Below are 115343 nucleotides of genomic sequence, written 5' to 3'. Positions count from 1 at the left end.
CGGCTTCCGCCTGCCGGATGTCTGCCTCAATCTTGGCGACGGGACGTGGGGCACGGATGCGGCACTTCTGTTGAGTTCCGCGTAGCTTCTTTTCACTTTCGGTGAGTTGACTGGGCATAAGAAATAATTCCTTGGGATTTACCCAAGCAGGTTGGCTATACCAAACCCAAGCAGGTTGGCATAAGAAAGTTTTTGTGGTTGCACGACTAACTTTATTGCTGCCCAACGGTCGCGGAAACATGCCGTGGGAAGATGCGAAGGCCCCCTAGTATGTCTATGATGCTCAGTGACTTACAGGGTTCCGCTTTGGGAAACCCAAGCTGCTTGGCATTGCTGAAACCCAAGCAGGTTCATCGGCAAACCCAAGCTGGATTCGCAATGCTCTAATCCTTAGCTGCGTGCCTTATGAAGTCGATAGTTGGCTGGTTGTTCTGGTGTGCCTTCTTCGCTGTGTCAGCGTTGTGTGTAGTTGCGCCGGGCTTGGCTCTTCGGGCAAAAAGATGTAACTACCGCAAGACACGATGGCAATACAGCGAATGGGGTCAGGGCGTCAACGAAAAAGAAACCGAGAACACGCCAGTGAATCGACGATGGATGCGAGTCTATGGTTTATTGTGTCTCGGATGGCTCCTGTGGGCTTTCTGGTACGTCACCCACTAAACCTAATACTCTTCCCCCCCGGTATCCCAATGATGCTCAGTGACTTACAGCGTTCCGCTTTGGGAAACCCAAGCTGCTTGCAAGCTGCCGTAAAATAGGACAAGCAGGAGACAACATGAACATGAACATGGTGAAACACTACCCCGGAATTTACTTGGGGATGGTTGTAGTAATCACGCTGTATTGGGGGCTGTACCTCTACCGAACTTTCTCCCAAGTGTCGTCCACGAAGACCTCTGGGAGTTCAATGTTCTGGTGGAATTTTTATTCGACAGCCGTTAGCCCGGTATTTTGGGTATCCGCCTTGGTTATGTTCGCGGTGATTGTCGGGTGGATTGGAAGAGTGCCGAGACTGCCGAATCCCTGATGCTGCTGCGTGGTACTCGCAGAGCTAGCTTGCTTTGCGGGTCTTCACCGGAGCGGTATTGTATTTAGCGTTGTTCCTCTCGCAGGCCGCGTCAAAGTCAACCTTCTGCCACTCATCGGCCTTGCCGTACACATTGCCACTGCAATCCTCAATGCGATTGCCCTTGATGGGGAAGTGGAACTCGCTCCCATCGGCGACCAATATAAGGGCAACGGAATCGTCCGGTTTGCGCGCGACGCTGAACTGCACGATGGAACGTCGCCTGATTCGTAGAACCTCGCGTATAGCTGCTTCTAGTTTCATTTGTTGTGTTTTTCCTCTCTTCCTATTCTGAAATTTGATTGTTACTGCTCTGGTCTGTACTCGATTGTGCGTCCCATTCCGATAGGAACAGCGGTCTTCGCTTGGGTGCTACGGTGAAAGGTCGCTTCGGCAGCAACCACAGTCGCCACCGGAACCGTCCAGCGTCAAACGTCACGGTGTGACCACAGTTGCAACACGTCGCAGTGACGATGCGTTGGTCGTTGGCGTCTGGCATCACCTGTTTCGCGCTCGTGCCACATTCGAAGCCGAGCGACATATCGCCATCGCCACGCAGTGAAATAAACTTTACGAACCTGTGTTGGTGGTTAGCAGTCTTATTCATTCGTGTTCCATTCTGAGATAAAGGTTGGGTGCATCCGGCATGAAGGCTCGTGAGAAGCCACAGATGCACCCCAGAGCGAAGCCAGCAAAGCTCCGCAAAACTAGCGCACATCTGTGCGCTGCAAACTTTGCCGCGCCGGATGCCCACCACCAAGCGCGGCAGTGCGCGTGCTCTATGTGGGGTCTTCGACCACGGCAGCATCGCGCAACGTTAAACTTCCCGCCGTCCTAGCACGAGGAACGGCGGGACGCGACGGAGCGAAGCTCAACGCCGCTGGGACCAACCGGGCAGCATGGCACGGTGTCGGGGCCGGGTGCCGTTGGTCACTTCAATGTTTGTGTTGCTAGGTCGTTGAGCGACGTGAACCGTCGCGAGCCCAATTTCCCTCTACAACTCCATTGTGCGGGGGAACGGATTTGTCAACACGCTGAGTCGCTCAAAGGTCTGCACGGTTCTTTCTCTACACCCATTATGTGGGGGAACAACCTTGTCAAGGGGTTCCATCCAATACCAATTCCTCAATGTGGTATTCCAGCATTCGCACCTTCCGCTTCTTCTGCTCAGGTACAGGCGCGAGCTTGGTGCGACGAATGCCGTCAGCATCGACCCCCGATGCTATGACAACGGGTTTTACTACCTTGCGGTGCGACACCTTGGGTCGTGCCTTGAGCTTTGTTTGCTTCTTTTCCCACTTCTCGTCTTTCGCTTTGCGCTTCTGCGCGGTGATAGCCTTCAGCCGCAGGGATGCTGCCTCTGCTTCCTGCCGCTCGCGTTCTAGCTCTTGGCTCGACTGAGCCTTAAGCTCACGTTGCAGATGTTCCTGCTCTTGTGTAATGGCCTTCTGAACTGATTGGTAATAAGCAGTGGCTTCTTTCTTCTTCCCTTGAGCGAGCAAGCGTTCGTAGTGCTTCTGTTCATGCGGCAGCATGACATCCCCATCGTCCTCTTCCTCACCGTCGATGCTAATGATGTGCGTAGGCCAACGCTCTAGCGTGTCGTCGGACTGTTCCCATAAAGACCTGCTCTCATCAATTACCTTCTTCTTGCCCATGCTTCTCCTTGATTGTTGTCGAAAGTATTCTCAGTTCCCGTTCCCGCTGCTGTTCCTCACGCTCCAAGGCCGTCAACACGCGCTGTCGATTCAACGCAGCCCGCTGGCGCACTGCTTTGCCCATGAAATACCCTGCCTTCGACGATTTGCTCATTCCTTCGAATCTCCTGTGCTGATTTAGCTACCAGTTTCAATGCTTCGAACTTCGTAATGTTCAGGTGCTGCATCGCAAGCTGCACCAGCGTGCCGCCACGGTAGCAGTCGTGGCAGTAGAACAGCCCAGCGACGCCTTTGGTGACGTTCAGGTTCAGGTTCGGTCGGCGACGCTTCGTGTTTCCGCAGAATGGGCAGCGCGTCGCAAACTCTTCGTTCGCCGCTGGGACAATATCGCGACGTAATACTCTCGTGGCAAAGTCGAGCAGCACTTCAGGCGGATATGGTCGGAACCCGCGTTCTGCCCGCTGTTGCGTGATTGTTTCTGCCCACGGTTCCCAGTCAAGCGGATAACCCGTCTCAGGGTCGCGAAGCTCCACGGTGATGCTTCGACCTGAGCGCATGAGTTCGCACAGCATACCGGGGCCGATGTCTTGCTGTCCTAACTGCTCGACTACTCTCGTGAACGTGTTGTGTGACAGCGCGCTCAACCGTCGTAGTTCAGTCACTGGCACCGTTATTGAGTCATTGCGTGCTACCGTGGCCAGTTGCAGGGTTGCAACGTAGAACGAGAGCACCGCTCCATTAAGCGTCGGCAGCAAATTGCTGATTGCCCATTCTGGGACACAGAACCAAGGCCGCTTAGAACGATGTAGTACAGTTCTCAGGTTGATGTGCTTTCTCCTGTTCCCCATCGTTGGGCAGAGGCTTTCACCTGTTTCCGGGTCACGCATCGCATACCACCAAGACTCGAACCTTCCGCGCTCCGCTCTCTGGTCGTCTTCAAGGTGTTCGATGAACCGCTTTTCGCGTAGTCCCTTCAGTGCGTACTTCACCTGTCGCTCGCAGTAGCCAGTTGTTGCGCTCACTTCTGCCACTGGTGCCGCGAACATGCACTGTGAACGCGGTGTAGACGCTAAGCGACACAGGTGCAGGTAGACTGCTAGCTCGGAAGCAGACAGAATCAGGGTGCCATCAACAAAAATGCAGGCTGGTACTGCAACTGTGGCTGTGTATGGCCACAGGGTCGATGGCAGTAACTTGCTAGGCATAAGCTGGGCTGTAACCGACTCCTTTTCACAACTAGGTACACATCATGGGTACATGCATTACTGCTACCTATGGTGCAATGAATGCATTGGTTCTGGAACCCGCGTCAATACTGGGGATAATCGACGTTGGGGTGCAATGGCATGGGCATTTTTCTTTCAAATATTGCACCGCGTGAATCAGGCAGAAATTGCAGTGAGATTCGTCAAATACTGCACCCCGTCGTTCTTGCCTATGCCAACCTGCTTAGGTTTGGCAATGTCCCCAAAATACGAAACGCACCCGCCACTGACGGATGCGTTCGCTAATTCGACCTACTAATAGTAGACTCCCGTTTTGGGAATTTGTCAAGTGAAATCAACGTAGAGGCTTGGGTTTGGCAGCAGGTGCCCGTGTACACGCCACTTCGTTAGCCGCTGCGAATCATGGCAGCTAACTCCACGTACGGGTACGCGGAGCGAGTAACCCCCGTTCTCGCGCATTGCAGCCGCGCCACGGCGTCGCCGACGCATCGGACGACCCGAAGTGTCACCGAAATCGAGCGACGCCTTAAATAGAGTTGCCTTTTCTGCATAAATCATGCAGAAATTTTGAGTTGCACACGTGCGTGCGCCTGAGTCGGTGAAGGTCGCGTGTACACGGGGGCTTGCTCAGGCTGCGCGTTGCGGTTGCTTCTTCGCTCCGAGTGATATGAGCTTCATCAGCGACTCACCCGCATCGGCTGGGTCGGCTTCGGGAAAGCTGGGCAGCAGTCCGGTGCCGATGGCCGCGTACACCCGTTCAGAGTCTCTATCGGTCGAACGCAGCTTCAGGGATTCGATGTACTGCTCGAACTCATGCACCTGTTCAAGGATGGGTTCTGGCAAGTCACCACGGGTGACGACGTTTTGCAACATCACCCCGACGAGTTGCAAGGTCGCCGCGCACTCACTGCGACTGATGACGGGTGTGTCCGGTTTTCCGAACGGCTGCTTCACGCTGGGGTTCTCCTTCGACAAGTGGCGGGCTGTCATTATACGTGCCTCACATAGTCGAGCACACGACGCCACAGCGACGGTTGCAGGCGTTGCATTTCCGGTATGACGAAGTCTTTGACGAAGCGGGTACAGCGGCACGACATCGAGCAACCAGTGCGAGCGCAGAACTTCTCTTCACATCTGTTGCATTCGTTCAGGTCGTCTTCACTGCATACCCTGCCGCACGCAGGGCAGGAGCATTGGATTGGAAACGCGATGACGTTGGTTTGCTCGATACTTCCCGCTGTCGGAAATGCGGTCGCTGACATTTGATTAGTTCCCTTAGTTCCCTTTGGTTTTGTATTGCTAGTGGCAGATTAGCGCGACGGGCACAGCGTCGCAATGCAGAAATATGCTTAGGAGTTACCGAAGTGTCCCATAATGGGAATGGAACAGTGCAGACGTGAAACACAAGTTGTGTGTGTGTGTCACGCGGTTTCACCGAGTCTCATGACGATTACTTAGCCTCAACCTTGAACTTGTTGGGACCGCCTTCCAAAACGACTATCTCCTGTTCCCTCACAATGCCGCGAGACTCGGCAGCGATAACGTGCGGTCCCAGAGCCAGTTGAGTGCGAATCTTGTGAACCGACAATGACTTACCATCGATTAGCAAGTTGGCATCTGATGGCTTGGCCTCAAGCTCAACAAACATTGATTTCGCACGTTCGGCTGGAGAAAGGTTGCCATTCGCCAGACGTTCTATGTACGCGACCCGCGCTGGATACCAGTCTTTGAATTTGATAAAGCGAGCACGAACTGCGTCCTGCGGCAATTGCATTAGAGTCGCACGCGGCACTCCGGTTGATTGAAATGAAGTTGCAACAGAGGAAGCATGGGAAACTCTCGCCAACATGCCGGGATGGTCTGAACACAGCACTTCGGAAACTGCCGCTCCACGTGAATTCGGCAGAATGCCCGGATAAAGCGAAAGCCAACGCAGCGACTTTGCCATTAGAAAAGGGTCGCCAGTCGTTTTCCATGTCAACCAAGCACCAAGCTCGTCCGCGTCCGACTCCTTTTGTTGCTGTTCCTGTTTGGCTAGCAAGGTGCCCGAGGATACGGCTGCTAGACTCCTGAAGAAATTCCCCATTCGAGACTTTCTTCCGGTCGCCACGGACTGCTGATAATCGTTGATTTGTCGGATACCAGAGTTGATGTAGTCATTGCAGGCTTGTGCCAGAGGGCGATAATCAGGATGACCGAGCACATTGTGTGCAGTCTCGTGAGCAAAGACCGCGATTAGACCATTCCGACCCGGATTGTAGTCCGCAATTGATGCGAGATATTGGTTGGCCTGCCGAGGGTTCATACCTACAGCTTGAAGCTCTTTAAGCGGGTCGATGTACCACTGCATAATGCCCGTGTGCAGTGTGACGTTTTGCCCGGTGGCAAAAGCGTTCGGCTCTGTGCTTCTCTTGAAATGTATGGCTTCGCTCTCATCTGCGTGGCCTACCAAAGCAAAGAACCGCGAAGAATATTGCTGAAGCCAGTTCTCGTAATTAGGAGCTTGCACCATCGGCTGGCCGCTCAAGAATTGCGTCTCCATGATGGCGTGAGCAGCGTGAAACTGGTCTGTCGGTGCGAGCAGTGCCTTGCACGCTTCTTCATTTGTGGAATAGCGTCGCTGAATCGCCGTCATCAATTGTTGCGTCCACTGGCACTGGGCGTAACACAGAGTCGATGTCGAGACGACGAGGAACGTCGCGAGAGATTTCAAGGCGATTACACGCATACTCAACTCCGGTGAGCACGCAAACTATATTCTTTTTTGGGAACTAATCAAGAGCGGAGAACGCGAGAGTTTTCGCACTAAGAAAGCCATTGACAGGCCGTGAAGTCCGCACTACGCTGTTGCGCCACCTGCTCGCGAAGGGGGAAACTATGCAGCAAGCTGCTACTAGCACAGAACAAGTACTCCCAGTGCCGCCAATGCCGCAAGAGCCGCACTGTGTTTCTATTATCAACGGTGGTACTTGCGACCAACTTCGTGCCCAGTACCAACAGTCTCTCTCGTATCGGCAGTCGGTGGTTACTCACAATGCGCTAGTCATTGGGAGGCAACAGGCAGCTCAAGAAGCAGCCGCTGCTGCTCAACAGGCAGCCGCAGCCAACAATCAGCAGGTGCAATCGCTGCAACAGCAGATTGCCGACCTACAGCACCAACGCGACCAGCAGGTTCAGGCGTTACAGAAGCAATTAAGTGATTCACAGCAGGAACAGCAGACACAAATCGTGGAAGCAGCGAAGCAAAAGTCTGCCGCACATGATGAAGGATTTCTGCACGGTGCCAGTTATGGAGTCGGTGGAACGTTACTGCTGTTCGCCGTGGTGTATGGTATTCGTCGCTTGCTGCGCAGGTTTACAGTCACGCGAAGAGAGCCGACCGCGATTGACGAGAAGCGCAGGGCAGCGTCAGCGTAAACGCGCCTAATTAGCAATTGCAAACAACGCTGCTGTGCCTATTACAACTGCGAAGAATCCTCTGAGCTGCGGACTCTCTGCCTTTCCCGTACGAACATACGACGAGATATGTTCGCAGTTCCAGCGCAGCAGAAGATTCGGGCTTCCGAGCACTTCATTAGCGCGCTGCCAAACGGCCTGTTGTTCCTGCCACCCATCATGGCCACGCCGACCGAGTCTTATGGTCTGTCCGCTCGCCAGCAGTTCACTGAGACGCTTAAAGCAAGCTGTGCCATTCTTGGGAGCGTCGAGCACAAGGTAGTCGCCACCACCCAAGAGTGCGACCACGGTCATGACGTGAGTGACGGCACCGACTAGCATCTTTAGTTCGTCACCAATCTTCAAAGCGAATTTGGGAAATCGTAGCTGGTACATGGCTATTAGACGATTCAAGCAGCTACAAACGTTGCAGAAATCTCAGTCAGCAATTCCAGTCAGCAAATCATCCGGCCTATACGTACTTGCAAGCACTTGGCAGTCTCTCGCGGATTTGTAAGTGTTTGAAAGTGCTCGTTGTTTCGGGCCTGAAAAGGCTGGCGTCTTGTAGGAGCGTTAGGGCCGCTTTGGTTTTGATTGCTGGTGGCAGAGTATCTCGATGCGGTGGGCAGGGCAAGATTACCAAAAGCATAGGTTCCGAAATGAAACACAGGTTGTGTGTGTCACGCGGTTTCTGTTTGGTGCGAGAAATCCACCATAAAGGCTTGCACGGCAATGCTATCGTTGTAGCGGTAGGTGCCAAATGAAACGCTTCGAAAACCGCTACCCGACGCCCGAAAGCGACCCTTTAATCGTTCGCTTCCCCGGTGAAGAACCCGAAGAACCAAAGTCGAGCAAGGCCCCGGTGTTCCACACATGGGCATCGGCAATTGTCGCCGCTGTGCTCAGCGCGCTGCTCGCTTGGGGTATAGGTAACATAGCCCAACTGAAACAACATCCCATCGTCGCCAGACTACTCTTTGCAGGCGTATTGGCTGCTGGGCTTGCTTCGATTGCGCCGTTCGCTTGGAGACGGTTTCGAAATTGGCGTCGGACTCGCGCAGCAGAGCGCGCCGATGCTGAATTCGTCGCGGCCAAAGAGCAGGAACTTAGAGAGTTGCTTTCGACTTTCCGAGTGTTCGTCGCCAATCACGACATTCGCTCGCTTCGCAACATCCTGCGGTCGGCACTCGCAGAAGACATTGCGACCCTTGCTCCGATTCTCGGCAATGAGTACGCGGAGAACTGGGCACACTTCTTGGACTTGGAGCTGAAGACGCCATCGACATCGGAGCAGATATTCTCGAATCGTGCTGCGGAGTTCACGTCGTTGGTGAATAACTTCAGCCGCACTGAAATACAACCAGCGCAGAAGATTATTAACGCGAGCAAACAACAATACAGCGACAGCTTCCTTGATGCCCTTGAACAATTCCGCGAAGGGTTCAACGCTTTCACGCGTGACCTACAGAAGTGGGCCGCTTCCGTGAATGAACATTTGATTCCCAAGTTGGGCTATCACACACCGAATCAGAATTTTGAGTACATCAATCCTTTTCATCGGGCCAAGGCAGCAGTGGTCGGCATAACAGTCAACGGCGTGTAGCTTCCCAGCTACGCCGAAAGGGAGAATCGTGAGGCAGCTAATCGAAGGCGTGGCAGGAAAAACCATCGCGGAACTGGAAGTGATTGACGTGAACGAGTGTGTTGACCTTGAGCTTCGTTTCACGGATGGCACCTGTCTGCACGTGCAGTCTAAGGCGAGAGCGGAAATGCGCGTTGTTCAGTTCGACAAAGACGGTGAGCCGAGAAATCCACAGAACAACGCTGAAATTCACAATTGAAAACTGCTTAACATCGACCGCACAAAAGAGTGATGATTGCAGGTATGTCGCAAACGACCGACTCGATTTTCCCGCTTCGATTTGAAAACGCCAACCCCGTTGCTGCCGAAGAATTGCTGTTCGCTCTACAACTCGGTCAAGCCGCTGCAACGCACAACATGCCGACGCCGAGTCCATCAGCGAAACCGATAATGTTGGGTGATACAGATGGAAGCGTTACTGAGATTCGTTTCGCTGACAGCCCTCAAAATCGTGCATTGCTTGCTGTGAACAAGCACTACCACGATGACAAGGCTAAGGCGTTTTCAATTCAAATCCGTATCTGGGCCATTGCCGAGATTCTGCACCACCCGAAGATGCAGGAATGGTGTAAAGGCGAAGAGATTCACGCAGCTATTGTGGTTGCTGCTGCTGAATTGCCGATAAACCGTCATGGAAAATTCGCCGTGAAGCCGTTCCTGAAAAGGGTCAAAGAAATTGCATCGGCCCACAGCACTGAGGAACTTGAACGCAAGCTCCTGTCACACACTGCATGACTGAACCAGACACGACGAAAGATGTAGGAGTCGCTTTCTATCTCATTGGGCATGGCCCATACCGACAGCCACGACTAATCGAGCTTCAGTATCTCCGTATTCTGCGATACAGAAAGGCTCTCGGCGACCGCTACGACGACAGGCACACAGAGCCTGAAGTTTTCATCGACCTGAACTTCCCGCGCATCATCGGGGCTTCGGAAGCCAACAAGCTCGACGCGTTCATGAGGCTCTGGAAGGCTGTTCGAGAAAAGCAGCATTCAGTCGTTTACCTTGACCTTGAAGAAGGAACCAGCTTCAAGCGTGACGAGTTCACGTTCATCCGAAGCACACTGGAGCACGCCGGGACAAAGGTTCTCAATGCCTTCTATGACGATGAACACCCTCTTCAAGACAAACTTTCCGAGATGTACGGCAACACGGTCGCGCAGTGGGAATTAACCACCATGTCAGATGTGGTCAATTTCTTCCCCGCGCTTGCTGGCGACATCATAGCGACCGCACTGAATCATGAACTGGCGCTCGGTCAGGACAATGGGAGCATGAACCCAGTCAGATATAGAATTCAACACCTGCTTGAGTTAAATCCCTACGCTGCGAATCGGCACCCATTCATCGAAGAACGACTGCGCTGGCAGTGGGCTGCTCGACATCGACAAGGTACGCCACAAACTTCATCGGAGTAACACATTGGATTGAGCTGAGCAGGCGGAGACTGGGAAGAGCAGTAGAATCAGCTTGGGTGGACTTCCCACGCTACATTCCACAAATCACTTACAAATCAGTTAGCTGGTTTTCCATATACTTTCATGCACTTTTGTTGCTGTCCGTGCTCTGCAAGTGCTTGAATGTACGTTCTAAGGCGGTTTCGAATCCCACTCTCTCCGCCAGTGCTTCCTCCAGGCGCTTCGAACCTGCAGGTGTTTGTCCATTTCAGCGCTTGCTATCCCGCGATCCCCTTTGCGTTCCGCTTCTCGGCAAATTACACACTCCGAAGTTGAGAGATGGCTCCCCGCCACTGGTAACCGACTAGTGGTTACGAACAAGGTCCGGAGTGAAGGGCTGCCAATCGGCCCAGGTTGGCAGACGATAATCTCACCGGTTCGTGAGAACCTTCTTTACACAGACGATTCCGAGCAGGATAATTCGATTCTGGAGTCGGTGAAGGAGATCTCCTCCGGCCGATCAGCCGACCCGCTTTTTACATCCCCACGCTTCCCAAAAATGGAGCACTCTACGCGACAAGATCCGGTGCAGCAAAGAGGGTGTCACTCTGCTTCTTGACGGCGGTTAATCGCGGCAGTTGGCCGCGAGATCGCAAGCCCCGACGTGGCACACGGTTTGTCATTGGTCGGAGGTAGCCGCACGTGAAGCCAAGCTCGAATGGAAAAGCAAGAATCTTCCTGGCCGATGATCATCGGGCAATTTTGGATCGGGTTTGCGCACTCCTGAACGGAAGGTTTGAGCTGGTGGGCCAGGCTCAAAATGGGAAGGCCGCACTCGAGGGAATAGAATCGACGCGTCCGGATGTACTCGTCATCGATATCGGAATGCCTGTGCTCGATGGCATTCGCGTGATGCAGCGCCTCCAGGAGCAGCGTTCGCCGACTAAGGTCGTCTTCTTAACCGTTCAGGAAGATCCCGATTACGTCACGGCGGTGTTCCATTACGGTGCCCGCGCTTACGTGACCAAGCCTCGGATTAGCTCCGATCTGGTAGCGGCAATCGAAGAAGTGCTTGCGGGCCGCACTTTCATTTCTCCTTCGTTGTCACTGTCGGGCAACGGCTTTGGCTCCAAGGCCAAAGCCTAAGCAATCTGCGGATCCGAAACGGGGACTATTGCATCCGGATTTGCCTGCTCAAAGTTCAACACTCTCCAAATTCGCAGAACATTTTCGGAACGGAATTCGCTAATGCTGAATGGATGTGGCGATAGTAGCTATAGTAGCTATCAGAACGCATCTCGTCTGTCCACCGCGATCGCCCGGCGTGCTGTCTTCGTTTTGTGCCGAATTGGTTTCTGGGATCGGCTATGCACACGCAAAAAAGTGACGTCATCGTCCGCCGAATCGTCGTCATCGGATTCGGCGTTTCGATTGGCGATCATGTCTGCCAAGTCTTGAAAGTCCTGCTGCAACTTGCCCAAATGTAGACGTAGTGCCTCGATCTCAATCTGCTGCCTCTCTACCTGATTCTGCAGTGCCTTGATCCGCACCACAGCAGCAGGCGAGGCGAGGTCGTGATTCTTTGTCGCACTTTGACCGTATGCTGGGGCCAGCAAGAAAAGGATAAAGAGGCCGGCAATGCTCGTGGCTTTCATGAGTACTCCTTGAGATTGAGACTTCGATCCGAGAGCGCCCTTACGCTGCTGCTCACGGTAACGAGTTTCCCGAAAGTGATGGAAGTTGGGAACTGTCAACTGTGGCAGCGCTGCTCACGAGTCGCGAGGTGCGTAAACGAGGGGTTCTTAGGCTGATCGAATGCTTGACGCTGGTCCGAAGTCGCACTACCTACCTGTCACCTTTAACAGTTTGCTTTGCCGATAGCCCCGAGGAAGATCGAACATTGCAACAACGTCTGTAGAGAGCGTGCGGGGAATGACGGGAGCATTTCGGGGCTCGCACGATGGTGGAGCATGCCCGGAATCGCAGTTTCCCGCCAGGAACCGGTTAAGCATGCGCGACGGCTTGCCATGCTGCAACAGAGTTCCCGCCGGTCGATCCTGATCGCGATCGGGGCAAGTGCCGTCGCCTGGCTTCCCGTTGTGGTCCTTTCTGCGTTGCAGGGTTCCGAGGTACTGCGGGGATTTTTGCTCGACTACGCAGCTCAATCACGCTTGCTCCTGGTCATCGCGGTTCTGATCATTGCAGAGCCGGCACTGATCAAAAGACTCGAGCTGATTGCAAACCGTTTTCTTGAGGAGAAATTGATCACAGAGGAGGATCGCCTGCGGTTTGAGTATGCGCTTGCCAGATTTCAGCGCTGGGGTAATTCCGGCCTCGCCCAGACCAGCCTCTTTGCCTTTGCGTGTCTGATTGCCGTTCTCACATTGCCATACATTGAGCCAGACTCCTTCTTGCCTTGGTGTCACGGCAGTGGCGGAATTAAAAGCCTTTCTCCTGCGGGTTCCTGGTACGTGCTGGTGAGCCTTCCGATCACGATGTATTTCTTGCTGCGATGGCTTTGGCAGCAATTGCTCTGGGGAGTGTTCTTAGGCGCCGTGGCGCGAATGAATTTACGGATTGTTCCCGCGCACCCCGACAAAGTAGCTGGCCTCGGTTTTCTTAGGACCAGTGATCGCAAATACATCCCATTCAGCTTTGCTATCGGCACGATCATCGCCGGAGGGGTAGCGAACCGTGTGTTGCATGAACACTATGCGCTCCCCAACTATCAACTGATTCCGGTTCTTACCATTGCACTGGTGATCGCGATTTGTGCTGCTCCCGTATGCGTGTTTTTCACAACGCTTGTAGACGCCAAACGCCGCGGGATATTCGAGTATGGCGCCTTGGCGAGCGCGGTTGGCCGAAGATTTGAAGAGAAGTGGCTGACGAACAAAGAGGGGAACGCGCTGGAAGCGAAAGACTTTTCCGCAACCATCGACCTCTACTCGGTCGTTGCCAATGTAGAGCAGATGCATCCCTTCCCATTGAAGATAAGCAGCCTTAGCCGATTAGCAATTTGGTCTGTTATTCCTTTTCTACCGGTCCTGCTGGCTTCATTGGGATATGAGACTGTGCTAAAGCGGCTTCTCAAAATGCTTATGTAAGCCAGCCTTGCGTACTGTCTGTTAGAGCCTATCCAGGCGATGAGTCGACCTCTAGCACAAACTCGGTCGAGGAGGGCACGTCCTCGGCCAGTCTGTTGAGCGGCTGATCTTCCTGTAACGTCAAACGGACAGCCCCAGACTACACAGTCCGATACTCCTCCTGCTAACCCTGACAGTTGTGCATTCGTAGGAGACTGATATCGTTTGCTCGCAAAAGCGCCCAATTACGAAGTAATCAAAACGTAACGAAGTTCTGTGATTCTCTGGCCAACGCGGTGGGAGTCGCGCAGGTATGGTGGATGGTACCGGTTTCATTTCGGGGGTTTGGTGCGGCGTGATTCTCGGAGCCGCTGGGATGCTATTAGTTATCTCCTTAGTACTGCAGAATGCGCAGCGCAAACAGGAGCGTCGATTACAGCGTGTGCGCGAAATCTGGCATTGAAGTCCATAGCTGGCGCCTCACTCTTGAGCCTTCCTAGACAGCTTCCCGCGAATTTGCGTATTGTTTCGTCGTCATATTCAGTAGTTCGCCGGCGAGGGAATCAGAAGCGAATGATGATGCCGGAGCTGACTTCTCCCTGTTGCGCATACTCGTGGTTAGACACGGCGTAGCACTCATTGAATCCATTACAGAACAATTCTTCGCTTGATTTCACATAAGTCGGTGTCCACTTCGCCTCGAGCCGTAGTCCCAGGTGAGGAAAGAAGAAGTACTTGACCCCACCGCCTACTTCAAAAGAGAACTGTGTCTTGGTGTCGAGGTGAGCTCTCGGCTCAAAGGTGCTAAAGCCAAGCCCGCCAACAAAGAACAGTTGAGGATGGTTTCCCATTTCTGCAGCGTGAAACATGAAATTGAAATGGTATTGATCCAGATAGGCGCCAAAAAGCCGAGTATTGCTGTTGTTCGCGCGCGACCGCCCATCAATATGAGTGTCCTGGCGGCTCCATTGAAACTCCACACGGACGTTGTCGTGCACCGAATGGTTTAGTGCTACTCCGTAACTGGGATTGCTTTCAAAATGGAGTGATTTGAAAACTGGGTTGAGAGCAGGATTTGTCAAGTCAATGCTTCCGCCGAAGCGGTAGCCCACCGTCGGAGTCAGCTCAAATCCTCCTTGCGCCTGCAGCGATGAGGCAACGCTGAGCAACGTCAACACCTGCAGCACCCTGATGGCTTTGGTCATAGAACGATGTTGCCGTTCCGATGCGGGATTTGGGCCTGTCAAATATTGCAGTCGCTAAAGCAATCGTTTTCGATTCCCCCGGCATGTCAGACCATTACATTCGCGCTGTAGTCGTCGTACGTTCCTTTGAAATCCTCAATTTTTCCGTGATCGAAATGCCAAATGCGGGTTGCCACTTCCTCGATCAAGTCGTGATCGTGAGTGACCAGGAAGACAGTTCCTTCATATCGCTGAAGGGCGATATTCAGCGCGTTGATCGATTCCAGGTCGAGGTGGTTCGTGGGTTCGTCGAGCACCAGCACATTGGGCTTTTCCAGCATGAGCTTGCAGAAGAGAAGTCGCGCCGCCTCTCCGCCGGAAAGGGCCTCCACCGGCTTCAGAGCCTCGTCTCGCTGAAAGAGCATTTGACCGAGGAGTCCACGCAGCTCTTCGGTTGACGCCTTGGCATCGAACTGACGGAGCCAGTCCAGCGTGGTGAATCCATCTGCGATTGACTGGCGGTGATCCTGAGCGAAGTAGCCGATCTGCACCTCGTGGCCCCACTTGATTTCGCCGGAGTCGATGCTCAGGCCTTCGGAGCTGATAGTCGGTGCGCTCCCGAGAAGCGAACGAATCAAGGTGGTTTTGCCCGCGCCGTTGCGTCCGATCAGTGCGATCTTTTCTCCGCGTCCGATCGAGGCACTAAATCCACTGATTACTGTGTTATCGCCGTAGCTCTTCGACAGATCCTTAAACTCGAGGGCGTGTCGCCCGGAAGGCCGATTCATTGTGAACTTTATGTAGGGACGCTGAATGTTGGACTTGGCAAGCTCGGTTGTCTGCAGACGCTCAACTTCTTTCTTGCGCGACATTACCTGGCTCGATCGCGTGCCGGCAGAGAAGCGGGCGATGAATTGATTCAATTGGGCAATCTTCTTTTCACGTTGAGCGTTGTCAGCCTCGATCTGCGAGCGAACCTGAGTCTTGGCCATCACCATGTCGTCGTAGCCGCCGGTATAGCTGATGATGGTTTCGTAATCGATGTCGGCGACATGCGTGCACACGCTGTTGAGGAAGTGGCGATCGTGTGAGATGACGATTACAGCGCCCTCGTACCGAATCAGGAAGTCCTGCAGCCAGTGGATCGAGTCGAGATCGAGGTGGTTGGTGGGCTCGTCGAGCAATAAAGCTTGAGGATGTCCATAGAGAGCCTGGGCCAAGAGAACCCGGACTTTCTGTCCACCCTGAAGATTGCTCATCTTCTGATCGTGCAGCGGCTCAGGAATATCGAGGCCATCGAGCAGGATCGCTGCATCGCTCTCGGCGGTGTAGCCATCTTCTTCGGCCACGATGCCTTCGAGTTCGCCCAGGCGCATGCCGTCTTCATCCGTGATTTCCGGCTTGGCGAAGATGCGATCGCGCTCCTCGATCGCCTGCCACAGTCGACGATTGCCCATGATCACCGTGTCGATCACTCGATAGGCATCGAATGCGAACTGATCCTGGCTTAGCACGCCAAGCTTGCGTGGACGAACTACATTGCCTTTTTGCGCATCAAGTTCTCCGGTGAGAATCTTCATGAACGTGGACTTACCAGAGCCGTTCGGCCCAGTAAGGCCGTATCGCCGGCCCGCTGTAAAGGTTGTGGAGACGTCGTCGAACAGTATTTTGGCGCCGTAGCGCATGCTTACGTTGCAAACAGAAATCATTTGGGTGCAATTTGCCTTATTTCGGGAACTTGCTGAGGTAGGGCTCTAGAACGAGGTCAGAAGCAACTACTCTTATCTAGGATAACATGCGAAAACGGCGGCTCCGAAATGGGATTTGAGGAGCCGCCGTCAGTTAGTTACAAACTCGTTACACCTCGGGCTGGATCGCTTTTGCCTCCTCCCAGGTGATGCGTGCCTTGCGACGATAGGAGAGGTTGGCCATGTGGCCGGCGACCGCAGAAACATAGCCAATGTCCACGGAGGCATTCGGCTGCTTGCGCGACCGAATGCAATCGACCCAGTTCTGCATGTGGTTCTGGTCGGGTGTATTGCCGGTAAGCGCTGCGCCATTCTTGCGGTTGGCCTTCTCGGGGAAGTAGCGCGTCGCGGACTCTGATTTGCCCGTGACCATGTTCTGTTCGCCGGCAACGTGCTCAATCGTTCCATCGCTACCGAGAAGGTGCTCGCCAAGTCCGTAGCGGCTGTTGCTAAAGGTGGACTGCCAGTTCACGACGATGTCTTGTGGGAAGTCGAAGGTGATCGCGATCGTGTCGGGAACTTCGCGTCCGTCCTTCTCTGAGAAGACACCGCCCGTCATGTAGGCAGCAGTTGGAATCTGTAGATCAAGTGCCGTCATGATCCATGCAATCTGGTGAATCAGGTTCTCCGTCACATTTCCGCCGGAGAACTGCCAGAACAATCGCCAGTTGATAAATTTGTTCGCGTCGAATGGCTGTGAAGGGCGGCCGTTGAGGAAGGCATCCCACTTCACATTTGCGGCCGTACAGTCAGCAGGAATGGGTCGCACCCACTGTCCTTTCCCATGCGGACTGTTGCGGCTCATCCACGACTCGACCATTGTTACCTTGCCGACAACGCCGTCTTTAATCCACTTCTTCGTGTCCGCGAGTGAGCCATCACTCTCGTGCTGAAGACCGATCTGCACCACACGGTCCGAATTCTTCGCCGCCTTCAAGCAGTCCTCGGCTTCGGGAATCGACCAGGTCATCGTTTTTTCCGAATACAAATCTTTGCCGGCGGCAATCGTGTCCTGAAAATGTCGAGCGTGAATATGCAGAGGGCTGGCAACAATCACGCCATCGATGTCTTTCTGGTCGAGCAGGCGGCGATGATCGTCGTAGGTCTGGATATTCGGAACCACGGCCCTCGCTTCGGTGAAGCGGCGAGGATAGACGTCGGCCATTGCAACCAGGTCAACATTCGGTACAGCGACAATTTGTTTCAGCAACTCGCTGCCGCGTCCACCGACACCGATCATCCCGATTCGTACACGGTCGTTTGCTCCGAGCACACGCGGTGGATAAACCATCAATGCCGCAGTTCCTAGAGCGGCCTGTTTTATGAAGTCACGTCTTGCGATTGATTTCTCTGACACGTTGTCCTCCCTTGTGACCTTCTCCTGTTGGTAGCTCTTGTGATCAGCACGCCACTGCGTCATGAAGGCGTGCCGAACGATAGATTGCCTCAACTACGGCAAGACTTCGTCGTCCTTCGTCGCCGCTACAAACCGCGGCGGTTCCTGTTTCGATACTCTTTACAAAGTCCTCAAGGATGCGCTGATGTCCGCGAACATCGCTCACGACTGGTGAGTTCGCACTGGCATTTTGATCTGCCGGTTCGGTCTGCAATCCGTCTTTTAGAGGAGTTTTCAGATCAATTCTCGTAATCCGATCCTGCTCAAGACACACAGTTCCTTCAGAACCGGTGACCTCAACCTTGCGCGCATACCCGGGAAAGGCAGCTGTAGTTGATTGCAACACTCCAACCGCTCCATCCTCGAACTCAAGCGTCGCCACGCAGGTATCCTCAGATTCGATTTTGTGAAGCGCGGTTTTGGTAACGGCTTGCACGCGATTGATGTCGCCGAGAAGATACAGAAGCAAATCGACCGTGTGGATGCCCTGATTCATCAGTGCTCCGCCGCCATCGAGGCGCAAGGTGCCGCGCCATTTTGAATTACTGTAATACTCCGGTGGACGGTACCACTTCACGGAAGCCTCAACCAGAAGGATGCGGCCAAGCTTGCCGGATCGAATCCAATCGCGCAGCCGAAGAATGTCAGGTTTCAGGCGGTCCTGAAAGATGACGCCGAGCTTGACTCCAGATCGCCTGGCTGCCGAGATCAGATCGTCAGCCCGCTCAGTGGTAATGTCGATTGGTTTCTCCACCAGGATGTGCTTCCCGTCTGCACAGGCTGCGATTCCCTCAGCCGCGTGAACTCCGGAAGGGCTGCCGATAATTACCAGGTCCAAAGGTCGATGCGAAAGAAATTGCCGCAGATCATCGTAGTCTCCGATGCCGTATTTCTCCGCGAGTGCTCTCACCCGGCCGCGATTTGTTCCGACCACGGCAGCAATGCGCAGCCCTGGAATGGCCAGAGCTGCGCGAATGTGAGTGTCTGTGATGTTGCCGCCGCCGATGAATCCTACATGCAGCATTTGGCTATGAAAGCGCCCCAGCCTTTTGCAGTTCTTCCTTCATGCCTGACCAGCTCTGACGAGTCGATTCCTCCGGCGTGCCGGCGCCACGCCAATGAGTTTCGAGGCTGGTGGCGTACTTGTAGCCCTGCTGCTTGAGCGCGCGGAACTGTCCGACCCAATCGATGGTGCCCTTTCCCATAGCAGCCCATTCTTGTCCATTGCCGGCTGCCTTTTTCTGAATGTCCTTGCAATGTACGTGGCCGATGCGATCTTTCGGCAGCGTGTCATAGCCGTCCGGATAGGCGTTCTCGCCACGCATGGCGGCGTTGCCAGGATCCCAGTTGACCATGAAGTTGGGCGACTTCACTGCGGAGAGCAGGCGCGCGGCCTCGGCTCCCGTTGCGGTGTTGCAGGCGTACTCATTTTCAAGAATCAGAATGATGTTCTTCTTCGCAGCCTTGTCGGCGGCTTCGCGCATCTTGTCGTCGATCGCGGCGCGATAGGGAGTCTGGTCATCTAGCCGCCAGAAGTCGAAAATCCGAACACGATCGGTGTTGAACGCCTTGGCCAGCTCGAACGAGCGATCCAGCAATTCGTCTTGCTGCTTGAACGTGTAATCGGCGCTGAAGGTGTCGCGCTTTTCCGCAGCCTTGGATAGCGGTGCCCCGGGCCAATCTACCTTGAAGACCGGACTCGCAATATCAGTCACGCGCATTTTGGCGCGCTCCAGCAACTGGCGGGCTTCGTCGATCTCTTTCGAATCCAGCTTCAGGATGTTCTTGTTCCACATCCCTCTCAGTTCGATCCATTGCATGCCAAACTCACGAGAGGCTACGTCTACTGCATGCCCGAAGTCCTGGCCGATTTCATCGTTGATGACAGCGACTCGAAATTGGGAGCTCATATCGCGAACCCCAGCCGGTCGTGAAGATAGTTCTTGCTGATCAATGCTGCGTCCTTTGGTGAGCGCGAGGGATCAGGAACTACATCGAGTTCCACAACTGCCCAGCCCCTAAAGCCGATCTCGTGAAGTGCTTTGAAGGTGGCCGGCACATCGACGCGTCCGCGTCCCAGTTCGACGAACCGGAAGTCTCTTCCGCGCGACGATTGCTCTTTCGGAATACTCTCGACGTCCTTTATGTGCATGAACAGAAGCCGGTCGCGATACTTGTGAATCGCCTTTACCGGATCGCCTCCACCTTGTAAGTAGTGAGCGATATCGAGCTCCAGCTTCACGTAACGTGGATCGCTAGCATCTAGAACGCGATCCACTTCTTCTGGACTCTGGCCGATGGTCTCCATGTGGTTGTGATAGCCAAGCTTCACACCTAAGTCAGCCGAACGCTTTCCAATCTCAGTAATTCGACGACCCAGAGCCTTGTAATCGCTGGCGGTAACGGCGCGTTTCGGCTTTGCGTCGATAACCTGCAGGTACAGGCTGCCCGCATCATGGGCGTACTTCGCATTTGCGGTATGTTTTGCGATCTCCTCGTTTTCTGAGGATTCGACGCTCACAGTGCCGCTGGACAGCGCCACCATTGTCAGATGGTGTTGCTGCAGCAGATCGCGCAAGTCGGTCGGATTTGGGAATTCCTTTAGAACGTCAGAACGCAACTGAATTCCGGGGAAGCCAAGGGCTGAGACATCCTCGATTGCCTGACGGTCGTTGCCGCCCCACGTGATCGAGGCGTATCCAAACTTTATGTCTGCGGGCGCCGCCGACACTGGAGTATCAAAGTAGGACAAGTCCATCGGCGGGTAAAGCGGCTCAAAAGCCGCCATAGCAGGCTTGGTAAGCGCCGCCAATGCAGCGGCAGCGATGGCGCCGTTCAGAAAATCACGACGAGAAAACGAAGACATTCTCCTCAGGCTCCTTCTCAGAGACTCCTAGCATTCATAACATTACCGCTCGTGCGCTCCAGAAGTCCATTTCGTCCCCGATGCGGCATGCGTTGGGCGCATCAGTGCAGGAAATTCTTTGCGGCGAAAAAACAGGCCGGATCAGTTTGGATGCTGATCCGGCCCGTACGGTCAGAATGTGAATCTTGCGCTCAACTCCACGGTGCGGTTTCCGTCCCCAACGTTCTGGTTGTTCACCGATCCAGTTCCGGTTATGCGTCCAAAAGTTGAAGAAGTGAAGCTCGTGTCAGGGTTATTGAAGTGTGGAGTGTTGGTCACGCTAAAGGCCTCGGCTCGGAACTCAAATCCCATTCTTTCCCCTACGGGGAAGTTACGAAACACTGCTGCATCGAGATTGAAGAATCCCGGGCCGGAGAACTGGTAGCGCCGCATGTTGCCGAGTACTCCGTTGGCAACCACTGGGCAGTTTGGATTCGCGTTTGTGCCAGCCGGCTGGCAGAACGCAGAAGTATCGAACCACAAGTTGGTGTCGATGCCCCCCAGCACGTGGAATGGAGCAATCTGAACCGGATACTGTGTGGATCCAGGCGCATTGAGGTTGTTTCCGTTTGCCGTGAAGTGAAGCGGCGCACCACTCATCCGGGTGAGCACGCCGGTCACGCCCCATCCGCCCAGAATCCAACTGGCCGGGCCAGAATTGAGGAAGTGCTTGTTTTTTCCGAAAGGCAGCTCGTACACGTAACTCTGAACAAACGTGTGTCTCCGACTGCGGCTCGTTTCCGAATAGTTGCGTTGAAAGTCGATGTAGTTATCCGGTCCCCCGTCATCAGCGTTCATATCCGAGCGATAGGCTAGCGCTTTTGCCCACGTATACGAGGTGGTGAGCAGGAACCCACCCTTAAACTTGTGGTCAAGTCTCGCCTGCAACGAGTTGTAGTTCGAGACTGTGGGCTTGAACAGGAACGTGGTTGCCGCCGTACGGCCAAACTGTACGCACAGCGGTTCTACGGTGCAGGTGTTCGTTAGCGCACCGTTCACGACTGCAGGAGTAGTGGCGGCATTCACGTTAAATCCAACCGGAATCTTGACGCCGTGATTGCCTACATATGCCAAATCGAGAACGAAGTTGCCGGGCAGCGATTGCTGAATGGAGAAGTTGTACGACTCAACGTATGGCTGCTGGAAGTGTTTGTCGACCACATTGTAAGGATCGCCGTTGCTCGGGGTGACGGTTCCGTCAGTCGCAATCGCGACAGCGCTCGGCGCTGGAAATCCATTTGGGAATACACCCAGCAACCCGTTGCTGAAAGTGGGAAGAGCAAAACTGTTGATTTGACTCGTGCCCTGGTTCTGGCGGACGGGGAAGTTGAACGCGTATTGATTATTCGTGAAGGGCTCATAACTGATTCCGAAGCCTGCACGCACAACCGTTTTTTCATTGACTCTGTATGCGACCCCAAGCCGCGGCGCGAAGTACTTGTAGTAAGTCTCTCGGCCAAGGTTTGACGGATTGCCGGCGACACCGGCAATTACCAGCCGATTGATCGAAGGATCGTAGTTGGAGTACCGCCCGGCATGACTCGGAGTCGCTGGCAAATACAACTCCCAGCGTAGCCCAGCGTCGATGGTCAATTTGCTTGTGGCATGCCAGGTATCCTGACCGAAGAAGAAGGCTTCCGTCTCTCTCCAAGCACCCGAGACGAGGGAAATGTCCCTCCCGGTCTGTGTTGGAGCATCAATCAAGAATGCAGCGAAGTTGTTCGCCAGTGTGGCGCTGCCAGTGCCCCCATTAAGAGAGGTAGTGCCGGTACCGAACACATAGTGACCACGTGGGCCAAAGGTCTGCGCCTGTACCAAATCATCGCGCAGTCTTCGGATATCCGCTCCCCACTTGAAGGTGTGATTGCCGCTGATCTTCGTCCATGTGTTCACAACATTGATGTTTGTCTCTCCACGATCCCAAGGCTGGGAGGCAGAGTATCCGACAAAAGGATTGGAAAAACCATTTTGGATTTCAATTTGTGTTAGACCGCTGGTAAAAGCGTCAAGGTTCGCCCCGGGAATGCCGAGGTCTGTGGTTGCAGTTGATCCGTGATCGGGAGTAATGGTCGTATTGCGGTAATGGCTGATCCCGCCGCGAGTCTCCATTACCAACGTGGGCGAAAAGATGTGTGTCTCATTGATAGCGCCGCTTTCCTCAGTTTGGTTTCCCTGACCTTGGAACCCGCCATTTGCAAATCCGCCTGCGAGACCGAAAATTGGCTGCTGAAAGGGATTCTGCGTAGCGCGGCTGAAACGGAAGGCCAGGCGGTCCTTCTCACTAAAGTTGTGATCAATCTTGGCGTCAAACGAAGTGCTGTTTTTCCTAAATTGCGTGTTCTGCTGATAGTTGTTGCTCAGGCTGTTGCCCGCATGCGGTACCAACGCAAGGATCTTAAGCGATATCGGATCCATCAAAGCCAGCGGAATAATGTTGTTACAAGTACCCGCTTTGCAGGCAGGATTAAACGCGTCCACCAGCCCATTGCGACCTTGAATCGTGGCAACACCGGGAGCCGAAGTAGCGAAGATCTGCTGGCGGCCCGTACCATTAGCGGCCCCTGTAAATGGATCGTAAATATTCGCCTTACCCGCAGTAATAGCTGCCGTTACGTCGCCGTTGCGGAAGGCGTCTGTGGGCAAGGTGCCGAGTTGAAACTGCCCGCGAATGTCGTCGATGCGCAGCAGGTCAAAGAAGAAGAACGTCTTGTCCTTGATAATTGGCCCACCGATCGTTCCCCCGTAGTAGTTGAAGGTAGTGCGCGCGATCGGGCTGGGACCAGCGGCGGTACGCTGGAAATACGTGCGCGCCTGGAGAGCGCTCACGCGGTTGTATTCGTACAGTGAGCCGTGAAAGTTATTGGTCCCAGATTTCAAAATTACGTTCGTAACGGCGCCTCCTGCCCGTCCGAACTCTGCAGAATAGTTGCTGGTGGTCACGTCGACGGTCTCGATCGCCTCTGATGGCGGCACGTAAATCTGCAGCAAGCCCGTACGCTCATCGTCGTTGACCCCTTCGATTGCCAGCTGATTAAACTCGCGCGATTGACCATTCACCTCAGTCGAGAGCGTGTCTTGCGCATTGAAGAAGTCGGAATGATCCCGATGCGGCTTTACCGTACCCGGCACCAGTGCAAGTAAGCTCTGGAAGTTGCGGTTTGCTCCACCAATGGGCAATTGCTGTAGTTGCGCGGTCTCGATGTTTTGGCTCACATCCGCGCGATCGGTTTTCAGCGGCGCGATCGCCCCCGTTACTTCCACCGTTTCCGTCACGGCGCCGGGCTGCATCGTCATGTCCACGCGCACGGTACTATTCACGTCCAGTCGGACGTCTGGCCTGCTCTGCTTCTTAAAACCGCGTGCCTCGGCAACGAGGGTATATGAGCCGGGTGGAAGGTTCGGGAAGACGTAATTGCCGCTCGCATTGCTCTGGGTTGAGTGAGGAATGCCAGTTCCGGTTTCGGTAATGGTGACTTGTGCTGCGGGCACGACCGCGCCGGATGAATCGGTCAAGGTACCCAACAGTGTGCCGTTCACGGCTTGTCCTAACAATTGAACAGTCGTGATTGACAGTGCGCACGCTGCAAACATCAAAACTGTACAGGCTCTCATCTTGCTGACCATCGCTCCTCCTGGCCCGTTTTGTACCGCGAAACAGGGTTGTGTGGGGTGGTCGAGCATGTTGTACGAGCCTTATGACCACTGTCAAGACACACGAAAAAATCGATTTAGGAAAACTTCACGGAATCGTTATCAGGCAGAGAGAACAGGCAAGCAAATCACTCACGTGGGAGGTAACACTCTCTGGTGACTGCAAAAGCTGGTGTCAGACGCGATATCCGAGAAGAATGGCAGCTACTTGCGTTCGTAGCTGCCTTGCGTTCATTCGAAATCCATGACCCCTCAACCCATGTTCCCGACGGCCACTACGAAATAGTTTGCCGGAGTAGTTCCGACGTTCTTTATGCCGTGCAGATCATTGCCTGTTGCCAGTCCTACTCCACCCGGTCCTAGCCGATGTGTTTGTCCATTGATGGTCAATTCGACCGTACCCTCGCGAATGAGCCAGAACTCGCTGTGGGCATGGCGGTGTGGCGCGTGGGGCATCTCGCCGGGGTCGAGCGTGGTTTCATGCGCCTCCACGTGCTCCCCCGTTGAAATCTTGCCGTTGGTGACGGGGCGTGTAGTGTGTCCTCCGCTGGTCTTGGCCTGCAATTCGTCAAACGGCCATGTGCGGGAAGAGAGCGTCTGGTCGTCTGCAGCCCAGGATTTGGTTACAGCCAGAAGAGGTAACAGCGAGCACAGTTCGCGACGGTTCATCATTAAGCCTCCAGTGAGAGTTCGCATTACACGATATATTGTCGAATCTGAATGCGCTGCCGAACAGCAGTGTGGCTTCGGCGGGGGACATTCTAAGACGGTTTTCATTGTATGAACCCCATCCGATTCGTTCTCATTCTCTTGCTCGTCACGACGCTTCCTGCCCAAACGGCGACGCAACGCCCGCGAATTCTCGGGGTTGCTCACATCGCTCTCTTCACGAGCGACCTCGCGAAGGCGCGTACTTTCTACGAAGATTTCCTGGGATATCAGGAGCCATTCACTCTCAAGCGGGACGACGGATCAATCCGAATTGCGTTTGTCAAAATTAATGACAAACAGTATGTCGAGCTGTTTACCGATCCTCCGAAGGAAGACGGCCAACTCAATCACGTCGCGGTCTACACCGACAATGCTGAGCAAATGCGCGACTACCTAGCTGAACACGGGATCAAAGTTCCAGCAACAGTAGCGAAAGGGAAGACCGGAAATTACAACTTCACGATTCAGGATCCAGACGGACACACGGTCGAGATCGTTCAATATCTTCCGGACAGCCTGACCGGCAGGAATCAGGATAAGTTTGCTCCGACCAGTCGCATATCGAGCCGCATCATGCATGTCGGCTTTCTAGTTCGCGACCTGGAAGCGTCGATGAAGTTTTATCGCGATCTGCTCGGGTTCCAGGAATTCTGGCGGGGCAGTTCGAACGGCACGCAACTGAGCTGGGTGAACGTGCGAGTGCCCGACGGCGACGACTACGTGGAATTCATGCTGTATACGGGCACGCCGTCTGCTCAGGAGCGCGGTGTGAAGAATCACTTGTCACTCGAAGTTCCCGATATAGAAAAAGCCGTGCAGGATCTGGAAAAGAGACCGGCACGCAAGCTGTATGGACGCGAGATCAAGACGCAGGTTGGCAAGAATCGTAAGCGACAGGCTAACCTGTTCGACCCCGACGGCACTCGTGTCGAGCTCATGGAACCTAAAACCATCGATGGGCAACCTGCTCCTTCATCGACTGCTCCTCCACCGCAATAAGAGAAGAGAAATCTAACTTTGTCGAGCTATCTTGCTCTTGTTGCAGCCTAATGCCCCCACGATGCAAGAGCATCTTGATCAGTTAAGCCCCCACTCTAATCGCGGCATGGACCAACGGGCTAATTACATTAATGGGTAATTCGCGCCGTGGTAAGACTGGCGGGATTGGCAGCTTATTCTGTAAGTCAGCGCTACCGCGAGATATCGCGCTGCGCGGCCCTCGGCGCCCGCAGCCAGGACGTCCTTACACTTGTCCTCAAGGAGGCTTCAGCGCTGCTGCTGACTGGCATCCTTATAGGGACAACACTGGCAATTTTGGCAGAACGAGGCCTTGCGGCGGTTTCATCCACAGTGGGAAACGTGAACAGCAGGAGCAGCTCCGATCCGTTGATAATCGTCGGAGCCCCGCTCCTGCTTGGTGTCCTGGCCTTGTTCGCATGCTACGTGCCGGGGCGAAAATCTACGAAATTGGATCCGATGACTGCGCTGCGGCACGAATAGGTATCTACTATTACCAGCCGTACTCTTTCAGCTTGCGATACAGAGTTGTCTTGCCGATGCCAAGCAGGCGGGCGGCTTTGAGCTTATCGTCGTTGACGACTTTCAAGGCGTTCTGAATGGCTTGTTTCTCTAGAGTGGCGAGAGGAACAATCTTTCCAGCTCCGCCTTTGCGCGAAGCTGAAGCTTTCTTTTTCGATGATTTGGCCATAGTGTAATTTTTCCTGATGTTTTCTTAAGATTTTGATTTCTTGCGCTGTGCTGCCCAGCGCCGCTTCTGTGCTTCTGAAATGCGTTTACGTGCTTCTGCACTCATGTGCCGCGGCCCTCGGCGTCCCTGGGCGCTTCGTCCCGTTCGAGAACTCCCTCCGAGTGCAGCGATGGCCTTGTCGATACGCTGACGTTCGGCCCTCAGTGCTTCAAGAATCTGTTCTGTGTCCAACAGCGTCTCCTAACTCCCGATTCGGGAAGGGGAAATTGTACCAATAAAACTCAAAAAGTCCATCCCAGAAAAATAGCAGCTGCCTGCTACTCTGGACAATCATTCTTGAGTTGTATGGCCAATTCCAAAATGAGTTTACAGGCGAATTCGGAACACGGCGAGCGGATTTACGCGAAGTTACTAACTTTTTGGTGGCAAATTAGGAATAGCCGGTAACATCGCCGCGTTACGAAAGTTACACGAAGTTACTATCCCAAATCTGAACCGCAAATGTTTGTGACGACCCGAACCATTGTCGAAATTGCGGTGCACAGTGTCGAATCGGCAATCGCCGCTCAGGTTGGCGGAGCCGATCGTGTGGAGTTGTTCAGCAATCCCATTGAAGGTGGCGTGACTCCCAGTGAGGGCTTGATCACAATCCTACGAGAGAAGCTCGTTAAGGATTTGCATGTCATGATTCGGCCTCGTGGAGGCGATTTTCACTATTCAGAACTTGAATCAGAGGTCATGCGTCGCGACATCAATATGGCTAAGCGCTCAGGCGCTAACGGAGTGGTGTTCGGATTCGTCAATGTTGATGGAACGGTCGACGTCGAGCGGACTCGTCAGATGGTAGAGGCGTCTCGCCCTCTGTCGGTTACTTTTCATCGCGCCTTTGATGTTTGCAGCAACCTCGAGAACGCTCTCGAAGACCTGATCTCTAGCGGCGTGGACCGGGTGCTCACGTCGGGCGGAGAAGCGAGTGCGATTGAAGGCTCGAAGCGTATTGCGAGTCTTGTTCGTATCGCCGGAAATCGAATCAAGATCATCGCCGCTGGAGGGATCAGGCCCGCAAATGTTCGGCGGATATTGCAGGAAACTGGGGTAAGAGAGGTTCACGCGGGTTTGCGGAGCACGATTCCTGGTCCTATGCGGTTTCACAATGAGAAAGTATCGATTGGGCACAGGATTCCAGGTGAACATGAACGAATCGTCGTGAAAGAAGACGATGTGCGTAAACTCGTAAACGCAGTGGGGCAATTGTGATCCGGTGGTCTGCGGTGGTCTTTGCGCTGGCGTCAACTCTCGCCTTGGGTCAGTCACCGGAATCGGGACAGTACCGTACCAGGTTCGAAAACGACGTAGTTGCGGTTTACGAGCTGAATTTACCTGCGCGTGCTTCCGCCTCCACATTTCAATCCGCCCATGACACATTCTGGCTCTCACTTACGGATTCCACAGTTGCCTTCGCTCGCCAACAGTGGAAGGTGGATCTTCGGATGCAAGCTGGCGACACGCGTTTCTTCTCAAGCTTCGAGACCAGCCTTGTAACCAATACAGGTGCGACAGATTTTCGTGGGGTCATGGTTGCGCTGAAGCCACGAGGACTTGTCTCGAGTGGATGTGAATGTTCCGGAAGCACTGCAAGAACTGTCTGCGGATGCAAGGGTGCGACTCACTTGGAACCTTTGTGGGCCGTGAGCCTCGGCGAAGTGACACTTGCAGGAACGTTACTGGGTGTTGGCGAGTCTTTTCGAGCTGCCGCCTTGCGTGACGATATGCTTCTGGTTGCGGTTACGGATGTCAGTCTGACTGATTTGGCGAGTCAGGATTCTGATCTTCGTGAGAAGCCGGTGCTGCACGTGAAGTCCGGAGATGCGGTATGGATCAGCGCAGGGCGACACCAGTTCAAGAATGTGGGAGACGAGCGCGCGCGCTTCGTCACCTTCGAATTCTGATCATTTCGCTGGGACATTCTCCTGTGTGCTGAGTTTCTTTTCCATGTCGCGGAGCAGGAGCTGCCACATTTCGATCTCCAGTTGGAACTGATGCTTTAGCGGCGTGTCGCCGGCAGAGACGAACGCCACATTCCTCTGCATCTGGCCAAGCAAGACCTGCATTTTTGAGAGATCAGCTGTGACATTGTTTGGATCTGTATTGGCGTGTTGAGCCTCTCGGGCATCTGATGACGCGACCCTTGAGGTGCTTTGAACATCCTGTGCAGGCAGCGTAGCGATTGCGCAGAATAAAATGGCGATAATTGTGACGAGCTTTCGCATGATTGCTTCTTTCCTCCACATCCACATGTTCTAGCAATATCAGAGAAATCAATCATGAGAATTGATTTTTCTTATTGGGAGAAACAGGATGTTGCACTGTGTAATCGAGAAGAGCATAAAGTGAAGCCGTGAATGGATTACCAGGATTGGATTTAGATCACCTCAAGACATTCGTCGAAGTGGCGAAAGAGGGCAACTTTTCGCGCGCTGCGGCGAAGGTGTTTCGCTCGCAGCCGGCGGTCAGCGCGCAGATTCGTCAACTTGAAGATGACTATCAGCAACGGTTGTTTGATCGTTCAGGAAAGACTGTGCGCCTGACGCCTGCTGGTGAAATCCTCCTGCAGTATGCCCAGAGTCTGCTGCGCCTCCACGATGAGTCGAGGAATGCGTTGTCACACGCGTCACAGGAAACGCGTGGCGTACTCTCGATTGGCGCCAACGAGGCGACGTTCCTCTACGTCCTGCCCAAAGTGTTTGAACGTTTCCATGGCAAGTATCCATCGGTGCGGATCAGCGTGTACCGGAATTTCAGTCGCAAGATCATCGAGAAGATCGAAGCGGGGGCGGTCGACGTGGGAATCGTCACGCTGCCCGTGAAGAGCACGGCGCTACGCGTCGTGCGTATGTTCAGCGACGAATTGCAGCTGGTCATTCAAGCCAGCCATCCGCTCGCAAGCAAGAAAGTCGTCACGCTGGCAGAAGTTGCTGAGGTGCCGCTTATCTTTCCTAAGACAGGATCGACGCGGCAGGTCCTGGAACGCATCTTCAATCCCTTCCGCGACAGCCTGCGCATCTCGATGGAATTGGGCAGCATTACCCTTATCAAGCAGTTCGTTGCCACGGGTTTTGGGGCTTCGGTGATCAGCACCAGTTTTGCCCAGGACGACGTGATTGCCGGACGCCTTCGCTTGATCCCAATCAAGGACCTCAAGCTCAAGCGGGAGCTTGGGTTGGTGTACCGCAAGGACCGCACTCTGCCACGAGCGGCTACGGCCTTTGTCGAAGTTGCGCATCAATCGCTGCGAACCAACTGAGTCCTGTCTCTAAGCAGAAGCTGGCATTTCCAACGGAGCTACGCGCCGTAGTGGCTCCGACAATCCCCGAATCATCGCAGCAAAGCCTTGCAAGTCGAGAGATTGAGGACCATCAGACAAGGCACGCTCAGGACAAGGGTGTACCTCAACAATCAACCCATCTGCGCCGACTGCAATTGCCGCTCTCGAGACTGCACTGATCAGACTTCTGCGGCCGGTTCCGTGGGAAGGATCGGCGATCACCGGCAAATGCGAGAGTTCCTTTGCCAGAGCAATCGCAGCTAGGTCAATCGTGTTGCGCAACTCGGTTTCGAACGTCTTGATCCCACGCTCACAAAGAATGACCTGAGAGTTTCCACCAGAGAGCAGATACTCGGCTGCCAGCAGCCATTCTTTCACCGTGGCTGATGGACCGCGCTTCAGCAGAATGGGACGATCCACCTTCGCGAGGCGCCGCAGCAGGGCGAAGTTCTGCATGTTGCGAGCACCAACTTGAAGCACGTCCGCATGTTCGGCAATCAGATCAACGTCTTCGGTGCTCATCACCTCGGTAACGACAGGAAGACCTGTCAGCTCGCGCGCCTCGGTGAGAATCTTCAACGCTTCGATGCCTAAACCTTGGAAGTCATAAGGAGATGTGCGCGGCTTGTACGCTCCGCCACGCAGCATGCGAGCGCCAGCGTTCTTCACCGCGACTGCTGTGTCGAGCAGTTGCTCTCGCGATTCGACCGAGCAAGGTCCGGCAATTACAACTATTTCTTCACCGCCAATCTTCACGCCGGCAACTTCCACTACGCTAGGCTCTCGACGCACCTGCCGACTCACCAGCTTGAATGGATGCGCGATGGGAATAGCGTCTTCCACGCCAGGAGCTACCTTCAGTGCTTCGAGAAGTGTGCGGTTTCCGCCGCTGCCGACGGCTGCGACGATTGTTCGCTCGGTTCCGCGAATTACGTGAGGTTGGTAGCCGCAGAGCACTACGTTGTCGATTACGTGCTGAATTTCGGCTTCGGTTGCGCCTTCTGCCATGTTGATGATCACTGCCCGTCTCCTTGGAATCTCCGCAGAATGCAAAAGCCGCGACTCTGGAGTCGCGGCCTTCGGTGTTTCTGCTGATGATTGCTAAACGATTAAAACTCTAAATTCGTCTGCATGCACGCGCTTCACCGGAGCCGCTACTCGTAAAAAACCAGTAGCGGTATGTAAAGAAGCCGGTAAATCGGAGTGTTTGCATGACGGTTATCGAACTGCACTATAGGACAGCTTCTACGCAGGTGTCAACGGTTTCCGCCACGAAAAACACCTGAGTCAAAATGGGACGATGAAGGGAACTCGGAATCCCGCCGGGCGGGACTCTGAGGACTCATTCAGCGAAACTGCCAACGAAAGCGCTGCGCTTGCCGTGACGATCCCAATCCACGCCCAATCCGGGACCTTGATATTCATCCGTCATCGCAACGGCAGCCATCGAATGCTCTAGCTTCGTCAACGGCGGGTAATAAGTAGTCTCAGCGCCGCATGTGTGATCGCCTTCATTCAGCGCACGAGTCTGGATTTCAGCGAAGGTTCCGGCGCGAAGCGTTGCCTCACCGTGGTGAGAATGGTCGCGCAGTACATTCATCTCAATTGTCGTTGGGATTACGCGGAGCACCGTCGAGGTGAGCTTTCCGCTCATATGCTGAGCGAACGCAACCAGCGCATCTCGCTGAGCCGGGGTTGCCTGCTCATCAACCAGCATGACGGACTTAGCCGGATACGGATTCGCATACGGATCGCCGAGCGTTGCATTGGCCTTGACGGCAGCTATCACAGTGAGCCCATCGAGCTTCTGTCCGTCCCAGCTTCCATTGCGAACATGCCAGGCGAGCAGCGCCTGATCGCCGACGAGTCCAACTTCACCATTGGCGAAGCATTGCGCCACATACACGTCCGCGCTGCGGCTTTCGAGGTAGTCGCCGGTAATCTTCTGTGCTTGACTTGCGAAGGCAAAGGCGCCTAATGCCGTGATTGTGATGAGAAGTCTGATCAAATTACGCATTGCGTACTCCTACACTTTGTTTTTGATGCGTGACGAGATTTTTCGGTGCTTCCGCCATCGCACGAACCCTCTAAAACTGTCATCCTGAGCCTTCTGTTGGCGAAGGATCTTCCGGAATGTCTAAGATTCTTTGCCGTATTCCGGCTCTTACACGACTATTTTCGTGAAAGTGCCAGGACGGTGCAAATTACACCTGACGCATCGCGGGAGATCCTTCGCCCAAAAGAGGGGCTCAGGATGACACTTGTTAAGTGTGCCTGCCGCAACAAATCTCCTGAATAAAGAACTACCCACACTTGCCCGTGCCATGACACGGACGATGTCCGCGACAATTGCCCGGTTCCGCCACCTGTCCATCCGGCCCAATGCACGTCTGCGTGTGCACGCACCAAAAATTCCCATCGTTCGCGGGTGGCACGGTTGGATCGGGTTCCACATTCAGGTAAATCCTCTTCCAGCGCAGCGAGGGACAGAGATCTGGATGATTCGTGTTAAAACGCTCGAAATCATTGACAATCATGCCTGTCCTCCTTTGGCAGCCTGAAGCAGCGCGCGCTTTACCGCTACGCGAGCGAGTTTGATCTTGTGCTTGTTTTGGCCCAGGCTCTTGGCATTGGCCACGGCTGCAGCTCCGGCGGCATCGGCCGTCTCTTCGGAGATCGCCTTTCCGGCGACAGCCTGTGCGGCTTCGTTTGAGACCCAGGGAATCGGTGCTACGTGACTCATCACTACGCGAGCCGAACGAACGGTGTCTCCGTTCATGTCGAGAACCACTGAGGCCGTGGCGTAAGGCCAATCGAATGCGACCTTCTGCCGGACTTCGTAGTGCGAGGCCTTCACACCGGCCGGAGGCGCCGGTACGATCAAATCTGTGACGATCTCATTGGGACGAAGATCGTGTTCGCGCTCAGCTTCCGTCTTGGGAATTACAAAGAACTTCTCGAGGGGAACCTCGCGCGGCCCTTTTGGACCAAAGAGCCGAATGCGCGCGTTGTAAGCGATCAACGCGGGCGCAACCGTTGAAGGGCTAACGAAGTACGCTGGCCCGTCGTTCCCGAGGATCGCGTGATGACGGTTGTCGCCATCGAGCACGAGCGATTTTCCGTTCGGGCCCATGGCGAGCAGGCCAAATCCACTCCGGTACCACCAGCATCTGGGACGCTGGCACATGTTCCCGCCGATCGTAGCCACATTACGAATCTGCGGACTCGCGGCATCGCCGGCAGCGTGAGCGAGCATCGGATAGCGCTCCTTCACCTGCGCGTTCTCGGAGATTTCGATCAGAGTCATCAGGGACCCGATGCGCAATCCCCTTGCGGGCGTGAAGCTGATGCCACGCAGCTCCTGGAGATCTTTCACGTTGACCAGGCGCTTGGGATGGACGATATCGTCCTTCATCAGCGCAAGCAGATCGCTTCCTCCGGCGAGGACCTCGGCGTCATCCCATTTCTGCCCGAGCAATCCGACAGCCTGTTGTTTCTGTTTAGGACTGGTGTATTCGAAGGCTCTCATGCGCGGCCTCCTTCTGACTGGGCGCCCTCAAGCGCCGCTAGAACGCGCTCCGGCGTAAGCGGCAGGTAGGGAACGCGTACTCCGATGGCATTTGCCACGGCGTTCGAGATCGCCGCGCCGGGCGAAACCGTCGGCGGTTCACCGATGCCGATCACGCCACGCTCGTCGTAGCCCGGGCCGGTCATCAGTTTCACCACCAGCTCTCCGACGTCTCCGAGTCCGGCGAGACGATAGTTATCCATGTTGGTGTTGAGCATCGTGCCAGTGGTCTGATCCATGACCTTCTCTTCGTACAGCGCATAACTCACACCCATGATCAGCGCGCCCAGAACCTGGCTTTCCGCCTGCTTGGGGCTGATCACAAGACCGCAATCCTGAATAGCGACCATCTTGTTGATTTTGACAATCCCGGTTTCAGTATCGACCGAGACATCGGCCATCTGCACGCCGCCAACACCGCTGTTGATGAGATCGCCTTCGCCAGGATTCTTTCCCCTGACGGTGAGCGTCTGCGCTCCCAATTTAGAACACGCTTCCTTCCAGCTGAGGCTGCGGCTTGGATTGCCGGCAACACGCACGCGCCCGTCAACTACTTCCAGTTCATTCGGCTGGGCGTTCAGAGCCGGAGCGACTTTGGCCAGGAGTTGGTTCCTGGCGTCGGTAGCGGCACGGAAGGTCGCTGAACTCACGCCGCCGATCGTGCTACTGCCGCCCGAGGCGCTGTCGGGCGGATATTGGTTATCGCCGATCAGCAGATTGATCCCTTCCATGGGGATTCCAAGCGTATCTGAGGCTACGGCCAGAATCGACGTTCGCGTTCCCGTCCCGATATCCTGGGTTCCCATTTTGATCTCGACCGAGCCATCGGGATGAATCAAAAGATCGCAGTTACTGGTGTGACCGCGTCCGCCCCATGTGTGTAGAGCCAAACCCATTCCTTGCTTTACCGGACCAGCAGTCTTATCGCCGCGCGGATGCCAGCGTGCCTTCCACTGCATAAGCTCGTTGGCAGCATCGAGCTCTTCGGAGTAGATCTTGGAGCGCGGGTCGAGTAGGTCGATGTTCTTCTTTACGAAGTCGAAGGTGTCCATTCCCAGCTTGGCGGCGAGATCGTCGAGCGCACCCATGGTGATCACGCACATCTGCGGATGGTTCGGTGCCCGCCAGGCGCGCGCCGGACCAATGTGGTTCACCACACCAACGTATTGTTTCTGCTGATTCGGAACCTTCCACACGTAGGGAATAGCCAGCGACCCAGGAGCACCAGGCCCACCTGATCCCCACGCGTAAGAATCCCACGCGAGAAGCGTTCCGTCCTTCTTTGCGCCAACCTTCACACGTGCGTAAGCCGAAGGACGACAACCGGCGGTTTCCAATTCGGTCGCGCGGTTGAGCATCATCTTTACCGGAACGCCGCCGGCTTTCTTTGAGAGCTGGGCTGCTGCGACTCCCCAGGGATCCAGACCGAGCTTGCTACCGAATCCGCCACCAACGTGATCCTGATGCACATGAACGTTTGCAGCGGGCATATCGACGGCTTTGGCCACCTGCTCGCCGATCCCAGGTACGTTCTGCGTGGAGATGTGAAGGAATAGGTGATCGGGATCAGGCCATTCGGCAATACTGCCGTGCGTTTCCAGACAGCAATGCGTGATCACCGGTGAGCCGTAATAGCCTTCATGCGTGACTTCAGACTGTTGAAAGGCTGAAGTCGGATCGCCGACGGTTTCCTTCGAGGCGACTTTGTACAAGTCGCTCTTCTCAGCCTCGCCAAGGTTCGGCTCTTTGTCGTTCAAGACGAGGTGGGGAAGCTGCTCGTATTCGACTTTGATCGCACGAACGGCATCACGTGCGGTCGGCTCGTCGACAGCGGCTACGGCAACGATGTCGGTTCCAGCCCAGAAGACTTCGCCCTTGGCGCCATCGCTAGGGCCGTGAATAATGTGCACGGCTTTCACCCCAGGCATCTTCTCGGCTGCCGAGGTATCGATGCTCTTCACACGGGCGTGAGCATACGGGGACTTCACGCTGTCGCCATAGAGCATGTTGGGGCGAACAAGGTCATACGTGTACTTGGCGCGCCCCGACGACTTCGCCGGGCCATCGACGCGATTCATCCGCTTGCCGATCAGCTTGCGCTTACTTGCATCGGGCCATTGATAAATGTTTTCCGCCATGGCTATGCTCCCCCTTTCTGCTGTTGTCCACCCTTGGAGAGCTGGGCCACAGCGCCTTTAATGCCGGCGTACGTGCCGCAACGGCAGAAGTTTCCGCCCAGCCCTCTCGCGATCTCATCAGGCGTGGCGTTCGGATGCTTATCGACGAACGCTTTTGTAGCCATCACGAATCCGGGCGTGCAGAAACCGCACTGCTGAGCGTCGTTGTCGACGAAAGCTGCCGATACAGGATGCAGTTGGCCCTGAGGAGCAAGGCCGTCGGTCGTCACGATCTGCTTGCCCTGCGCTTCAATGGCAAGCATCGAACAGGAGTACACGGTTTTGTTGTCCAGAAGAACCGTACACGCACCGCAGGTCCCGCGATCGCACACACGTTTCGGTCCGGTTACCTCGAATTTTTCGCGTAAGGCATCGAGGAGCGTGAAGCGAGGTTCAAGGTTCGCCGTGAGACGCTTGCCATTCACATTGAGTGCTATGGGAACCTTTCCGGGACCGAAGACGTGAACTTCCTGTCCTTCGACCTCCAGGATGGTTGGCCCAAGAACAAGCGGGGCAGACGTGGTTATTGCTGAGATCTTCAGGAATTTACGCCGTGAGATTCCTGAGCCCTTGGGGGAATCCTGATCACTCATCTTCTAGTCTCCTTTGTGAGTGCTTCAGAAGTAACCGGAAATGGTAGCGCAAGCGCCGCTTCTTTGCAGAAGACGTTTTATTGAACAAATTGTTTGGCGACGTTTAATTCTCTGCGTTGCATTACCGTAATGTGAGAATCAGCCACTGCCTCCGAGGCGATCGATTCAACTATCGAATTGTGTTCTCGATCGGCTGGAACGTTTTTGTGCCAAGAAATTTCGCTGTAATTCTGGCTACCCTCCCCCCCGGGGGCTGTTTTTCATCGAGAAACTTTGAAAATGAGAGACTTGCGCTGAGGAAATCCAGAATTTTGGATTTGCAAAACGCAAAATCTTGCGTTTCGACCGTGCTCAATCCGGCACATCTTGTGGTTCATATTTCGGAAGCGCCGGGTTTCGTGTCATCCGAGAGCCGATCTTCACTCTTTTCGATCCTTGTGAATTCCTATTTTGGTACTTCATGCACACGCCTGACATTTGTTCTTTGTTACGGCGCGCTGCAGACCGTGTCAAGGTTTGTACCGTCGGTCGCTGTGGAAAACGAGGCGAACACGAAGGTCACGAAGGCTCAACAGGAGGTCACAAAGAACTAGCATGCACTCCTACGCACGAAGCATCGGTGATCTCTCGCTTCGTGACCTACTCTTTGGCCTTCGTGCCCTTCATGTTCGCCTAGTCTTTCAACGTAAAAGTGACCTCGGACCAGTGCAATTTACCCTCCGTCTGATAGCTTTTGATGTATGGCCAGCGTCGAACAGCCGAAGGCTCGAGTCAAAGACTCGGTCGAGCCGCTTTGGCAAGTCAGAGATCAGCAGCAGCATCTGCGTGAGCTGATCGCTACTGACGCTGAGCTGAAGGAAGCTCCGTTGCGCCGTGATGTCCGAAATCTTGGACGCATCCTCGGCGAAGTAATCAAAGAGCAGGCTGGGCAGAAAGTCTTCGATTCCGTCGAGCGGCTGCGCAACCTCAGCATTGAGCAGCGAGAGCAGGGCAAGATCGCACAAGATTCCTCGCTGCGCACGATGGATTTACGGCATGCCTTTCTTGTAGTGCGGGCGTTCGCCATCTACTTCGAGCTGGTCAATCTGGCAGAGACCAATCACCGCAAGCGTCGCCGCCGCGCGGCGCAGGTGAATCACAGCGAGCCGCAGGCCGGAACTATCGCGGGCACTTTCCGGCGGTTCCGGGCTGCAGGAATCAGTCTTGAGCAGGTAATGAAGGCGCTGCGCTGTGTCTATGCCGTTCCGGTTTTCACCGCACACCCAACCGAAGTTGCCCGGCGCACAGTGCTGATGAAGCGCGAGCGACTCTCAAAGCTGCTCGAGACACTCGACACCGCGCCCCTGACCGACGAGATTGCCGAGAAGGTAACCGAGGAGATCGCCGCCGAGATCACCGCGCTTTGGCAAAGCGACGAAGTTCGCCGTCGCACGCCTACCGTGCGCGATGAAATCAAAATGGGATTGGATTATTACCGCGCTAGCCTCATTCGCAGCGTCCCGGAAGTATATGAGGAGATCGCTCGTACATTAAACGCGGAGTTCGGATCGAACGTTCATCTTTCTGAGCTGCCGCGGATGATCGGCTTCGGTTCGTGGATCGGCGGCGATCGCGACGGAAATCCATTTGTCAATGTCACGAGCACGGAACAGGCGCTGGAACTGGCGCGCGAGCTGATCCGCAACAACTACGTTCAGGCGATTCGTGCTCTGGTCGTGCTGCTAAGTCCGGCAACAAGCATCACGGACATCTCTGCCGCACTTCGAGCGGCTTTGAAGCAATATGCTGCGCAACTTCCTGACGTACATGCGCGGGCGCTGACCTATTCCGAAACAGAGGCGTATCGGCACTTCCTTCTGTATGTGCAAGAGCGGCTTGCGCGAGCCGCCAGGAAACCGCACGCTGAGAGCGCGTACGCTAAGCCCGAGGAGTTTATTGCCGATCTGCAGTTGCTGCGCGAAAGCTTGGCTCAGAACTCAGGAGAGCGTATTGCGCAGGAGCTTATCGATCCGCTGCTGATCATCGTCGAAACCTTTGGATTTCATCTCCATACGCTCGACATTCGGCAACACGCCAAATTCCACAGTGAAGCAGTCGAACATCTGACGGCGAGGCCGGGCCAGGATCTCACTTCGACTTCAGAGAATACGCGTTTGGTTCTCGACACCATGCGAGCCATCGCAGACCTGAAGCGTCAATATCCAGCCGAGTCGATCCGCAGCTACGTGATCAGTGGCGCGACCTCGGCCCAGGATGTGTTCAATGTCGTGCGACTCGCCGCGATCTCTGGTGTTCAAGTGGAAGGCAAGAGCGAGGATCCAGGGCTGATGCCGGTTCCGTTATTCGAATCGATTCAGGACCTTCGCGGCTGCCCCGGCATCTGCCGTGAATTGTGGAGTTCGCCTGCATACGCGCGGCTGCTCGACTCCTGGCAGCGAAAGCAGGAGGTCATGCTGGGATACTCCGACAGCAATAAAGACGGAGGTATGCTCACGAGCTTGTGGGAGATCTATAAAGCGCATCGCGAACTGCATCGCGTCGCTCGCGAGCGCAACGTTCACCTGACTATCTTTCATGGACGTGGTGGAACTGTTGGTCGCGGTGGAGGTCCAACGCACCGCGCGATGGTGGCGCAGCCTGTGGGAGCCTTTACGGGGCATTTCAAGATCACCGAGCAGGGCGAAGTGCTCAATTGGAAGTATGCCGAACCGATTCTTGCCGAAAGATCGCTGGAGTTGATGGTGGCGGCTTCACTAGAGGCGCTTGTGCGTCCGAGTGGTCCGAAGAGTGCGGATGGTCTGGAGTGGGAAGCGGTCATGGAAGAGCTATCGCGCACGGCATTCGAGTTCTACCGCCACAACATTGCCGAGAATCCAGAGGTGATGGTTTATTTCGAGCAGTCGACGCCGGTTGGCGAGCTGCAGAACGTGAAGATCGGATCGCGTCCGGCGAAGCGTAAGCAGACACGCAGTCTCGAAGATTTGCGCGCGATTCCGTGGGTTTTCGGATGGATGCAGAGCCGATGCTTGCTGCCAGCGTGGTTCGGCGTTGGTCATGCTTTAGAACAGTTCATGCGTAAGCCAGACGGCGTCAACCTGCTGAAGCGCATGTATAAGGAGTTTCCGCTGTTCAGCGATCTCATAGAAAATTCTGAAATGGGACTGGCCAAAGCCGATTTCAACATCGCCCGCCTGTATTCCACGCTGGTCAGCGATGAAGACCTTCGCACGAGGGTCTTCAAGGTTTTGGAATCAGAGTTCCTACGCACCAAGAGGCTGCTGTTGCAGATTACGGATCAGTCGTGCCTGCTCGAGAACAATCAGATTTTGGCGCGATCGATTCGCTTGAGAAATCCGTATGTGGATCCGATGAGCATCGTGCAAGCAGAACTTCTGCGCCGCAAACGTGTCGGAGAGAAGAGTGAAGAGTTGGACTACGTGCTGGGAGCGACGATCAATGGGATTGCGGCGGGTTTGAGGAATACGGGATGAGATGGTTAGTCGGCCTCGAATCATGCTGTATTACGTGGGAGCAATATCAACGACTGTCATCCTGGGCGAAGGATCTCCCGGAATACGTCAATCTTAGTCGCGCTATCTTGGCTCTCCTCGAGAATCTTGGCCGAAGTGCCGGGATGGCGGCGAGTTAGTCCGACGAATCGCGGGAGATTCTTCGCCCAGAAGACGGGCTCAGGATGACAGTTACTCTCATTCGTCATGGTCCGGGGCGAGTGTTAGATGGCACCTTTACAATGGGTATTCACGCACGGCGAACATACCAATACATAGACCTCAACAGGGGTATCAATTCTTTGTCGAAACGACTTCTTCTTTTTTTTGTAGTTCTGACTGCACTGATCTGGGCCGGATGTGGGGGGAGCAAGACTCCGACTCCCGCGGGGGTGGCCATCACGATTTCACCCACTACCGCGAGCGTTGCCGGCGCCACGACCCAGCAATTTACGGCGACGGTCACTGGTTCCACAAATACGGCTGTAACCTGGCAGGTAAACGGCGTTGCCGGTGGAGATGCGACGAACGGCACCATCAGCGCGACTGGCCTCTATACGGCGCCGCCTGTTTTGCCGACAACCACCACCGTCGCAGTCACGGCGACCGCGCAGGCTGATACCACGAAAACCGCTAGTGCGATCGTGACGCTCACTGCGCCGGCAGTGACCATCAGCATCAGTCCGACCAGCGTCACCGTTGCCGCTGGAGCTACTCAACAATTCACTCCGACTGTGACGGTGACTGGTAGTACGAATAACGCTGTCAACTGGAGCGTGAGCGGCGTGCAAGGCGGAGATGCCGTCCACGGAACTATCGATACGAACGGTCTTTACAAGGCGCCAGCCGCGCCTCCCAAATCGGCCATTACAGTTACCGCGACCTCGCAGGCGAACACCGCATTCTCTGCTTCCGCCGCGGTGACGCTGCAATTCGGCAACGCGAGCCTGAGAGGCACTTACGTCTTTCTCCTGAATCAAGGCGATAACAGCTCGGGCTCGGGATTCTCGTATCGCGGCGGCACGTTTCAGGCTGACGGTACGGGAAACATCGCCGCCGGTGTTAGCGACGGAAATTCCGGAGCAGGACCTGCGACGGGACCTACCGGAATCCCCTTGACGGGAACCTACTCGGTTGGTCCGGATGGGCGTGGGGCAATGACGCTCACTGATGCTTCCGGCTCTCACAATTTTTCATTTGTCCTCACGTCGAACACTCGCGGACAGGTAATTGCTTTCGATTCAACGGCGGTGACCTCTGGTTTTATTCGCCTGCAGGATCCAGCGGCGACCGCCGGTGTGAGCGGGGCATTCGTCTTCGGCATGTCGGGTGACAACGCAGGGCCTGCGGCTGCAGTCGGTCAGCTCATGTTCAGCGGTGCAACGGTTACAGGCACCGAAGACACGAATGTGAATGGAAGTTTCACTCCGGGAACAGCTGTAGCGGGCTCCTTTGCGGCCGCCGGAGGTCGCGGAACTGCATCGCTGAATGGTTCACAGTTCGTGTTCTACATCATCGATGCATCCACGCTGGTGTTGATGGATGTGGACGCTTCAGGTCTACGGATCGCTGGAACAGCGTTTGCGCAATCGAGCACGCCGTTCAGCAGTGCTTCGCTGGGATCGAGCGCATTCTTCGTGAACGGTTCGGCCGTTTCCGGCAACAAACCCTACGCGTTAGCCGCCCGTTTCGATACAGATTTCGTTGGTCAATTCCGTGGTGGCGTCTCGGATGTAAACAGCGGAGGCACTGTGACGAGCCCCCCATTCACGGCGACTTATACCGTCGCCGCGAATGGCCGTGCTCAAGTCACAGGATCGTCGAATTTCATCATCTGGCTCGCGTCGCAGAAGCAGGGCGTAGTTTTACAAAGCGATTCCGTCGTAGTTGCCAGCGGACAGTTATTCCAGCAGCAAGCGGGTTTCCAGTCCGTTACCGGGGGATATGCGTTCGCGACGACGGGAGCAAATTCCGCGGGCACGGTGCTGCAGGTTGTGGACGGTCAAATCACCGTTGCCGGATTCGGCTCTTTGTCAGGCAAGGAGGACGTGAATAGTAATGGCACTCTGCAACCGGCCCAGCCCCTTACCGGGAATTTGACGATTGCAACCAGCGGCCGCGCTACTGGGTCGATCTTGCTTACGAACCTTCCACCGGCTGTGAACTACGACTTCTATTTTGTCAATCCGGATAGGTTCATAATGCTGTCGGCTGATGCGAACACCGTGTTGTCCGGAATTGCGGAGCGGCAGTGTTCGGACTGCCAGTTTTGAACCAGGTCTGCCACAGCACGCCCAGCACACCACGGCTCGTTTTGAAAGAGAGTCGATAGCTTCGGAAATGACAGGCCCGTAGGGCCGGTTGGCTAAACGTCAGCCCAGTCCCGGAATGGCTGGGTGAGGGGGAGTCAAGAAACGAGCGCCGTAGGCGCGGCACTCGTCACGGATGGTAGAAGTGCCGAGGCTCGCAGAATGCCCAAAGTCAGTCTTCGTTGTTTACAGATCTCTGACCGAAGGTAACCGATTGGTTCCGGATTTTGAGAGGCGGCCTAGAATGCAAAATATAGCTTCGTCTGAGTGCCGCGCCTCCTGCGCTCAATTTCCGTCGCCGCGCACCCAGCCCTTCCGGGACTGGGCTGACGTTTGGCTAGCCGGGCCTACGGCCCTCTCATTGTCGCGGATCGTAGGTGTTCATTTGTCAATCAGATGCGAAAACTTCAGCGGTGCCCGTGGGTTACATCCTTGTAGCGTCCGGCCTCGTCTCGTCTACTATGCGTAAGTTTTCTATCACGGTGCTCGCTCTTGCGTTAATGCTTCCGCTGCATCTCCGTGCGCAGGAACATGCCAAGCGTCTGATCCTCAAAGACGGTTCGTATCAGCTCGCCACGAAGTGGGAGACTCAGCGCGATCGCGTCCATTTCTACAGCGCTGAACGCTACGCCTGGGAGGACATTCCCTACAGCCTGGTGGACTGGGATGCCACCAACAAGTTCAACAAAGAGAATCCGCGCGGACTGAATCCGAACCTCAGTGCCGACGCGATCAAGCAAGCTGATGCAGAGGAGAAAGCGGAGCGGGAGAAGGAAGAGGCGGCGCGTCCACTGATCGCGCCTGGATTGCGACTTCCCGATACCGGAGGCGTCTTCCTGCTTGATCACTATCGTGGGCAGCCACAGCTCGTCGAGGTGGTTCAGAACGGTGGGGAACTCAACAAGCAGATGAGTAAGAACATCATGCGTGGGATCATTAACCCAATTCCTACGGGATCCAAGCAGAGTATCGAACTCAAGGGAGCGAGCGCGCGCGTGCAGGCGCACGAGACGGCGCCTGCGATTTACGTCGATGTAACGGCCTCGGCCTCCGATAGTAAGCCAAACGAAGCATCGCCGGAACTGAATCGGCCTGATCGCTTCAAGATCGTGCGTGTGCAGCCGAAGAAAGACAGCCGCGTGGTCAGCAATGTAAAGATTTCATTGCTCGGCAAAGTGTCAAATCAGGAAGAGGTCGTTCCTGCGAACGCTGAGGTTGTAAGCAACGGTGAGTGGGTGAAGCTGACTCCAGCTGCTCCGTTGGCTCCCGGCGAGTATGCGCTGGTAGAGATGCTCGATCCCACAACTATCAACATGTTCGTGTGGGACTTTGGTGTCAATCCTAACGCGCCCGCGAATGCGACCGCGTGGACACCACAACCGGTCAAGGAAAAGCCAACAGCTACGGATGCCAGTCCGGTGTTGAGTCCCAGACCGAAATAGAACCGGGGTTAACACGAAGGTCACGAAGGGAAAATCAAGGTCACGGAGCAGACTGAGAAAGACCTAAAATCAAAACACTCAGTCTACTTCGTGTCCTTGGAGTTGCCTTCGTGACCTTCGTGTTAACTCGGGGCTTTACTGCAGCATGCCTTGCTGTGCGACGGCGATGTTGTCGCGGGTGGAATTCTTGACCATATACATCATCTCGTCGGCCTGGCGGATGATTTCGTGCGCGCTCTTCGCATCTTCCGGATACGTGGCAACGCCCATGCTGGCGCGGCAGGTTAGGTTCAGCCCTTCTTCATCGAGGAACTGGGCGTTCCGCATTACATCCCGCAGGCGGCGCGCTACTACTAGGGCCGATTCCTTTCCCGTTTGGGGAAGGAGCACGACGAACTCATCGCCGCCATATCGGAATGCGTAGTCGATCAGCCGCAGGTGCGACTTGATCATGAAGCCGATCTCGTTCAGCAGCTTGCTTCCCACCAGGTGTCCGTGGGTGTCATTGACCTGCTTGAAGTGATCGAGGTCGATGAAGATGACGCTGAACTCGTAGTTGAAACGGTGTGAGCGATAGACCTCGGCTTCGAGCGTTTTGTAGAGATGGCGAGCGTTGTACAGGCCGGTGCAATCGTCGGTGATCGTCAATTCCTGGATTTTTTCGACAGCGCGGGCATTTTCGATGGCGATTGCAGCGTAGTCGCATAGCGCATGCAGGAAGAACATCTCGTTGTCGGAGAAGCTCTCCATGGCGCAGTTGATGAGCTGGATCACTCCGAGCACGCGATGCTTCGACTTTAGCGGCACGCAAATGATGGAGCGCGTCTGCCACTTGGTCATTTCATCAATTCGCTTGGCGAAGCGGGGATCGTTGTAGACGTCGGGAACCAGTAGAGACTCACCATGCTTGGCCACCCAACCGGCGATGCCTTCTCCGACTTTGAGTCGAATGCTCTTCAGTGCGTCTGCGGCGTCGCCTACGGCGATGGCGAAGTAGAGTTCATCTTTTTGCTCGTCGACCATCAACAACGACCAGGTGTCTGGGCGGAAGAAGACGGCCATCTTCTCCATGATGGTCTGCAGGATTGAATCCAGATTCAGAGAAGACGTGAGGGCTTTTGCGACATCATGGAAGATACTGATCTCCTCCATCTGCCGTTTGCGGTCGGTAGCGGTGGCCTCACTCATCGAGTTGAGCATTAAGTTCAAAGATGACCCAAATTGGGAGCGACTGTGGGGAAATCGATGGAACCCCGTCCAGCCTTCTCCTACTTCAGATAATCGCTATTATCCCCTAGACTCAAAAAGAGATATACCCCGCATTACATGAAAAGTAAACATTACTTTCGCGGCCTGATTGACGCATTCACGATGCAAACCTATGATTCTGCGGCTCTATCCGCCTATCAGCGCAACTTCTAGGTGTATAACGAGATATCGTGACTGGCTTTGGAGAAAAGATGCGCCGGGAGAGGGAAATGCGCGGCGTTTCCCTTGAGGAAATCTCGGAATCTACCAAGATCGGTACCCGGTCGTTGCGGGCGCTGGAAGATGAAGACTTTGAGAAGCTGCCGGGTGGAATTTTCAACAAGGGCTTCGTGCGTGCCTACTCGCGCTTTCTTGGTCTCGACGAGGACCAGGCCGTAGCCGACTTCGATGCGGCCTGGCGGGAGCAACAGGCTGCCAAGGAACCTTTCCCGGAAACTCTGCCTGAATCGCAGCAAGAGGCACCGGAGCCATCGTCAAGACTGCCGATCGCGATTATTGCCATCGTGCTTCTGGCGGTCTTCGCAGGTGGATACGCCGTCAAGTATTTCCTCGCCGCAAGAGCGGAGAGTAAGCAATCGGTGCAACCCGCAGCGCAGCAGCTAGAATCTCCGTCAAGCTTGCAGGCGCAGTCAGCAGCACCGCAACCTAGTCCCGTTTCAGAACGTGCTGTGTCGTCGCAGGAGAAAACCGAACCGGGTCAATCTAAGTCTCAGGAAGCTACAACCGCGGCTCCAGCGAAGACGCCATCAACTCCGGTTGAAGGCCAAAAGCTGGCTGCCACAGACCTACCATCGGCATCTACTTCCAGCGCGCCGATCCTTCTTGAAGTAATCGCACACGAGGATTCATGGCTTTCAGTTTCCGCCGACGGCAAGAGTCTGGGCCAAGGAATTCTCAACGCTCAGAAGAGCCGCACAATCCGCGCGAACAAGGAGGTTCGTTTGCGAGTGGGAAACGTTGCGGGGGTAGAGGTCTCGTTCAACGGCAAGCCAGTGAACATCGACGGCGAACCTAAACAGGTCAAAGAGCTGACTTTTACGCCCGAGGGGCTTCGGCAGTAACTCCGTTTGAACATCATTTTCTGCCGTTCAGCCGCCAAATTGCGCCTCACGTGGGATGCTGAGTTAGCCCTTAAGTAGAAGTGCTTATAATCACTTACCAGTGGAGAGACTGCTTGCCCATGGGGTGAGCGTCTGCTAACGTAGTGGGAACAGCAAAGAAGTCAATCACCCCCTCGTGTGTGAGTCTTCCTAGGCTCGGTCCCTCAGGCGCTAGTTGCTGCCAATAAATAATTCTGTGGAGGAGTAAAAGCTTGTCTTCCCGTGATCGTTTTCTGTTCACGTCTGAGTCGGTGACCGAGGGTCACCCGGATAAGATCGCCGATCAGATTTCCGACGCCATTCTCGATGCCTGTATTGAAAAGGATCCTTACAGCCGCGTAGCCTGCGAAACCTTGCTGACAACCGGTCTCGCATTTATCGCCGGTGAAATCACGACCAAAGCGTATGTCGACTTTCCCTCGATCGTTCGCGGCACGGTAACTGCCGTTGGATATACCGATGCAGGCTTCGGTTTCGACTCGCAGACTTGTTCGGTGATCTCCTCGATTCACGAGCAGTCACCTGACATCGCCATGGGTGTCGATCCCGGTGGTGCCGGCGACCAGGGCATGATGTTCGGCTATGCGTCGAACGAGAACGAAGATTTCATGCCGACGCCAATCTCGCTTGCCCACAAACTCACCCGCCGCCTCTCAGAAGTTCGCAAGAATGGAACGCTCGATTTCCTCCGTCCTGATGGCAAGTCCCAAGTCACAGTTGAATACGATGCGAACCACAAGCCCGTTCGGGTAGACGCAGTGGTTGTTTCTACGCAGCATTGCGAGACCGTCGACAATCGCCGCCTGCGCGCCGAAGTGCTCGAACAGGTAATTCAGCAGGCGATTCCTGAGCATCTTCTCGACGCAGACACCAAGTACCACATCAATCCCACCGGACGCTTTGTCGTTGGCGGTCCCATGGGTGATACCGGCCTGACCGGCCGCAAGATCATCGTCGACACCTACGGCGGTATGGGACGTCACGGCGGTGGTGCATTCTCTGGCAAGGATCCCACAAAGGTTGATCGTTCCGCTTGCTACATGGCTCGTTACATCGCGAAGAACCTCGTCGCTGCCGGCTTGGCAGATCGCTGTGAAGTGCAGTTGGCCTATGCGATCGGTGTGGCTGATCCGGTGAGCGTTCTCGTCGATACCTTCGGCACAGGCAAGCTTCCCCAGACGCAGATCGAGAACCTGGTGCGCGAGAATTTCAAGCTTACCCCCAAAGGCATTATCGAGTCGCTGAACCTACGTCGTCCGATCTACAAGAAGACCGCAGCGTACGGCCACTTTGGTCGCAAGGAGTCCGAATTCACCTGGGAGTCAACCGATAAGGCTGCTGCCCTCAAGGGTGCTGCCGCAGGCACGGGAAAGACGGTCGCAAGCGCAAAGTAGATTTTGTTCGGAGCGACCGCCGGGCGGTCGCTCCGTTCTCATTGATTCCCGATTCGCCACAAGCGACCCGCGCTGAGGCATAACGTTAAGGAGAGCATGGCTACAGCAACCGCAACCCAAATTCCTTTCGATGTAAAAACCATGGAGCTTGCCGATCTGGGCAAGCGACGCATTGAGTGGGCCAACCAATCAATGCCGGTGCTACAAAACATCCGCAAAGAGTTCATCAAGAATCAGCCGCTGAAAGACATTCGCATCTCGGCCTGTCTGCACGTCACCTCGGAAACTGCGAACCTTGCGATTACTCTGCGCGATGGCGGTGCCGATGTGGTCCTCTGCGCCTCGAATCCGCTGAGCACGCAGGATGATGTGGCCGCATCGCTGGTCCGTGATTACAACATCTCGACCTTCGCGATCAAGGGCGAGGATAACGATTCGTACTACTCGCACATCCTGAGCGCGCTCGATCACAAGCCGCACCTCACTATGGACGACGGCGCCGACCTGGTTACAATCGCGCTGACCAAGCGTCAGGACGTGGTTGACGGAATCATCGCCGGCACGGAAGAAACGACCACGGGCGTGATTCGTCTGCGTGCCATGGCGAAAGACGGTGCTCTGCGCTATCCCATCATCGCTGTAAACGATGCCGATACGAAGCACATGTTCGATAACCGCTACGGCACCGGCCAATCCACGATTGACGGCGTGGTGCGCTGCACTAACATGCTGCTCGCCGGCTCCAAGTTTGTAATCGCGGGCTATGGATGGTGCGGACGCGGTCTGGCGTCACGCGCCAAGGGCATGGGCGCCGACGTGATCGTGACCGAGATCGATCCCACGAAGGCGCTCGAAGCCGTGATGGATGGCTTCCGCGTAATGTCCATGGCTGAAGCCGCCAAGATCGGCGACGTTTTCGTGACGGTCACTGGCAACAAGAACGTCATTGCCAAGGAACACTTTGAGGTGATGAAGAACGGAGCCGTAGTCGCGAACTCTGGACACTTCAATGTTGAGATCGATATTCCCGCTTTGGAAAAGCTTGCATCATCCAAACGTGCTACCCGCGATTTTGTTGACGAATATGCGCTGAAGGATGGCCGCAAAATCTATCTGCTCGGGGAAGGCCGTCTTATCAACCTGGCTGCCGCCGAGGGACATCCCGCGTCGGTGATGGACATGAGCTTCGCCAATCAGGCTCTGTCCTGCGAATACCTGGTGAAGAACTATAAGAATCTGGAGAAGAAGGTATTTCCGGTTCCAGTCGAGCTAGACAAGCGCGTTGCCCGCCTGAAGCTCGAAGCGATGGGCGTAAAGATCGACAAACTCACGCCGCAGCAGGAAGAGTACCTGGCAAGCTGGAGCGAAGGAACTTAAATCCCAGATTGGCTGTGGAACGCCGGGCATCATCGCCCGGCGTTTTTATGTCATAACGAGGAGGAGTCCATTCAGCAGTTTAGAAAGAAAAGAGCAGTCGACTAAGTAAGCCTTCAGCAATTCAGAACCTTCTTTCAAAATTTCAAGCGTATCGCAGGCATCGCAGGCAGCTGAGGATTCTCAAGCTGTTCGGCACAATCGACTTCGATCCTGCTTACGACTACAAGAAAGAACGGCAGCGAGATGCATCGCGAATACCGATCGATGACGTTGAAGATCCGAACTTAGGCCCGGAAACTTGAAAACTGATTTGATGGACTGTCTACCGATGTGGGTTACCGGCCGATCCCTACGTACTCAAACCCCAACGATCGCATCCTTACTGCATCCAGGATGTTCTTGGTATCTACGATCAGGGGACGCTTGAGCGCGCGCTTGATGCGATCGTAGTCGAGGCTGCGGAACTCGGACCATGCTGTGCCGAGCACCAGGGCATCGACTCCCTCCGCCGCGGCGTAAGCCGATTCGCAGTAGCGAACCGATCCGTTCAGTTCGGCGCGAGCACCCTCGATGGCGGCTGGATCGTAAGCACGCACTTGAGCGCCCATGTTCACCAACCGCTTTGCTAGCTGCATGGAAGTGGAGGCGATTACAGAATTGCTGTTCGGCTTGAACGCCAGGCCGAGGAGTCCAACTTGCTTTCCTTGTACTGATTGCAGCGCCGATGACAGTTTGGTCATGATGCGCTCGCACAGGCTCTGATTTACCTCGCGTGCGGCGCTGAGGATCTTCAGTGACACACCGTTATTGACGGCGAGCTGTGCCAGAGATTCCATCTCGGCTTCAACGAATGGTCCACCGATTGAAGTCCCGGGCTGGAAACAGCGTGGTGCGATCTTCTTGTCGAGCCCCAAGGCCAGGGCTAGGTCAACCGCATCTGCACGCACGTGTTCGCAAAGAGTAGCGAGTTCATTAATGAATGAAATCTTGGTCGCCAGAAAAGCAGTCGAAGCCTCGCGGGCAAGTTCGGCGGTTTCGTGATTGGTCACGATCACCGGCACGCCGCGCATAACCAGCGGACGGTACAGCATCTTCATCGCCTGGATAGCGGCGTTTGAGTCGGTACCGAGCAGAATGCGATCAGGCCAATTGAAATCTTCTACGGCACACCCATCGGTCACGAAGACTGGGTGCGACACGATTGCGATCTTCGATCCAGCGGCACGTAAGCTACGCTCGATGCGTGCTGCCGTGCCTACCGGCGCGGGGCTGCTGATCACCAGAATGTGATCGTCCGAGCAGAAACGGGAGAGCCGGATTGCCGTCTCCTCAACGCCGTCCTGGTTGTCTTGAGCGATGAAGATCATCAGCGACTTACGGCACGTGCGTTCGACGTCGTGCGAAAACGCAAGCCGGCCGGAACGCACATTCCGGCGGACTACTTCCTTTAAATTCTTCTCGTAGTAAGGGGTTTCGTCGCGGGCCAGAGAGGCGATACGCGGTACATCCTCGTGAAAGCATGTAACTGGCAGTCCAAAATCGGCCAGGCACGATGAAACTACCGTTGCCAGATAGCCGGTTCCGTATACCGCGTGATGCATGAAGCCTCCTGGGGTCTTGGGGAGCCAGTTCGAGCGCTCTGTGGGGGAGAGTGCTCATTAGTTTTATGCTGTGTTTCAAAGGCTTACAACGTACGGGAAGGTCATGTACTCCGGGAAGTCTTGTCGTTCCGGGTAGCGAGGAATCGCTATTGTTGTCGAAATCGACAAGTAGAGGGGAGGAGCGGCCTAAGCCGTGCCGTCTAAAGGACTGCCAGGCGTTCGTCTTTGTCCGTATTCGTCCTACCCGAAAGGCGCCTTTAGCGGCTAAATCCGGAAGTTGTCGATGCTCATTCAACCGACATGGCTGAAGCCGATCTCCTCCCCTGAAGATTGCTGCGTGTTTACGAAACCAGCACTAGCGAGCCTCGTAAACCGTCCGTCCGCCGACCACCGTACGTAGTACCTTCGTTTGCAAAATCTCCGGAGGGCTGATGCGCGTAATGTCCCGATCCAGAACAACAAAGTCGGCCAGGTAACCACGAGCGAGGATCCCTTTTGTTCCCTCTTCGAACTCCGCGTACGCCGCTCCCCACGTGTAAGCATAGATTGCCTGATGGATGTTCAGCTTTTGTTCAGCGTAATAAGTCTTCGTTCCGGCTTCATTCATTCGTGTGACCGCAGCGTAAAGACCGCGAAAAGGCGTGATTGGCTCGACTGGGTAATCGGTGCCGAAAGCCAGGTGTCCTGTGGTTTTAAGGAAGTCGGCCCAGGCATAGGATGTCTTGGCGCGCTCCGGTCCGATTCGGGATTCTGCCCAGTTCATGTCGGTCAGCAGATGGTTGGGCTGCATGGAGGCAATTACGCCCAATTCGCGGAAGCGCGGAACATCCGCGGGCGCGACTACTTGCGCATGTTCAACGCGAAAGCGGAAGTCCGAAAATGACTGCGACCCGGCCGGGGCTCGAGAATGGGCTGCCTTCGCTTGGCGTAAAGCCTCCTGAAAGGCGTTCAACGCCATGTTCGCCCCGCGATCGCCAATTGCGTGGAATCCAATCTGAAATCCCACAGCAGCCCGCTCCACAGTCAGCTTCGTTAGCGTCGCCTGATCGTACTGCGGCAGCCCAGCGTTCTTTGGATTGTCGGAATAGGGCTGGAGCATCGCCGCCGTAGCCGATCCCAGAGATCCATCCATGAAACCCTTGAGTTGAGTGGTGTGTAGCATGGTGTCGCTGCTCGGGTTATGGCCTCGCTGCTGAACAAGCGTCTTCACTCGATCGTTGAATCGCAGCCATTCGGCGATGCGTAATGTGAGTTTGCTTTCGCGCCTTAACTGGTCATAAACGAGAAAATCTTCCCAGCTGGAGTTGTCTTGGGCGGAGGTAAGCCCCCACTGCGCCGCTTCGGCCAGGACGAGTTCGATCGCCTGCCGCCTCTTGGCAGCCGAGATCGGAGGAATGACTTTGTAGAAGGCATCTTTCGTGCTTTCGCGAACGATTCCGGTGAGTTCGCCGGAGCTGTCTCGATCCGCCTGTCCGCCGGGAATGTCTTTACTGTTGCGGTTCAGTCCGGCGATCTTCAATGCTGCCGAATTCGCCACAGCAATGTGTCCATCGACGCGGACAAAGAATGCAGGATGGCCAGCGGTGACCGCGTCCAAATCCTGCCTGCTGGGCAACTGCTGCGATGGCCACATTGTGTGGTCCCAGCCACGGCCAAGAACCCATTCCCCTGGAGCCGCTTTCTTTTCACCGTCCGCGACGCGCTGCTTCATCTCTTCCAGAGACTTCACCCCAACCAGATCAACCTCCAGTTTGGCTTGTCCACCGTTCGCGAGATGACAATGCGCATCGTTGAACCCGGGCATGACGAACTTCCCGCCAAGATCGACAATCTGCGTCTTCGGTCCCTTGTGCGCCAGGACCTCATCATCGCCGCCGATTGCGACGATCTTGCCGTTTGCAATGGCGATGGATTTTGCGCGCGGACCGTCTGTTGCGGCAAAGGCATCACCGGGTGTCGAGAAGTGTCCGCCGGTGTAGATATCGGCGTCGGTGAAGATGATGTCGGCGGTTTGTGCGTATGCGATCACGGGCAGCAGCAGAGCACAGCCCAAGGTCAATATCTTCATCAGGCTCCTCAGATTTCTGTGGTGGCACAGCCGCCCTCGGCTGTCACAGTACGCTGACACAGGCGAGGGCGCCTGTGCCACAAGGATCAGCTTGTTGCGGAAAACGGAATACCTATTCCAACCCGGCAAGCGCGAGAACAGCAAGCAACACGCGCTTGAGAGCCAGCGATCTTCCCGAGGGATCAAACCATTCGCGCAGAGTATGTGCTCCTCCCCCGGTTCCTCCGGCCCCCACTGTAACGGCTTCAAGTCCCATCGAGATAGGAATATTTGCGTCTGTGGAAGCGCGGCGCAGTTGTGAAGCGATACCTAAATGAGCGTCCACGGCGCGCATCACTTCCAGAATGCGGCAATCAGCCGGAAGATCTCCTGCCGGCCGGTCGCCGATTTTTTTGATTTCGACACTTAGCTTTGCTGGAGCTCCATCGCGCGCGCGCGTGGGAATCTCGGTGTGAATCACCCCGCGCAACTCCTCCTCCAGGCGCTGCAGTTCTTCGGCCGATGCCGAGCGCAAATCAACGCTTACCTGCGCGATTTCTGGAATGGAATTGACTGACGTTCCACCGCTGATTACGCCGAAGTTGAATGTCGTCTTAGGCGATGACGGCAGCGCGGTTTGGCTGAAGCGCGACACTACTCGCGACACAGCCACAATTGGGTTTGGCTGGCCGAAGTCGCTCCACGAATGACCGCCGGGCCCCCGCACAATTACTTCGAACCGCCGGCTGCCTAGCGCCTGCCCGATCACCGCATCGGTGCCGCTGCCATCAATCACGATCGTGTAGCCCAGACGTTCGCCCCAGCGTTTCTGCTCGAAAAGATGACGAAATCCGCGCAGGTCACCTTCGCCTTCTTCGCCGACGTTGCCAATGAATACGAGGTCGGATTCGCTGCGGATTCTCGCCTCGCGCATGCACATCGCAATAGCCAGCATTGCCGTGAGCCCAGCGGCGTTGTCGCTTACTCCGGGACCATAAACGCGGTCGCGGTCCTCGTGAATGGCAATCTCGGTGTCCGCGGGAAAAACTGTGTCCAAATGAGCAGTAACGGCGATGGCCGGAAGCTCGCGGTCCTGTCCGGGAAGAACCCCAATTACGTTTCCAACTTCATCGACTTCGATGGCCTCGAGACCAGTAGCCTCGAACTTTTCGCGCAGCCACTGTCCGCGCGCAGCTTCGCCAAATGGCGGCGCGGGAATACGCGCAATCTCGAGCTGCATGCGCCGCAACTCCTGTTCGCGCAATTGAAACCAGGCAAAAGCGGCGTGCACGGCACGCATTCCGGCGAGTTGCGCAATCTCCTGTGGGACAGTCGTTTCTGTGGAGGTGCGGGCAGATGGGTTCATGCGTGGATTAGTCGGCGCTGGCAACAGTCGGATGACTGTCGCGGGCAAGGCACTCCATAATCTCGTGATCAAGCAATGTTCGATTGGACTGCTTGGCTTTCTGGAATATGCGGTCTACGGTCGCCTCGTCGGTAGGGAATCCCTTGCGCTCGAGCCAGAAGATTACGTTGGACTTGCCCGACATCGGGCCAATCTCAATGACCTGCTCCATTCCAAAGTAATGTGAGGGCACCCCTGAATACACCGTGTTTGCCAGCTCGACGTCTTTCTTTCGGAACGCCTTGATTACCGCTGCCGCGTGGACTCCGGTTGCGGTGCGAAAAGCATCGTCTCCCATGACCGGGTAATTCTTTGGAATCGGTACGCCCGTAGCGTGGGAAACCGTCTCGCAGTACTCCTTCAGCGATGTAAGATCCTGATCTTCCCAGGGCGGTACGCCCATGAGTTTCAGGTTCACCAGCATCTGGTCCATCTGCGTGTTGCCGACGCGCTCGCCGATGCCAATGGCGCAAGCATGCACGCATTCAGCACCCGCAGCGAGCGCTGCCAGCGAATTTGCAACAGCAAGACCGCGGTCGCAGTGTCCGTGCCAGTCCACACGAATCTGCCCGCCGCTCGGCTTCACTACCTCTTCGATTACGAAGCGGATCAGTGCGGTGACACCGGCAGGAGTCACGTGTCCGCAAGTGTCGCAAATGACGATTGCTCGCGCGCCGCACTCTATGGCAGTCTTGTACAAGCGCTTTACCGTTTCGGGATCGCAGCGCGTCGTGTCTTCGGTGACGTACATTACCTCCAGGCCAATCGAGCGCGAGAACTTCACCGCGGACTCGGTTGTCTTGAGGAGAAAGTCACCAGTCCAGTCTTCAGCGTAACGACGAATTGGACTTGATCCGATGAAGGTTGCGACTTCGATGGGAATGCCGACCTTATCCTGAATCTCTGCCACAGGACGAATGTCATTCTCATGAGTTCGTGCCGCACAGTTGCCGCGAATCTTCAGCTTCGCATCTCGAATCTCTCGCGCGAGGCGCTCCACATCCGCATAGGCTCGGGCTCCTGCGCCTGGAAGTCCCATGTCGAGGTGGTTGATTCCGAGTTTCTCCATCAAGTGGAGAATGCGGAGCTTCTCGTCGATCGTGGGGTCTTTGACAGAAGGGGATTGCAGCCCATCGCGCAACGACTCATCGGTAAGCATCACACGGCCCGCAGGCTTGAACGCTGCTCCGGGAACGTTGTTCCAGTCGTAGATCAGGTCTGAATGCTTCAGGGCCAAGAGTCCGTCCTGGTGGTTATGTTTGCATTTTAGAACGGAATGGCCCAGTCACGAAGCTTCGAGGCTGCGTGGCTTCGAAGCTCCTAGCGCATCGCCTGCTCGACTTCGTCGATCCAGTCTGGCCGCTTTAGGACTTCACGAGGTTTGGGGCCATCGGCGGCACCCACGATACCCTCCCGCTCCATGAGGTCGATCAGGTGCGCAGCGCGGCCATAGCCGATGCGCAGACGGCGCTGCAGCAGTGAAGTGGAGGCCTTGCCAAAGTCGAGCACGAGTCGGACAGCATCTTCGAACAGCTCGTCGTGATCGTCGTCGCCTTCGCCCCTTCCGCCTTCGACACTGTTGCCTTCCTCTTTCGGAGCTTCGAGGAACTTCTTCTCGTATTCTGCCTCACCTTGCGAGCGCCAGAACTCGACGACCTGTGCGATTTCTTTCTCGGTCACCAACGGAGCGTGAACGCGTTGAACGCGAGCAGAACCGGGAGCGAGGAAGAGCATGTCGCCGCGTCCGAGCAATGATTCCGAGCCATTCGCGTCGAGAATCGTGCGCGAATCAACTTTGGTGGCGACGCGGAACGACATGCGGCTGGGCACGTTGGCTTTGATGAGACCGGTAATTACATCGACCGACGGACGCTGGGTCGCAAGGATGAGATGGATACCGACTGCGCGTGCCATCTGCGCCAATCGCGTGATCGACTCTTCAACGTTCTTGCCGTCGAGCATCATGAGGTCGGCGAGTTCATCCAGGACGATTACGATGTAGGGAAGCGGCTTATGATCGCTGTCCTCTTCGAACAGGCTTGGCGTGTCTTCGCTGAATAGCTTGTTGTACTGATCGATATTACGAACACTCTTCTCGGCTAGCAGCTTTAGACGGCGCTCCATCTCCCGCACGGCATTTCGCAGCGCAACGGCAGCGAGCTTGGGCTCGGTAATGATCGGGGTATAAAGATGCGGCACCCCGTCGTAATTTCCGAGTTCAACGCGTTTGGGATCTACCAGAATCAAGCGCACCTGATCGGGTGTTGCTTTGTACAGCAGAGACATGATCATCGCGTTGATCGCTACCGACTTGCCTGAACCAGTGGATCCAGCGATCAGCAAGTGCGGCATGGTCGCAAGATCGGCGGTGATGATGCGTCCATTGATGTCCTTGCCCAGAGCGAGCGTCAGTCGCGAACGCGCGTCGGCGAAGCTTGGCGACTCTACGACTTCACGTAGATAAATGGTCTCGCGTTCTGCATTCGGCACCTGGATACCGACGGTGCTCTTGCCCGGCATACGTTCGATCAGGATGCTCTCTGCCTTCATCGCCAAGCACAGATCTTCAGAGAGCCCGGTGATGCGGCTGTACTTGATGCCGGCCTCGGGCTTCATCTCAAACGTCGTCACCACCGGACCAGGATTAATGTGAGTAATGGTCCCGTGAACGTCGAACTCCGCGCACTTCTCCACGAGAATCTGCGCTTGCTCTTTGAGCTCGGCTTCGTTGACGGCATACTGCTCATCCGGCCGTTTCAACATCGCGCTGGGCGGAAGCTGGTAGGTGCCATGAGTCTTCGGCAGCACAGTCTTACGTTTTGTGCCGGCATCTGCGCGCGCTCCAACTTCAATTAACCGATCTTCAACGATAGGTTCGTCAAGCTCTGACTCGCACTCCGTTTCGGGAGCGGAATACGACTCAGCCATCTTTTCTAAGCCCGTTCTAACCGGACTGCTTTGCTGGTATACATTCGAAGCTTGCGCGACCGGCGACGCTTTCTTGGCAGGAAGCAATTGGCTGGTGACCATCGGCCGGTTTGCCTTGCGTTTCTCCAGCTCCTTCTGAGCTTTTGCTTTGGCACGTTCGGCGCGCCAATCCTGTAGACGTTGCCATGCAGCTCTCACAAACGTGAAACGTGTCTGCAGCCAGAAATGAAGTTCCGTGAAGGAGAACGTGGTGCACAGATACAGTGCAGCGGCGATCACGCTGAGAGCTACGATGTAAGCGCCAGGCAGATTGAAGTAATGGATGAGGAAATCGGCGAGAAGCTTTCCAGACAGGCCCTCAATCGCTATCGCATGCATCCAGCGAAGATGCCCGGGGAGCAATCCCATGAAGGCCGGAATGAAGAGTAAGAGGGTCAATGCTCCTAGTAACTTCTCGATCGGTGAATGGATGTGTCGCGAGCGAAACCAGCGGAGTCCGAGTATGCCCAGCATCACGGGAATGGCGAAGACCGCAATCCCTAGTGCTTGCAGGGATAAGTCGGCGATGACCGCACCAACGCGGCCAATCCAGTTGTGCGTTGGGCCGCCTTCGGCGACAGAAGCGGTGTTCAGAGATGGATCAAGGGGTGAGTAGGACGCTAACGCAAGAAAGAGCAGAAGCGCCGCCGCGATCATCGAGAAGCCAATCAACTCGTTGAAACGACGGTTCTTAGTCGGCGTAAATGGCCGAAGTAAAGCGTTCATTGGGGCCTCTCGGACCAGAGGGAAACAATCCCCTCAACAGGGTCGCGGAGCGGCCAGAGCGGGATAATTATCTCAGATTGTTGGCGAAATACCACTAATTCGTGTGGTTCACGCAACCGAGGCGAACACGAAGGGCACGGTGGCAAAAGAAGAGGTCACGGAGCCGAAATTCAAGTTCTACTTTAAATCTGAGTCAGAGCAGCGCTGTCTCGTGGAGCAATCTGCCACTTTTGAACCGTGCCGGGCTGAGAACGGTCACGTCGTCCACAACTGTTGTCTTTTCTGATGTAATCAAATCGGCGACGATCTTTCCCGTTGCTGGCGCGTGCATCACTCCGTGCCCGCTAAAACCATTCGCCGCGTAGAAGCCACGTAGTTCTTCAAATTCACCGATGACGCCGTGATGGTCCGGCGACATCTCGTACAGTCCCGCCCAGGCGCGCTTTGGGTTGACGGCCAGATTCTCGAAACAGGGAACACGGTCGGCGGCCCGTGTCAGGACTTTCTCGATAAACTCCGGCTCAAAGTCGAACTTGTATCCGGAAGTTTCTTCCGGATCGTTCCATGCGAGCAGAAATCCGCGACTCTCTGGGCGGAAATGAAAGCCGTTCGTCATATCGATCACCATTGGGATCTCATGCGAGACCTCGTCGAACGGTTCGGTCGGGATCAGCATGCGACGCAGCGGTTTGACCGGGAGTTCGACTCCAGCCATTGCAGCGATCTCGGCTGCCCACGGTCCAGCGGCATTTACGACGACAGGTGCGTGCACTTCTCCGCGTGTAGTCGACACTCCTGAGACGCGGCCTCTGCCTTTCAGAACGCCTCTAACTTCTGCCGATTTCCAAACTGTCGCGCCATTGTCTACGGCTCTTTTTATGAAGCCAGTCATCGCGCTATAGGGATCGACGAAGCCGTCGCTGGGGCAAAAGCTTCCACCGAGAATGTCGTCCGAGCGGAGCTGCGGAACCACCTCAATGATCTCGGTCTTCGTCAGCATGCGAACGTCTTTGAGCCCAAGTGACTTCTGTAGCCGCTGACTGGTCTGGAGATATTCGAGATGCGAGGGCCTCGTCGCGACGAAGAGGTAGCCTTGGGGACAGTATCCAGATGGGTGGCGAAGGCGCTCTTCGAAGGCTGCATAGAAGGGAATTGAGTACAGCGACATCTGGATGTTCACCGGAGTTGTGAATTGGGCGCGCACACCGCCCATGCTTTTCCCCGTCGACCCCTTGCCTTGATGCGCCTCGCGCTCGAGGACAAGCACGTTGCGGCATCCGGCCTCGGTGAGGTGATAGGCGATGCTGGAACCGACAATCCCGCCCCCGATGATGACAACATCTGCCGTTTGCACTGGTGCTCTCGTCGATTTCTCTTATCCTGCGTGGAAATGCTTCAACGCCAACGCGATCACAATCAATCCGAGCAGTACGCGATAGACGACGAACAGATTGAGAGAGTGCGTGCGGAGGAAACGAAGAAAGAAGGCAATCACCGCCATTCCCAAAATGAAGGAGACAGAGATACCGATCACAAAGGGCGTGGTCATGCCAGGAGGCAGCCCACCGGCCTTCATCACTGCATGGGCCTTAAGCACCACGGCGCCGGCGGTGATGGGAGCGAGCAGCAGGAAGCTGAACCGCGCAGCAGCTTCGCGGTTCAAACTGCGTGCGAGTCCGGCGGTGATCGTAGATCCCGAGCGCGATACGCCGGGAATGAGGGCAAAGGCCTGGGCAACACCGATCAGGATTGCGTCGATTGCGTTGATTCCGGTAATCGTCCGGCGCTGCCCACTGAATTTCTCGGCTAGCCACATGAGCACGCCGACGATCACCAGCATCGATCCGATCAGCAGGTAGTTCTCGCGGAACTTGAATTCAGCATATTTATCGAGCAACTTGCCAGCGATGGCACCGGGCACTGTTCCCAGAACTATCCACCAGAGCAGCATGCGGTCGCGGCCGCTTTCGACGTCGTCGACGTTGCCAAGGCCTGCGCTACTCGCAGACATGCGCGGCTGTCCACCAAAGCCCGCAACGATCAGGTTGATCCAGGTGGGGAGGAAATAAATCAGTACAGCCAGCAATGTTCCGGCGTGCAGGGCCACGTCAAACGTGAGATCCATTGCGGGATCAAGCTCGCTCCAGCCAAAGAACCAGCGAGTAAGAATCAGGTGCGCCGAACTCGAAATAGGTAAGAATTCTCCGAATGCCTGTACGACTGCGAGCACAACAGCCTGGTAAACGGGCAATGATCGTCCTTTCCGTTGAGCCGTGAATCAGTCGGTCACGTTGCCATAAGTTGGAATTTTCTGCTGTAGAAGATATAGCAGACGCTGAGCGCGATAGGCGAAGTCTGAATTCGCATACTGCTGCGGGATTCGTTGCGCCAGCTGAATGGCATGCGCGCGGCTCTCTTCGGCTTTCTTCTGGTCCTGGCGCTCGCGATATATCTCAATCAGGGCAGACTGTCTCCACGCGGCGTTGTAGAGGGCTTCGGCGGCTTTTGGTGACTGCGGATGATCATCGACGTACTTCTCGTACAAAGACGTTTCCTTTTCGGGACATTTGGGATCGCCTTGCCAGTCGCCGCAAAGTTTGTTGTCGATTAGATCAAATGCGGCCAGGTCCGCCCATTTGGTGCCGGGATACTTCTTAACTACCTTGCGCATCTGCTCTTCGTCCATCTGATGGCGCATGTACGGATCTTTCTCCTGGGCCGAGGGCCGCCGCTTCATGTCTTGAACGTCGAGCTGCCAAGCGATGTCCGCCGAGCGATATGCGGCTTCGCCTGCGAGTGGAGAATTGGGGAAGTACTCGGCCACGCGGTAGTAGAGCCGCAGCGCATCTTTCTCCGCGCCTCTGCGCCCGCCGCGGCGGCTCGCCTCCGACTCCGAATCGACCGCCTCGCCATACAGGATTTGATCTCCATTCGGGGTCGTCTTGCGAACCAGACCCTTGTCCAGGACCCATCCGGAGACCTCGCGCTCGCCTCCGAGGGACGCCAGCACGTGCAGCCACTGGGGACCGCTGTGCTCGAGGACGGCGGCTTCGCGTCCGCGCTCAATGACTCCGAGCTTCTGACTGCTCGTGTCCGGTGAAACGTAAAGATTAGCCTCACGCACGCTTATGGCACGCTCGGTGTTTTCGTCAGCGCGGGCGCTGGGGAGGAAATAGAACGCGGCCAAAAGCGCGCAAACCAAGACTCTGCTCATGCGGACATTTTAACGGCTAGGCGATTTGGTACCTCATATCCGCAAGCGCGGAAGCGGTTCCGGCGGCACTGCAGACCCGGGTTGGACGTCTGGCCCCGGCCTCCCCGGTAGATAGTTGACTTAGTCAACTATAAGGAGCAGACTTAAATGAACGATGCCGAGCACAGTCTCTGACGAACGGGTACAGGCGGTGCGTCAATTCAGCCGCTTTTATACGAAGCGCATCGGTGTACTCCACGAAAGACTGCTTGGGAGCGAGTATTCGCTGACGGAAGTGCGTGTTTTGTTCGAGTTGGCGCATCGCGAGCGCTGCACCGCGAGTGAAATTTGCGACGATTTGGGGCTGGATCCGGGCTATTTGAGCCGCATTTTGCGGCACTTTGCGAACCAAAAACTCATCGTCCGGGAGCGTTCGCGCGACGATGCAAGGCACTATGGCGTGCAATTAACGCCCAAAGGACGCGCATTATTCGCTTCACTGGACCAGCAATCGAGCGCTCAAGTCTCCGAAATCCTCGGCAATCTGCCCGAAGTGCGCCAAAAAGAGTTCATAAATGCGCTTCGGGAGGCCGAAAAAGCGCTTACCGGAGACTCGCAAGCGCCTCCAAAGCTCGTTTTGCGCACGCATCGACCCGGGGATATGGGCTGGGTGGTCCACCGCCATGGCGTTTTGTACGCGCAGGAATACGGTTGGGACGACACTTTTGAGGCTTTAGTCGCCGAAATTGCGGCGCAATTTGTCAAGAATTTCGATTCAAAACGCGAGCGTTGCTGGATTGCGGAGCTAAATGGAGAGCCTGTGGGCTCGGTTTTTCTCGTTAAGCACACCGACCAGATCGCGAAATTGCGCCTTTTGCTAGTGGAACCAGCGGCACGTGGACACGGAATTGGCCGTCGTTTGGTCGAAGAATGCGTCCAATTTGCGCGCGATTGCGGCTATTCCAAGATCGTTTTGTGGACGCAAAGCATCCTTACTGCGGCTCGAAAGATCTATGAGCACGCGGATTTCAGGCTCGTAAAGTCAGAACCAAATCGCGCGTTCGGGGCTGAGTTGGTCGCTGAAACCTGGGAGCTGGATTTGACTCGCTAGAGACGTCCGCCGCGGCGGACTGCGTCTCTTACCCCTAGAAATTGGTTTGCTATCATTCGCGGGTGAAACTCACTCGTCTCTTCATATTTCTTTCAATTCTTCTAATCGCAAGCGCCGTCCTTCAAGCTCAAAACCTAAACCCAACCGAAACGAAGATCGTCCAGGCAATCGACGCAGATAAGCAGCAGCCCATCGATCTGCTGCGCCAACTAGTCGACATCAACAGCGGGACCAAAAACCTCGAGGGTGTGCGGGCTGTCGGCAAGGTCCTCATGCCTCAGTTTGAGGCTTTGGGATTCAAGGTGCGCTGGGTTCCGATGGACGAGGTGCAGCGTGCAGGCACATTGGTTGCCGAGCATCCGTGTCCCAATCCGGGAAAATGCGGTAAACGCGCGCTCCTTATTGGACACATGGACACGGTTTTTGAGAAGGAGAGCCCGTTCCAGCACTTCACGATGCTTGGGGCGAGCGGCGATCCTGACACCGCAGGCGGCGGAGATTCCGAGAAGAAGATCGGCAATTGGGCATCTGGACCTGGTACGGACGACATGAAGGGCGGCCTTGTAGTGATGATCAGCGCGCTGAAAGCGCTTAACACTTCAGGAGTGCTCGATGATGCCGACATCAAGATCGTGCTTAGCGGGGATGAAGAAGCCGCCGGGCATCCCCTAGAAATCGCCCGTCGCGACATGATCGAGGCGGCAAAGAACAGCGATGCCGGGCTGGAGTTCGAGAACACCGCACGTCGGGACGGCGTGTATTACGGTAGCACCAGCCGCCGCGGCAGTATGACTTGGCGCGTGACCGCCACTGGGGAAACCGGGCACTCGGCAGGCGTCTTCGGTCCCAATATGGGATACGGCGCCATCTATGAACTCACGCGCATCCTCGACGCTTTCCGTAACCAACTCCGCGAAGACTACCTGACTTACAACGTGGGGCTCATTTTGGGTGGGACTACTGCGCAGACCAACCCGCAGGAGACTGGCGGCCAGGCAACGGGCAAGCCGAATATCGTAGCGCCAACCGCGGTTGCGATCGGCGACCTGCGTGCGCTCTCCGTCGACCAGGTGCAGCGCGTGCAGGAGAAGATGCGCGGCATCGTTGACCAGCATCTGGCAAAGACCGACGCGAAGATCGAGTTCTACGAGGCGTATCCACCGCAGGCTCCGACGGAAGGGAACCGGGCACTGCTCAAATTGCTGAATCAGGTGAACCACTCGCTAGGTCAGCCCGATATGCCTGAGCTGGATCCGATGAAGCGTGGTGCCGGCGACAGCGCGTTCATTGCGCAATATATCCCAACGCTCGCGGGCGTTGGATCGTCGGGTTCGGGTGATCATTCAGCTGCGGAGAAGATTGATTTGACGTCAATTCCGGTTAATACGAAACGTGCCGCGGTTTTGATTTATCGGCTGTCGCAATTGCGGACAGAGGGTAAGTTGGTGGATTTGGTGAACTGATTCTTTATTGCGTTATTACGCTGATCACGCTCTCTGAGACTGTCATCCTGAGCCAGCTGTTGGGCGAAGGACCTCTGCGCAAATGCTTAGGACGGCCACGGATTGTGCGGGCACTTCGGCCGGGGATCCTCGCCAAAAAGCCAGGAGAGTGCATTTCGTACGATGAGCATTGCGGGAGGTCCTTCGCCCAACACAGGGGCTCAGGATGACAGGCCTTAAACGGCACTCTTGTTGTACGGACCTTCACCTACCCATCGGCTACCGCCGACGGTACTGATCTGAACTTTGCCCGATTTCCTCAATCTTCCCGCAGTGCCACAATAGGATTCACTCGCATCGCCCGCATTGCCGGCACATATCCGGCCGCGAGTGCCACGCCCAGGAGAACGATGGGCATACACGCAAACACGAGCGGATCAAAGGCAGAAATGCCGTAGAGCTGCGAGCGCAGCAGCGGCCCTACAGCTAATGCGGCTAGCAAACCGATTCCCACTCCGATCCCAGCGAGCCGGGCGCCGCGTCCCAGCACTAGCTTTAGAACATCGTTGGGCTGGGCGCCGAGCGCCATGCGAATTCCCAACTCACGAGTTCGCTGCGCTACCCAGTACGCGATCACGCCATAGACGCCAATGGCAGCCAGAACGAGCGCTAGCATGGAGAATGCTCCGATCAGTTCGGCAGAGAATCTGCGAGCCGTAAGTGAGGCGCTCACGAGATTCGACATCGGCTGAATTCCGAAAACGGGAAGATCTTTGTCTGCCGCCTGTACCTCGTGCCTGATCTGGTCGCCGACGGATGCCATTACAGTTTCCTCGTCTCCGCCTCCGGCTGTGTTCACACGCGCAACCACACCCAGAGATCGAGCTCCGGCCTGATACAGCGAGAAATAGAAGTGTGGACTGGGCATTGAATCAAGACCGGCTTGCTTAACATCCGCAACTACACCCACGATTGTGAACCAACGTGGTTTTGGCGTGCCGAGAAATCCAACGCGATGCCCGATCGGATCGTCGTGAGGCCACAGTTGCACGACGGCAGCGTGGTCGACCACTGCGACGTCTGTACTCTTCAGATCATCGCTCTCCGTGAATATGCGCCCGCTCAGCAGCGGCGTTTTCAGTACTCGAAAGTAGCTGGGACTCACTACGACCAGCGGCAGGTCCGGTGCGCTGCGCGGATCGCTTGTCCGTCCTTCGATTCCCACTTTGGCAATGAACTGATCGGCCGTGAGCGGAAGCGATCCGGTAAGACCGGCCTCTTCCACCCCTGGAATGCTATCAAGCCGACGGAGCAACTCGCGGTTGAAAGCGTTGCGTCTTTCAGGATTGCGATAGGGATCGAGTTCGGGATGATTCGGAACCGGCAGCCATACGCGAGCGGTTTCCACGTGCTCCGGATCGAATCCTGCGTCGATGTTGATCAATCGCCACAGTGTTCGCGCTAGTAAGCCGGCCCCCGCCAGGAGCATGAGAGACATCCCAATTTCTGCGATTACTAAACCTTCGCGCATGCGATTCTGGCGGCGACTGCTGCTGCCTCCGCGCGCACTTCCACTCAGGCTGCTTGTCAGCTCCGGCGAAGAACTCTGGAGCGCCGGGGCCAGCCCAAACAGAATCGAGGTCAGCAGTGCAAGGGCGATTACGAATGCCAGCACATGAGTGTTGAGCGCGACTTCGTGAATTCGAGGCAGTTTAGACGCTGCAATGATCATCATGGCGCGCAACATTGCCCAGCCGATCACCACACCAGCGATGGTCGCAATGCTCGAGAGAACGAACGCTTCAGTAAGGAGCTGAACGATCAGATCACGGCGCCGAGCTCCCAGGGCCAGACGTACTGCAATTTCGCGTTCGCGTGCTGAGGCCCGCGAGAGCAGGAGGTTCGCAACATTGATGCAGCCGATGAGCAGAATGGCTGCGACGGCGGCGAGGAGAATCCACAGAAGAGAGCGAGTCTTGCCAACAACAACCTCGTCCAGCGAGGTTAGGTTCATGGTCCAGCCCGACGCAGCCGGATAATTCGCCGGGTACTCCTGGCGAAGCTGCGAAACCAGGGTATTGAGCCGCATCTGAGCCTGAGCAAGCGTGATTCCCGGTTTGAGCCTGGCGATGGCTCCAGGAATGAGGCGCAGGTCGCGGCGTGGCGGATGGGGGAATGGATCGGCCTTGTATCCTGCAGTACCCCAGACATCCACATCGGTGGCACGGGTCCTGCCAGGATGGCGGAAGCTCGGCGGCATTACGCCGACGATGGTGTAGGCGTCGCCATCGAGGTAGATCCGGTGGCCCAACACGCTTGGATCTCCGCCGAAGAGCCTGTGCCATGCGGCGTCGCTGATCACGCACGCTTCGGCAAAGCCAAGGGCCTCATCTTCGGGACCAAAAACACGTCCGAGCTGGGGCGCAACGCCGAGGATCGAGAAATAGCTTGGGCTTCCGGCAACCAGCTCGATCCGCTCCGGATGATCCCCGCCAGTGAGGTTCGCGCTCACTGGCCAGACTGCCGAGACTTGATCGAAGATGCCGGCACGTTCGCGCAGATCGTCGAGTTCGAGCGGATTGAAGCCGATGTTCGCGCCCCCAACAACAGGCTCGTCCGCTGAGATGGAAAGCAGTTGGGATGGATTGCGGTATGCGAGGGGTCGAAGGAGAACCGCGTCCACCAAAGTGAAAACGGCGGTTGTCGCCCCGATACCGAGTGCCAAAGTGGTCGCTGCGATGAGGGTGAAGCCGGGGTTTTTGCGAAGCAGACGTGCGGCAAACTTCAGGTGTTGGAGCACAAGCACCATCCGTGTGGAGGGTAAGACGTGAAAGAGGACATGAGGTGAGCGGAAGATATTCCCGTGAAAACACCCTCAAAACTCCTGTGATCCCAACTCAAGAATACTGTCATCCCGAAGCGAAGCGAGGGATCTGCTGTTTCGCCGTCCCGCACAACAGCAGATTCCTCGCGCCAAAAGCAGGCGCTTCGGAATGACAGTGAACGATAGGTGAAAATAAGTGGGATCGAATGGTAGCAACGTGGAGACGCAGCATGCTGCGTCTCTACCACACCGATGGTGCTTACGACGCTCTTCCAGAAGCGGCCGCGTCCTGAGGCATCAGGTAGCGGATGAAAATCACTTCGTTCTGCTTGTCGTTGTAGATCAATTCGTCGGCGGCGGCCTTGGTCATCAGGATGCCGAATCCGCCCGGGCGAATTCCTTTTTTCTCGCGGACATCCATGTGCGCGACCGGTTGGCCGGGAGGGTGTCCAACGGCAGCATGATCCAGGTTCTGAAAGCTGAAGCCTTGTCCCGGATCGGCGATGCGGTACATCAGCATGCGAGGAGTACGCACATAGGCGATGCGTACTTTGCGGTTCGGATCGAGTTTGCCGCCCCATTCCACAGCATTCATGAGAAGTTCGCGAAACGCTTGAGCTACTTCCACGCGAAGTTCCTCCGACAAGCCGACCTCAAGCCGCAATATGAATCCCTCGATGCGTTCAGCGGTGCCACGTGTGCAGGGCGCGAGCAGTTCCACCCAATGGGACTGTGCGCAAATCACTTCAATCGGCGGTTCTGAGTCCTTATGCAGCGCGCGCTCCGCGCGCTCGATGATGTCGTGTGGCGGAAAGGGTTTGGCAACGTAGTCATACGCCTGTTCGCGCACTGCTCGCAGCAAAGTCTCCGGCGTGTCGTCGGAGGTCATGATAATGATTCGCGGCTTTTTGTCTTGGGCGCGAAGGTGCGCGAGAACTTCAAGGCCGCTCATGCGCGGCATCCAGATGTCGAGAATCGCGAGGTCGAACGGTTTTCGTTGAATCGCATCCAGGGCATCGGCGCCATTGTCAAAACTTGTGACGTCGTAGTTGCAGCTCTTCAATAATTTGGTAATCGCGTAACGCAAAGCATTGTCATCGTCCGCGACCACAATGCGAGCTGATTCCTGGGATTCCGGGCTCATCGATCTGGGCTCCTGGCGAAACCGTGGTTGCCGATGGTACTGAGCGGCGATGGGCGGGTCAAATGAAAGTTTTTTGTAGAGATGCAGTCCATCGCGGCGGACGTCTCCCCGATGCTCATGATTGCCGTATCCCCATAATTACTGTCATCCCGAAGCGAAAGCGAGGGATCTGCTTTCTTTGGCGCCCCAGAGAACAGCAGATTCCTCGCGCGAAACCCACGCGCTTCGGAATGACAGTAATTGAAAATTGTGGGCGAGGGAGACGGCATCCGAGGGGACGCCCGACGCAGCATGCGGCATCTTTACCGGGCGGTGCTAAACTTCGGCTATTCCTCAGCCGATAACCAGGAGTCGTCGTGATGGCTCAGGGCCCCGCAGCTAATCCGTTCGCACACCTTCAGGAATTTCAGGACTTCCTGAACCTTTCTGTCGATTTGTTCTGCATCGCCGGATTCGACGGTTACTTGAAGTGGATCAATTGCGCCTGGGAGGAGAAACTCGGCTATACCCCTGAGGAGTTGCTCTCCAAGCCGTACATTAGCTTCCTGCATCCGGATGACGTGCCGACGACGAGCGCGGCAGCTGTACGAGTAGCGACTACCGGCGCAAACCTGATGAACTTCGCCAATCGCTATCGTTCCATTCAGGGAACATATCACTGGATCTTCTGGACAGTCATAACTTCGACCGAAAAGCGATTGATCTATTGCGTTGGGCGCGATCTTACCGAGCAAAAGGAACAGGAAGCGCGCCTGGCCGCGCAGTATGCAGTTACGCGAGTCATGGCGAGTGCTACTCCTCTGATCTCTGCCGGAGTCGATATGCTGCGAGCCGTCGGAGAAAATCTCGATTGGGATGCAGGCTCGATTTGGACGGTTCTCAAGCATGACGATGTGCTTCGCTGTACGGATTTCTGGAATCGGGACGTCGTCGACACAAAGGAATTTGAAGCGCGGACCAGGGAATTGAGGTGTCCCCGGGGGGTAGGTCTTCCCGGCCGTGTCTGGGAGACGAGCGAGCCAGCCTGGATCGATGACGTTGCCATCGATCGAAATTTCCCGCGCGGCAGGTCGGCCACGGCGGCGGGACTACACAGTGGCTTTGCCTTTCCGGTGAAAGTTGAAGGCGAGGTTATTGGCGTGCTCGAGTTCTTCACGCGTTCGCTCCTCAAGCGCGATGACAAGTTGCTCGAAATGATGAGCACGGTGGGCGGCGAGATTGGCCACTTCATCGAGCGCCGTAGAGCTGAGAGAGAGCTACGTGATCACGCCGCGGAGTTGGAAGCTGCTAAGCAGCGGGCCGAGGCAGCGGATAAGGCCAAGAGCGAATTCCTCGCCAACATCAGCCACGAGATTCGGACTCCGATGAATGCCATCATCGGCATGACAGAACTGGCGCTCGATACCAAGCTCAACCGCGAGCAGCATGACTATCTTGAAACCATCAAGGGCTCAGCGGATGCGTTGTTGCTGCTGATCAACGATCTCCTCGACATCTCCAAAATCGAAGCTAAGAAGATGGTCCTCGAGAAGGCTCCATTCAATTTGAGTGCGACCCTGGAGGACAGCATCCGAGTACTGGCTCCACGGGCTCATCAGCGCGGTTTGGAACTCACCGCGCATGTGAATGGCAAGATTCCCGAAATATTGGTTGGCGATTGCGCACGGCTGCGGCAGATTGTGCTGAACCTGATTGGGAATTCGATCAAATTTACCGAAAAGGGAGAGATAGCAGTTTGCGTGGAGCCGGAGTCGCTCGACGAAGACACGGTTCGCCTGCATTTCACGGTGAAGGACACCGGGATCGGTATTCCCGCCGACAAGCAAGCCTTGATCTTCGAGGCCTTCGCACAGGCAGACAGTTCGACGACCAGGAGATTCGGCGGTACCGGTTTGGGACTGGCCATCTGCTCGCAACTTGTTGAACTGATGCAGGGAAAGATTTGGGTCGAAAGTGAACTGGGCAAGGGCAGCACCTTCCATTTCGTGGCTGAATTTGGACGTGCTGATGCCTCAGCGCGGTCGATGATGGGGCCCGCAAGAATGCTCAGCCGGCTGCCTGTATTAGTCGTCGACGACAATCAGACCAATCGTCGCATTCTGCAGGAGATGCTGACGCGCTGGAACATGCGTCCGGTCACGGCCGATTCTGCAACCGCAGCTATGGCTGCTCTGGAAGCTGCGCTCGCCTGGAAGGATCCGTTCGCGCTGGCCTTACTCGACGGTCACATGCCCGATGTTGACGGGTTCATGCTTGCGGAACAGATCATCCGGGATCCGCGCTTTGCCGGACTAAAGACGATTCTGCTCACCTCCGCCGGACATTCCGAAGACGTGAAGCGGGCACAACAGGTGGGGGTCTCCGGATACCTGGTGAAGCCCATCAAGCAATCGGAGCTCTTTGACGCGATCATCGCTTCAACGTCGGAGCCCATCAGCAAGCAGCCGCGAAAACCAAGGAAGAAGAAACTTTCTCCCACACGCAGCCTGCGTGTGCTGCTGGCCGAAGACAATCCGGTCAACCAAAAATTGGAAAGCCGTCTCCTGGAGAAGCTCGGACACACGGTCACGATCGTCAACAATGGCAAATTGGCGGTTTCCAAGTCTGAGACGGTCGGTTTCGATTTGATCGTGATGGACGTCCAAATGCCCGAAATGGATGGATTAGAGGCGACGCGAGTTATCCGGGAACGGGAAGAGGTCAGTGGGACGCGACTTCCTATTTTGGCGCTGACTGCCCATGCGGCTGCTGAAGACTGTGAGCGTTGCCTCGCCACGGGGATGGATGGCTATGTTTCGAAGCCCATTCGGCTGGCTGCCCTGCAGGATGCGATTGCGCAGCTTTTCAGCGAGCTACAGGACCAAGATGGAACGAAGCATCCCGCAGAGACCCAGCATGCTGCGTCTCTTCCACGATTGATCGACGAAAGGAAGGTGCTCGCGGGGCTTGGCGGCGATCGCGAGTTGATGGCCGAAGTGCTTCGCTTGTTTATTGACGACAGTGCCCGCCTCTTGCGTGAAATGCACACGGCCGTTGCGCGGAAGAACGCTGAGGCGATACGCCAGGTCGGTCACGCCCTGAAAGGTTCAATTGCAAATTTGTCGTCAGGAACGGCGCAAGAACTCGCGGCCGAGATGGAGCAGGTGGGGAAGAGTGGTGACTTGGAAAGTGCGCCGGGGCTAGTGGAGAGGCTCGAGCACGAATTGACCATGTTGCAGGAGGCGGCAGAGCAACTACTGAACAAGTCGGCACGGCCTCGCCACCAGGGCATGAAAAGCGCGCCAGGAGTGGCTTAGAGCACTTGCTTTACAACCCCAAATCGCGGAAATGCAATCGATGGTTGTACCTACGTTCGTGACTGGCCTAGTCTTCTCCTAAAATGGACCACCTGCCTTAACGCCCAGAACCAAAAAACGAGACCAATAAGGGCGGATTCCAACTCTGCCCACAGTGGTACGTTCAGCGAGCCTGTCACAAGCTCAACAATGAAAACAACGAAACCCAAAGTAAACAAGGCAAGAAAGTATTTAGCACTGAGTAAGCCTTGACGGAGTCGCTGCCGAGTGGCTTCATCCACAAGGCCCTCGTTACTTTGTTCGACGCGTTGCTCGGGCGAATCTTCTCTCTTCACTACGAAATACTTCGCTGCCAAGAATGCACTCACGAGCAGTAGCAGGTATAAGAGTCCAAATAACCGTGGTGGCAGGTGATACACGACCACGACAGAGGCCAACAACGCCATGGCCAGAAACAGACAGGCAAGAAATACGATCCACTTTGTTCGAAAGTTTTTCAATGTTGCTCCCTTGGACAAATCAGGCAAGGGAATGGCTCACCCTTTTTGCCTTTCTGTTTAGAAACAGTCCCATTCTAGAACGGCGACTGCTCGACTCCTCCGCAGTTTTTCCTTCGATGTGGTAACCAAGGTTCACCACCTGCGTTTCAGTCAGTGTTCATACGGCGTTTACGCAACCTCTCCATTCCTATTGCCTCAGGGAACAGCAGATCCCCCGCGCCGCAAAGGCAAGGTCTGGGCGTGGAGGGATTCTCGCTGCGGCGCGAGGGATGACAGTGCTTAGGGTAGTTTCGTCGACCATCCCAACTGAAGTTGACAAAGCACCACTTCATCCTTGCAATCTCACCTGATTTCCAGCTAAAGTGCACGGTAATGTTCTTGCGGACTTCCAACCCGCCGATCCCGTGCCCGCCTCCGGCGTGTGCGCGGTGGTGCGGTTTCATGGAAGACGCCTAGTAATTAGATAAATTCGGCATCAACCAGAACCCACATCGCGAACGCGATGTGGGTTTTTCTTTTTTTGGCTCCAAGATTCGAAGACGAAGTGGAAGGAGAGAGTTATGACGATTGAAGAGAACCGCGCAACCAACGGGAACCGGCGCGAGTCGGTCGCGGTGCTGGGAGCGGGGAAGATGGGCGGAGCCATTCTGGCTGCGCTCGCGAAAGCGGGTGATTCGCGGTTGGCCGACATACGCGCTACGGTGCAGCATGCGCATCGAGCTGCCACCGTGAGCAAACAGCTCGGCATCAAGATCACCACCGATAACTCGGCAGCGGTCCGTAATGCGGACGTGGTCCTGCTTTGCGTAAAGCCAACTTATGTCCGTGGTGTTTTGCAGGAGATTCGCTCCGAGCTGCGCGAAGACGCGTTGCTCATCTCGATTGCAAGTGCCGTGACTACGCAGGCGATCGAGTCGGCGCTGGGGCGTCATCTGGCGGTAGTACGCGCGATGCCAAACACAGCGTGCCGAATTGGGAAGGGGATGACAGCGTTGTGTGCCGGGCGATTTGCTGGTCCCGAGCACTTGGCACAAGCTTCAGAGTTGTTCGCTCTGATGGGACTCACCGCTGAAGTTGAGGAATCGATGATGGATGCCGTCACCGGCCTCTCCGCCAGTGGTCCTGCATTCATCTACACCATCCTGGAAGCGTTGGCTGAAGGGGGGATTCGCGTAGGCTTGCCTCGCGAACTCGCGACTACGCTCGCGGCGCAGGCGGCGCTTGGAGCGGCGTCGATGGTGCTGGAGACAGGGCAGCATCCTGCGATTCTGAAGAGCGAAGTCACTACGCCGGGGGGATGCACTGTGGAAGGCTTGCTCGAGTTGGAGACAGGCAGCATTCGCGCTACGCTCATTCGTGCGGTCGATACGACAACGCGGAAGGCGAGCACGTTGGCTCGACCGGTTGCGAATGGAGGATCGGATCAGGATTCGTGGTCGAAGGCGGAGTCGGCAAACGCAGTGGGGAGTGGAGATGTGCGGCGGGTGTGAGGGGTTTTCAGACGCAGCATGGGCATGTCTATGGTCGAAATTTGGATTGGACTGCGTTGGCGTCCGAGACAAACAGCAGATCCCTCACTCCGCTTGTGCTTCTTGGATATTGCTGACATCCTGTTGCGGAGTTCGGGATGACAGTATCTTTTTGAACGGCGCTCTTCGAGCCTAACGCACTTGGATGCTGGCCTACGCGCACACATGAGTGTCGCCACACATCTCGGCATCGATCTCGCTGAATATGACGCGCGTATCCGAACCTTCATTCCACACTATGAGGAGATGTTGGATATTGCCGCGTCGGCCATCGATCCGCGGGCTCAGGTGATCGTCGATCTGGGAATTGGGACTGGAGCCCTCTCTGCGCGATGCTTGCGCATGGCACCGCAGGCCAGGATTGTTGGAATTGACGCTGATGCTGAAGTCTTGAAGGCTGCGGCGCAGCGGCTACGGTCCGGCGCAAAGTTCATCTGCAGTTCATTTCTGCGAGCGGAGATTCCCGAGTGCGATGCTGTGGTCGCATCTTTCGCGCTCCATCACGTGCGGACGCGCCGTTCGAAAGCGGTGCTCTACACGAGAATCGCGAAGGTCCTAAAACCAGGGGGGCGAGTGGTCACCGTGGATTGCCAGCCTGCCAGCAATGTGACGCTCGCGCGACGCCAGCGCGAGGCATGGAGGCACCACCTGATGAAGTCGTATTCTGAGGCCGAAGCCGATGCATATCTGGAAGCCTGGTCCCACGAAGACGTGTACGTACCTTTGGATTCCGAAATGGAACTCATGCAAAAGGCGGGACTCTCGGTCGAGATCCTCTGGCGCAAGGACGAGTTCGCGGTGCTGCAGGGGAAGCGATAAAGGAGAGCTTTGTGGCACAGCCGAGGGCGGCTGTCCCACATTGCAGAGAGTGTCAGTCAATAATGAGTTTCATCTCATTTGTGGCCTCGAATCCCATAGATTCGTATATTGGCCTGCCGTACTTGCTGGCGTGCAGCCATAGGACCTTGAACCCTTCGGCTCGGCAGTAGTCTATTGCCTCCTGCGTCAGCTCGCGTGCCAAGCCTCGCTTACGGAATTCCGGATAGGTGTAGACATTCAGCAGATAGGCTCGGTTGACGTTCTCCGGAGCTAAGGGGCCGCTGACGAGAGGGGTGATGAGAAGGCCCACTCCTGCGGCAACCCGTCCCTCAGCAGTAACTGCGAACCATCCCCGATACGAACCTTCGGCGAGGTAGCGTTGGATATTTGGTCGGCAACTTTCCACGATTACATCCAGCACAGCTTCGGGGTGTCCCATGTCGAGGAACATCAACCTGCGGTGCTGGAGGATCTCTTCAATATCCTCAGCATTGGTTTCACGAATTCTTATCCCAGAACTGTGTGGCCCGGATGCATTGCTTAGTGCCGCGATGCGACTAGTTGCCATCGCTCTTGGATGTTACTTCGTGAGCTGCGGTCGCGCCATTTGTGCTGGGTACCGGTTGTATTTTGGGAGTACCGGAGCCGACCACCCGCAGGCGTGGCTCGTGAGCCAAGGCGGCGAGTAGTTCGCGAGTGATGCGGTCGTCGATCTGGTTGTTTGCAGTCGAGAGCTGCGCCCTTTAGTGTCACTCCCAGGTAATGATGTGGCTCTCGAGATCAAACGCGAGACGCCGGATGCCCAGCGCGGTTGGTCCAAACAGTCCATCAAATCCAGGAGCACCCGCAGGTACCTCGTCGGTTACATATGCGGTCACACGCTTGCCCTTCCAATCACCGATTTGTAACTCTCCTACAAAAGCCGGCTGAGCATTGAGTCGAAGACCAAAGGCGGCGCTGTGAGAGTCTAACTCCTGCAAGGGCGAGGCTCGCAGCTTGCCACCGTAAATCAGGATTGCGTTGAATCCAGTGTCAATCTGAAGTCGCAGGCTTTTGGCGTCCGCCGTTGCATCGAGCAACGCGAGGCGTGTCTCTGGAAGGAGCCTGGCGGAGTGCTTGAGCAATGGAGTCTCTCCAAAAGTGATGGTCTTCGCCTTGTAATCGATGATGAACTTGCTTGTTCCAAGCAAGTCCATGCCGATGAGTACGTCGGGACGAATTCCCATCCGATACGTCAAAGGAGAGAGGTCGGCAGCTATTCCGGAAAGGCTTTCTGAGCGGAGCGGGCCAAATTCGATTCGTGGGATCGAAACTGCCTGGACATTTGCGCTCCGGGTGCCCACGGTGGCCGCATCCGGACGCATCGTCAGTGATAGCCGCTTTGCTACCCGGAGGTCCAGAGTCGTCTCTGTTACTCCAGTGTCAATGACAGCAGTTAGATTCCGTAGATTGCCAACGGAACACTTGGAAACAATCAGAAAGCCCTGGTGCAATTCAAATGAAACGGTTTGAGTGCATGCAGGTATAGATAGGCAGACGCAAAGCAAGAATGACCGTGTCATGCAGACTGCGCACCAGTGGTGCGAGTCGCAAGCTATGGGTCGGAAGCGGAGGAAGTCCTGACGACAAGCTCAAGTTTTGACGAATGTGCGAAGGAATGCTTGGATTCGGGTTTTCCTCGGAATTTCTTCGGAAACTAAATCCCGATGCTGCCGTCATAATCAGCGGAGTCTTGGCGTCTAGAAGGTGTGATGGACGATAACTTCCAGATCCAGGAGTGGGTTGTCTCCCCGAAACTCAACAGCCTGCGCAACAACGGCAGGATGGTTCACCTCGAGCCGAAGGTGATGCAGGTATTGGTGTGCCTCGCGAAGTCACCGGATGTGGTCTCCAAGGAAAAGCTGATGCGGACGGTGTGGGCGGACACCTTCGTTACGGACGATGTCCTTACTCGCTCGATCTCTGAACTCCGTAAGGTCTTTGATGACGACAAGAAGAATCCTCGCTTTATCCAGACCATTCCCAAAGGTGGATACAGGCTGGTTGCGCCAGTAGAGGAAGTTAAGAAACCGGAACCGGCTGAGGTAACGCCCGCGACTGCGGCGCCCAAGCTCTTGTTGCCGAGATCGCGTCAGAAGATTTGGCTGGCTGCCGTGGCGGGACTGCTGGTTCTACTGCTGGCAACTTCCTATTTCATTGGAAGGCAGAATGCTCCGCCCTCAACTTCAGTTGGCCGCGCTATGTTGGCGGTTCTGCCATTTCAGAATCTCAGCAACGATCCAGGACAGGACTTCTTCGCCGATGGCCTAACAGCTGAGATGATTTCCCAATTTGGACGACTGCCATCTGACCGTCTAGGTGTAATTGCCTGGGCATCGATGGCGAGGTACAAGGGGACCTCCAAGAGTGAGGATCAAATCAGCAGCGAGCTGGGTGCAAACTACCTGCTGGAAGGAACGGTTAGACGCTCCGGAGACCAGGTGCGGATCACCGCCGAGCTGATCGAGCGCGGCAAGCGCGATCACCTTTGGTCGAATAGCTATGACGGAAACCTGAAAGACGTACTTGCCTTGCAAAATCGAGTTGCCCGGGAAATAGCTTCTGAGATTCGCGTGCAGTTGAGTCCGCAAGAAGAGGCTCGCTTATCAGTCGCGAGCCCGGTGAATAGCGAAGGCTATGACGCGTATTTGAAAGCAAAGCTTCGATCGGAAATGCCGGGAAAGCAAACAATGCAAGCCAACATGGAGCATCTCAGGACTGCGATTCGGCTTAATCCTGGCTATGCCCCTCCGTATGTCGCCATGGCCGTCGCCAATCGTGCCTTAGCGAGCCAGGGCGCTGCTGATCCCAAGTTGTCCTACGCTGCTGCGCGTTCTCTCCTGGTTAAGGCCCTGGAACTGGATCCAGACTCCTCCACTGCCCATCGCGAACTGGGATGGGTGGAGTGGCGATACGACTGGAACTTCACCGAAGCGGAGAAGGAGTTTAGGAGTGCAATTCAACTGAATCCTAACGATGCCTCGTTACGCGACATCTATGCATTATTCCTAAAGAGTATGGGGCGATTCGAAGATGCTCTTGCTCAGTCAAAGCAGGCGGTGGAGCTCAGTCCGATGGAGTCGTTCAGCCGTGCGAATCAAGGATCATTGCTCGCGCTGATGAAACGGTTCGATCAGGCAAACGAGCAGTACGAGAAGGCGGCTGAGATTGATCCGCAACATCCCTACGTTTATGAACGTATGGGACCCGTTCTGCTCATGCAGGGAAGAAACGCAGATGCAATTGCGGCGCTGGAAAAAGCCAGGGACTACTCAGGCGGTCAACAAGACAAACTAGCCTGGCTGGGATACGCGTACGCGGTCAGCCGACGGAAGCTCGACGCCCTGAAGGTGCTGGAGCAGCTGCAGAAGATAGCGGAAGGACACCAGTATGTGTCCCCGTTGCACACCGCGCTTGTCCATAACGGACTCGGTGACAACGAGGCGGCGATCGCATGGCTCGAAAAGGCATACCAGGCACGCGATGAATACTTGGTGTACTTAAGCGTATATCCCGAGTTCCAGAACTTACACTCCGATAAGCGCTTCCAAGCCATCGAGCGCCGGATCGGTCTTCTCCAGTAGTTATCAGTTAGTAATAGGTAGTGACTTCCAATGATTACTTTTCTCTGAGTTGAATCCATATTTGTGACCTGCGTAATTACCCCTCGCATGCTGGATAAGCACATCATTTCAGCATGAAAGTACGAGTGTGTTCTCTAGTTATGATGCTCGCGCCGGTGTTCTATTACGGGGCCATCCATCTGGCTCCGGCAGGGCGCGCCGCCACCGTTTCGTCTAACTTCCGCTTAATGGGAAAGACTGCGTTTGAGAAGATTGAGAAGGCACAGCAGGTTCAGTCTGAGCCCGACACGGTCTTCGACCCGTACATCGCCGAGGCCGAGCGGGCGGTTGCAGTCGCCAACACCGCAGCCGTGACTCCGGCCGATCGTCGCGAATATACGCAACTCGTCAGCTACTTGCATGCGGTGAAGCAGGATCGCCTTTTGATGCAAGCCAGCAACGACGGGGGTCCTGTGGACCACGAGCAGAGCAACATCGCTCGGAGCAGCGCTGAACGAATGTTTCGGTAGGAAGACTCTTCGCCCGCGCTCGAAAAGAATTCGCGTGCGTGGCCTGCTCCCGGCCTGCTCGTCACACATCCCAATCCTCTCCCGATTCACCCCAACGTCTTGCAATTGCATTCGCGAAGCTGCTAATTGTGCGCGTCACGTGTAGTCCCTTATGTGGTGGAGGAGACGACCATGAGGAATAGCTGGGCTATTCGATGGCTAGGTGTCGTATTGGCCCTAGTGAGTTTTGTGGGATTTGCCAGTGTAGGCTCCAGTCAGGAACAACCGAAACCTCCCGTGATCCCGGACAAGTACACGAATTTGAAGGTTTTGCCCCTCGACATTACTAAGGCTCAGCTTCTGCCGATCATGAAGGGATTCTCTAAGAGCTCGGGACAGCGTTGCAGCCACTGTCATGTTGCCACAGATGATCTATCCTCGGCGGATTTCGCTTCCGATGAAAAGCCGGCCAAGAGTGAGGCGCGAGAACTGCTGCGACTGATCCGCAATCTTAAGTGAGCTGTATGCGACGAAAGGCTACTGGTGGAAACTCACGGTGATGTGGGTCTCAGCCTCGACGGGCTTACCGCCGAGCGAGTAAGGCGAATATCGCCATTGTTTCGCGGCTTGGAGTGCGGCCTCGCGGAGCAGGGGACTTCCACTCACGACCTTCAGGTTGTGCAATGCTCCGTCGGTCCCGATGATTCCAGCCATTACCACGTCTCCGGAGACGCCGGCACGGCGTGCCATATCGGGATACTGTGGTAATACCCTCTTGATCAACTTTCCCGTGATCACGCCCGACGATTGTGCGGGCGATAGTTCTGGAGTTGTAGGCTTGGGCGCTGCGATCGATGCAGCTAGAGAATTCGAACCTCTCGTAGGATCGAGAGCGCTGATGGCCAAAAGCTCGGGCGCGACGGACTCAGGCGCTGGCGTCACGCTCACGGTCCGGCCTTGAATCACGGCTAGCTCAACTGGAGCGCGCCCATTGGCGTGAGTCGCGGAAGTTGGAACCGGACGAGCAATTCGGGAAGGCTTGGCTGTTGTGTCTGAAGTCGAAGGAGTTACGCTGCTCGAAGACAGTACTGACGGCGAAGGCGTAGCCACCGGATTGACGTTCGAGGAAGTGGATGGCGTGCCATTGCCCGGCTTGGGGGATGTCCGGCTCTGACGAAAGTAGTAGTACCCAAGCAGCAGCAACGCGAGTCCCAAGAGTACGCCAACAACAGAAATCCGCAAGCCGCGCGCGGATATTTGGATAGCGACAGTCTTCTCTGCATCGTGACGTTTCGGATTGGCTGGGACTAGTTGTTCCGTAGCCCAAATACGAACCGATGGCACTGGAGCTGAGGCTTTTGGCGGTTCAGGTCGAGCCGGCGCAGATGCGATTGCCTGGGCTGATGATTCCGAATCAACGCTTGGCAGCGGCTCCAATACCGGCAGTGCAGAAAAACGGACGTAATCCGGTGTGGACTTATCACTCCGAGGTGCGGCGATACTGGCAATCAAGTCGGTGAGGAAGCTCACTACTAATACGTCGCCACCCTCAAAGTTATGCGGGTTCGGCGACAACACTTCGGCTAAGCCGACGGTTTCGGTTCCTACAGTGACCGGCATTATCAACAAGGATCTGAAGTTCAATTGCCGGTAGACTTCCGGGTTCACTCGCGGATCATTTTCAGAATCCTCAAGCATGACGAGTGCGCCTGAGCGAAGGCATTCCCCGGACAAAGAACTGGAGGAAAGCTTTACGCCAACGTCGGGAGCGTCGCCGAAACTGGCCCTGCAAAACACATCTTCGCCGTCGCGTAAGGCAATTGCTGCTCCGGTTGCACGTGTGAGCTCGGCCATGCGCCGTACGACCAGGTCAAGCGCCGCCTCAGTTTCCAGCTCTTCCGATGAGATAATCGCCTGCAAGTCGGCAACTTCGCGCAAGCACGCAATTTTGGCGGCGAGATCATTGTCGTGGACTGCCGCGTCCGATTGTGACGCGTGGGCGGTGGCGCCTGAATCAAGCCATCTACGGAGAGCGGCAGTGGAATCGGGTTCGATCCGGGTGAAGCGAACTCCGGCCCGGCCGGATTCATCACTCCACGCGACTACTCCGGACGCATCGATCACGGAATCGGCTTCCGGAAGCTCAAATCGGATGGCAGTGTCGGTGCCTAACTCAAGTGGCGAAGTGCAAGAAATGCTTAAGCCGCCTTCGCCGACATCTTGTATCCGGACCTCGCGCCCGGGCTGCAATTCAACCGCGATCGGCTCGGAGACGGTCTTCCGAGCCGATTGCCGCTGATCAATTCCCGAAGCTTCCTCACGCCTGGCTGGGATCGCAGGTGTACCCATGTACCTTCCTCAGCGAATCTATGGAAATTGCTTCGCAGAAGCCCAAGCGGCGGGGGTGGCTGTGGGCTGTGACGGCTTCGGCGTCGTGGGGCTGTAAATCGTCGTGGCGGCCGAGGCTGCGGCTGCTGCAACAGTAGGGGTTCGTCCGCTTTCCTCCAGCAGTTTGGCACTCAATCGTAGGGCGTCTATTTCACGCTGGATGCGTTCCAAATCGGCTTCTTTGTGACGAATCAGCTCGTAAATATCCTTCATTTCGACTTGTTACCTACTAGTTAATGATTTTGGTGGGGGTGTAGTGCGCATCATTACCCAGCATTGTGAGAAAAGCAACAAAGATTTCGCCCGATTTTGCGACCAATACGGTAACAACTTTTAGGTCACCTTCGGCGGTTACCCTGAATCGGAAATCTCCTAAGTGCGCGTGGTAGAACTAAGTGCGTGAGTTTCTTCCTGGGAATCGACGGCGGCGGAACCAAGACGGAATGCGTAATCGGAGACGAGAAACGGGTTCTGGGAGAGGGCGTCGGCAGCACGATCAAGATCAAGAAAGTCGGGGAGGATGCTGCCGGTAAGGCTCTCGAGGCCGCGATCGCGGAAGCCTGCAAGTCGGCAAAGATTACGCAGCGTCAAATTACGCGCACTTGCATAGGCATTGCCGGCTCCAGCATTCCTGAAGTCACCGATTGGACCTACGGCGTCCTGAAGCAGCTTGTGGCCGGAGAAGTCCAGGTCGTTAACGACGCCCTGATCGCTCACCGGGCAGCGTTTGGCGATAGTCCCGGGGTGCTGGTAATTGCCGGAACCGGATCCAACGTCTTGGGCATTAACGATCGGAGCGAGTCAGGTCGGGCCGGCGGATGGGGGCCAATGATCTCCGACGAAGGCTCCGGCTTCTGGATCGGCCGTCGAGCCGTGTCTTACGCGATGCATGCTTACGACGGAAAGCAGAAGACGAGTCTGCTCGATGCAGTAATGAAGGCGTGGGATCTCAAGACGATCGAAGATCTGGTTTCGATGGCAAACTCGAACCCGCCCCCGGATTTTTCATCCTTGCTTCCCGCAGTCCTTCAGTCTGCGAATAGCGGCGACAAATTAGCTGGTGAGATCCTGACGTCGGCAGCCAATGAGCTGGCCCAATTGGCGTGCGTGGTTGTGCGCAAACTCTGGCGTGAGTCGTCAAAGGTCACAGTTGCGATCACCGGCGGTGTATTTGTTCATTCTCCGCAAATCAGGGAAAGGTTTGCCGAGCTAGTCCGCACCGAGCGTTCCGGCATTACCGTCAATCTGGAACCTGTGCATCCCGTTATGGGAGCCCTTTCCATGGCGCGCCAAAGAAACTAGGAGTTTTGTCGACATCTTGATGCTCTTTGGGCGATCATCATGATGTGCGAACTACATTGACCGTAGATGACGATGTCGTGCGGCTCTTAAAGAAAGAGATGCGACAGTCGGGTTTTTCTCTTAAGGCTGCTGTTAACCACTTCCTCCGACTTGGGTTGACCAGCTCCAAACCACGGGCTAAAAAGCCGTTTCGCGTGACTGCAAGAAAGGCGGAGCTCCCGGCAGGTTTGAGCTATGACAACGTAGGGGAGCTCCTGGAATCTATCGAAGGTGCGACACATCGGTGATCGTCCTCGACGCGAATATCCTGCTTTACGCCTATGACAGCACGTCTTTACATCACAAGAGCCCGACAGTGGCCGGAGAACGCCCTCACCTCGGACACGCCTGTGGGCATACCTTGGCAAACAGTCTCGGCCTTTCTGCGCATCATGACTAACTCCAGACTTCCGGGTGAGCGATTCACCGCGAAGGAGGCCATCACAGTGATCGAACAATGGTTTTCACAACCAAACGTTCAGAGATTGTCTCCAGGGGATAGCCATTGGTCACTGTTTCAGCAGATGATTCTCGAGGGACAGGCGCAAGGTCCCCTCATCATGGACGCTCAGCTGGCCGCTCTCACGATCGAAGTTGGCGGTGTGCTGCATACCGTCGACCGTGATTTTGCTCGTTTTCCCAAGCTTCGATAGCTCAACCCGCTCAAGTGAAGATTGAAGCTCTGGCCAGCTGCTAGGTACGAAGCTAATTGGTTCAGCATGGAAAATCTCGTCCAGTTTCGGGAAAAGTACTACCGTTATCGGTTACCAATCCCGAGGCAAGGATCGAAGAGCTGATCGCGAGCCCCTTTGTCGAGGATCTCCTCGCCGCGGCAAAGCACAGTGCTTTGACCGAAGACCTGGCTTTGACCATTCTTCGCCGGCGTGACCTACAAGCCTCAGTTCTCGAGGCGATTGCTCGTAATCATTCAGTGATCAAGCAACGCAAAGTGTTGGTCAGTGTGGCTGAGCATCAGTACACTCCGCGACACATCTCATTGCCGCTGCTGCGGCGCCTATTCACATTTGAGCTGATGCAGGTTGCGTTGGGCCCATCCGTTCTCGCGGATGTGAAGCGAGTCGCCGAAGAAGTTTTAGTTGCCAAACTGGGAACCCTCTCTCTCGGAGAACGGATTACGTTGGCCCGTCGGGCATCGCCTAAGGTGGCCGGAGCTCTCTTGCTGCACCGCGAGCCGTCCGTGATTGAAGCCGCACTGCAGAATCCTCGGATAACTGAAGCTAGCATCGTCAAGTCGCTGGCCAGATCCGAGATCCCGGCTCCTCTCCTGGCAATGTTGGCTGCGCACTCAAAGTGGTCCGTGCGGCGGGAAATCCAAATTGGGATTCTTCGACGGCCGGAGGCCAGCGATTCACTGGCCTTAAGAATCGCAGCCAAGTTGCCGAAGCGCGCCCTTCACGAAGTACTCACGCAGTACAGACTGCCGACAAGCAGAAGGGAACTGCTGCAAAGGGCGCTGCTTCAGCGTTAACCGTTAATGGTGCAGCTCCGAGGCTACTCAACTTGAGACGAAGTTCTGGGAAAGTAACGTGGCGAAGAGAGTAGGAAGAAACTGAGGAATGTGCGAGCAATTTACCGTGACTCTAGCTGTGGAAATGCCCTGCACGAAGTTCTCTGTTTTGAGCGGCATGCAACGTACTGCCGCGAATTCGTGCGAGGCGTTACCAAGCTGTGCCTTTAGTAATCTTCGATGAAATCCGGACCGTCGTTATTATCACGGCATGGCCACTGCCTTCTCTCCTCAACCCTCCATCGGCTTTGCGCGCAAGCGACGCTGGGAGCGGCACAAGATCGATATCCCGATTCGCTTGATCTTCTGGAACTCTCTGCACACAGCCAAGATCGTCGAGGCGCGTGGACGCGACATGAGTGACGGAGGACTGGCCGTCTTCGCCGGAGTCGAGCTGCGCATCGGCGATATCGTCGAGATCGAATTCACTCCCGCGTACTCTGGACAGCCACTGCGGGTGAAGGCTGAGGTGCGGAATCGCCGCGGATACTCGTACGGAATCGAGTACCTGAACGACACCACTACTGAACAGACGCAGGCTGCTCGTCTTCGCGAGCTGCTCATTTCAGCCAGCGGTCATACGAACGTCTAGAGTTTTCTATATCCGGACAAGCCACCCAACTCGGGTGGCTTTTTCTGTTATGCTGCCGCCGCTATCCGGGAGGCACGCATGTTGCAGGGTTTCAAAAAGTTTCTCTTGCGCGGAAATGTTGTCGATTTAGCAGTCGCGGTTGTGATTGGCGCAGCTTTTGGCGCGGTTATCACGTCGCTCGTGACCAATGTCTTCACACCATTAATCGCGGCGGTCGGCGGCAAGCCCGACTTTTCAGAACTCAGCGTCACGATCAACAACAGCAAGATCATGTACGGAGCATTTCTGAACGCGGTGATTGCGTTCGTCATGATTGCGGCGGCTGTGTACTTCTTCGTGGTAGCGCCGGTTAATGCCTACACTGAGCGCAAAAACCGAGGGATGGCGCCTCCAGATCCTACGACAAAGAAGTGCCCGGAGTGCCTGAGCGAAATTCCCATCGCCGCCAAACGCTGCGCCTTTTGCACCAGTCCAGTGGGTTAAGGCAGTTAGTGCAGCCAGGTAGAGATTCCTAGCCCCTCTTAGGCTTGGGCGCGCACACGCGCGCTGTCGGCCTTCTGTGTTTACATTGAGTCATGCTGAGGCACTTGCAATGGAAGAAAGCGTTGGAGCTTGGAATCCGCGTCGGCTCCGTCGTCATGGTTGCACTATCTGCGATCGCCTGCTTCGCAGCCGAAAAGCCGCAGGATCTGTACAAAGCCAACTGCGAGGGATGTCACGGACCTTCAGGACGTACCTCGGACCTCGGCAAGAGTCTCGGGGCCAAGAGCTTTAAGGATCCCGTAGTGATCAAAACCCCAGCTTCAGCACTGGCAAGAGTGATCGCTAAGGGCAAGAAAGAAATGCCTCCCTTCGGGGGAACGTTAACAGCAGCAGAGATTCGAGAGCTCGCTAAATACATCAAGGAAATGAAATAACGAATAGTTTCTGCGCATTCGCGCTCGCGCGTTTGCATTCCGGCTCCGCTGGATGCATGATTCTCTCAGGTGCCTAACCTCCGCTCCATCGCAGTAGTTGGACTCATGTCTTTGAGTTTGGCGTTCCTGAACGCTGCGCTGTTGTTGCCGGCATCGGCCGTGACAGGAGGTATTCCGGCGCCTTGCCACCAGGACAGTTCGATGCCACTGCCTGTTGGCCATCATCACTCGAATCACGACTGCTGTACCCTGGGACATAATCGCGCTCTGCCGTCTGCTTCTGTGGAGCCTTCAGCCGCTCCACTCGTAGCAGTTGCCATCCCAATTCCCTACATTTCCCAGATCGATTCGAAGCAACACCCACTACCGGAATTCAATGATTCCGGTCCACCGGCCTCAGGTCCCCTCCGAATTTAGCCAACATTCCTCCTGATCCGTTGCGCGCCTGGCGGCAATCGCCTTGCTGTGTGGCACAGCCGCCCAAGGCTGTGGCTCTGCCCAAAGCCAACACAGCGAGGGTGCCGGTGCCACAAGATGCAAAACCCGAGGCATGCGCTTCTCAAACGATCAAAGTCTGCACGGAGGGAAAGTGCGAAGAATTGTGTTAGCTCTTGCGCTCATCGGGAGCGCAGTGATGCGCTCTGAAGCTCAAGATTCCGGCATGGAAACGTCACAGCAGGGTGAGTCAGATCACGACATGCACCACATGCACGACGATCACAACATGATGAACATGCAGTCTGACTCGCTGCTTCAGCTCATCCAGCATCACGCCACGGCCGGCACCGACGCCGAGCCAAACTCGACTCCGAACGACATGATCATGACCATGAGGCACAACTGGATGTTGATGTTCCACGGCGTGGCCTTCCTGAGCGACACGCAGCAAACCGGCCCGCGTGGACGTGACAAGTTCTTCTCGACAAACTGGATCATGCCGATGGCTGAGCGCGAACTAGGGAACGGAACAATCACCTTTCGCACCATGCTCAGCTTTGAGCCTGCGACGGTTTCACAGCGGCAGTATCCATTGCTGTTCCAGCAGGGAGAGACGGCGTTCGGCAAGGCGATCGTCGACGGACAGCATCCGCATGACTTCTTCATGGAACTCGCCGCCATGTACGACTATCGAATTGGTGAGAAGACCCTGCTGTCGTTCTACGCAGCGCCGGTTGGCGATCCAGCGCTCGGACCGGTTGCCTATCCTCACCGCCCGTCAGCAGCAGAAAATCCAGTAGCAGCGCTGGGGCATCATCTTCAGGACTCAACCCACATAGCCGACGACGTAATCACAGTCGGCATCACGCATCGCGCGATCAGGCTGGAGGCCTCCGGATTCCACGGCCGAGAGCCCGACGAGTTTCGCTGGAACATCGACACTGGCAGTATCGACTCGTGGTCTACCCGAGTCACCGTAAATCCAAAACAGAACTGGAGCGCCCAGTACTCCATCGGACAACTGCACAGCCCGGAAGAACTGGCTCCCGACGAAGACGTAAGACGCATGACTGCGTCCGTAATGTATAACCGCCCATTTCATAACGGGAACTGGGTTTCAACGCTGCTCTGGGGCAGAAACCAAAGCCTGGAAGACGGCAACGTAGGCAACGGCTATCTGCTGGAATCCACTGTGCGGTTTATGAACAAAAACTCAGCCTGGACCCGTATCGAAAATGTCGATCGCACGAACGAACTGCTTTTAGGCGAGAATCCATTTCCCCCAGGGTTCCATGAGCGCTTCTTTACCCGCGTGCAGGCATACACAGTGGGTTACGATCGCGAGATTGGCAACATCCCACACCTGTCAACCGCTATCGGTGGACAGTTCACCTGGTACGGCGTACCAGAAGTCTTAAGAACTGCTTACGGCTCTCATCCGGTAGGAGTAACGCTATTTCTGCGCGTTCGTGCGCACTGAATGGTTCAGTCTAGAAGGTAGGCAAACTCCCAGGGGCCTTTGGGGTCGATTCGATCACTTTTTCACGGCGGCAATCGTTAGCGTCGCTAGTTCCCGGAAGCTTCGTTGGAGGGCTTTTCGGTCGCCTTGGATCATTGGGTCGCGTTTGGCTCCCTCTGCTGCGCGGATCACGACGCGGACCATCTGCTCTGCTGTGAGCCCCGGCGGCGGTCCTGCAATCTCACCTGTCTTCTCGAGCGATCGAAAAAATTTGGCGAGCAGCTTTTCGTACTCCGCGCTCATCTCGTTGACTTTCGACTTCGCCAGCTTTGAGACGGTTTCTTCCAGTTCGGGCATATACTCGGACTTGCTGAAGACCTCGAAGGCCATTCCAAAGTACGCATCGAGCAATGCGGTAAGCTGATCCACTGCTGCGCCACCTTGGCGCTCGGCGGAGGCGCATCTCTGTCGCACCTGCTCGCCGAGATAGTCGAGGATCGCCAGAAAGACCGCGGCCTTATTCTCAAAGTGAAGATAGACGGTGCGTTTAGCCACCTGTGCCGCGCTGGCAATGTCGTCGATGGAAGTCTTGCGGTATCCGTACTTTGCGAACAGCTCCAACCCTGCCAGCAGGACGGCAGTTGGCTTCACTGACCTGCGTTGCGCACCTTCCTCGATTTTTTTGTGAATCCTTCTCACGGACAGTCCATCCAACCTGCTGTACTGAGTATACCAGAAGTGGATATTCGGTATACTCAGGACGAAAAGACTCAAAGAGGAGCAGCGGCGGAAATCCGCTGCCCCGACCGCTTGAAACGCGAAAGGAATTCTCACGCTTCATTTCAATAATCGGACTCGGAGCTAATCCAACCATGCCGTCACGAAAGCAACTGATCGGTTTCATTGCAGTCATTCAGTCCATTCTGTTCTTGGCACATTTTTTCCTCTATGAGACGTGGACATTTTCGCCCGAGGCCGGCGACGTTTCCGGAGCATTCTGGATCAAGCTGGTCCTTGGCCTTTTGTCCGTGAGCTTTGTGGCCACCTCGCTACTCGCCTTTCGCTACACCAATGCTGTTTTGCGCGCTTTGTATAAGGCTTCTGCGGTATGGCTCGGCCTGTTGAGCTTTCTCTTCCTCGGGGCGGGCGGCTCCTGGATTGTTTTCGGAGTCACGCGGCTGGCCGGGCTCGATGTGAACTTTCATCGCATCGTGGAAGTGCTGTTCGGTGCTGCCATAGCGGTTGGACTCTACGGAGTTTTCAATGCAAGCTGGACGCGCATTACGCGAACCACCGTACGACTCGCGAACCTGCCGGCGGCGTGGCGCGGACGAAGAGCGGCGCTGATCAGCGATTTGCACCTTGGGCACGTGCGCAACGGCAGCTTTCTACGGCGTATGGTTGCGAAAATCCTGAAGGAAGAGCCGGACGCGATTTTTATCGCCGGCGATTTATACGACGGCACCGCCATCGACGTGCGGCAAGCGGCGGAACCATTGAAGGAGCTCGCGGCGCCCCAGGGCGTGTATTTCGTCGCAGGAAATCATGAGCAGTTTGGAGACGACAGCAAATATCTGGATGCGGTTGCCGCATCCGGAGTCCGCGTACTCAGCAATGAGAAGGTGGACGTGGACGGCTTGCAAATTATCGGCGTCCCATACCGGAACGCCGTGCAGCACAGCCGGTTTGCCTCAGTGCTCCACGCCATCGGCCTGGACCGCAATCGCCCCAGTATTCTGCTGACTCATGCCCCCGACCATCCCGAGGTCGCAGAAGCTGCCGGTGTGTCTCTGCAGCTATCCGGGCACACGCACCTTGGCCAGTTCATACCCTGGAGCTGGATGGCGCGTCGGATGTACCGGCAGTTCGTATATGGTCTAAGCCGAATCGGGAAGATGCAGGTCTTCACCTCAAGCGGCGCGGGAACATGGGGACCACCGCTGCGGCTCGGATCGAATCCCGAGATCGTCGTGCTGGAGTTCGAGTGAAATTGTATCGGTCAAGGCCCGATCATCCTGCTCCAGATTGCTAATGGCGCTTCTGGAAAGCTCGCAGACTCCCCTACTACACGCTCGCTGCTCTTTGCGCTGATCTTGCCCGCATTCGAAAGCGGGCTGGAGGAGCTCCGAACTCGCGCTTGAAGGCGCGATTGAAGGCAGGCTCGGATTCGTAGCCTACGTCTCCCGAAATTCGTGCCACGCTGTAGCTGGTTGCAGTCAGCATCCGGGCTCCGAGCTGCAGCCTCCATCGCGCGAGATAAGTCATTGGAGGCTCGCCCAAATAATGTCTAAACCGCTCCGCCAGCACGGACCGCGATACTCCTACCTGCTGTGCGAGATTCGCGACCGTCCAGGAATATTCGGGAGCACGATGCAAATGTGCCAAGGCCGCTCCCACTCCGGGATCACGCGCCCCTGCGAGCCAGCCAGTGTGTTGCGAAGGCAGCTCCGCCATGTAACGTCGCATGGTTTCCACGAAGAGCGCTTCGGAAAGCCTTGCCAGTACCGCGTCGCTGCCCGCTCGGTGTACGCCCGCTTCGTTGGCTGAGAATTTGATGGAGTTTTCCAGCCATTGCCCTGCCGAGTCGTTCCTGATGTTCACTTTGAACACTGGCGGCAGTCCACCAAGAAAAATCTTGCTCAGCTCGCGATCGCACTCCATGTACCCGCACACAAAGAATGTGCTCTCGCCTCCTCCGCCTTCGTGTCTGAGAGACATTCCTTGCGAGAACACTTCTTCCAAGTGCGCGGAGTTGTCGACGATGCTCGCAGGTGAGCCGTTGAAGATGATGTGCGGGTCTCCGTGTGGAAAGACCACGATGTCCCCGGCAATCAGGTCGAGATTTTCGCTGCCGTTCTCAATTCTGGTACGAGCTCGTCCCTCCGTGAGGAGGTGAAAAATGATGAGGTGCTTTTGTCCCTTGCGCAGAAACGCCGAGAGTTCACACGCAGACGGCGAACGGACACCCCACGGAGCCGTGAACTCGGCATTCAGATACGCCGCACCCTCGAGCTTCACTGAATGCAGGATTTCTGAGAGAGCATCCATAGGGCTTTCGACTCGGATTCCCGGCTAAAGTTTCAGGACTTTCGAACAAACGATCCCACAATAGCGCGGGCAAATCAACTTTGCCAGACGCGCGGATAAGTACTACGCGGGATAAAACTGACATAGTCACATTCGTAGCGGCTAGGACCGCTTGCCAGCCGTTTCTGATGAAGTTGCCAGCAATGGCGGTAATGGGGATCAATTGATCCCAACAAGGAGAAGACTGGAAATGAGTACAGCACAGGTTCCCGTTCTTGACATGAACAAATTGAATGCCTTCATCGGTCAATTCGTCACCGATCTGGGCGCCTCGGTTCACGCCGGCATGGTCGTCATTGGCGAAAAGCTTGGACTATACAAAGCACTCGCGGCTCGCCCGATGACGCCAGCCGAGCTTGCCGCCGCGACGAAGACCGATGAACGTTACGTGCGCGAATGGCTTTCTTCACAAGCCGCAGGTGGATACGTCGCTTACGATGACAAGAACAAGAAATTCAGCCTCAGCGAAGAACAAGCGTTCACGCTGGCCAATGAGGACAGCCCGGCGTATTTGCCCGGCGCATTCGAGATGGCTTTAGGCTCGCTCGCCGCTGTTCCACGTATCACCGAGTCGTTCCGTAGTGGGAAGGGAATGGGATGGCACGAGCACGTAGACGGCGTCTTTCACGGATGTGAGAAGTTCTTTCGTCCCGGGTATGCAACACACCTCGTAAGCGAATGGATTCCTGCGCTGCACGATGTCAAGAAGAAACTCGAAGCCGGAGCGCGAGTCGCCGACGTTGGATGCGGAAAAGGTGCTTCGACCTTGCTGTTGGCGAAAGCATTTCCGAAATCTCAATTCTTCGGCTTTGATTATCACGACAAGTCGATTGAAGCTGCCCGCGAGTATGCCAAGCGCGACGGCATTGCGGATCGGGTTAGCTTCGAACTAACCAAGGCAAAGGAATTTCCGGGCAAGGACTACGACCTCGTCGCCTTCTTCGATTGCCTGCACGATATGGGCGACCCCGTCGGAGCGTCTGCGCACGTCCGTCAGTCGCTCGCGAAGGATGGAACGTGGATGATCGTTGAGCCCTTTGCGAATGACCAGTTGAAGGACAATCTGAATCCTGTCGGTCGAGTGTATTACGGGTTTTCAACGCTGCTCTGCACACCTTCCTCACGATCGCAGGAAGTCGCGTTGTGCCTGGGCGCTCAGGCAGGCGAGGCGCGCATTCGGGAGGTTGTTACTTCCGCGGGATTCAGCAGGTTTCGTCGCGCTGCGGAAACTCCGTTCAACCTTGTTTACGAAGCTCGGCCTTAACGAACTGGTACGAGGCTGGAACGCGTACCTGAATTGAATCCAAAGCTAAAGGGTACCCAGCCAACAGGTGTTGGGTGCCACTTCGGCGCTGACGTCAAAACCAAAACCACCACCCGCTACCGCAGGTGGTTCACTAGTGCCGTGTGGTGCTGAAGATGTTTTTCGGCATCATCACGTGCACGCCTTTGTTTCCGTCTACCAGCTCGGTGATGTCTGCATCTCCTGCCACGCTTGTGAGCATGTAGGCATCGTCGCGACTGAGGTGTTTCTCAGCTACAAGAAAGTCGATCATCTGTCGCACGGCAATGCGCGTGGCCTCGCTTAGGTCATCGTCGAATCCCATGCTGATGTAATGCGTGGGCGTCTCGGCGCGCGGATACGTGACCTTCGTGTCCTTACGGACGATGAATTGCAGCGTGCCCGTTAGGGAAGTCTCGAGCGCGGTGATATCGACTTCACCGTTGCCTTGTCCAGCGTGACCATCGCCGATCTCGAACAACGCTCCTCGCACGTGAACCGGCAGATAGAGCGTGGTGCCGGTTACGAGTTCCTTGTTGTCCATGTTGCCGCCGTGGATGCCGGGCGGCGCGCTGCTGATGCGTCCGTAGGCTTCGGGAGGAGCCACCCCCATGCTGCCAAAGAAGGGATGCAGCGGAATATCAATTCCTGGAGCGAAGCTGGCGATCATTCGCTGACGATCGAGCGGGATGATCTTTGTGCGGGCGTAAGGGAAGTCCTGCGTGAGGAATCCTGCGCCGAAGCGGAAGCCGTTGTATGCGTAGGGAATTGCGAGGTCGATCTTTTGCATGTGGATTTCCAGTGTATCGCCGCGCTCGGCTCCGTCGATGTAGACCGGGCCGTTGAGGATGTGACCGCCGGGACCGTGAGTCGTGATCTCCTTGTAGATGTCGCGCAGATTCTGCTGCACTTGATCGGGAAGTACGCCGGCTTTCTCCAGACCAGTCGGACTATTCGTGATCAATGTCTCGAACGTAACTGTATCGCCGGATTTGATGTGCAGAACAGGAGTTGCAGTCGCGTCGTAATAGCCCCACGCGACGGTCTTCGGCGTCGCCGGCAACGTGTAGGTTTGGCTGGACTGCGAGTACACATCCGCGGACAACGCCAGCAGGCAAAAGGCAAGGAACCGGTGCATGTTCCTCCTCGAGAGGATTGTGAAGTTGTGACAGCGGTATTGCCGATGATAGACGACTTCGCCGGGCGACGGCGCCCGGCGCTCCGTTTCGACTGGCAGGGACACTCACGACGAAGTGGCCAAGGACCCCTGTGTCGCTTGCGGTTTTTTCCTAAGAACCGCAGCGGAGATCAGTGTGATGAGAAGTCCGACAGGAAAGGGTTCGATGAACGTCATTGCGACGTTGAAGAGCGGATTCTTGTATTGCTCCTTGAACTTGTTCATATCCTGAATCTTCGCCTGGACGGCGGCATCGCTCGCGCCTGAGGCCTTGGCCTTTTCGATTACATGAGCGGCGTATTTGTCTGCGAAGTCGGGAAAGAAGTTGAAATAAAGAATCTCCCAGGTGACCACGTAACACAAACACGAAATCAGCGTGATGGAGATGCCGACCGCGAAGGCCTTTCCGAAGTTGATTTGGCCGTTGCCTTTGTTGTCGCGGTATGAGCGGATGCCGAAGAACACCAGCAAGAACGAGAGCACAATCGTCGTGTAGCCGAGCACAAGGGAGCCGGAGCCGTGTTTGGCTAAGGGCACGGTGGCGATCATCATTACTGAGGAAATCGCGCCGGAAATGAGCCCGAAGGTCAGGATGGTCTTTTTCATCTATGTCTCCTGGGAGTGAAATTTGAAATGCGGGTGCAACATACCGTGCGGGGCAGGGTTTCTGTCGTCATTCTTTCGGGTGATTTTGGCTTCGGGGAAGAAAAATCATTCGTTTGGGTGAGTCGATCAGGGGAGTAGTCCAAGTTCCTTGCCGAGCTGCACCGCCTGCGTTCGGCGCTTGGCGCCTAATTTGTCGAGAACGCGGCTGGAGTGAGTCTTCACCGTGTTCTCGCTCACGTAGAGCTTCTCTGCTATCTCTCGGTTGCTCAGGCCGTGAGCGATCAACTCGAGGATCTCAAGCTCGCGGCGAGTGATTCCGAGGCGCTCTCGTTTTGTTTCGTCTGGAATGAATGGTTGGGTGATTGGGACAGGGACCTCCTTCACGACGATCGTCTCATTGGTTCGTGTCAGCTTAAGACCGAGCCAGATACCCAGTACCGCAAAGGTTGCCGCGACGAGTCCACCATAGATTTCGAGGGAATGTTCGATGACCAGGAATCGATACTCGGTCCATTTCAGCAAGGCAATGAGGACTCCACCGACTAAGCCGTAGGTCAGGACACGCCGCTTCATAGGTCCGAGAGAAAGTGCCGCCAATGTTATCGCACGTTAGGAGCTGCGGATGCAGCATGCATCGGGCAGCAGAGCAAACGGATGCTGCGACGTGGTCGTAGCGCAAAACGGTCTGCGGTAAACTGAGGAAAAGCGTGGCCATGGCCCTGTAGCTCAGATGGATAGAGCAGCGGTTTCCTAAACCGTTGGTCGGGTGTTCGAGTCACCCCAGGGCTACCATTTTGTCAGGCGAGAAGGCGTTTATCGCCAGCTTCTGTACAAAGCAAATCCAAGGCAGGCTAGCGTAATGAACAGCGACAGAAGATCGAGCATGATCTTGGCTCTTCGCGTCGTCCTGCGGCTCGATGTTGGCGGGTTGTCGATATCGCTCACAGGCTCGTCGCCCTCATTCTGAATCTCGTCCCAGCGGCGAGTTCTATTCTGGTCCAAAGCCGGGATCGCTGCTACCGGGGACAGTATTAATCCAAGGACGTAGATCCGCAATGTACCGGAGTAACGTTTCCTCGGTAATGCGGGACTCGTCCCTATAGCTGCCGATTGGCAGCGACCACGCTCAAGGCGACGGTTACCGCTGTGCACAGAAAGGAATTACGGCTATTACGCGGGTTATCTGGCTTTGCAGAGGGAGCGGGCGTAAAGTGCTGGCATGATCATCTGGGAAGACGATTTCACGGCTGCTGCTCCAAGGCCAGGCTTCTTCTGGGTCATATTCCCGCTTCAGTAAGCCCTGAAATCTATTCATACCTTAGCGCTTTTGTTGGATTCACGCCGGCCGCGCGGCGCGCGGGCAGCATTGCTGCGAGCATGGCGACGGCAGCAATGACTACAACAACGGCTACCAGCGTGAGTGGGTCGGTGTTGGAGACACCATACAACTGACTGCGCAAGTATCTCGCTAGCAGCACAGCCGAGGGTACGGCGATTGCGACGCTGATGCCGGCGAGCCACAGCACTTCGCGCAAAACCATTTGCACCACCGAGCTTCGGCTGGCGCCAAGGGCCATGCGAATCCCGATCTCACGGGTGCGTTGCGCGGTGGAGAAGGCAAGGACTCCGTAGAGTCCAATTGCAGCGAGGAAGGTCGCTAGAACTCCAAAGCTCACGGCGAGGAAGGCAACAATGCTTTCATTCGTGACGTTGTTGTTGATTTGCCGATCCACCGTCAGCAGAGAATCGACGACCAATTTTGAGTCAAGGCTCTGCATGGCGGTTCGGATCGTATTCGTCGCCTCTTCGGGGGCTTGCCAGGTTCGAACATAGAACTGCATGAACGTTAGGCCCCTTTTGGGATCAACCTGCGTGTACGGGATATAAACTGTCGGGCCGATCTCGTCGCGAAGATTGCGGTGCTTTGCGTCGCGCACCACGCCAATGACTTGAAATTCAGGCTTGTCCTCGGGTGCTCCGCCGCGGGCGAAGTTATGTCCGACGGCTTTGTCCGGCCCTCCGAAATAGCGGCGGGCGAAGGTCTCGTTTACAACAGCGACCTTTGTTGTGCCAGCATGATCCTGATCACTAATGTCTCTGCCGATTACGGAGGGCAGCTTGAGAGTATCGAAATAGCCGGGGCTGATTTCGGCCCATTCGACGGCCATCCGTTCGTTCTCGCCCGGAGTGTAGCCGGGGATACCGATGCTGCTCATGCTGTCGTTGCCTGCCAGCTCAGGATCGCTCGTGGCGGCGGCCGAGCGAACTCCGGGAAGGCCTTTGAGCGTGTCGACGATGCGCTTGTACAGATCGGGATTTTGCTCAAGCTTGTAGCCTGCGTACCCCGGCGAGATGCCAAACGTCAGTAGATGATCCGAGGCAAAGCCGACGTCAACATTCCTCAAGTTATGTAGGGTCCGAACGAATAATCCCGCGCCAAAGAGAAGCAGCAGGCTGAGACCCATCTGCAGCGCGACCGAGCTGCGGCGTAACCTCAGTTGTCCTCCACTCGCGGTTGTGAGCTGTTGCTTTAGCGTTTGTACCAGATCGGGACGCCAGAACTGAAGCGCAGGTGCGAGACTGAACAGCAGTCCTACAGCTGCAGACAGGCCGAAGTTGAACACCAGTACTCGAATATCGGGGGAGGACGAAAAGGGAATCTGCCCTGACGAATCGGTCCAGATCTTGCGAAGCAGCAGTTGCGTTACTGACGGGGCTATCGCCAAACCTATTATTCCGCCGCCAACGCCCAGCACAAGGCCTTCGATTACAAGCTGCTGGACGACTCGCATGCGCGAGGCTCCGAGGGCGTAGCGCACAGACATTTCGCGAACGCGTCCGGCTGCACGTACCAGAAGCAAGCTGGCGACGTTAGCGCAGGCGATCAGCACAACGAGCCCAACCATCGCCATCACAATCACGAGCGGCGTGCCGATCTGATCGCGCACAGGCGAGAATCCTTGTGCGGCTTCGCTAAGACTGAGTTTTGACTTGGCAACAAAGCCCTCACGGAATTTGGGTGTGGCGTTGGGGATTGCCTTCAGTTCTTCCTCGCGCAGAGAACGCCACAAGGGAGCCAAGCCGGCCTCTGCTTGAGCGAGCGTCATTCCGGGTTTGAGTCTCCCAATGGCGTTCAGCCAGCGGGAACGGCGTTCGTCGAGATCATTCCAACCGGGAGTGATCTGCGGCTTCATCATCATCGGAGCGAATACATCAGGCGCGGCTCCTACGACAAAGCTTTTGAATCCCGGCGAAGCCACGCCGACAACCGTAAATGGATGGCTATTCACCAGAATCGTGTCGTTCACGACTCGCGGATCAGAACCAAATCTTCTTTGCCAATAGCCGTAGCTGAGCACGACGACGGGACTGCGCTCCTGCACTTCATCGTCGGATTGCACGAGCAGGCGTCCGACGGCAGGCTTCACTCCAAGCACATCGAAATAATTTCCCGACACGAGCTCGCCTTGCACGAGTTCAGGCTGGTTATGCCACTGGACTCCTACTTGCACCTGGTCAGTGGCTACTACGCCGCTGAAGACGGAGTTCTTGTCCCGAAGATCGCGGTACATGGGATAAGAGAAGTAATCATCGCTGCTTCCACCATAGGCACTGATTCTTCCGCGATCGCTTCCTGAGCTCTTGAGCATCACCAACTGCTCAGGATCTTGAACCGGCAAGCTGCGGAGCATTACCTGGTCGAGCAGGCTATAAATCGCCGTGTTCGCGCCGATGCCTAAGGCGAGCGTCAGCAGAGCGGTCACGGTGAAGGCCGGCGACTTTGTTAGCTGTCGCAGCGCATAGCGAAGGTCCTGCAGAAAGCGGTCCATGGAACTCCTTCAGTTACAGAAACACTGATTCTGGATTCCAAATGCACTTGCGCGTCCATGAGCGACGTTGATAAGTGATTGAATTCAGGTGAGTGGGACAGGATCTGCTGGGCGGAATCAGCCGTTGGCGTTCGATTTCGGACAGGATTATTTGGATCAACGGGGCATAGCCGCCCTCGGCTGTGTTGTCGGATCAGAGGTTCAGTAGCTTGGCGGTTCGCGGTTTGCGTCAGATGTGACCACTGATGCACGCGAGCGGGTCTCCGGATTTGGAGAGAATTTCGATTTGAAGGACATCGCTCAAGGGCACATCTTTGGAAGGAAGATTCACGCGATAAAACTCTCGTGCGGCGCCAAATTCTTTCCACGCTTCGCGGAGAAGATTTGCTGGCACCTCACCCAGGTCTTTTATCGTTGCTCCGGCCCAACGAATATGGAAGCGGAGTTCACGAAAGTCCAGGGGAAGGGTGGTGTAGAGGATCCGGCCACATGATCCAACGGAGGGTTCAACTTCGAGCGTGACGAAGTCGGGATAAGTAAGAGCCAGCTGGCTGTCTTTGTGGAATTCGTCTCCGCGGGGAGTATGTCTGCGCTCGAGGTGCTTGAAGAAATCACCTGAAAGATCAGCTGTGAACATCGCACAGTGAGTGACCTGCCAGTAGGTAGCATCTCCGATTATCGCTCCCGAATCGTACTTGAGAGGGCGTTCCTGCCGAACAGGCGGAGCCTCTGCGCAGCGAGGCTTTGAGGCATTCTTCGCTTCAGCCAATGCGCTCTCGAGGGCCGTGCGCCTGCTGTAGGTCTCCTTTTGGCTGGCCTTTAAACCCGGTGCATTCTGATAATCAAAATCGCGCCGTACTAGGAGAGTTTGATTGTCGCGAGATAGCTCCCATGTCTCCTTGATTGTTAATGGACCCGCGGTCCATGGTGTCACATTCCAGGGCTGAGACATCGGTTTCAAATCGAGTTTCGACTCGATAACTAATTTCTCATCTTTAAACCGAATGCGGTCCTGGCTAATGCCTGCCTCAAATGCGGGATTCGGAGAAGTACTACCCGTAAGACTGTAGTTGCGCGTGAGGCTTTCGCCATTGCGAGTAAGCGTGGTTGCCAGCCTGTCGGTGCTTTGCTTGACTTCAAGAACTAGCATCGGTCGCACAATGGATGAGTTCTCTTGGGTCATAACAAAGACTCCCGAGAAATCGGGTCTGCTCTGCGCCTCCGACAGCGAGCAGCAAATAAATGACAGACACAACGCGATCTGAAGGCGATACATAAGTCCATTCTGACTCGCTTGCAGGCACGTACGTCAAGAAATCTGAACTCAACGCCGCGGCTCCGGCGTGCTAGACCCAGCGGTCTTAGCTCAATGGCCGATGAACGCGGCCGTCTCCGTACCTGGCTTTCGCGTCGTGTGCTCGGGTTCTTCGACGAATGAGCGCAGCTGCTTCAGCAGAATCATCAGACAGGCAATCCCGATCACCAGCAGAGTAGTTCCCCGTGTTGGATGACCAAGGATCGCGTATCCCGCTCCGAAGAGGAACGAGTAAACCATGGCGCAGCCGAGAAGCCATAGTGCAAGATTGCGTCCTAGGTCGCGCGTGGGCTTCACGTCTTTTACGATCGCGGCAACCGGCTTCCATCCGCGGACGTCGGGACGAACGTGATGATAGAAGCTCACTAGAACTTCCTGGCTAACTGGTTTCGTCATGAAAGTGGCGATCAACCACGCGACGGTTGTGACCGCTGTCGTTACGCTTGCACTCTTGGCAAACTCCACCGCGGCATTTCCCGTAAAGGGATGTGTGAGGCGCAGTGTGAGCGAAGTGACGAGCGCTACGATCATCGCCGTGATCTCGCTCCAGGCGTTGATCCGCCACCAGTACCAGCGCAGCAAGTAAACGGCTCCCGTGCCAGCACTGAGCTCCAGCACCCACTGCCATCCGGACTGAATTGAGGCTAGCTGTGCGGCTACAAGCGCTGCGCAGATTACGAGAAATACAGTCACTACGCGTGAGGCTCGGACGTAATGCTTCTGTGTTCCTTCTGGTTTGATGAAGCGTTTGTAAAAGTCGGCGACCAGGTACGACGCGCCCCAATTGAGCTGGGTGGCGATCGTGGACATGAACGCAGCCAAGAACCCTGCAATTGCCAGACCTCGCAGTGATGCAGGCAAGTGTTGCGTGAGCACCAGCATGTAGCCGTCTTCGGGATGACGGCCTGGCGCGGAACCGTCCAGATTTGGATAGAGAACGATCGCAACGAGGCCAACCAAAATCCAAGGCCAGGGGCGAAGTGCGTAGTGGGCAATGTTGAACCACAGCACAGAGAGCAATCCCTGTTTCTCAGTTTTTGCGCTGAAGATGCGCTGAGCGATGTATCCGCCACCGCCCGGTTCGGCGCCGGGATACCAGAATGCCCACCACTGCAATCCGAGAAAGACCAGCAAAGTGATTACGGGAAGAGTCCACCAGGCCTCAGCCGTGAGGCCGCTGGAGAAATCAGGAAACAGTTTCAGTGGGTTTCCGTGTGCAGTTGTTGGAACCGGCGGCTGCGCAATCTGAAGCTTTCGCAGCAACTCGTGCAGGCCTCCTGCGGCGCTGATTCCGTAATATGCAACCGCGATCACCACTCCCATTTTGAGAACAAATTGGAACAGATCGGTCCAGAGGACGCCCCACAATCCCCCAATTGCAACGTAAAGTCCGGTGAAGGGAACGATAACGAAGATGCAGATTGCAAGCGCGGCATGTTCGCTGACGCCCATGACGACGCTGACGATGCTGATCATCGCTTTTGTTACCCATCCGAGGATCAGGCAATTCATCAAGAGGCCGATGTATATAGCGCGAAACCCGCGAAGAAACGCCGCAGGTTTTCCTGAATAACGCATCTCGGCAAACTGCACATCGGTGAGCAATCCGGATCGCCGCCACAGCCGAGCGAAGAGGAAGACCGTCATCATTCCTGACAGCAGGAACGACCACCAGAGCCAATTGCCGGCAATTCCTTGCGTGTATACAAGGCCGGTCACGAGCAGCGGCGTATCGGCGGAGAACGTGGTTGCGACCATTGACGTTCCCGCCAGCCACCAGGAAACCGACCGGCCCGAAACGAAATACTCTTCCATGCTGCTACCGGAGCGTCCACGGAAGTAGAGGCCCATCAGGACGGTAATACCCAGGTAGCCAATGATCGCGGACCAGTCGAGCCAGGTGAGTTGCATGCCGGAAGATTAGCCGTGAACGAAGCCCGAGGCAATCAAAAGCTTGGAGAAAAACGATTTATGAAGTCTGTTCCCCACTGCCTGTCCGCTTCGATGGAGGTGTTATCATGCGCACGCCGTAGCGATCTTGATGATGATGAAATCGACTATTTCGCTCGTGCTTGCCCTCGCCTCAATTTCCTCTACCGCGTTCGGCGCCAGTCCGAAGCAAGTTATCGACCTGAACCGCGGATGGCAGTTTCGTCTTGCGCCGGATGCCTCCCTAAATCACTTTGCCGGCGTTGAGCCTGAAGTCGATTCGACAACGTTGCAGCGGGTGGCTGACTGGACGCCAGCGGAAGTGCCTGGCTGCATCCAAACGGACTTGCTGCGTAACAAGATCATTCCGGAACCTTTCTATCGCGACAACGAGAAGAAGCTTCAATGGATCGGTTTGGAAGACTGGCAATATCAAACCAACTTCGATGTTTCCGGCGCCACGTTGGCGCGCAAGCACATCGAGCTTGTTTTTCAAGGCTTGGATACCTATGCAACGGTATTTCTCAATGGGCAAGGAGTGTTGCGCGCCGAGAACATGTTTCGCATCTGGCGCATTGATGCGAAGCCGTATCTGAAGCAGGGAACTAATACTCTGCAAATTGTCTTTCGCTCTCCCATCAATGAGGTCCTGAAGCAAATCCAGGGCATGCCGTACCACCTGCCTTCGATCTCAGTACACGATGCAGATGTAGAGAAGGGAATCGGTACCGATCCCTACACGCGCAAGGCGCCTTATCAATACGGCTGGGATTGGGGGCCGCGCTTCGTCACGATGGGCGTGTGGCGGCCCGTGGCGCTGGAAAGCTGGGACGATGCCGTGATCCGAGATCTGCACATTGCGCAGAACGAAATCACCGCCGATCTGGCAAATATTGCGGCAAATCTCGAAGTGGAAGCAGACGCCAACACTTCGGCCAAGGTCACGATCAATTACACACCGACCGAAGGAAAAGCCGCAAAGAAGGTTGACAGGAGCGTCACGCTGGTTCGCGGGTTGAATCGAGTGACGGTGCCGATTGAAATTGATAAGCCAGCGCGGTGGTTTCCCACCGGATACGGCCCGCAGTCTCTGTACGAGTTCTCGGCAACGCTGGCGGTCAAGAGAGCCGCTGTCGATCAAGCTAAGGTCCGCACAGGATTGCGATCATTGCAGCTCCGCCGCGATCCCGACCATTGGGGACGCAGCATGGAGTTCGTAATCAACGGCATTCCCGTATTTGGAAAAGGGGCCGATGTAATTCCATTCGACAGTTTTCCGTCGCGAGTAACGGCCGCGACTTATCGAGACATACTGCAGTCAGCCCGCGACGCGAACATGAACATGATCCGCGAGTGGGGAGGCGGGATTTACGAGAGCGACGAGTTCTACAACATCTGCGACGAACTCGGGCTGATCATCTGGCAGGACTTCATGTTCGGCGGCGACATGCATCCCGGGAATGCTGAGTTTCTGGACAACGTGCGTCACGAAGCTATCGATCAAGTGAAGCGCCTGCGTAACCATCCCAGCATCGTGATCTGGTGCGGCAACAACGAAGTAGAGACTGGGTGGATGCACTGGGGTGATCGCCAACAGTTCAAAGCGGAGGTCGGACAAAAGACCGCGGAAAAGGTCTGGCAAGACTACATGGTGCTCTTCAACCGTGTGCTGCCCGACGTAGTCGTCGAATATGGTGAGTCAGTGCCTTACTGGCCGAGTTCACCCAGCGCCAACTTCGAGGACGACCCCGATACCCAGCGCATCGGCGACATGCATTACTGGCAAGTGTGGCACGCGTTGGCTCCGATTGAGAATTACAAGCAGCAAGTGCCCCGCTTCATGACGGAGTTCGGCTTCCAGTCCTTTCCCGAAATGAGCACGATCAAATCGTTCAGCACGCCGGAGGATTGGGACATCAGCTCCGCGGTCATGCTGTCGCATCAGAAGAACAAGGGAGGCAACGGAAGGATCTACGATTATCTGCTGCGCTACTTCGGCCAGCCGAAAGACTTCGCTTCATTCCTCTACGCCAGCCAGGTGATGCAAGCGGAGGCGATCAAGATGGGAGCGGAACACTTCCGGCGTAATCGACCGCGCACGATGGGTTCGCTTTACTGGCAGCTCAACGACTGCTGGCCGGTGGCCTCGTGGTCCAGCATCGACTATTACGGCCGTTGGAAGGCGCTGCAGTACTACGCGCGACGCTTCTACAACGACCTTTTGGTGAGTCCAAATGAAGAGAACAGTGCCCTGCAAATTTACGTTGTGTCGGATAAACAGCAGGTTCAGCCCGCGCAGTTGCGCGTGAGACTGATGGACCTCACAGGCAAGGTCCTGGAAGAGAAGTCCGCGGACATTCAGGTAAAGCCGCTTACCAGCGACATCTACCTCAGCTTGCCAGTGACACAGCTTTTGGCACAGCGCCAGCATGAGCAGGTCTTCATCGATTCGCAACTTTTAGTCGCGGGCAAGCCGGTTTCTCGCAACCTTTACTTCTTCGCAAAGATGAAAGAGGTGCGCCTCCCGCAGCCTGAGATCAAGGCAGACATCCAGGGCGCCGGAAATACTTACAAAGTGACGCTGCAGTCTACGCAGATCGCGCGTGACGTTTATTTGTCGTTTGGTGATTTGGACGCCAAATTCTCCGACAACTACGTCGACTTGCTGCCTGGCGAGTCCATGCAGATCGAAGTCACAAGCAAGGCTTCGGAGGATCAGTTGCGGCGCGAGCTGAAGACTATTTCCCTCTATGACGCGTTCCTGGCCTCTTTACCAGTGAACCAGCCGAAGCTTTGAATTTAGGTGTGTTCGATGATTCCGGTTAAGCTAATAGCTGGCAGCTGAATTTCGTGTATCCCCGTCTCTTCCAAATCGGACATTTCTTCGTTCCTACATACGGCGTTCTCGTTGCGTCAGGTTTGATCATCGGGCTCCTTGTGACAGTTCACCTCGCCCGTCGTCAGGGCATTAACGTGGACACAATGTGGAACATGGGCCTGGTCGCAATCCTCGCCGGTATCGTTGGGTCGAAGCTGTTGTATCTGTTCACCACGTGGCAGGAGCACCCAGATCTGCCATTAAACCTTTTTAGCTTTGACACGCTTCAGTCTGGAGGCGTGTTTTCGGGCGGCCTGCTGCTGTCGATTGGCGTCTGCTACTGGTATGCCGTTCGGCACCACTTGCCGAAGCTCAAGACCGCCGATTCCTTTGCTCCAGGGATTGCCATTGGACACGCTATTGGGCGCCTCGGCTGCTTCGCTGCTGGGTGCTGTTTTGGGAGGCCCACGAATCTGCCATGGGGAGTGACCTTCACGAACCCATTAGCTAAATGGGCCGGCACGCCACTGGGCGTGCGACTCCATCCGACGCAGATTTACGAATTTCTTGTTGAGCTACTCATTTTTTTCCTGCTGTTGTGGCTCTTTCGACACCGCAGCTTTGAAGGGCAGATTTCGGCTGTATACCTCTTTCTCTACGGTGTTGCTCGCTACTTCTTGGAGTTTCTGCGAGCGGATCCCGATCGCGGATCGATGTTTGGCGGGATCATGAGCGCGACTCAATTCATCGCGCTAATCCTGGTCATCGGAGGCGGAGTGATGTGGGTGCTATGCTCCCGTCCGCAAGCCGCGCGCAGATCTCAGCTCGCGGCCACCTCCTGATGGACGCGGGTCAAAGCACGACCGACTCCCTCCAAACCTTCCGTGCTACGCCTGAAGACGCCGGGCGACGTCTCGATCAGTTTCTGACCGCCACGCTGGCAAACATCAGTCGCGCACGTGTTCAGGAATTGATCGAGCAACATAAGGTGCAGGTGAACGGCACGATAGCCCGGCCTTCGCTGAAGCTGCGCGGCAACGAACTGATCGAAATCCGCGGGAAAGCAGAGCGTCCGCCGCTGAAGGCCACAGCAGAAGACATTCCGCTCGACGTTGTTTACGAGGATGAATACTTAGCCGTAATAAACAAACCAGCAGGAATGATCGTCCATGCCGGAGCAGGTGACGAAGAGCGAAATCGTGGGACGTTGGTAAATGCCCTGTTGTTTCGCTTCCAAAACTTGAGTGAACTTGGCGGTGAGGCACGGCCAGGGATCGTCCATCGACTCGACAAGGAAACCAGTGGACTGATGGTTGTGGCGAAGACTGATGAAGCACATCGCAAATTGGCCGCACAGTTTGCTTCTCGTCAAGTGAAGAAGAGATACATCGCATTGGTGAGTGGCTGGCCAGCGGAGCAGGGAACCATTGCTGCCGAAATCAGTCGCGACCGTTTGCGCCCAACCCGAATGACCACCCGCCGCGAGGGTGGTAGAACAGCAGTCTCTCATTTTGTCGTTCGCCGCAGACTGGAGACAGCCTATGGCAAGTTTGCCCTGCTGGACGTGGATATAGAAACCGGCCGCACCCACCAGATTCGAGTCCATCTCTCATCTTTGCGCCATCCAGTTGTGGGAGACACCTTATACGGAGCGCCGCGAATACTGCAGGTGGATGCTCCGTCTCGCCGCGGCAAACGCGAAAATCCAACCAAAGTCGAGCAACTTTCTTTGGGTCGGAATTTTCTCCATGCCACCAGGCTGGAGTTCATACATCCGATCGCACATGAGCACCTGCATTTCGAGCGCCCCCTTCCGGATGAGCTTCAGAACTTCCTCAAAAAGCTGGAGTTGTAACCCCTCGTAGGCAGTAGCGGATCAGATTACTGTTGGCAGGTGACTTGCACTGTGCAAGAGTGAATCAGTGTGTTGCACGCAGATATAATGGTGTTTCCCATGCGAGTCTTTCGTTTAGCCTGGATCGCGCCTTTAGCCTTCACGCTTACTGTCTCCGCCCAAGATGGCGCCAGTTTACCTTCAGCGCCTTCAGCAACTCTGGAGCAACAACGCCCGCCAGCTCCGCCTCCAGAGCCTCCACAGCAGCAGACTAAGGCACCGGAGCCCAAGGTCGAAGATGCCAAGCCACAGCAGCCGGTGCTGGAAACGCTCGATCCTAAAATGAGGCCGAAACCGGTTCAGCCGACGAACACCGCCTCGCAACCGGAACAGGCTGCTCAAGCGCAAGCACCTCCCGCTCCCTCAAAGAACGAAGCTGAAGGTAGCCAGGACAAGCCCTTCAATATCGTGGTCCCGGTTAACGAAGTAAACGTAGTATTCACGGTTACCGACAAACACAACCGTTACGTGAAGGACCTTAAGGCAGCGGATTTTCGCATTCTCGACAACAACAAGCCGCCTGCCAACGTTCGCAATTTCGCTTCGGAGACAAATCTTCCACTGCGTGTAGGGCTGCTGGTGGATGCGAGCAACTCCATTCGCGATCGCTTCCGCTTTGAGCAACAGGCGGCGATCGAGTTCCTGAACCAGATTGTTCACCCGGATCGTGATCAGGCATTTGTAATTGGGTTCGACACAACGCCTGAGATTACACAGGACTTCACTAACAACCCGGAGAAGCTTGCCGCTGGCGTCCGCATGCTGCGTCCGGGCGGAGGCACTGCTTTGTACGACGCGGTGTACGGAGCCTGTCACGACAAGCTGGTTAAGACACAGAGCACTCGAGGAGCGTTGCGTCGAGCAATTATTCTGCTATCCGACGGTGAAGACAATCAAAGTCGAGTGACGCGCGACGATGCCATTGAAGAGGCGCAGCGGGCGGAAGTAATTGTGTACACGATCAGCACGAATGTGAGTGGGACCAAGAGCCGGGGTGACAAGATTCTCGAGGCCATCGCCAGCGCTACGGGCGGACGAGCGTTCTTCCCATTCAAGATCGAAGAAGTTTCCGACGCTTTCTCGCAAATTCAGGAAGAGCTGCGAAGCCAATACGCCGTTTCCTACAAGCCTGCTGATTTCAGCGCGGACGGAAAGTATCGCAGTATCGATATCGAAGCTGTGAACAAGAAGTATAGGGTTCGCAGCCGTAAGGGCTACTTTGCGCCGCGAGCTGAGAGGGCCGCGGCTGCAGTTGGTGCCCAGTAGGGACGCAGCTTTGGGGCACAGCCACCCCCGGCTTTGGCTCCTGGCCAAAGCCAAGACGGGGTAGGCCGGCGTCGCTTTACTTCCCCGACCACCGAATTACCGCTCTCCGTAGCGAAGCCACCAGTAGAAAAGGAGGAGCGCTCATTCCTAGCCACACCTACGCCAGCAATACTAGCTTGGGCGGAGCCACAGCCGAGGGCGGCTGTGCCACGGAACGGAAGCTGTCTAGCTCGCAGCCGCGTAGTATCCCTTGCGCGTCTGGACTTTGTAGCCTTCCTTGGTCTTGATCTCTACCTTGCGAAATGTGCCGTCGTGTTTGCCGTTGGTTGGCGTGTAGCCAAGGCTGTACTGGCTGCGCAGCTCGGTTGAGACCTGGTCGAAGGCCTTCTCCAGCTTGTCACGATTGTTGCCGACATTAATCACACGTCCGCCAGTTTCTTCGCATAGCTTCCTCATCAAACCGGGGCCGGTTCCTGCTGCGATGCCGCTGTCGCTGATGAGCAGGACATAGACGATAGCGTCCGCCTTCTGCGCGGCTTCCAGTGCGTCCGGCAGCTTGAGTTGGCTGCCCTGATCTTCTCCGTCGGTCAGGAGGATGAGCGCCTTGCGTCCAACTTCGCTGCGGAGTTTGTCATGTGCGGCCAGGTAGACAGCGTCGTATAGCAGCGTGCCTTTTGGATTGCTAATCGGCACGGGCCCCTGTCCGATTCCGGGAAGTCCACCGACCCCACCTCCGCCGTTAATCTTCGCTGCGTCCATTCCCTTGCGAATGTCACTCTCCGCGTTCGTAAAATCGTGCAGCAAATCAACGTTTACGTCGAAGCTAATCAGGAACGTCTCGTCTTCCTTGCGCAGCAATCGTTTCAGGAATTGGGCTCCAACCTCCTTCTCTATAGGCAGCACGCGGTCCTGGCTGAAGCTGGTATCGAGCAGGATGCCGATGGTGAGAGGCAGATTCGATTCGGCTTTGAAATATTTTATGTTTTGCGGCTTGCCGTCCTCGACGACCTGAAATTCTTCTTTGTTCAGGTTGGGCAGCAGATGGCCGCCTTTGTCTTTCACGTTGAAAAGCAAGCTGACAACATCGACGTTGACCTTCAGCGTCTCGACCGGATTATCTTCCTGCTGTTTGGTGCGATCGCGCATGGTCGGACCGGAGTTATCGTCGCTGTTGGTCTGCGGACCCGTGTCGGGATTCTTTGGCGGTGGCAGGTTCTGAGTTTGTGAGACCGCAGGCAGGGTCAGGATCATCGAAAAGAAGAGAAGAAGAAATGCGCCAGTGCGGTTCACTGCACGAACGGACAGCTGTTGAGACTTCATAGGGCTGATAGCGTCTTTTTGTTAAGCTTAGACACTATTGTAGTGTCTTTGTCGCGTCGGCGCTGAACGATAGTCAAACCGGTCTCCGGTGAAAGGTCACGGAAAAGGTATGGAGTTGATGTGGGTAAGATCATCGCGGCGACAATCGTTGACGTTGTTGCTCCCCATTATTGTTCTTAGCGCTGGGCTCAGTGCTCAATCGCAGCCACAGAACCTTCCTGACACTCCCCAGCCGCAGCAAAGCGTGCAGCGGCCTGAATCCTCTGGTCCTGCGGAATCCAGCTCGCGGGATTCCGCGCCTCCTCCTGCTGCGCAACCCAGAGTAGATAAGACCGCGCAACCTGATTCAGCCGACGCACCGGCCGCGTCAGGAGACACGCCAGCTGCAAATGCAGGGCAGCCAGTACGAAATCCTGCTACTCCGGATACTGATCGCCTCTACAAAATCTCGAGCACGACGAATTTTGTGGAGATTCCAGTGACCGTGAAGGACAGGTCTGGTCACATGGTCGAAGGCTTGCTGCCCAAAGACTTCACCGTGTACGAAAACGGCGCTCGGCAGAAGCTGACTTATTTCACGAGCGATCCTTTGGCAATTTCGGCAGCTGTGTTGATCGACGTCGGAATGTCGGATACGGCGTTGCGCAAAGTGCAATCTGGAATCCAGGCCCTTCAGGGTGCGTTCAGTCAATACGACGAGGTTGCCGTATACACGTACGGCAACTCTGTAGCCAAGGAGTCCAGTTTCGGCACAGCCGGTGATCGACTCACCGCAGCGCTCAATCACATCGTTGAGACAAAACACGGACAGCAGCAAGGTGGTGTACCGGTAGGCGGCGGTCCATTTGCTGGCGGACCAACCGTGAACGGACGTCCGTTTGATCCGAGCGTGCCACAGGTTCCCATCGTGCCGCACGATCGGCGAGTTCTGAACGACGCGGTCTTGCAAGCCGCGCTCGATCTTTCCAAGGTTCAGCCGGCTCGTCGTCGAGTAATCATGATTGTCGGCGACGGTAGGGAAGACGGCAGCCGTGCTTCTTACGCTGATGTTTTGAAAGTCTTGCTGACAAACAAGATTTCCGTCTACGCAATCGGTGTGGGTTCAGCAGCGCTTCCGGTGTATCGCAAACTGGAGCAGATCAACGTGCCGGGCACCGGCACGGGCAACATCCTGCCAAAATATGCCAGCGCGACCGGCGGGGAAGTCTTCAGTGAGTTCTCCAAGGAGTCGATCGAAAATGCTTACTCGGCTGTGACATTGGTAGCGCGCAATCAATACACCCTGGGTTACTACGCTCAGGGCACCTTGGCCGACAATTACCGCGAGATTGAAGTGCGAGTGGCTCGCACAGGAGTGCGCGTGACCGCAAAGGCGGGCTACTATCCGTTACCTCCTGGGCGGCAGTAACGGTAACGGTACTTCAGTTCGATGACCACTGCACCGAAACTGATATGTTATTAGGGCGTGTTTCAGCGTGGTTCACTGCGACATCAATCCCTGCGCCTGTGCGGTTCATTGTGAGGAAAGCTAATTGAGCTTCATCAATTTCGCGGCCCGCGAGATTAATTGCAAGATTGTCTATTACGGAGCGGGCTTAGGCGGGAAAACTACTAACCTTCAGCATATTTTTGACAAGACCAACGAGAAGCAGAAGGGAAAAATGATCTCATTGGCCACCGAGACCGACCGCACCCTCTTCTTTGACTTTCTTCCCCTCGACCTAGGCACGGTTCGGGGCTTCAAGACTCGCTTTCACCTGTACACGGTTCCAGGACAGGTCTTCTACGACGCCAGCCGTAAGTTGATCCTGCGAGGTGTGGATGGCGTAGTTTTCGTGGCGGATTCTCAACCCGAACGTCTGGACGCGAACGTTGAAGCACTCGACAACTTGCAAGACAATCTCAAAGAGCACGGCTACGACTTCGCCAAGATTCCCTACGTTCTCCAACTCAACAAGCGCGACCTGCCGAACGTGATGCCCGTGGAGGAGCTCAAGAAAGAATTAGTCAAAAAAAACGAGGCCGTGTTCGAGGCAGTTGCCTTTCAAGGAAATGGGGTCTTCGAGACGCTCCGTGAAGTCGCACGTCAGGTGTTGGTGGAGTTAAAGAAGGGTTGATTTACCGCGTTTGTCATTCCGAACCGCCGGTTTTTGGCGGTGAGGAATCTCTACGAATTTCGACACGGTTGATTTCATAATCGCAAATACTCCACTTCGCAGCTTGCGGCGGGATGGAGGACAGCAGGCCGGCGAGCATCTCACTACGGCATGGTCGCAGCCCATAGGGATTCCTCACAGCCACAAACCGGCGGTTCGGAATGACAACAAATTATCTCATCCTCAACGCCCTAAGCATCTGCTCGTACGTCGGACGTAACCGATCAAACTGATTCTGCGGCGCAATAAATACTAGATAGAGTAGAGTCCCATCCGGCTGCCCAATCGTTACCAGCCAATCGCGCTCTCTTTGCGCTCGTCCGCTGCTGTCGCGGATTGGTGAGGTGCCGATCAAGTCTGTGGAACGTCCCGATACTCCGTTCACGCGTATGGCTTCGTCGTTGCCGACCTGGCGCAAGTCAGGATTTGACTGTCGCAAGCTTGCGATCAGGTCGTGTGTCGCTTGATCCAGGCTCCCACCCTGTTCCGGCTCATAGTGGTCAATGATTACTCCCACGGCGACCGCACCTTGTCCGTTGGAATCTTGTCCAACACCATTCTGAGGAGCGATGGTCACCGCCGACTGCGCGTCTCCATACACCTGCCAGTTCGACGGATACCCAATGGTGAAGTTGTTGTGATTCAGTTGTTGAAAATTCGTGCTCGCGGAATAGCTCGTGTCAGGTGAACTGGAACCTCCCTGGTGAGTGGATCCGTCACTCACGCCATTTGGATTGAAACCACCGCGTTGGTCCTGCTCGGCTATCTGTTGCGCCGTCAGCGGATGCATGCTCATCGCGATCCGATGAATGTCGACGAACTGCTGACTGTCTTCACGGTAGCGCTTTGCAGGAAGCGTTTTGATTTCCGCGTCGACGTATTGGATACGATTGCCCGGATCGGGGTGATCGCTCAAGAACTGCGGACCTCGGCTTCCCTCGGCTTCGATTTTTTCGAAGAACTTTGGCAGTTGGATGGGATCGTAACCCGCGTCGTACATGATGTCTGTACCGAGCAGGTCAGCCTCTTTCTCAGACTGCCGTGAATTCTTTAGGAAGTACGAGCCCGCGACGAACGAGATTCCGGCGCCAGCCAACTGTCCTCCAATGCCTCCTCCTAACACGGCTCCCAGGATTCCTAATCCGACCTGCGCCTTGTATTGCTTTGTGGCAGCCCGCGTCGCGTGACGCTGAATAATGTGCGAGAGCTCGTGCGCCATCACGCCGGCGAGTTGCGCTTCGTTGTCTGCGGCCTGAATAGTTCCGACGTTTACATACAATGGCCCGCCCGGCAGCGCGAAGGCGTTAATCTCTTTCTGATTCACGACGTGGAACTGGTAAGGCCACTTTTCTCCGGGAGCGTATTGCACAAGTCGGCGTCCTAGTTGCTGGATGTACTGCGTTACCGGATTGGAGTCAGGCAAGACTGGATATTGCTTGTTCGTCTGCGCTGCCGCCTGTTGGCCGGCCTGAATCTCCTGCTCAACGGTGAACATGTTCGAGCCACTGGTGGGCTGAACACGCGCTAAAAGTGCTTCAGGCGCAGATAGCAACAGACAGAGCGATAAAGCAATCGCCCGCGTGCTGCGCGGATAGATCGTCATTGGCAGTCTCCTCATACCGGACGCGTGCAGCAATGCAAAACCTCCTATTGTAGAGAACCTCACTCTCGGCGGAGAGTTGCGTGAAATGGCGCGATGAAGGCAAAGCGCAAGAAACAAAAGGGAGCGGCACAAACCGCTCCCTTGTATTCACATGAGTGTGCTTGGGTTATTTGTCGATCAGAGTAGAGGGACCGAAGTCGCGTTTGGCTCCTGGAGCTCGCGCCGGCCGGGCCGCAGCGCCGGCGGCGGCTGCGCCGACCTCCTGACCATATTTCTCGAGCAGAACTGGAACCAGCGCTCCCTCCGCCTCCTTCACGAACGTGAGCTTGTTGTCCTGCATATCGATGCGTACAAAATCTCCCAGCTTCAACTGACCAGTTGCGACCAGGTTCGCGAGGGGGAAGACGACATTCTTCTCGATCGCGCGTTTCAGATGCCGCGCGCCATATTTGTTGTCGGTGCCTTCCTGCAATAGGAATTTCTTCACCTTCGGCGTGCAACTGAAGACGAACTGAGCGTTTCCTGTTGCCTGCAGAACGCGCTGCTGAACCATTCCCAACTCAATCTCAAGGATCTGTTCCAGGTGCTCGGGCTTGAGCGTCTTGAACACTACGACCTTGTCGATGCGGTTCATGAACTCAGGTGAGAACTTCCTGCGCGCTGCTTCGGTGGCAGTGCGCGTGATCTTGTCGTCGAGTTTCGCATCCACCTGACTGGATTTTTGCCCGAAACCGAGCCCGCCGGTAATCAGTTCACTCATCTCGCCCGCACCCAGGTTCGAGGTCATCACGATCACGCACTGAGAAAGATCGACGCGACGATTATCGCCCAGCGTGAGCGTTGCTTTATCGAGAATGCCGAGAAGGAGCTGCCAGAGCGAGTCGCTTGCCTTTTCTATTTCGTCAAACAGCAACAAGGAGAGACGAAGCTTTTCCGTGTGCCATTGGTTCAACGCTTCCTGAGTGAGCAGAGGATGAGTTTCGCGATGGCCTAGATATCCTGGAGGTGAACCAATCAGTTTCGCGATTTCATGACTGTGCTGAAATTCCGCGCAATCGATCTTGATACAAGCGCGAGCTTCACCAAAGAGAGTTTCGGCAACCGCTTCTACGACGCGAGTTTTGCCCGTGCCTGTGGGGCCCAAGAATAAAAGATTGCCTACTGGACGATTCGGAGGATTTAATCCTGCCAGAAACATCTGGTAGATCTCAGTCATTTTCTGAATCGCATCGTCCTGACCAACGATCCTGCGACGTAAGTTGCGCTCGAAATCCTCTGCATCAGTACCCCGCCGGGAAGGATCGAGTGCGGCATTAAGGCCGGTTTTCATTAGAAGTCCCTCATTCAAAATTCCCTGGGACCGCCGCTCATGCGAGCGAACGTATATCAGGTCAGATACATAAACCGGCAAGTTGAGTTGTTTGAAAGTTTTGCACAGGGTGTTGCGGCATCCCTTATGCAAGGCTGGGAGCGATTCAAACTGGCGGGCAATGGCGAGCCAACCCTTTGGTAACTGGTTATCTCTGAATCAAAACAGGTACTCTGGAATCAATGCTATAGTCCGGGTCAATTGCGGACACTCAGGGACAAATAAAAACATGCAATCCTCTCCCGTTCGTACCATCGGGTCTGTGACGATTCTTGCTCTTGTTTGCGCATTTTCTTCCGCATGCGCTGAGTCCAAGGCCGAAACTCAAGCACAAACAGCGCAAACGACTTCGCAGGGTGCGCCGGCGACAAGCCAGGCCAGCGCGTTGCCCCCGGGCACGATTTCGTACGCTGTGGAAAAGACTGAAACGGTTGGCAGCATCGCTCATAGGTATCTGCCGCAGTCATCTGTCATGCTGGCCAGTGACCTGGAAGCGCAGATTCGCACCGTAAATCACCTGCCGGAAAAGCAGTTGTATGTGAAAAAAGGCCAGACTCTGTTAATCCCTTTCACTGAGCCTCAGCCCGTGGCTGAGCACTCCGTGGCGATGGCGAAGGATGACGAGGTGCGCGCGATCTATCTGACGGGTGCGATGGCGGGCAGCGCGAAGGGACTAAAGATCATCCAGCATTGGCACGAAGTTGGCGGAAACGCTGTCGTATTTGACATCAAGGACAGCGATGGCTCGCTAAGCGTGGCGTTCGATCACCCGCTTGCTCCACACAATCGCCGTGCCATCCCCAATTTGCCTAAGTTTGTGCGCTATTTGCACTCAATGAATTTGCATGCAATCGCGCGCATCGCTCTCTTCCGCGATGAACACATCGCACGCGATCACTCGGAACTTGCGGTGCAGTCGCGCTCTACGAAGCAGCCCTGGCGCGAAAACGGCAAGCTGGTTTGGACGGACACGTCCAACCCGAAAGTACAGGACTACAACATCGCTTTAGCTAAGTGGGTAGCGAAGTCTGGCGCTGACGAGATTCAATTCGACTACGTGCGTTTTCCTGCGGAAGGTAATCAGTCTGACGCGAAGTTCTATTTCCAGTCGGCACATCCTGACTGGAAGCGCAGCGACGTGATTGCGGACTTCCTCGATCGGGCGTATCAGCAGCTGCATCCTGAAGGTGTGTTGGTGTCGCTCGATGTGTTCGGAATCATGGCGTGGCAACGAAACGTTGATCTTGCACACACCGGACAAGACATCGTACGTATGGCGAAATACTGCGACGTGCTCTCGCCGATGATCTATCCTTCACACTTTTTCGGTATGGACGGCTACGCTCACCCGGGCGACGAGCCTGAGCACTTTATCGGAACGTCGATGGACCGGTTTGAAACCATTACTGCCGGCAGCGGTGTCGTGCTCCGTCCCTGGCTGCAGGCGTTTGCGTGGCGCACCAAGAGTTATTCGCCCGAATACATTCTGCGACAGGTAAGTACTTCCCGCGACCGAGGCGGAATTGGATTCCTCTTTTGGAACGCTCGCAACGACTACGCGAAACCGTATTTGGCTATGCCGACGATGAAAGAACATGCCGACAAATATTTCGGCAAGCGTCCCCCACAGGTTCTCGTGGCGTCTGCTAAGGAAAAGTCAGTGCCGAATCCCGCACGGCGCGCTCATCAGCCAAAAGCGACTGTGAAATTGGCGAAGGCTAAACGGTCGAGCGCAGCTTCAGTAGCAAAATAGCTTCTTCACCTTAGCCGCCTTCGATTGCGACCTGTTCAGGACGCAATCGAGGGTGGCCTCACCTGCGGCAGCACATCAAGTTTTCTTCTTCCAGTCAGATCGGGCTCCCTGTGCGTCCTCTACTCGATCAAAGCTCACAATCGCAATCCATTGCCTACCGCGTTTGGCTTCCCACGTAATTCGGCCGCCGAGCATCGCTGCAGCAGTATCAGGTGACAGATCGCGGTGGAATCCGAAATGTTTGCGGCTCAATCGTTCCCACCATGACCATCGATCCAGGACAGAGAATTGTGGAGTCTGTTTCGTGGAAAACAACAACGCAACGTCGTACTGTCCCGCTGCAAAGCGGCCAATTTGCAATTGACCGTAAGAAAAATCCTCGATGCGCACCACACTCATCGGCCGCCGTATGTAACTAAGAAATGGCTTTGTGAGTTCGTCCGTGGCGGTCCAGGCGGTCAAGACCCGAGCGTGCGGATCGCGTTCCTCGAGGCGATTGGCAGCTTGCTTGTGCAGAATCACATAGTCTCGATACGACAGATTGTCTTCCGGCGCGCTATAGCCGAATGGGTTTGCGAAGAGGGCGAGAGCGAATCCAACTATCACTAAGGCCACTGCCAAAGGCCAGTTCGCCAAACGTCGCCGCAGGGTGGAGATGCCTATCAGAATCACGAGCGGGTATACCGGAAGCAGATAGCGCGCGAGCGCCGCGCCTCCAACCAACGAGAATGCCAGCACATTAGCGATGAGAATCGCAGCTATGCGGTATTGAAAAGTCAGCGCGATCCGTGGGCGTTCGCTGCCGTCGTCCTCGCTCAGGGCGGGATAACGCATGACCCAAATAGTCGCTAACGTAAGCAGCCACAGATTCATATAACCCAGGATTTGCCAAGAGCGAAGGCCGATCGACATCACGATGCGCAGAGGGGTAAAGGTGCCGGTTACATTGTAGGCAAAAAATTCGGGATTCCCGAAAAGGAACCCGGTGTGCAATCTGTGATACAGAAACCAAATCCCGAGAGGTATAACGCTGGAAAACAATAGGGCCGATCGCGCAAACGTTCCTGCACTCACCCCACGTTTGGTCTTCCAGACGGCTCCAAGGTCATAGATCGCCAGAGCGATCGGGATGATGATGGCAGTTTCCTTCGAAACCGCGCTCAACCAGAAGAAAGCCGCAGCGAGTATTGCGTCGCGATTCGCCGCTGCAGCCTCTTTGCCAACTAATGCCTGACGTGAGTTCTGCCCCCTGAAATCGTTAGCAACTAAGCTACGGAAGTAAAAATAAATTCCCCACAAGGAAAAGGCGGCCGCCGGTAAATCTGCATGAGCCAGCGAACTTTGCGCAAACCAGACGGGATACGCAGCCGTGCAAGCAAGAACGGCGAGCGCAACTCTCGTATTGGCGAGCATTTGCGAGAGTTTGAAGACAGCCGTCAAAGCGAGCGCGGCCACCAACAGCATCGCGATTCTCGTAACTGAAGGCTTGAACGCCGATAGCTTCCACCAAAACGCCAGATAAATTGCAGGAAGTGGCGGATGAGCATTACTGGGCACCGATAGTGGAATCAATGAGCCGTGAGTGAAGAAGTCATACGCGGCAGGGATGTAATAGCCGGCCTCATCCCAAAAATACGGGAGTCGAAGCAATGGCCCGTGCAGAAGGAGAATCGCTGTGAAG

94 protein-coding genes and 1 tRNA gene (1 of these 95 running past the window's edge) are annotated in these 115343 nt (G+C 55.6%); 43 read left to right on the top strand and 52 right to left on the bottom strand.

Features of this window, described 5'->3' with window-relative positions:
• From VNX88_19680 to VNX88_19655, 6 genes are all read right to left on the bottom strand, one after another.
• Positions 1 to 118, bottom strand: partial view of a hypothetical protein gene (locus tag VNX88_19680; GenBank protein ID HWY70899.1) — the beginning only. Its footprint begins 260 nt before the window's first position; the window shows 118 of its 378 coding nt (coding positions 1-118); the start codon lies at positions 116 to 118; its stop codon lies beyond the left edge, outside the window.
• A 933-nt stretch (positions 119 to 1051) separates the two neighbouring features.
• A complete protein-coding gene (locus VNX88_19675; GenBank protein HWY70898.1) occupies positions 1052 to 1330 on the bottom strand; it encodes a hypothetical protein in 279 nt (92 codons plus the stop codon).
• A gap of 833 nt (positions 1331 to 2163) precedes the next feature.
• On the bottom strand, positions 2164 to 2724 hold the full coding sequence (locus VNX88_19670) for a hypothetical protein (protein HWY70897.1): 561 nt from the start codon (positions 2722 to 2724) through the stop codon (positions 2164 to 2166).
• Between the two features lie 56 nt (positions 2725 to 2780).
• Positions 2781 to 3746, bottom strand: a complete 966-nt coding sequence (locus tag VNX88_19665; GenBank protein HWY70896.1) for a hypothetical protein — start codon at positions 3744 to 3746, stop codon at positions 2781 to 2783.
• A gap of 831 nt (positions 3747 to 4577) precedes the next feature.
• Positions 4578 to 4940, bottom strand: a complete 363-nt coding sequence (locus VNX88_19660; protein ID HWY70895.1) for a hypothetical protein — start codon at positions 4938 to 4940, stop codon at positions 4578 to 4580.
• A gap of 460 nt (positions 4941 to 5400) precedes the next feature.
• Positions 5401 to 6678, bottom strand: a complete 1278-nt coding sequence (locus VNX88_19655; protein HWY70894.1) for a M48 family metalloprotease — start codon at positions 6676 to 6678, stop codon at positions 5401 to 5403.
• 89 nt (positions 6679 to 6767) lie between these two features.
• Between VNX88_19655 and VNX88_19650 the strand changes: the two genes are divergently transcribed.
• Positions 6768 to 7367: a hypothetical protein gene (locus tag VNX88_19650; GenBank protein HWY70893.1), complete on the top strand. Its 600-nt coding sequence runs from the start codon at positions 6768 to 6770 to the stop codon at positions 7365 to 7367.
• A 6-nt stretch (positions 7368 to 7373) separates the two neighbouring features.
• Here the strand turns inward: VNX88_19650 and VNX88_19645 are convergent, their stop codons facing one another.
• Positions 7374 to 7799, bottom strand: coding sequence for a hypothetical protein (locus VNX88_19645; GenBank protein ID HWY70892.1), 426 nt, complete (start codon positions 7797 to 7799; stop codon positions 7374 to 7376).
• 346 nt (positions 7800 to 8145) lie between these two features.
• On the opposite strand from VNX88_19645, the gene VNX88_19640 reads away from it, so the two are divergent.
• The 5 genes from VNX88_19640 to VNX88_19620 all read left to right on the top strand — a co-directional run bounded on the left by VNX88_19640 (position 8146) and on the right by VNX88_19620 (position 11573).
• Positions 8146 to 8988, top strand: coding sequence for a hypothetical protein (locus VNX88_19640; GenBank protein ID HWY70891.1), 843 nt, complete (start codon positions 8146 to 8148; stop codon positions 8986 to 8988).
• Between the two features lie 28 nt (positions 8989 to 9016).
• Positions 9017 to 9226, top strand: coding sequence for a hypothetical protein (locus VNX88_19635; GenBank protein ID HWY70890.1), 210 nt, complete (start codon positions 9017 to 9019; stop codon positions 9224 to 9226).
• 44 nt (positions 9227 to 9270) lie between these two features.
• Positions 9271 to 9762, top strand: coding sequence for a hypothetical protein (locus VNX88_19630; GenBank protein ID HWY70889.1), 492 nt, complete (start codon positions 9271 to 9273; stop codon positions 9760 to 9762).
• Positions 9759 to 10448, top strand: coding sequence for a hypothetical protein (locus VNX88_19625; GenBank protein HWY70888.1), 690 nt, complete (start codon positions 9759 to 9761; stop codon positions 10446 to 10448). The genes VNX88_19630 and VNX88_19625 overlap by 4 nt, the downstream gene beginning before the upstream one ends.
• 681 nt (positions 10449 to 11129) lie before the next feature.
• The gene (locus VNX88_19620) at positions 11130 to 11573 is read left to right on the top strand and encodes a response regulator transcription factor (protein HWY70887.1); all 444 of its coding nucleotides are present in this window, start codon (positions 11130 to 11132) and stop codon (positions 11571 to 11573) included.
• Between the two features lie 140 nt (positions 11574 to 11713).
• Here VNX88_19620 and VNX88_19615 read toward each other — a convergent pair whose 3' ends face one another.
• Positions 11714 to 12082: a hypothetical protein gene (locus tag VNX88_19615; GenBank protein ID HWY70886.1), complete on the bottom strand. Its 369-nt coding sequence runs from the start codon at positions 12080 to 12082 to the stop codon at positions 11714 to 11716.
• Positions 12083 to 12397: 315 nt separating this feature from the next.
• On the opposite strand from VNX88_19615, the gene VNX88_19610 reads away from it, so the two are divergent.
• Positions 12398 to 13534, top strand: a complete 1137-nt coding sequence (locus tag VNX88_19610; GenBank protein ID HWY70885.1) for a hypothetical protein — start codon at positions 12398 to 12400, stop codon at positions 13532 to 13534.
• A gap of 542 nt (positions 13535 to 14076) precedes the next feature.
• Here the strand turns inward: VNX88_19610 and VNX88_19605 are convergent.
• The 8 genes from VNX88_19605 to VNX88_19570 form a co-directional block, all read right to left on the bottom strand.
• Positions 14077 to 14718 carry an outer membrane beta-barrel protein gene (locus VNX88_19605; GenBank protein ID HWY70884.1) on the bottom strand — a complete coding sequence of 214 codons (642 nt, stop codon included), beginning with the start codon at positions 14716 to 14718 and terminating at the stop codon, positions 14077 to 14079.
• 86 nt (positions 14719 to 14804) lie between these two features.
• The gene (locus tag VNX88_19600) at positions 14805 to 16406 is read right to left on the bottom strand and encodes an ATP-binding cassette domain-containing protein (protein HWY70883.1); all 1602 of its coding nucleotides are present in this window, start codon (positions 16404 to 16406) and stop codon (positions 14805 to 14807) included.
• Positions 16407 to 16554: 148 nt separating this feature from the next.
• On the bottom strand, positions 16555 to 17802 hold the full coding sequence (locus VNX88_19595; protein HWY70882.1) for a Gfo/Idh/MocA family oxidoreductase: 1248 nt from the start codon (positions 17800 to 17802) through the stop codon (positions 16555 to 16557).
• Positions 17803 to 17845: 43 nt separating this feature from the next.
• Entirely contained in the window at positions 17846 to 18865 is a 1020-nt protein-coding gene (locus VNX88_19590; protein HWY70881.1) for a Gfo/Idh/MocA family oxidoreductase, read from the bottom strand.
• A gap of 4 nt (positions 18866 to 18869) precedes the next feature.
• Positions 18870 to 19751 carry a sugar phosphate isomerase/epimerase family protein gene (locus tag VNX88_19585; protein HWY70880.1) on the bottom strand — a complete coding sequence of 294 codons (882 nt, stop codon included), beginning with the start codon at positions 19749 to 19751 and terminating at the stop codon, positions 18870 to 18872.
• Positions 19748 to 20707 carry a sugar phosphate isomerase/epimerase gene (locus VNX88_19580; protein ID HWY70879.1) on the bottom strand — a complete coding sequence of 320 codons (960 nt, stop codon included), beginning with the start codon at positions 20705 to 20707 and terminating at the stop codon, positions 19748 to 19750. Before VNX88_19580 ends, VNX88_19585 begins: the two co-directional genes overlap by 4 nt.
• Before the next feature lie 171 nt (positions 20708 to 20878).
• Positions 20879 to 24358, bottom strand: a complete 3480-nt coding sequence (locus VNX88_19575) for a TonB-dependent receptor (GenBank protein HWY70878.1) — start codon at positions 24356 to 24358, stop codon at positions 20879 to 20881.
• Between the two features lie 291 nt (positions 24359 to 24649).
• On the bottom strand, positions 24650 to 25069 hold the full coding sequence (locus VNX88_19570; protein HWY70877.1) for a cupin domain-containing protein: 420 nt from the start codon (positions 25067 to 25069) through the stop codon (positions 24650 to 24652).
• 108 nt (positions 25070 to 25177) lie between these two features.
• Between VNX88_19570 and VNX88_19565 the strand changes: the two genes are divergently transcribed.
• Positions 25178 to 26107 (top strand): VOC family protein, encoded by a 930-nt coding sequence (locus tag VNX88_19565; GenBank protein HWY70876.1) that lies wholly within the window; start codon positions 25178 to 25180, stop codon positions 26105 to 26107.
• A 147-nt stretch (positions 26108 to 26254) separates the two neighbouring features.
• A complete protein-coding gene (locus tag VNX88_19560; GenBank protein HWY70875.1) occupies positions 26255 to 26608 on the top strand; it encodes an FtsX-like permease family protein in 354 nt (117 codons plus the stop codon).
• 10 nt (positions 26609 to 26618) lie between these two features.
• On the opposite strand, the gene VNX88_19555 is transcribed toward VNX88_19560, so the two are convergent.
• Positions 26619 to 26816 carry a helix-turn-helix domain-containing protein gene (locus VNX88_19555; GenBank protein ID HWY70874.1) on the bottom strand — a complete coding sequence of 66 codons (198 nt, stop codon included), beginning with the start codon at positions 26814 to 26816 and terminating at the stop codon, positions 26619 to 26621.
• Between the two features lie 501 nt (positions 26817 to 27317).
• On the opposite strand from VNX88_19555, the gene VNX88_19550 reads away from it, so the two are divergent.
• Both VNX88_19550 and VNX88_19545 read left to right on the top strand, forming a co-directional pair.
• Positions 27318 to 28073, top strand: a complete 756-nt coding sequence (locus tag VNX88_19550; protein HWY70873.1) for a copper homeostasis protein CutC — start codon at positions 27318 to 27320, stop codon at positions 28071 to 28073.
• Complete coding sequence (locus VNX88_19545) at positions 28070 to 28765, top strand: hypothetical protein (protein ID HWY70872.1); 696 nt, start codon at positions 28070 to 28072, stop codon at positions 28763 to 28765. The genes VNX88_19550 and VNX88_19545 overlap by 4 nt, the downstream gene beginning before the upstream one ends.
• On the opposite strand, the gene VNX88_19540 is transcribed toward VNX88_19545, so the two are convergent.
• Positions 28766 to 29086 carry a hypothetical protein gene (locus tag VNX88_19540; GenBank protein HWY70871.1) on the bottom strand — a complete coding sequence of 107 codons (321 nt, stop codon included), beginning with the start codon at positions 29084 to 29086 and terminating at the stop codon, positions 28766 to 28768.
• A gap of 146 nt (positions 29087 to 29232) precedes the next feature.
• Here VNX88_19540 and VNX88_19535 point away from each other — a divergent pair, with 146 nt between their 5' ends.
• On the top strand, positions 29233 to 30120 hold the full coding sequence (locus VNX88_19535) for a LysR family transcriptional regulator (GenBank protein ID HWY70870.1): 888 nt from the start codon (positions 29233 to 29235) through the stop codon (positions 30118 to 30120).
• Positions 30121 to 30129: 9 nt separating this feature from the next.
• Here the strand turns inward: VNX88_19535 and aroF are convergent, their stop codons facing one another.
• The 6 genes from aroF to VNX88_19505 form a co-directional block, all read right to left on the bottom strand.
• On the bottom strand, positions 30130 to 31161 hold the full coding sequence (gene aroF / locus VNX88_19530) for a 3-deoxy-7-phosphoheptulonate synthase (protein ID HWY70869.1): 1032 nt from the start codon (positions 31159 to 31161) through the stop codon (positions 30130 to 30132).
• 322 nt (positions 31162 to 31483) lie between these two features.
• A complete protein-coding gene (locus VNX88_19525; GenBank protein HWY70868.1) occupies positions 31484 to 32158 on the bottom strand; it encodes a DUF1326 domain-containing protein in 675 nt (224 codons plus the stop codon).
• A gap of 286 nt (positions 32159 to 32444) precedes the next feature.
• Positions 32445 to 32678, bottom strand: a complete 234-nt coding sequence (locus VNX88_19520; protein ID HWY70867.1) for a hypothetical protein — start codon at positions 32676 to 32678, stop codon at positions 32445 to 32447.
• Positions 32675 to 33670: an FAD binding domain-containing protein gene (locus VNX88_19515; protein ID HWY70866.1), complete on the bottom strand. Its 996-nt coding sequence runs from the start codon at positions 33668 to 33670 to the stop codon at positions 32675 to 32677. The genes VNX88_19520 and VNX88_19515 overlap by 4 nt, the downstream gene beginning before the upstream one ends.
• Positions 33667 to 35847 (bottom strand): xanthine dehydrogenase family protein molybdopterin-binding subunit, encoded by a 2181-nt coding sequence (locus tag VNX88_19510; protein HWY70865.1) that lies wholly within the window; start codon positions 35845 to 35847, stop codon positions 33667 to 33669. The genes VNX88_19515 and VNX88_19510 overlap by 4 nt, the downstream gene beginning before the upstream one ends.
• Before the next feature lie 2 nt (positions 35848 to 35849).
• Positions 35850 to 36479 (bottom strand): (2Fe-2S)-binding protein, encoded by a 630-nt coding sequence (locus tag VNX88_19505; GenBank protein HWY70864.1) that lies wholly within the window; start codon positions 36477 to 36479, stop codon positions 35850 to 35852.
• 740 nt (positions 36480 to 37219) lie between these two features.
• Between VNX88_19505 and VNX88_19500 the strand changes: the two genes are divergently transcribed.
• From VNX88_19500 to VNX88_19490, 3 genes are all read left to right on the top strand, one after another.
• A complete protein-coding gene (locus tag VNX88_19500) occupies positions 37220 to 39970 on the top strand; it encodes a phosphoenolpyruvate carboxylase (GenBank protein ID HWY70863.1) in 2751 nt (916 codons plus the stop codon).
• A 320-nt stretch (positions 39971 to 40290) separates the two neighbouring features.
• Positions 40291 to 42261 carry an Ig-like domain-containing protein gene (locus VNX88_19495; GenBank protein HWY70862.1) on the top strand — a complete coding sequence of 657 codons (1971 nt, stop codon included), beginning with the start codon at positions 40291 to 40293 and terminating at the stop codon, positions 42259 to 42261.
• A 497-nt stretch (positions 42262 to 42758) separates the two neighbouring features.
• Positions 42759 to 43739: a hypothetical protein gene (locus VNX88_19490; protein HWY70861.1), complete on the top strand. Its 981-nt coding sequence runs from the start codon at positions 42759 to 42761 to the stop codon at positions 43737 to 43739.
• A 135-nt stretch (positions 43740 to 43874) separates the two neighbouring features.
• Here the strand turns inward: VNX88_19490 and VNX88_19485 are convergent, their stop codons facing one another.
• Positions 43875 to 44927: a sensor domain-containing diguanylate cyclase gene (locus VNX88_19485; GenBank protein ID HWY70860.1), complete on the bottom strand. Its 1053-nt coding sequence runs from the start codon at positions 44925 to 44927 to the stop codon at positions 43875 to 43877.
• Positions 44928 to 45199: 272 nt separating this feature from the next.
• Between VNX88_19485 and VNX88_19480 the strand changes: the two genes are divergently transcribed.
• From VNX88_19480 to ahcY, 3 genes are all read left to right on the top strand, one after another.
• On the top strand, positions 45200 to 46069 hold the full coding sequence (locus VNX88_19480) for a RodZ domain-containing protein (GenBank protein HWY70859.1): 870 nt from the start codon (positions 45200 to 45202) through the stop codon (positions 46067 to 46069).
• Positions 46070 to 46320: 251 nt separating this feature from the next.
• Entirely contained in the window at positions 46321 to 47502 is a 1182-nt protein-coding gene (metK, locus tag VNX88_19475) for a methionine adenosyltransferase (GenBank protein HWY70858.1), read from the top strand.
• Between the two features lie 96 nt (positions 47503 to 47598).
• Positions 47599 to 48879, top strand: a complete 1281-nt coding sequence (gene ahcY, locus VNX88_19470; GenBank protein ID HWY70857.1) for an adenosylhomocysteinase — start codon at positions 47599 to 47601, stop codon at positions 48877 to 48879.
• 335 nt (positions 48880 to 49214) lie between these two features.
• Here the strand turns inward: ahcY and VNX88_19465 are convergent, their stop codons facing one another.
• The 8 genes from VNX88_19465 to VNX88_19430 form a co-directional block, all read right to left on the bottom strand.
• Positions 49215 to 50480, bottom strand: coding sequence for a nucleotide sugar dehydrogenase (locus tag VNX88_19465; GenBank protein HWY70856.1), 1266 nt, complete (start codon positions 50478 to 50480; stop codon positions 49215 to 49217).
• A 355-nt stretch (positions 50481 to 50835) separates the two neighbouring features.
• A complete protein-coding gene (locus tag VNX88_19460; GenBank protein ID HWY70855.1) occupies positions 50836 to 52548 on the bottom strand; it encodes an amidohydrolase in 1713 nt (570 codons plus the stop codon).
• Positions 52549 to 52660: 112 nt separating this feature from the next.
• On the bottom strand, positions 52661 to 53893 hold the full coding sequence (locus VNX88_19455) for a M20/M25/M40 family metallo-hydrolase (GenBank protein HWY70854.1): 1233 nt from the start codon (positions 53891 to 53893) through the stop codon (positions 52661 to 52663).
• Positions 53894 to 53900: 7 nt separating this feature from the next.
• Entirely contained in the window at positions 53901 to 55169 is a 1269-nt protein-coding gene (locus VNX88_19450) for a LeuA family protein (GenBank protein HWY70853.1), read from the bottom strand.
• 83 nt (positions 55170 to 55252) lie between these two features.
• Positions 55253 to 57625, bottom strand: a complete 2373-nt coding sequence (locus tag VNX88_19445; GenBank protein ID HWY70852.1) for a DNA translocase FtsK — start codon at positions 57623 to 57625, stop codon at positions 55253 to 55255.
• Between the two features lie 193 nt (positions 57626 to 57818).
• On the bottom strand, positions 57819 to 58979 hold the full coding sequence (locus tag VNX88_19440) for an FAD-binding oxidoreductase (GenBank protein HWY70851.1): 1161 nt from the start codon (positions 58977 to 58979) through the stop codon (positions 57819 to 57821).
• 21 nt (positions 58980 to 59000) lie between these two features.
• Complete coding sequence (locus tag VNX88_19435; GenBank protein ID HWY70850.1) at positions 59001 to 59876, bottom strand: undecaprenyl-diphosphate phosphatase; 876 nt, start codon at positions 59874 to 59876, stop codon at positions 59001 to 59003.
• A gap of 27 nt (positions 59877 to 59903) precedes the next feature.
• Positions 59904 to 60839, bottom strand: a complete 936-nt coding sequence (locus VNX88_19430; GenBank protein ID HWY70849.1) for a hypothetical protein — start codon at positions 60837 to 60839, stop codon at positions 59904 to 59906.
• 154 nt (positions 60840 to 60993) lie between these two features.
• On the opposite strand from VNX88_19430, the gene VNX88_19425 reads away from it, so the two are divergent.
• Positions 60994 to 61929 carry a helix-turn-helix domain-containing GNAT family N-acetyltransferase gene (locus VNX88_19425; protein ID HWY70848.1) on the top strand — a complete coding sequence of 312 codons (936 nt, stop codon included), beginning with the start codon at positions 60994 to 60996 and terminating at the stop codon, positions 61927 to 61929.
• Positions 61930 to 61991: 62 nt separating this feature from the next.
• Positions 61992 to 63392 carry a M20/M25/M40 family metallo-hydrolase gene (locus VNX88_19420; GenBank protein ID HWY70847.1) on the top strand — a complete coding sequence of 467 codons (1401 nt, stop codon included), beginning with the start codon at positions 61992 to 61994 and terminating at the stop codon, positions 63390 to 63392.
• 298 nt (positions 63393 to 63690) lie between these two features.
• Here VNX88_19420 and VNX88_19415 read toward each other — a convergent pair whose 3' ends face one another.
• Both VNX88_19415 and VNX88_19410 read right to left on the bottom strand, forming a co-directional pair.
• On the bottom strand, positions 63691 to 66171 hold the full coding sequence (locus tag VNX88_19415; protein HWY70846.1) for an ABC transporter permease: 2481 nt from the start codon (positions 66169 to 66171) through the stop codon (positions 63691 to 63693).
• Between the two features lie 283 nt (positions 66172 to 66454).
• The gene (locus VNX88_19410; GenBank protein HWY70845.1) at positions 66455 to 67339 is read right to left on the bottom strand and encodes a response regulator; all 885 of its coding nucleotides are present in this window, start codon (positions 67337 to 67339) and stop codon (positions 66455 to 66457) included.
• Positions 67340 to 67698: 359 nt separating this feature from the next.
• On the opposite strand from VNX88_19410, the gene VNX88_19405 reads away from it, so the two are divergent.
• Positions 67699 to 70635: a response regulator gene (locus tag VNX88_19405; GenBank protein HWY70844.1), complete on the top strand. Its 2937-nt coding sequence runs from the start codon at positions 67699 to 67701 to the stop codon at positions 70633 to 70635.
• Positions 70636 to 70685: 50 nt separating this feature from the next.
• Here VNX88_19405 and VNX88_19400 read toward each other — a convergent pair whose 3' ends face one another.
• Positions 70686 to 71162, bottom strand: a complete 477-nt coding sequence (locus tag VNX88_19400) for a hypothetical protein (GenBank protein HWY70843.1) — start codon at positions 71160 to 71162, stop codon at positions 70686 to 70688.
• Positions 71163 to 71695: 533 nt separating this feature from the next.
• On the opposite strand from VNX88_19400, the gene proC reads away from it, so the two are divergent.
• Complete coding sequence (proC, locus tag VNX88_19395; GenBank protein HWY70842.1) at positions 71696 to 72625, top strand: pyrroline-5-carboxylate reductase; 930 nt, start codon at positions 71696 to 71698, stop codon at positions 72623 to 72625.
• A 204-nt stretch (positions 72626 to 72829) separates the two neighbouring features.
• Positions 72830 to 73483, top strand: a complete 654-nt coding sequence (locus VNX88_19390; protein ID HWY70841.1) for a class I SAM-dependent methyltransferase — start codon at positions 72830 to 72832, stop codon at positions 73481 to 73483.
• Between the two features lie 52 nt (positions 73484 to 73535).
• On the opposite strand, the gene VNX88_19385 is transcribed toward VNX88_19390, so the two are convergent.
• Entirely contained in the window at positions 73536 to 74051 is a 516-nt protein-coding gene (locus VNX88_19385) for a GNAT family N-acetyltransferase (GenBank protein ID HWY70840.1), read from the bottom strand.
• A gap of 181 nt (positions 74052 to 74232) precedes the next feature.
• Positions 74233 to 75045, bottom strand: a complete 813-nt coding sequence (locus tag VNX88_19380) for a retropepsin-like aspartic protease (protein HWY70839.1) — start codon at positions 75043 to 75045, stop codon at positions 74233 to 74235.
• 189 nt (positions 75046 to 75234) lie between these two features.
• Here VNX88_19380 and VNX88_19375 point away from each other — a divergent pair, with 189 nt between their 5' ends.
• The 3 genes from VNX88_19375 (at position 75235) to VNX88_19365 (ending at position 78113) form a co-directional block, all read left to right on the top strand.
• The gene (locus VNX88_19375; GenBank protein ID HWY70838.1) at positions 75235 to 77106 is read left to right on the top strand and encodes a winged helix-turn-helix domain-containing protein; all 1872 of its coding nucleotides are present in this window, start codon (positions 75235 to 75237) and stop codon (positions 77104 to 77106) included.
• A 113-nt stretch (positions 77107 to 77219) separates the two neighbouring features.
• Positions 77220 to 77615 (top strand): hypothetical protein, encoded by a 396-nt coding sequence (locus VNX88_19370; GenBank protein HWY70837.1) that lies wholly within the window; start codon positions 77220 to 77222, stop codon positions 77613 to 77615.
• Between the two features lie 171 nt (positions 77616 to 77786).
• Entirely contained in the window at positions 77787 to 78113 is a 327-nt protein-coding gene (locus VNX88_19365) for a hypothetical protein (GenBank protein ID HWY70836.1), read from the top strand.
• 18 nt (positions 78114 to 78131) lie between these two features.
• Here VNX88_19365 and VNX88_19360 read toward each other — a convergent pair whose 3' ends face one another.
• Entirely contained in the window at positions 78132 to 79943 is a 1812-nt protein-coding gene (locus VNX88_19360) for a TonB family protein (GenBank protein ID HWY70835.1), read from the bottom strand.
• 18 nt (positions 79944 to 79961) lie between these two features.
• Entirely contained in the window at positions 79962 to 80195 is a 234-nt protein-coding gene (locus VNX88_19355) for a hypothetical protein (GenBank protein ID HWY70834.1), read from the bottom strand.
• A gap of 186 nt (positions 80196 to 80381) precedes the next feature.
• Between VNX88_19355 and VNX88_19350 the strand changes: the two genes are divergently transcribed.
• From VNX88_19350 to VNX88_19320, 7 genes are all read left to right on the top strand, one after another.
• Entirely contained in the window at positions 80382 to 81284 is a 903-nt protein-coding gene (locus VNX88_19350; protein HWY70833.1) for a BadF/BadG/BcrA/BcrD ATPase family protein, read from the top strand.
• A gap of 320 nt (positions 81285 to 81604) precedes the next feature.
• On the top strand, positions 81605 to 81976 hold the full coding sequence (locus VNX88_19345) for a TA system VapC family ribonuclease toxin (GenBank protein HWY70832.1): 372 nt from the start codon (positions 81605 to 81607) through the stop codon (positions 81974 to 81976).
• 56 nt (positions 81977 to 82032) lie between these two features.
• The gene (locus VNX88_19340) at positions 82033 to 82812 is read left to right on the top strand and encodes a hypothetical protein (GenBank protein ID HWY70831.1); all 780 of its coding nucleotides are present in this window, start codon (positions 82033 to 82035) and stop codon (positions 82810 to 82812) included.
• Between the two features lie 250 nt (positions 82813 to 83062).
• Positions 83063 to 83443, top strand: a complete 381-nt coding sequence (locus tag VNX88_19335) for a PilZ domain-containing protein (GenBank protein ID HWY70830.1) — start codon at positions 83063 to 83065, stop codon at positions 83441 to 83443.
• 78 nt (positions 83444 to 83521) lie between these two features.
• A complete protein-coding gene (gene mscL, locus VNX88_19330; protein HWY70829.1) occupies positions 83522 to 83926 on the top strand; it encodes a large conductance mechanosensitive channel protein MscL in 405 nt (134 codons plus the stop codon).
• Positions 83927 to 84030: 104 nt separating this feature from the next.
• Positions 84031 to 84360 (top strand): cytochrome c, encoded by a 330-nt coding sequence (locus VNX88_19325; GenBank protein ID HWY70828.1) that lies wholly within the window; start codon positions 84031 to 84033, stop codon positions 84358 to 84360.
• A gap of 589 nt (positions 84361 to 84949) precedes the next feature.
• Positions 84950 to 86278: a hypothetical protein gene (locus VNX88_19320; GenBank protein ID HWY70827.1), complete on the top strand. Its 1329-nt coding sequence runs from the start codon at positions 84950 to 84952 to the stop codon at positions 86276 to 86278.
• Positions 86279 to 86332: 54 nt separating this feature from the next.
• Here the strand turns inward: VNX88_19320 and VNX88_19315 are convergent, their stop codons facing one another.
• Complete coding sequence (locus VNX88_19315; protein ID HWY70826.1) at positions 86333 to 86908, bottom strand: TetR/AcrR family transcriptional regulator; 576 nt, start codon at positions 86906 to 86908, stop codon at positions 86333 to 86335.
• Positions 86909 to 87129: 221 nt separating this feature from the next.
• On the opposite strand from VNX88_19315, the gene VNX88_19310 reads away from it, so the two are divergent.
• Positions 87130 to 88245, top strand: a complete 1116-nt coding sequence (locus tag VNX88_19310) for a metallophosphoesterase (GenBank protein HWY70825.1) — start codon at positions 87130 to 87132, stop codon at positions 88243 to 88245.
• 76 nt (positions 88246 to 88321) lie between these two features.
• Here the strand turns inward: VNX88_19310 and VNX88_19305 are convergent, their stop codons facing one another.
• A complete protein-coding gene (locus tag VNX88_19305; GenBank protein ID HWY70824.1) occupies positions 88322 to 89305 on the bottom strand; it encodes an AraC family transcriptional regulator in 984 nt (327 codons plus the stop codon).
• A 229-nt stretch (positions 89306 to 89534) separates the two neighbouring features.
• Between VNX88_19305 and VNX88_19300 the strand changes: the two genes are divergently transcribed.
• Positions 89535 to 90608 (top strand): class I SAM-dependent methyltransferase, encoded by a 1074-nt coding sequence (locus tag VNX88_19300; protein HWY70823.1) that lies wholly within the window; start codon positions 89535 to 89537, stop codon positions 90606 to 90608.
• Positions 90609 to 90741: 133 nt separating this feature from the next.
• On the opposite strand, the gene VNX88_19295 is transcribed toward VNX88_19300, so the two are convergent.
• The 3 genes from VNX88_19295 to VNX88_19285 form a co-directional block, all read right to left on the bottom strand.
• Entirely contained in the window at positions 90742 to 91764 is a 1023-nt protein-coding gene (locus VNX88_19295; GenBank protein ID HWY70822.1) for an acetamidase/formamidase family protein, read from the bottom strand.
• A gap of 105 nt (positions 91765 to 91869) precedes the next feature.
• Entirely contained in the window at positions 91870 to 92409 is a 540-nt protein-coding gene (locus tag VNX88_19290) for a DUF4199 domain-containing protein (GenBank protein ID HWY70821.1), read from the bottom strand.
• 126 nt (positions 92410 to 92535) lie between these two features.
• Positions 92536 to 93006: a response regulator transcription factor gene (locus tag VNX88_19285; protein HWY70820.1), complete on the bottom strand. Its 471-nt coding sequence runs from the start codon at positions 93004 to 93006 to the stop codon at positions 92536 to 92538.
• Positions 93007 to 93124: 118 nt separating this feature from the next.
• Here VNX88_19285 and VNX88_19280 point away from each other — a divergent pair.
• Positions 93125 to 93201, top strand: a tRNA-Arg gene (locus tag VNX88_19280).
• A gap of 515 nt (positions 93202 to 93716) precedes the next feature.
• Here the strand turns inward: VNX88_19280 and VNX88_19275 are convergent.
• The 3 genes from VNX88_19275 to VNX88_19265 form a co-directional block, all read right to left on the bottom strand.
• On the bottom strand, positions 93717 to 96239 hold the full coding sequence (locus tag VNX88_19275; protein ID HWY70819.1) for an ABC transporter permease: 2523 nt from the start codon (positions 96237 to 96239) through the stop codon (positions 93717 to 93719).
• A 229-nt stretch (positions 96240 to 96468) separates the two neighbouring features.
• Positions 96469 to 97422 carry a hypothetical protein gene (locus VNX88_19270; GenBank protein ID HWY70818.1) on the bottom strand — a complete coding sequence of 318 codons (954 nt, stop codon included), beginning with the start codon at positions 97420 to 97422 and terminating at the stop codon, positions 96469 to 96471.
• A gap of 183 nt (positions 97423 to 97605) precedes the next feature.
• On the bottom strand, positions 97606 to 99465 hold the full coding sequence (locus tag VNX88_19265; protein ID HWY70817.1) for a sodium:solute symporter family protein: 1860 nt from the start codon (positions 99463 to 99465) through the stop codon (positions 97606 to 97608).
• A gap of 130 nt (positions 99466 to 99595) precedes the next feature.
• Between VNX88_19265 and VNX88_19260 the strand changes: the two genes are divergently transcribed.
• The 4 genes from VNX88_19260 (at position 99596) to VNX88_19245 (ending at position 105461) form a co-directional block, all read left to right on the top strand.
• Positions 99596 to 102280, top strand: coding sequence for a glycoside hydrolase family 2 protein (locus VNX88_19260; GenBank protein HWY70816.1), 2685 nt, complete (start codon positions 99596 to 99598; stop codon positions 102278 to 102280).
• 53 nt (positions 102281 to 102333) lie between these two features.
• Positions 102334 to 103143 carry a prolipoprotein diacylglyceryl transferase gene (lgt, locus tag VNX88_19255; protein ID HWY70815.1) on the top strand — a complete coding sequence of 270 codons (810 nt, stop codon included), beginning with the start codon at positions 102334 to 102336 and terminating at the stop codon, positions 103141 to 103143.
• On the top strand, positions 103092 to 104156 hold the full coding sequence (locus VNX88_19250; protein ID HWY70814.1) for an RluA family pseudouridine synthase: 1065 nt from the start codon (positions 103092 to 103094) through the stop codon (positions 104154 to 104156). The genes lgt and VNX88_19250 overlap by 52 nt, the downstream gene beginning before the upstream one ends.
• A 99-nt stretch (positions 104157 to 104255) precedes the next feature.
• Complete coding sequence (locus VNX88_19245; GenBank protein ID HWY70813.1) at positions 104256 to 105461, top strand: VWA domain-containing protein; 1206 nt, start codon at positions 104256 to 104258, stop codon at positions 105459 to 105461.
• Between the two features lie 225 nt (positions 105462 to 105686).
• Here the strand turns inward: VNX88_19245 and VNX88_19240 are convergent, their stop codons facing one another.
• On the bottom strand, positions 105687 to 106781 hold the full coding sequence (locus VNX88_19240) for a VWA domain-containing protein (protein ID HWY70812.1): 1095 nt from the start codon (positions 106779 to 106781) through the stop codon (positions 105687 to 105689).
• 148 nt (positions 106782 to 106929) lie between these two features.
• Between VNX88_19240 and VNX88_19235 the strand changes: the two genes are divergently transcribed.
• Together VNX88_19235 and VNX88_19230 are read left to right on the top strand one after the other, a co-directional pair.
• Positions 106930 to 108189: a VWA domain-containing protein gene (locus VNX88_19235; protein HWY70811.1), complete on the top strand. Its 1260-nt coding sequence runs from the start codon at positions 106930 to 106932 to the stop codon at positions 108187 to 108189.
• A gap of 124 nt (positions 108190 to 108313) precedes the next feature.
• Positions 108314 to 108898, top strand: coding sequence for an ADP-ribosylation factor-like protein (locus VNX88_19230; protein ID HWY70810.1), 585 nt, complete (start codon positions 108314 to 108316; stop codon positions 108896 to 108898).
• Between the two features lie 211 nt (positions 108899 to 109109).
• Here the strand turns inward: VNX88_19230 and VNX88_19225 are convergent, their stop codons facing one another.
• Both VNX88_19225 and VNX88_19220 read right to left on the bottom strand, forming a co-directional pair.
• A complete protein-coding gene (locus VNX88_19225; GenBank protein ID HWY70809.1) occupies positions 109110 to 110540 on the bottom strand; it encodes a M48 family metallopeptidase in 1431 nt (476 codons plus the stop codon).
• A 166-nt stretch (positions 110541 to 110706) separates the two neighbouring features.
• Entirely contained in the window at positions 110707 to 111870 is a 1164-nt protein-coding gene (locus VNX88_19220; GenBank protein ID HWY70808.1) for an AAA family ATPase, read from the bottom strand.
• 268 nt (positions 111871 to 112138) lie between these two features.
• Between VNX88_19220 and VNX88_19215 the strand changes: the two genes are divergently transcribed.
• Positions 112139 to 113662, top strand: coding sequence for a putative glycoside hydrolase (locus VNX88_19215; GenBank protein HWY70807.1), 1524 nt, complete (start codon positions 112139 to 112141; stop codon positions 113660 to 113662).
• A 75-nt stretch (positions 113663 to 113737) separates the two neighbouring features.
• Here the strand turns inward: VNX88_19215 and VNX88_19210 are convergent.
• The coding region (locus VNX88_19210) for a hypothetical protein (protein ID HWY70806.1) at positions 113738 to 115343 on the bottom strand (1606 nt) is incomplete at its 5' end.

The sequence above is a fragment of the Terriglobales bacterium genome (assembly GCA_035567895.1).
Taxonomy (GTDB): Bacteria; Acidobacteriota; Terriglobia; order Terriglobales; family Acidobacteriaceae; genus Gp1-AA112.
Note: the sequence above shows the minus strand (reverse complement) of the source record. Positions and strands in the feature narration are given on the sequence as shown.

What these genes read in the sequence shown, in the direction of transcription:
- VNX88_19675 (HWY70898.1), bottom strand. Translation starts at nt 1,330, where the DNA reads ATGAAACTAGAAGCAGCTATACGCGAGGTTCTACGAATCAGGCGACGT.
- VNX88_19670 (HWY70897.1), bottom strand. Translation starts at nt 2,724, where the DNA reads ATGGGCAAGAAGAAGGTAATTGATGAGAGCAGGTCTTTATGGGAACAG.
- VNX88_19660 (HWY70895.1), bottom strand. Translation starts at nt 4,940, where the DNA reads ATGACAGCCCGCCACTTGTCGAAGGAGAACCCCAGCGTGAAGCAGCCG.
- VNX88_19655 (HWY70894.1), bottom strand. Translation starts at nt 6,678, where the DNA reads ATGCGTGTAATCGCCTTGAAATCTCTCGCGACGTTCCTCGTCGTCTCG.
- VNX88_19640 (HWY70891.1), top strand. Translation starts at nt 8,146, where the DNA reads ATGAAACGCTTCGAAAACCGCTACCCGACGCCCGAAAGCGACCCTTTA.
- VNX88_19630 (HWY70889.1), top strand. Translation starts at nt 9,271, where the DNA reads ATGTCGCAAACGACCGACTCGATTTTCCCGCTTCGATTTGAAAACGCC.
- VNX88_19625 (HWY70888.1), top strand. Translation starts at nt 9,759, where the DNA reads ATGACTGAACCAGACACGACGAAAGATGTAGGAGTCGCTTTCTATCTC.
- VNX88_19615 (HWY70886.1), bottom strand. Translation starts at nt 12,082, where the DNA reads ATGAAAGCCACGAGCATTGCCGGCCTCTTTATCCTTTTCTTGCTGGCC.
- VNX88_19610 (HWY70885.1), top strand. Translation starts at nt 12,398, where the DNA reads ATGCCCGGAATCGCAGTTTCCCGCCAGGAACCGGTTAAGCATGCGCGA.
- VNX88_19605 (HWY70884.1), bottom strand. Translation starts at nt 14,718, where the DNA reads ATGACCAAAGCCATCAGGGTGCTGCAGGTGTTGACGTTGCTCAGCGTT.
- VNX88_19600 (HWY70883.1), bottom strand. Translation starts at nt 16,406, where the DNA reads ATGATTTCTGTTTGCAACGTAAGCATGCGCTACGGCGCCAAAATACTG.
- VNX88_19590 (HWY70881.1), bottom strand. Translation starts at nt 18,865, where the DNA reads ATGCTGCATGTAGGATTCATCGGCGGCGGCAACATCACAGACACTCAC.
- VNX88_19585 (HWY70880.1), bottom strand. Translation starts at nt 19,751, where the DNA reads ATGAGCTCCCAATTTCGAGTCGCTGTCATCAACGATGAAATCGGCCAG.
- VNX88_19580 (HWY70879.1), bottom strand. Translation starts at nt 20,707, where the DNA reads ATGTCTTCGTTTTCTCGTCGTGATTTTCTGAACGGCGCCATCGCTGCC.
- VNX88_19575 (HWY70878.1), bottom strand. Translation starts at nt 24,358, where the DNA reads ATGAGAGCCTGTACAGTTTTGATGTTTGCAGCGTGCGCACTGTCAATC.
- VNX88_19570 (HWY70877.1), bottom strand. Translation starts at nt 25,069, where the DNA reads ATGATGAACCGTCGCGAACTGTGCTCGCTGTTACCTCTTCTGGCTGTA.
- VNX88_19565 (HWY70876.1), top strand. Translation starts at nt 25,178, where the DNA reads ATGAACCCCATCCGATTCGTTCTCATTCTCTTGCTCGTCACGACGCTT.
- VNX88_19555 (HWY70874.1), bottom strand. Translation starts at nt 26,816, where the DNA reads ATGGCCAAATCATCGAAAAAGAAAGCTTCAGCTTCGCGCAAAGGCGGA.
- VNX88_19550 (HWY70873.1), top strand. Translation starts at nt 27,318, where the DNA reads ATGTTTGTGACGACCCGAACCATTGTCGAAATTGCGGTGCACAGTGTC.
- VNX88_19540 (HWY70871.1), bottom strand. Translation starts at nt 29,086, where the DNA reads ATGCGAAAGCTCGTCACAATTATCGCCATTTTATTCTGCGCAATCGCT.
- VNX88_19525 (HWY70868.1), bottom strand. Translation starts at nt 32,158, where the DNA reads ATGCGTAATTTGATCAGACTTCTCATCACAATCACGGCATTAGGCGCC.
- VNX88_19520 (HWY70867.1), bottom strand. Translation starts at nt 32,678, where the DNA reads ATGATTGTCAATGATTTCGAGCGTTTTAACACGAATCATCCAGATCTC.
- VNX88_19515 (HWY70866.1), bottom strand. Translation starts at nt 33,670, where the DNA reads ATGAGAGCCTTCGAATACACCAGTCCTAAACAGAAACAACAGGCTGTC.
- VNX88_19510 (HWY70865.1), bottom strand. Translation starts at nt 35,847, where the DNA reads ATGGCGGAAAACATTTATCAATGGCCCGATGCAAGTAAGCGCAAGCTG.
- VNX88_19505 (HWY70864.1), bottom strand. Translation starts at nt 36,479, where the DNA reads ATGAGTGATCAGGATTCCCCCAAGGGCTCAGGAATCTCACGGCGTAAA.
- VNX88_19500 (HWY70863.1), top strand. Translation starts at nt 37,220, where the DNA reads ATGGCCAGCGTCGAACAGCCGAAGGCTCGAGTCAAAGACTCGGTCGAG.
- VNX88_19490 (HWY70861.1), top strand. Translation starts at nt 42,759, where the DNA reads ATGCGTAAGTTTTCTATCACGGTGCTCGCTCTTGCGTTAATGCTTCCG.
- VNX88_19485 (HWY70860.1), bottom strand. Translation starts at nt 44,927, where the DNA reads ATGAGTGAGGCCACCGCTACCGACCGCAAACGGCAGATGGAGGAGATC.
- VNX88_19480 (HWY70859.1), top strand. Translation starts at nt 45,200, where the DNA reads ATGCGCCGGGAGAGGGAAATGCGCGGCGTTTCCCTTGAGGAAATCTCG.
- ahcY (HWY70857.1), top strand. Translation starts at nt 47,599, where the DNA reads ATGGCTACAGCAACCGCAACCCAAATTCCTTTCGATGTAAAAACCATG.
- VNX88_19465 (HWY70856.1), bottom strand. Translation starts at nt 50,480, where the DNA reads ATGCATCACGCGGTATACGGAACCGGCTATCTGGCAACGGTAGTTTCA.
- VNX88_19460 (HWY70855.1), bottom strand. Translation starts at nt 52,548, where the DNA reads ATGAAGATATTGACCTTGGGCTGTGCTCTGCTGCTGCCCGTGATCGCA.
- VNX88_19455 (HWY70854.1), bottom strand. Translation starts at nt 53,893, where the DNA reads ATGAACCCATCTGCCCGCACCTCCACAGAAACGACTGTCCCACAGGAG.
- VNX88_19445 (HWY70852.1), bottom strand. Translation starts at nt 57,625, where the DNA reads ATGAACGCTTTACTTCGGCCATTTACGCCGACTAAGAACCGTCGTTTC.
- VNX88_19430 (HWY70849.1), bottom strand. Translation starts at nt 60,839, where the DNA reads ATGAGCAGAGTCTTGGTTTGCGCGCTTTTGGCCGCGTTCTATTTCCTC.
- VNX88_19425 (HWY70848.1), top strand. Translation starts at nt 60,994, where the DNA reads ATGCCGAGCACAGTCTCTGACGAACGGGTACAGGCGGTGCGTCAATTC.
- VNX88_19410 (HWY70845.1), bottom strand. Translation starts at nt 67,339, where the DNA reads ATGAGCCCGGAATCCCAGGAATCAGCTCGCATTGTGGTCGCGGACGAT.
- VNX88_19405 (HWY70844.1), top strand. Translation starts at nt 67,699, where the DNA reads ATGGCTCAGGGCCCCGCAGCTAATCCGTTCGCACACCTTCAGGAATTT.
- proC (HWY70842.1), top strand. Translation starts at nt 71,696, where the DNA reads ATGACGATTGAAGAGAACCGCGCAACCAACGGGAACCGGCGCGAGTCG.
- VNX88_19390 (HWY70841.1), top strand. Translation starts at nt 72,830, where the DNA reads ATGAGTGTCGCCACACATCTCGGCATCGATCTCGCTGAATATGACGCG.
- VNX88_19385 (HWY70840.1), bottom strand. Translation starts at nt 74,051, where the DNA reads ATGGCAACTAGTCGCATCGCGGCACTAAGCAATGCATCCGGGCCACAC.
- VNX88_19380 (HWY70839.1), bottom strand. Translation starts at nt 75,045, where the DNA reads ATGACACGGTCATTCTTGCTTTGCGTCTGCCTATCTATACCTGCATGC.
- VNX88_19375 (HWY70838.1), top strand. Translation starts at nt 75,235, where the DNA reads ATGGACGATAACTTCCAGATCCAGGAGTGGGTTGTCTCCCCGAAACTC.
- VNX88_19370 (HWY70837.1), top strand. Translation starts at nt 77,220, where the DNA reads ATGAAAGTACGAGTGTGTTCTCTAGTTATGATGCTCGCGCCGGTGTTC.
- VNX88_19365 (HWY70836.1), top strand. Translation starts at nt 77,787, where the DNA reads ATGAGGAATAGCTGGGCTATTCGATGGCTAGGTGTCGTATTGGCCCTA.
- VNX88_19360 (HWY70835.1), bottom strand. Translation starts at nt 79,943, where the DNA reads ATGGGTACACCTGCGATCCCAGCCAGGCGTGAGGAAGCTTCGGGAATT.
- VNX88_19355 (HWY70834.1), bottom strand. Translation starts at nt 80,195, where the DNA reads ATGAAGGATATTTACGAGCTGATTCGTCACAAAGAAGCCGATTTGGAA.
- VNX88_19345 (HWY70832.1), top strand. Translation starts at nt 81,605, where the DNA reads ATGACAGCACGTCTTTACATCACAAGAGCCCGACAGTGGCCGGAGAAC.
- VNX88_19335 (HWY70830.1), top strand. Translation starts at nt 83,063, where the DNA reads ATGGCCACTGCCTTCTCTCCTCAACCCTCCATCGGCTTTGCGCGCAAG.
- mscL (HWY70829.1), top strand. Translation starts at nt 83,522, where the DNA reads ATGTTGCAGGGTTTCAAAAAGTTTCTCTTGCGCGGAAATGTTGTCGAT.
- VNX88_19310 (HWY70825.1), top strand. Translation starts at nt 87,130, where the DNA reads ATGCCGTCACGAAAGCAACTGATCGGTTTCATTGCAGTCATTCAGTCC.
- VNX88_19305 (HWY70824.1), bottom strand. Translation starts at nt 89,305, where the DNA reads ATGGATGCTCTCTCAGAAATCCTGCATTCAGTGAAGCTCGAGGGTGCG.
- VNX88_19300 (HWY70823.1), top strand. Translation starts at nt 89,535, where the DNA reads ATGAGTACAGCACAGGTTCCCGTTCTTGACATGAACAAATTGAATGCC.
- VNX88_19295 (HWY70822.1), bottom strand. Translation starts at nt 91,764, where the DNA reads ATGCACCGGTTCCTTGCCTTTTGCCTGCTGGCGTTGTCCGCGGATGTG.
- VNX88_19290 (HWY70821.1), bottom strand. Translation starts at nt 92,409, where the DNA reads ATGAAAAAGACCATCCTGACCTTCGGGCTCATTTCCGGCGCGATTTCC.
- VNX88_19275 (HWY70819.1), bottom strand. Translation starts at nt 96,239, where the DNA reads ATGGACCGCTTTCTGCAGGACCTTCGCTATGCGCTGCGACAGCTAACA.
- VNX88_19270 (HWY70818.1), bottom strand. Translation starts at nt 97,422, where the DNA reads ATGACCCAAGAGAACTCATCCATTGTGCGACCGATGCTAGTTCTTGAA.
- VNX88_19265 (HWY70817.1), bottom strand. Translation starts at nt 99,465, where the DNA reads ATGCAACTCACCTGGCTCGACTGGTCCGCGATCATTGGCTACCTGGGT.
- VNX88_19260 (HWY70816.1), top strand. Translation starts at nt 99,596, where the DNA reads ATGATGATGAAATCGACTATTTCGCTCGTGCTTGCCCTCGCCTCAATT.
- VNX88_19250 (HWY70814.1), top strand. Translation starts at nt 103,092, where the DNA reads ATGCTCCCGTCCGCAAGCCGCGCGCAGATCTCAGCTCGCGGCCACCTC.
- VNX88_19245 (HWY70813.1), top strand. Translation starts at nt 104,256, where the DNA reads ATGCGAGTCTTTCGTTTAGCCTGGATCGCGCCTTTAGCCTTCACGCTT.
- VNX88_19240 (HWY70812.1), bottom strand. Translation starts at nt 106,781, where the DNA reads ATGAAGTCTCAACAGCTGTCCGTTCGTGCAGTGAACCGCACTGGCGCA.
- VNX88_19225 (HWY70809.1), bottom strand. Translation starts at nt 110,540, where the DNA reads ATGACGATCTATCCGCGCAGCACGCGGGCGATTGCTTTATCGCTCTGT.
- VNX88_19220 (HWY70808.1), bottom strand. Translation starts at nt 111,870, where the DNA reads ATGAAAACCGGCCTTAATGCCGCACTCGATCCTTCCCGGCGGGGTACT.
- VNX88_19215 (HWY70807.1), top strand. Translation starts at nt 112,139, where the DNA reads ATGCAATCCTCTCCCGTTCGTACCATCGGGTCTGTGACGATTCTTGCT.